Annotated in this window: 85 protein-coding genes, 1 pseudogene, 3 riboswitches and 1 other annotated feature (1 of these 90 only partly in view); of the genes and pseudogenes, 55 read left to right on the top strand and 31 right to left on the bottom strand. The window is 48.3% G+C overall.

Annotated elements, in window-relative coordinates; genetic code table 11:
• Window positions 1-709: the 5' portion of a YhgE/Pip domain-containing protein gene (locus I2H74_RS10025; RefSeq protein WP_195573819.1), read on the bottom strand. 1,442 nt of this gene lie to the left of the window's left edge; only the first 709 of its 2,151 coding nucleotides appear in the window; its start codon is at window positions 707-709; the stop codon falls past the left edge of the window.
• 395 nt (window positions 710-1,104) lie between these two features.
• Window positions 1,105-2,886 (bottom strand): adenine deaminase, encoded by a 1,782-nt coding sequence (gene ade / locus I2H74_RS10020; protein WP_195573818.1) that lies wholly within the window; start codon window positions 2,884-2,886, stop codon window positions 1,105-1,107.
• Window positions 2,887-3,042: 156 nt separating this feature from the next.
• Window positions 3,043-3,144: riboswitch (purine riboswitch) on the bottom strand.
• A gap of 160 nt (window positions 3,145-3,304) precedes the next feature.
• On the opposite strand from ade, the gene I2H74_RS10015 reads away from it, so the two are divergent.
• From I2H74_RS10015 to I2H74_RS10005, 3 genes are all read left to right on the top strand, one after another.
• On the top strand, window positions 3,305-4,126 hold the full coding sequence (locus I2H74_RS10015) for a sulfite exporter TauE/SafE family protein (RefSeq protein ID WP_195573817.1): 822 nt from the start codon (window positions 3,305-3,307) through the stop codon (window positions 4,124-4,126).
• A complete protein-coding gene (locus tag I2H74_RS10010; RefSeq protein WP_195573816.1) occupies window positions 4,123-4,476 on the top strand; it encodes a DUF1634 domain-containing protein in 354 nt (117 codons plus the stop codon). The genes I2H74_RS10015 and I2H74_RS10010 overlap by 4 nt, the downstream gene beginning before the upstream one ends.
• A 338-nt stretch (window positions 4,477-4,814) precedes the next feature.
• Window positions 4,815-6,056 carry a stalk domain-containing protein gene (locus I2H74_RS10005; RefSeq protein ID WP_195573815.1) on the top strand — a complete coding sequence of 414 codons (1,242 nt, stop codon included), beginning with the start codon at window positions 4,815-4,817 and terminating at the stop codon, window positions 6,054-6,056.
• A 146-nt stretch (window positions 6,057-6,202) separates the two neighbouring features.
• Here I2H74_RS10005 and I2H74_RS10000 read toward each other — a convergent pair whose 3' ends face one another.
• The gene (locus tag I2H74_RS10000; RefSeq protein ID WP_195573814.1) at window positions 6,203-7,087 is read right to left on the bottom strand and encodes a TetR/AcrR family transcriptional regulator; all 885 of its coding nucleotides are present in this window, start codon (window positions 7,085-7,087) and stop codon (window positions 6,203-6,205) included.
• 323 nt (window positions 7,088-7,410) lie between these two features.
• Here I2H74_RS10000 and I2H74_RS09995 point away from each other — a divergent pair, with 323 nt between their 5' ends.
• On the top strand, window positions 7,411-10,635 hold the full coding sequence (locus tag I2H74_RS09995) for an efflux RND transporter permease subunit (protein WP_195573813.1): 3,225 nt from the start codon (window positions 7,411-7,413) through the stop codon (window positions 10,633-10,635).
• Between the two features lie 70 nt (window positions 10,636-10,705).
• Here I2H74_RS09995 and I2H74_RS09990 read toward each other — a convergent pair whose 3' ends face one another.
• Window positions 10,706-11,140, bottom strand: coding sequence for an Rrf2 family transcriptional regulator (locus I2H74_RS09990; protein ID WP_195573812.1), 435 nt, complete (start codon window positions 11,138-11,140; stop codon window positions 10,706-10,708).
• A 233-nt stretch (window positions 11,141-11,373) separates the two neighbouring features.
• Here I2H74_RS09990 and I2H74_RS09985 point away from each other — a divergent pair, with 233 nt between their 5' ends.
• The 5 genes from I2H74_RS09985 to I2H74_RS09965 all read left to right on the top strand — a co-directional run bounded on the left by I2H74_RS09985 (window position 11,374) and on the right by I2H74_RS09965 (window position 16,908).
• Window positions 11,374-12,666, top strand: a complete 1,293-nt coding sequence (locus I2H74_RS09985; RefSeq protein WP_195573811.1) for an NCS2 family permease — start codon at window positions 11,374-11,376, stop codon at window positions 12,664-12,666.
• Between the two features lie 192 nt (window positions 12,667-12,858).
• Window positions 12,859-14,292 carry an amino acid permease gene (locus I2H74_RS09980; RefSeq protein WP_195573810.1) on the top strand — a complete coding sequence of 478 codons (1,434 nt, stop codon included), beginning with the start codon at window positions 12,859-12,861 and terminating at the stop codon, window positions 14,290-14,292.
• Between the two features lie 340 nt (window positions 14,293-14,632).
• A complete protein-coding gene (locus tag I2H74_RS09975; protein ID WP_195573809.1) occupies window positions 14,633-15,400 on the top strand; it encodes a DUF2087 domain-containing protein in 768 nt (255 codons plus the stop codon).
• 16 nt (window positions 15,401-15,416) lie between these two features.
• Window positions 15,417-15,800, top strand: coding sequence for a GIY-YIG nuclease family protein (locus I2H74_RS09970; RefSeq protein ID WP_195573808.1), 384 nt, complete (start codon window positions 15,417-15,419; stop codon window positions 15,798-15,800).
• A gap of 193 nt (window positions 15,801-15,993) precedes the next feature.
• Window positions 15,994-16,908 (top strand): prenyltransferase, encoded by a 915-nt coding sequence (locus tag I2H74_RS09965; RefSeq protein WP_195573807.1) that lies wholly within the window; start codon window positions 15,994-15,996, stop codon window positions 16,906-16,908.
• A gap of 319 nt (window positions 16,909-17,227) precedes the next feature.
• On the opposite strand, the gene I2H74_RS09960 is transcribed toward I2H74_RS09965, so the two are convergent.
• Window positions 17,228-18,286: an ArsR/SmtB family transcription factor gene (locus I2H74_RS09960; protein WP_195573806.1), complete on the bottom strand. Its 1,059-nt coding sequence runs from the start codon at window positions 18,284-18,286 to the stop codon at window positions 17,228-17,230.
• A 119-nt stretch (window positions 18,287-18,405) separates the two neighbouring features.
• Between I2H74_RS09960 and I2H74_RS09955 the strand changes: the two genes are divergently transcribed.
• The 4 genes from I2H74_RS09955 to I2H74_RS09940 all read left to right on the top strand — a co-directional run bounded on the left by I2H74_RS09955 (window position 18,406) and on the right by I2H74_RS09940 (window position 26,044).
• Window positions 18,406-20,199, top strand: coding sequence for an alpha/beta fold hydrolase (locus I2H74_RS09955; protein ID WP_195574061.1), 1,794 nt, complete (start codon window positions 18,406-18,408; stop codon window positions 20,197-20,199).
• Between the two features lie 354 nt (window positions 20,200-20,553).
• The gene (locus I2H74_RS09950; RefSeq protein WP_195573805.1) at window positions 20,554-22,398 is read left to right on the top strand and encodes a discoidin domain-containing protein; all 1,845 of its coding nucleotides are present in this window, start codon (window positions 20,554-20,556) and stop codon (window positions 22,396-22,398) included.
• A 261-nt stretch (window positions 22,399-22,659) separates the two neighbouring features.
• The gene (gene hrpB / locus I2H74_RS09945; RefSeq protein WP_420707437.1) at window positions 22,660-25,347 is read left to right on the top strand and encodes an ATP-dependent helicase HrpB; all 2,688 of its coding nucleotides are present in this window, start codon (window positions 22,660-22,662) and stop codon (window positions 25,345-25,347) included.
• A 196-nt stretch (window positions 25,348-25,543) separates the two neighbouring features.
• Window positions 25,544-26,044: a CcdC family protein gene (locus I2H74_RS09940; RefSeq protein WP_195573804.1), complete on the top strand. Its 501-nt coding sequence runs from the start codon at window positions 25,544-25,546 to the stop codon at window positions 26,042-26,044.
• 270 nt (window positions 26,045-26,314) lie between these two features.
• Here the strand turns inward: I2H74_RS09940 and I2H74_RS09935 are convergent, their stop codons facing one another.
• Entirely contained in the window at window positions 26,315-27,295 is a 981-nt protein-coding gene (locus I2H74_RS09935; RefSeq protein WP_195573803.1) for an aromatic ring-hydroxylating oxygenase subunit alpha, read from the bottom strand.
• Window positions 27,296-27,563: 268 nt separating this feature from the next.
• Between I2H74_RS09935 and I2H74_RS09930 the strand changes: the two genes are divergently transcribed.
• From I2H74_RS09930 to I2H74_RS09920, 3 genes are all read left to right on the top strand, one after another.
• Window positions 27,564-28,913: a uracil-xanthine permease family protein gene (locus tag I2H74_RS09930; protein ID WP_195573802.1), complete on the top strand. Its 1,350-nt coding sequence runs from the start codon at window positions 27,564-27,566 to the stop codon at window positions 28,911-28,913.
• 316 nt (window positions 28,914-29,229) lie between these two features.
• Window positions 29,230-29,787 carry a GNAT family protein gene (locus I2H74_RS09925; protein WP_324254042.1) on the top strand — a complete coding sequence of 186 codons (558 nt, stop codon included), beginning with the start codon at window positions 29,230-29,232 and terminating at the stop codon, window positions 29,785-29,787.
• Between the two features lie 131 nt (window positions 29,788-29,918).
• Window positions 29,919-30,380 (top strand): ASCH domain-containing protein, encoded by a 462-nt coding sequence (locus I2H74_RS09920; protein WP_195573801.1) that lies wholly within the window; start codon window positions 29,919-29,921, stop codon window positions 30,378-30,380.
• Window positions 30,381-30,796: 416 nt separating this feature from the next.
• Here the strand turns inward: I2H74_RS09920 and I2H74_RS09915 are convergent, their stop codons facing one another.
• Window positions 30,797-32,053 (bottom strand): MFS transporter, encoded by a 1,257-nt coding sequence (locus I2H74_RS09915; RefSeq protein ID WP_195573800.1) that lies wholly within the window; start codon window positions 32,051-32,053, stop codon window positions 30,797-30,799.
• 172 nt (window positions 32,054-32,225) lie between these two features.
• Window positions 32,226-33,611 carry a YjiH family protein gene (locus I2H74_RS09910; RefSeq protein ID WP_195573799.1) on the bottom strand — a complete coding sequence of 462 codons (1,386 nt, stop codon included), beginning with the start codon at window positions 33,609-33,611 and terminating at the stop codon, window positions 32,226-32,228.
• A gap of 317 nt (window positions 33,612-33,928) precedes the next feature.
• A riboswitch (purine riboswitch) is annotated at window positions 33,929-34,028 on the top strand.
• Between the two features lie 84 nt (window positions 34,029-34,112).
• On the opposite strand from I2H74_RS09910, the gene I2H74_RS09905 reads away from it, so the two are divergent.
• Window positions 34,113-35,552 (top strand): NAD(P)/FAD-dependent oxidoreductase, encoded by a 1,440-nt coding sequence (locus I2H74_RS09905; protein WP_195573798.1) that lies wholly within the window; start codon window positions 34,113-34,115, stop codon window positions 35,550-35,552.
• 122 nt (window positions 35,553-35,674) lie between these two features.
• On the opposite strand, the gene I2H74_RS09900 is transcribed toward I2H74_RS09905, so the two are convergent.
• Both I2H74_RS09900 and I2H74_RS09895 read right to left on the bottom strand, forming a co-directional pair.
• Window positions 35,675-36,262, bottom strand: coding sequence for a hypothetical protein (locus I2H74_RS09900; protein ID WP_195573797.1), 588 nt, complete (start codon window positions 36,260-36,262; stop codon window positions 35,675-35,677).
• Window positions 36,262-36,795: a hypothetical protein gene (locus I2H74_RS09895; protein WP_195573796.1), complete on the bottom strand. Its 534-nt coding sequence runs from the start codon at window positions 36,793-36,795 to the stop codon at window positions 36,262-36,264. Before I2H74_RS09895 ends, I2H74_RS09900 begins: the two co-directional genes overlap by 1 nt.
• Before the next feature lie 308 nt (window positions 36,796-37,103).
• Between I2H74_RS09895 and I2H74_RS09890 the strand changes: the two genes are divergently transcribed.
• Window positions 37,104-37,949, top strand: coding sequence for a formate/nitrite transporter family protein (locus tag I2H74_RS09890; RefSeq protein ID WP_195573795.1), 846 nt, complete (start codon window positions 37,104-37,106; stop codon window positions 37,947-37,949).
• An 87-nt stretch (window positions 37,950-38,036) separates the two neighbouring features.
• Here I2H74_RS09890 and I2H74_RS09885 read toward each other — a convergent pair whose 3' ends face one another.
• Window positions 38,037-38,363, bottom strand: a complete 327-nt coding sequence (locus I2H74_RS09885) for a YnfA family protein (protein ID WP_195573794.1) — start codon at window positions 38,361-38,363, stop codon at window positions 38,037-38,039.
• Between the two features lie 160 nt (window positions 38,364-38,523).
• Window positions 38,524-39,987: a DHA2 family efflux MFS transporter permease subunit gene (locus tag I2H74_RS09880; RefSeq protein WP_229106570.1), complete on the bottom strand. Its 1,464-nt coding sequence runs from the start codon at window positions 39,985-39,987 to the stop codon at window positions 38,524-38,526.
• A 421-nt stretch (window positions 39,988-40,408) separates the two neighbouring features.
• Between I2H74_RS09880 and I2H74_RS09875 the strand changes: the two genes are divergently transcribed.
• Window positions 40,409-42,319 (top strand): beta-N-acetylhexosaminidase, encoded by a 1,911-nt coding sequence (locus I2H74_RS09875; RefSeq protein WP_195573792.1) that lies wholly within the window; start codon window positions 40,409-40,411, stop codon window positions 42,317-42,319.
• Between the two features lie 441 nt (window positions 42,320-42,760).
• Window positions 42,761-44,074: a deoxyguanosinetriphosphate triphosphohydrolase family protein gene (locus tag I2H74_RS09870; RefSeq protein WP_195573791.1), complete on the top strand. Its 1,314-nt coding sequence runs from the start codon at window positions 42,761-42,763 to the stop codon at window positions 44,072-44,074.
• A gap of 124 nt (window positions 44,075-44,198) precedes the next feature.
• On the opposite strand, the gene I2H74_RS09865 is transcribed toward I2H74_RS09870, so the two are convergent.
• Both I2H74_RS09865 and I2H74_RS09860 read right to left on the bottom strand, forming a co-directional pair.
• Complete coding sequence (locus I2H74_RS09865) at window positions 44,199-44,843, bottom strand: TVP38/TMEM64 family protein (protein ID WP_229106539.1); 645 nt, start codon at window positions 44,841-44,843, stop codon at window positions 44,199-44,201.
• 240 nt (window positions 44,844-45,083) lie between these two features.
• Window positions 45,084-46,166, bottom strand: coding sequence for an FAD:protein FMN transferase (locus I2H74_RS09860; RefSeq protein WP_195573789.1), 1,083 nt, complete (start codon window positions 46,164-46,166; stop codon window positions 45,084-45,086).
• A gap of 258 nt (window positions 46,167-46,424) precedes the next feature.
• Here I2H74_RS09860 and I2H74_RS09855 point away from each other — a divergent pair, with 258 nt between their 5' ends.
• The 12 genes from I2H74_RS09855 to I2H74_RS09800 all read left to right on the top strand — a co-directional run bounded on the left by I2H74_RS09855 (window position 46,425) and on the right by I2H74_RS09800 (window position 61,148).
• Complete coding sequence (locus tag I2H74_RS09855; protein ID WP_195573788.1) at window positions 46,425-46,823, top strand: NusG domain II-containing protein; 399 nt, start codon at window positions 46,425-46,427, stop codon at window positions 46,821-46,823.
• Window positions 46,807-47,367 (top strand): Gx transporter family protein, encoded by a 561-nt coding sequence (locus I2H74_RS09850; protein WP_195573787.1) that lies wholly within the window; start codon window positions 46,807-46,809, stop codon window positions 47,365-47,367. The genes I2H74_RS09855 and I2H74_RS09850 overlap by 17 nt, the downstream gene beginning before the upstream one ends.
• Window positions 47,368-47,612: 245 nt before the next feature.
• Complete coding sequence (locus I2H74_RS09845) at window positions 47,613-48,422, top strand: energy-coupling factor transporter ATPase (RefSeq protein WP_195573786.1); 810 nt, start codon at window positions 47,613-47,615, stop codon at window positions 48,420-48,422.
• Entirely contained in the window at window positions 48,410-49,402 is a 993-nt protein-coding gene (locus I2H74_RS09840) for an ATP-binding cassette domain-containing protein (protein WP_195573785.1), read from the top strand. The genes I2H74_RS09845 and I2H74_RS09840 overlap by 13 nt, the downstream gene beginning before the upstream one ends.
• A gap of 3 nt (window positions 49,403-49,405) precedes the next feature.
• On the top strand, window positions 49,406-50,197 hold the full coding sequence (locus tag I2H74_RS09835; protein WP_195573784.1) for an energy-coupling factor transporter transmembrane component T family protein: 792 nt from the start codon (window positions 49,406-49,408) through the stop codon (window positions 50,195-50,197).
• 178 nt (window positions 50,198-50,375) lie between these two features.
• A complete protein-coding gene (locus I2H74_RS09830) occupies window positions 50,376-52,355 on the top strand; it encodes a peptidase U32 family protein (RefSeq protein WP_195573783.1) in 1,980 nt (659 codons plus the stop codon).
• 186 nt (window positions 52,356-52,541) lie between these two features.
• A complete protein-coding gene (locus I2H74_RS09825) occupies window positions 52,542-53,843 on the top strand; it encodes an aspartate aminotransferase family protein (protein WP_195573782.1) in 1,302 nt (433 codons plus the stop codon).
• A gap of 17 nt (window positions 53,844-53,860) precedes the next feature.
• Window positions 53,861-54,736, top strand: coding sequence for a UbiA-like polyprenyltransferase (locus I2H74_RS09820; RefSeq protein WP_195573781.1), 876 nt, complete (start codon window positions 53,861-53,863; stop codon window positions 54,734-54,736).
• A 394-nt stretch (window positions 54,737-55,130) separates the two neighbouring features.
• Complete coding sequence (locus I2H74_RS09815; protein ID WP_195573780.1) at window positions 55,131-57,290, top strand: anthranilate synthase component I; 2,160 nt, start codon at window positions 55,131-55,133, stop codon at window positions 57,288-57,290.
• A gap of 185 nt (window positions 57,291-57,475) precedes the next feature.
• Window positions 57,476-58,597, top strand: coding sequence for a delta-aminolevulinic acid dehydratase (locus I2H74_RS09810; RefSeq protein ID WP_195573779.1), 1,122 nt, complete (start codon window positions 57,476-57,478; stop codon window positions 58,595-58,597).
• A 51-nt stretch (window positions 58,598-58,648) separates the two neighbouring features.
• The gene (locus tag I2H74_RS09805; protein ID WP_195573778.1) at window positions 58,649-59,809 is read left to right on the top strand and encodes a glycosyltransferase family 4 protein; all 1,161 of its coding nucleotides are present in this window, start codon (window positions 58,649-58,651) and stop codon (window positions 59,807-59,809) included.
• Entirely contained in the window at window positions 59,790-61,148 is a 1,359-nt protein-coding gene (locus tag I2H74_RS09800; RefSeq protein WP_195573777.1) for a PTS sugar transporter subunit IIC, read from the top strand. Before I2H74_RS09805 ends, I2H74_RS09800 begins: the two co-directional genes overlap by 20 nt.
• A 71-nt stretch (window positions 61,149-61,219) precedes the next feature.
• On the opposite strand, the gene I2H74_RS09795 is transcribed toward I2H74_RS09800, so the two are convergent.
• The 7 genes from I2H74_RS09795 to I2H74_RS09765 all read right to left on the bottom strand — a co-directional run bounded on the left by I2H74_RS09795 (window position 61,220) and on the right by I2H74_RS09765 (window position 67,913).
• Window positions 61,220-61,753 (bottom strand): ADP-heptose synthase, encoded by a 534-nt coding sequence (locus I2H74_RS09795; protein ID WP_324254041.1) that lies wholly within the window; start codon window positions 61,751-61,753, stop codon window positions 61,220-61,222.
• 87 nt (window positions 61,754-61,840) lie between these two features.
• Entirely contained in the window at window positions 61,841-62,836 is a 996-nt protein-coding gene (locus tag I2H74_RS09790) for a polyprenyl synthetase family protein (RefSeq protein WP_195573776.1), read from the bottom strand.
• Entirely contained in the window at window positions 62,823-63,305 is a 483-nt protein-coding gene (locus tag I2H74_RS09785) for an adenylate kinase and related kinase (RefSeq protein ID WP_195573775.1), read from the bottom strand. The genes I2H74_RS09790 and I2H74_RS09785 overlap by 14 nt, the downstream gene beginning before the upstream one ends.
• A gap of 97 nt (window positions 63,306-63,402) precedes the next feature.
• Window positions 63,403-65,259: an NAD(P)/FAD-dependent oxidoreductase gene (locus tag I2H74_RS09780; protein ID WP_195573774.1), complete on the bottom strand. Its 1,857-nt coding sequence runs from the start codon at window positions 65,257-65,259 to the stop codon at window positions 63,403-63,405.
• 262 nt (window positions 65,260-65,521) lie between these two features.
• Window positions 65,522-66,370 (bottom strand): FMN-binding protein, encoded by an 849-nt coding sequence (locus I2H74_RS09775; RefSeq protein ID WP_195573773.1) that lies wholly within the window; start codon window positions 66,368-66,370, stop codon window positions 65,522-65,524.
• Between the two features lie 424 nt (window positions 66,371-66,794).
• On the bottom strand, window positions 66,795-67,535 hold the full coding sequence (locus I2H74_RS09770) for a ZIP family metal transporter (protein WP_195573772.1): 741 nt from the start codon (window positions 67,533-67,535) through the stop codon (window positions 66,795-66,797).
• Between the two features lie 51 nt (window positions 67,536-67,586).
• Entirely contained in the window at window positions 67,587-67,913 is a 327-nt protein-coding gene (locus tag I2H74_RS09765) for a DUF1722 domain-containing protein (protein ID WP_195573771.1), read from the bottom strand.
• Between the two features lie 360 nt (window positions 67,914-68,273).
• Window positions 68,274-68,386: riboswitch (TPP riboswitch) on the top strand.
• 318 nt (window positions 68,387-68,704) lie between these two features.
• On the opposite strand from I2H74_RS09765, the gene I2H74_RS09760 reads away from it, so the two are divergent.
• The 5 genes from I2H74_RS09760 (at window position 68,705) to I2H74_RS09740 (ending at window position 72,722) form a co-directional block, all read left to right on the top strand.
• Entirely contained in the window at window positions 68,705-69,739 is a 1,035-nt protein-coding gene (locus tag I2H74_RS09760; protein WP_195573770.1) for an ABC transporter substrate-binding protein, read from the top strand.
• A 62-nt stretch (window positions 69,740-69,801) separates the two neighbouring features.
• Window positions 69,802-70,095: a thiamine-binding protein gene (locus I2H74_RS09755; protein WP_195573769.1), complete on the top strand. Its 294-nt coding sequence runs from the start codon at window positions 69,802-69,804 to the stop codon at window positions 70,093-70,095.
• The gene (locus I2H74_RS09750; RefSeq protein WP_195573768.1) at window positions 70,092-70,871 is read left to right on the top strand and encodes an ABC transporter permease; all 780 of its coding nucleotides are present in this window, start codon (window positions 70,092-70,094) and stop codon (window positions 70,869-70,871) included. Before I2H74_RS09755 ends, I2H74_RS09750 begins: the two co-directional genes overlap by 4 nt.
• A 77-nt stretch (window positions 70,872-70,948) precedes the next feature.
• Window positions 70,949-71,719, top strand: coding sequence for an ABC transporter ATP-binding protein (locus I2H74_RS09745; protein WP_229106567.1), 771 nt, complete (start codon window positions 70,949-70,951; stop codon window positions 71,717-71,719).
• Between the two features lie 163 nt (window positions 71,720-71,882).
• Window positions 71,883-72,722, top strand: a complete 840-nt coding sequence (locus I2H74_RS09740; protein WP_195573767.1) for a TatD family hydrolase — start codon at window positions 71,883-71,885, stop codon at window positions 72,720-72,722.
• A 296-nt stretch (window positions 72,723-73,018) separates the two neighbouring features.
• Here I2H74_RS09740 and I2H74_RS09735 read toward each other — a convergent pair whose 3' ends face one another.
• Window positions 73,019-74,374, bottom strand: coding sequence for a Na+/H+ antiporter family protein (locus tag I2H74_RS09735; RefSeq protein ID WP_195573766.1), 1,356 nt, complete (start codon window positions 74,372-74,374; stop codon window positions 73,019-73,021).
• Between the two features lie 252 nt (window positions 74,375-74,626).
• Window positions 74,627-74,864 (top strand) — a binding site (T-box leader).
• A 179-nt stretch (window positions 74,865-75,043) separates the two neighbouring features.
• On the opposite strand from I2H74_RS09735, the gene ilvA reads away from it, so the two are divergent.
• From ilvA to I2H74_RS09715, 4 genes are all read left to right on the top strand, one after another.
• Complete coding sequence (gene ilvA, locus I2H74_RS09730) at window positions 75,044-76,288, top strand: threonine ammonia-lyase IlvA (RefSeq protein ID WP_420707435.1); 1,245 nt, start codon at window positions 75,044-75,046, stop codon at window positions 76,286-76,288.
• 271 nt (window positions 76,289-76,559) lie between these two features.
• The gene (locus I2H74_RS09725; RefSeq protein ID WP_195573764.1) at window positions 76,560-77,519 is read left to right on the top strand and encodes a hypothetical protein; all 960 of its coding nucleotides are present in this window, start codon (window positions 76,560-76,562) and stop codon (window positions 77,517-77,519) included.
• Window positions 77,520-77,595: 76 nt separating this feature from the next.
• Window positions 77,596-79,260, top strand: a complete 1,665-nt coding sequence (locus I2H74_RS09720; protein ID WP_195574056.1) for a glutamine--tRNA ligase/YqeY domain fusion protein — start codon at window positions 77,596-77,598, stop codon at window positions 79,258-79,260.
• A 108-nt stretch (window positions 79,261-79,368) separates the two neighbouring features.
• Window positions 79,369-79,707 (top strand): DsrE family protein, encoded by a 339-nt coding sequence (locus I2H74_RS09715; protein ID WP_195573763.1) that lies wholly within the window; start codon window positions 79,369-79,371, stop codon window positions 79,705-79,707.
• Between the two features lie 112 nt (window positions 79,708-79,819).
• Here the strand turns inward: I2H74_RS09715 and I2H74_RS09710 are convergent, their stop codons facing one another.
• The 4 genes and pseudogenes from I2H74_RS09710 to I2H74_RS09690 all read right to left on the bottom strand — a co-directional run bounded on the left by I2H74_RS09710 (window position 79,820) and on the right by I2H74_RS09690 (window position 84,368).
• Entirely contained in the window at window positions 79,820-80,653 is an 834-nt protein-coding gene (locus I2H74_RS09710) for a tyrosine-protein phosphatase (RefSeq protein ID WP_195573762.1), read from the bottom strand.
• Between the two features lie 251 nt (window positions 80,654-80,904).
• A pseudogene (locus I2H74_RS09705) lies at window positions 80,905-82,170 on the bottom strand (MFS transporter).
• A gap of 219 nt (window positions 82,171-82,389) precedes the next feature.
• On the bottom strand, window positions 82,390-83,508 hold the full coding sequence (locus I2H74_RS09695) for a Gfo/Idh/MocA family protein (RefSeq protein ID WP_195573760.1): 1,119 nt from the start codon (window positions 83,506-83,508) through the stop codon (window positions 82,390-82,392).
• Window positions 83,490-84,368 carry a sugar phosphate isomerase/epimerase family protein gene (locus tag I2H74_RS09690; RefSeq protein ID WP_195573759.1) on the bottom strand — a complete coding sequence of 293 codons (879 nt, stop codon included), beginning with the start codon at window positions 84,366-84,368 and terminating at the stop codon, window positions 83,490-83,492. Before I2H74_RS09690 ends, I2H74_RS09695 begins: the two co-directional genes overlap by 19 nt.
• Window positions 84,369-84,950: 582 nt before the next feature.
• On the opposite strand from I2H74_RS09690, the gene I2H74_RS09685 reads away from it, so the two are divergent.
• The 4 genes from I2H74_RS09685 (at window position 84,951) to I2H74_RS09670 (ending at window position 91,318) form a co-directional block, all read left to right on the top strand.
• The gene (locus I2H74_RS09685; protein WP_195573758.1) at window positions 84,951-86,423 is read left to right on the top strand and encodes an ABC transporter substrate-binding protein; all 1,473 of its coding nucleotides are present in this window, start codon (window positions 84,951-84,953) and stop codon (window positions 86,421-86,423) included.
• A gap of 17 nt (window positions 86,424-86,440) precedes the next feature.
• On the top strand, window positions 86,441-87,928 hold the full coding sequence (locus tag I2H74_RS09680; protein ID WP_195573757.1) for a sulfatase-like hydrolase/transferase: 1,488 nt from the start codon (window positions 86,441-86,443) through the stop codon (window positions 87,926-87,928).
• A gap of 204 nt (window positions 87,929-88,132) precedes the next feature.
• Window positions 88,133-89,533 (top strand): sulfatase, encoded by a 1,401-nt coding sequence (locus I2H74_RS09675; RefSeq protein WP_195573756.1) that lies wholly within the window; start codon window positions 88,133-88,135, stop codon window positions 89,531-89,533.
• Between the two features lie 339 nt (window positions 89,534-89,872).
• The gene (locus tag I2H74_RS09670) at window positions 89,873-91,318 is read left to right on the top strand and encodes a VanW family protein (RefSeq protein WP_229106566.1); all 1,446 of its coding nucleotides are present in this window, start codon (window positions 89,873-89,875) and stop codon (window positions 91,316-91,318) included.
• 167 nt (window positions 91,319-91,485) lie between these two features.
• Here I2H74_RS09670 and I2H74_RS09665 read toward each other — a convergent pair whose 3' ends face one another.
• Window positions 91,486-92,367, bottom strand: coding sequence for a C40 family peptidase (locus I2H74_RS09665; RefSeq protein ID WP_195573754.1), 882 nt, complete (start codon window positions 92,365-92,367; stop codon window positions 91,486-91,488).
• Window positions 92,368-93,058: 691 nt separating this feature from the next.
• Here I2H74_RS09665 and I2H74_RS09660 point away from each other — a divergent pair.
• The 8 genes from I2H74_RS09660 (at window position 93,059) to I2H74_RS09625 (ending at window position 105,256) form a co-directional block, all read left to right on the top strand.
• Window positions 93,059-94,915, top strand: coding sequence for a sensor histidine kinase (locus tag I2H74_RS09660; RefSeq protein WP_195573753.1), 1,857 nt, complete (start codon window positions 93,059-93,061; stop codon window positions 94,913-94,915).
• A 29-nt stretch (window positions 94,916-94,944) separates the two neighbouring features.
• Complete coding sequence (locus I2H74_RS09655; RefSeq protein ID WP_195573752.1) at window positions 94,945-96,516, top strand: response regulator transcription factor; 1,572 nt, start codon at window positions 94,945-94,947, stop codon at window positions 96,514-96,516.
• A gap of 164 nt (window positions 96,517-96,680) precedes the next feature.
• On the top strand, window positions 96,681-97,619 hold the full coding sequence (locus tag I2H74_RS09650) for an ABC transporter permease (protein WP_195573751.1): 939 nt from the start codon (window positions 96,681-96,683) through the stop codon (window positions 97,617-97,619).
• Between the two features lie 17 nt (window positions 97,620-97,636).
• Window positions 97,637-98,557 (top strand): carbohydrate ABC transporter permease, encoded by a 921-nt coding sequence (locus I2H74_RS09645; protein WP_195573750.1) that lies wholly within the window; start codon window positions 97,637-97,639, stop codon window positions 98,555-98,557.
• A gap of 46 nt (window positions 98,558-98,603) precedes the next feature.
• A complete protein-coding gene (locus I2H74_RS09640; RefSeq protein WP_195573749.1) occupies window positions 98,604-100,076 on the top strand; it encodes an ABC transporter substrate-binding protein in 1,473 nt (490 codons plus the stop codon).
• 109 nt (window positions 100,077-100,185) lie between these two features.
• Window positions 100,186-101,478, top strand: coding sequence for a glycoside hydrolase family 125 protein (locus tag I2H74_RS09635; protein ID WP_195573748.1), 1,293 nt, complete (start codon window positions 100,186-100,188; stop codon window positions 101,476-101,478).
• A gap of 1 nt (window position 101,479) precedes the next feature.
• Entirely contained in the window at window positions 101,480-104,197 is a 2,718-nt protein-coding gene (locus I2H74_RS09630; protein WP_195573747.1) for an alpha-mannosidase, read from the top strand.
• A gap of 345 nt (window positions 104,198-104,542) precedes the next feature.
• Window positions 104,543-105,256: a hypothetical protein gene (locus I2H74_RS09625; RefSeq protein ID WP_195573746.1), complete on the top strand. Its 714-nt coding sequence runs from the start codon at window positions 104,543-104,545 to the stop codon at window positions 105,254-105,256.
• A 200-nt stretch (window positions 105,257-105,456) separates the two neighbouring features.
• Here I2H74_RS09625 and I2H74_RS09620 read toward each other — a convergent pair whose 3' ends face one another.
• Window positions 105,457-106,542 carry a M24 family metallopeptidase gene (locus I2H74_RS09620; protein ID WP_195573745.1) on the bottom strand — a complete coding sequence of 362 codons (1,086 nt, stop codon included), beginning with the start codon at window positions 106,540-106,542 and terminating at the stop codon, window positions 105,457-105,459.
• Between the two features lie 516 nt (window positions 106,543-107,058).
• Here I2H74_RS09620 and alsS point away from each other — a divergent pair.
• Together alsS and budA are read left to right on the top strand one after the other, a co-directional pair.
• Window positions 107,059-108,747 (top strand): acetolactate synthase AlsS, encoded by a 1,689-nt coding sequence (alsS, locus tag I2H74_RS09615; protein WP_195573744.1) that lies wholly within the window; start codon window positions 107,059-107,061, stop codon window positions 108,745-108,747.
• A gap of 71 nt (window positions 108,748-108,818) precedes the next feature.
• Complete coding sequence (gene budA / locus I2H74_RS09610; protein WP_267490727.1) at window positions 108,819-109,646, top strand: acetolactate decarboxylase; 828 nt, start codon at window positions 108,819-108,821, stop codon at window positions 109,644-109,646.
• Between the two features lie 280 nt (window positions 109,647-109,926).
• Here the strand turns inward: budA and I2H74_RS09605 are convergent, their stop codons facing one another.
• From I2H74_RS09605 to I2H74_RS09595, 3 genes are all read right to left on the bottom strand, one after another.
• A complete protein-coding gene (locus tag I2H74_RS09605; RefSeq protein ID WP_195573743.1) occupies window positions 109,927-112,431 on the bottom strand; it encodes a glycoside hydrolase family 38 C-terminal domain-containing protein in 2,505 nt (834 codons plus the stop codon).
• 123 nt (window positions 112,432-112,554) lie between these two features.
• Window positions 112,555-113,556, bottom strand: a complete 1,002-nt coding sequence (locus I2H74_RS09600) for an ROK family protein (protein ID WP_195573742.1) — start codon at window positions 113,554-113,556, stop codon at window positions 112,555-112,557.
• A 2-nt stretch (window positions 113,557-113,558) separates the two neighbouring features.
• Window positions 113,559-115,343, bottom strand: a 1,785-nt coding sequence (locus I2H74_RS09595; RefSeq protein WP_229106538.1) for a class I mannose-6-phosphate isomerase, incomplete at its 5' end; no start/stop codon positions are given.

Below are 115,343 nucleotides of genomic sequence, written 5' to 3'. Positions count from 1 at the left end.
CAGCCACGATCGGAAGGCTTTTTTTTGCATCTGCGATCATTTTGCCCGCTTTCTCGACATCGACGAGGGTCACCTGTACCGATTGGCTTAACTCTGGAAAGTGCTGATCAAGCTTAAGAATCAGATCTCTCACTTTTATGATGGAGGGGAGATTCTGCTCGATCTCAAGGCCAATAGCATGAAAGATGTTAAAGATGGTGCCATTCGCAGTCTCCACAAACTGGGAGCTAACCTGCTGAATGATGGTCGTCGCACCTTTGTCTGTAATTTTAGGTGCAATGGCATTGATTTTTTCATTAACAACATAGACAATAATGGCCTTCTGGGGATTGGCCGATAAGATTGTTCCGATTCGAGCAGACATATCCTTTGGAATGAGGATGCTGGCATAGTAATCGCCATGCTTTACGCCTCGCATTGCTTCTTCTTCATCAACGAAGGTCCAGCCAAGGTCATGGTTGTCTTTCAAAGCGTCAATAATCTCTTTCCCTACATTAATGGGCTGGTCCATCAGTGTTGTGCCTGCATCTTGATTCACAACGGCGATCTGTATTCCTTTTGTATTGGAGTATGGATCCCATGAGGCTACGATGTTGAACCAAGCATATAAAGAGGGGAGCACGATAAGACCGCCAATAATGACGGCTGCCGGGAAGTTGGTCATAATTCTCTTCAGATCGGTTCGATAAATGTTCCATATATTCTTCATGCTGCTCCCCCTCGAGTTCTGCGTTGGACAAGGTATGAATGTATGCTCCGTTTAGCATGTGTGAAAGAGACTTAATTCATACGAGAGCAGTGCCAGTTTGTATAGAGCTTGGATGGAATGAACGTTGGAGCGCAAAATAGGTGATAACTTGTGGACAAGATCGGTAGAGCAGGGCAATATCTCATTATCCACATGTGAATAATATATTTTAAATCAAAAAGAAGGCTATTATTCGATTTGAGGTGTTCATAACGAGGATAACTCTGTGAATAGTGGATAGGTCGTGAATAAGGTGAACATAAAAACCGCAAAGACGATGGTTATCCCACGCCGTTTGCGGTTATGTGTATATGCCTGTTCATTTATCATCGATTCGAAACAGGATAGTGGGCGAATTATTTCTTTTCTCCTTCTTCAACTTGAAGCGGAATATGAGAGAACGTGCTGAAGTCGAATAGCCCCATGTCCGTGAGCTTCAGCTCTGGGATAACGGGCAGGCACAAGAAGGATAACGTTACGAATGGATGAAACGCCTCGGAAACGCCAATCTCCTTCAAGGCTTGATGCAGCTTGTCCAACTGCTCAAGCACACGTTCATATCGCTCGGCAGATAGAAGGCCGGATATGGTAAGGTTGACCGTTGCGAGCAGCTTGCCGCCACATGCAATGGCAAGACCTCCTCCTGATTGCTTCAAGGCCTCGATCGCCACCAGCATATCTTCATCATTCGTCCCTGCGACGACAAGATTATGCGAATCATGGGCAACTGTCGAAGCAATGGCGCCACGCTTCATCCCGAATCCATGAACAATGCCGAGACCGATATGATTGGTGTGATGATGACGCTCAAGCACCGCCATTTTTAATAGGTCAGAGGACAGAGATGGTACAAAGCGTTCATGCTCTACCTGTACCCATTCAAGCTGATGCTTGGTGATTAAGCTGTTCGGAATGATTCCAATCACGTGGCAGCATGCTTCAACAATTCCGTTCCCGCGATGTTCCCCTTTTAACGGAATATGAAGATCGGAAGCTTCAAGATGTGGAAGTACTACAGATTGAAGCAGCTCCTTCGGCGGTGCAACAATATGGAGCTCTGGCCCTACATACTTGCCATCCTCTGCAATCAATTCACCCAAGCGATACACTTGGCGAACATGAAGCTGCTCCAAGTCGTCCAGCAGAAGCAGATCAGCATCATAGCCTGGGGCTACCGCGCCCTTATGCTTCATGCCAAAGCATTCTGCTGCATTCAAGGATGCCATCTGAATGGCCATCAGCGGATCGAGTCCTTCTGCAACCGCCAGTCGAACGTTGTGGTCCACGCTGCCCTCATCAAGCAGCTCATCCAAGTGCTTGTCATCGGTACAGAACATGCAGCGACGTGCATTGTGAGGGGTAACGGCTGGCAGCAAGGCTTTGACATCCTTCGCGACAGACCCCTCGCGCAGCATAAGATACATGCCTCTTCGTAGTCGTTCCTTTGCTTCCTCCGCATTCACGCATTCATGGTCCGTTACGATTCCAGCCGTGCGATACACATTAATAGCTTCTCCGTCCAGTCCAGCACCGTGGCCGTCAATCTGCCCACGATGAAGCGAGGCATCAACAAGCTTGTTCATCATATCGTCCTCTCCATTTGCAACGGATGGATAGTCCATGACCTCTGCTAGGCCAAGCACGCGAGGATGGTTGTAAAAAGGCTTAAGCTTATCTGCCCCGAGCACCGCACCTGCATGCTCAAAAGGCGTAGCCGGCACGCAGGAAGGAAGCATGACGCGCACATCAAGAGGCAGTTCCTCTGATGCATCGAGCATATATTGAATGCCCCGTTCGCCGCTTACATTGGCAATCTCATGGGGATCCGTAATTACAGTCGTGACGCCATGCGGCAGTACCGCTCTAGCGAATTCTGCTGGAGTGACCATGGAAGACTCAATGTGGACATGGGCATCTATGAAGGCAGGGGCCAAATATTTGCCGCCCGCATCGATTATCTGTTCTCCCTCATAAGATCCGATCCCTACGATACGTCCATCTGTAATCGCGACATCGCCTGACAGGATCTCTAGATTAAAGACGTCAACGATCTTGGCGTTGCGAATAACCAGCTCAGCAGCTTGACGCTTGCTTGCTGCGCGAATGGCACGTTCCAGTTGTTCTTTGTTTGATCTCATGATGATGTTCCTCTCCCCTTTTGTTCATGTTCAATGATTAGCTTTTGTACCGTGTCGGCTACCTAAACGAAAAGCTCTGGCACGACGGCCAGAGCTTGACTGAGCAGGACTAAAGGGTATAGGAAAAGAGGTGCAATTCACAAGGCACCTTCTTTCTAGCTTCTAATCCACACTCGTAGTCAAACTATTTACGGTAGTTTGGTAGAGACGTTCGGACCTTATTTCCGAGTATATACGAGATGTTATGCAATTGGTGTTTTACACATCTTAACGAGGCCGTACATGCAAGTCAATGGGATTAATACCCACCTGCTTCGGGCTCGGGACAGGCCAGGCATATTTCCTCTCCAACTTGGCATCTTAAGGAACAAAGATTGCTTAAGAGAAGGGGGAAGTGCGTGTGGTCAGCTTTACATTCATGATCCTGCTCATATCTGTTGTGGCCGGTGTAGTAGGGGCGGTGCTGGGCCTTGGCGGAGGCATTATCGTAACCCCCGCATTGACGCTGCTGTTCGGCCTTGATATCAAGTACGCAATCGGCTCTAGCATTATATCGGTTATTGCGACGTCCAGTGGAGCGGCTATAGCCTATTTAAGAGATCATCTGACCAATATTCGGGTAGCGATGTTTCTTGAGCTTGGCACAACCCTGGGTGCGGTGACGGGGGCTTTTGTCGGAGGTTTTCTTTCTGCAAAGGCGCTATACATTATTTTTGGTCTGCTGCTCTTGTATTCTTCCCTTAATATGCTGAAAAAGGTGAACACCGAGCTGCCGACGAATGTGAAGCCTCATCCGATGGCGGAGAAGCTTCGCTTGAACGGCTCCTACTATGACAAGGCACTGGACAAGCAGGTCTCGTATCAGGTATCCAACGTGTATGCAGGCCTTAGCGTCATGTATGGGGCAGGCGTGATGTCTGGTCTCCTTGGTATCGGGAGCGGAAGCTTCAAAGTCATGGCGATGGATATGTTCATGAAGATGCCGCTTAAAGTGTCCAGCGCAACCAGCAATTTCATGATGGGCGTAACGGCAGCGGCAAGCGCAGGGCTGTTTTTCGTAAGAGGGGATATCGATCCGAAGATTGCAGCTCCCGTTGCGGTGGGTGTATTGATCGGCGCGACCTTAGGGGCACGGCTGATGCAGCGACTCAAGAGCAGGACGATCCGCCGCCTGTTTATTCCGATCCTTCTCTATATCGCCATCCAAATGATATGGCAGGGATGGGGGTACAAAGGATGAAAGGCATTGAGGATGTAGAGCTGCTTGTCAGTAAAGTCATCCGAGTGAGCGTGCTGATTAGCAGTGGGGGTATTGTATGTGGGCTTATTCTATTTGTCATAACGGGCCAAAGTGGATATCCGGGAGACATGTATCCGACCACGTTGAGCACGGTTGTTCGCGGCGTGCTTCAATTGAAGCCCTATGGGGTCATGGCAGCGGGTCTATTGCTGCTCATCCTAACTCCAGTCATTCGTGTAGCGGTATCGATCCTTGTGTTCATAAAGGAGAAGGATTGGCTGTATATCGCGATTACCGCAGCGGTCTTTGTTATTCTAATCGTCAGCTTCATTCTAGGAGAAGTAAGCTGATGCTTTTTATGAAAATACATAAACATATCTGCAAAGCCGTATGCCGCTTATGATACAGTCCTGTTCTTAGACAGGGCTTTTTTTGTTTGGCAGATGCCCTTACGATCAGTGCATCATACTTGCTTGAGGAAGGAGGATGTCATTCCCTTATTCTTCAATATAATGGATCGGGTCTAAATGAATCTTTGCTGCAACAATTCATAACGGGATCTCGTTTAGGGAAGAGACAAACATAAAACAATGGCTTCATTGCTGCAAGAACAACAGCTTATGATAGCGATACATAGTGTTACATGGAAAGAACGAAAAAGAGACATCAAGAGAGGATGAACGGTGATATGAAGAAATCGGTAGCAACGACATTAGCGATCGTACTAGGATTGATGGGGTCCCAAGCGACTTTTGCTGCTCAAGCACCTGCGCCAACACAAGTACAAGCTGTAAACGTACTGAATAAGGCAGCAGGTTCAATCGATGTGAATGGCAAGCAAGTCAAAGGTGTATTTACACTTGAAGGTCATCATGTAATGCTTCCTGTTCGCTCTGTTATGGAGGAGCTTGGTTATAAGCTCAAGTGGAACAAGGAGAGCAAGTCCGTTGAGATGATAAAGGAAAACCAAACAATTACCGTAAAGGCAAAGGAAGATCGTTATACACTGAATAAAATGATTAGAGAGCTAGGCAAGGCTCCTGTCTTGAAGGACAATGAAATGTATGTGCCTTCTACCTTTCTGACAGATCTTGTTGGGGTTAACGCGGATGTTGCGAACGGCAAGCTGTCGATTACAAGCCAATCCAACCAAGAGACGGAAAAGCCTCAAGATGGGGAGCAGCATTACGTCATTACCGTTAACCATAAAGGACTTGGTACAGGAGATTGGTTGGGAGTAGCAGCTGAGGAGCATATCTGGGTGCCGATTCAACCCATCGCTGAAGCGCTTGGCTATCAAACAGTAGATGATGAGGCTGCCGACCTTGTTCTACGTCAGGGTGTACGTACGGTATTAGTGAATGAAGGCGAGAAGACAGCAGGCGTGAACCGCATGATCGTGAACATGGAGGCAGCTCCTAAAATGATCGGCAATGCCCTATACGTCAATCTTGAGGATTTGGGCCCATTGTTCAATGTGAAGACAGGTGTGGATGTAACGGGAGTAATTGGTGTTGTGAGTGAAGACAACGCGTCTCTAGAGAAGCCGGAAACAGATACTCCGCAGGACGGAGCATTGCATTACGTGCTTGTCGTGAATAACGACGGCATCGATCCACGCGAGGCCAATGTATATGAAGCCCACGACACGGTAATGGTGCCTGCTCAAATGATCGGCGAGGCGCTTGGATATAACGTTGTCGAAGATGAGCATTATGATCTTGTGCTTCGCCAAGGCGCACGCACCATTACTTTGCAAGCAGGGAAGCAGGAAGCGGGCGTGAACCGCATGCTCGTGAACTTAAAGACCGCTCCTGAGCAAAAGGACCATAAGCTCTATGTGGGCATGGATGCTCTCCAAGAATTGTTCGGCGCTAAGGTAACCATGGATGTGACAGGTGTCATCAACATTCATGTTGAGAATAAGTAATCGGCATTACTGCCTCTAGTAAAGAAATAAATAGCAATCGATTGAGTTGGAGATTTATCGTGAAAGGGCGTGTGCCTGCTCCATCCTCATAAAAAAAGCGTCTGTGGGAGCACAGGCGCTTTTTGAGCTTCATCAAAAGTTAGGGTTCATTGCATCCTGAACTGCTTCCGGATGCGCTTTAGGATATCGGCATACTGCGGCTTATCGGAAAGATTATGAAGCATGCCCTCGATCAGCGGGATACGAGGCTGCTCGGCCTTCAGCTCTTCAGCCAGAATTTCCAGTGTAACACGTTCGTGTTCTTGATCTATGTTGCCGGTTAACGCTGCAAGAAGCTCTTGCAGCGCTTTAATAAGAGTGCTGAGACTATTCTCGTCGGAGCCATCCTTCTCACCCATGGTAGGGATGCACATGAACGCAGCAAGCTGATCGTCTTGCAGCAGCGGCTCCTCTTGAGACTGTTCAAGACCAGCTACAAGATCGTCCAAGCGATTCAGCGTATACTGAGCGACTGTGCGCGCATTCAAAGCCAGTTGTCCTAGAATCATCATCTGAAGAAAGGCTTGGATGATGCCCTGGAGCATAACGAGCAGGTCTGCGTGATAATGCTGCACGCGATCGCCATACAGCTTTTTCAGATGCTTATCAAAAAATTCGCAGTTTTCCCGGCGAATGAGCTCCATCATATCCGCCATGTCCTCGTTGTATGGCAGTGCATTTTCACGGATATGCATGATGATGAATTCCTTGTGCTTGGTAATCTCCTCATATTGTGATTGCAGCTGAAGAATAAACGTTTCTCTTGGATCTCGATCCTTGCTTTCAAGAGACTCGATATGGCTTTGAATCTCAGTGTAGTAGTGCTTGAATATAGCAAGCAGCAGCGCTTCCTTGGATTCAAAATACAAATAAAAAGCACCTTTAGAAATGCCGCTTTCACTTGCAATTTCTTGAATGGACGTTGACGTAACACCTTTAGTCGCGAATAGCTTCATGGCCTGCTCAATGATTGTGCGCTGCTTGTCCTTCATATCGGTATCCCCCTAGATATGAGATCGGTTGAACGAAGAAGGGACCAACAGGCTGCACACACGCGGTATGGTAGATCCAGAAGGCGGAGCCTGGTAAAGCTCCAGTGTGGCCATCACTCGTTCAAGCGATTTTTCTCTTTATTTATTCCTCCATTATACTTCATTTGCACGAAGGACAAGGAAGAGACAATGTCGTCAAATAATTGTGACATTATTCATTGACGGTGTTGTTGACGCCGGTTGGGCGTATCAGGTATATTATGGATTGTTATGACTGGTCAGTCAATGACCAGTTGGATAGGAGATTAAGGAGGAGAGAAGCGTTGAATGGACTCATTCGTTTTACATTGAATAACAAATTTGCGGTATGGCTCATGACCATCATTGTCACAGCTGCTGGTATCTATTCGGGCTTGAACATGAAGATGGAGACATTGCCGGACATTACGACACCGCTCGTAACCGTAACAACGGTATATCCGGGTGCGACACCACAAGAGGTTGCCGATCAGGTGACGAAGCCGATCGAACAGAAGGTGCAGAATCTATCAGGCGTGAATGTGGTGAGTTCTTCTTCCTTCCAGAATGCCTCCCAGATTCAGATCGAATATGATTTTGAGACCGATATGGATAAAGCTGTTGATGAGGTGAAGGAGGTTCTGGCAGACGAAAGCTTCCCAGAAGGCGTTCAAAGCCCTCAAGTATCTCGATTAAGCTTCAATGCCTTCCCAGTCATGACCTATGGCATTTCTGATGAGAAGCAATCGCTCGCTTCCTTAACGAAGCAAGTGAATGATGAGATTTTGCCGAAGTTTGAAGGCTTGGACGGCGTAGCGCAGGTTCAGATTACTGGGCAGCATGTCCAAGAGGTGCAGCTTGCCTTTGATGAGGCGAAGCTGAAGCAGTACGGCTTGACGCAAGATACGGTACAGGGAATCATTAAAGGCTCGGATCTTAAGTTCCCGTTAGGATTATATACTTTTGGCGACACGGAGCAATCCGTTCTTGTGGATGGCAAGCTGACATCGATTGATGCGTTGAAATCGTTGCAGATCCCGTATACGCCTACGCTTCCGCAAGGAGCAGCGGGCGCCTCAATGGGTGCTCCCGATGGGGCAAACAGCCCTGGTGCCATGGCACAGGGAGGCGGCAGCGCCGGAATGACGCCGGGAGCAGGCGCAGAAGGTGCAGCAGGCCAAGGACAAGGCGGGGCAGCGATTCCGCCAGGCGCCTCCATTCAATTGCCAACGGTCAAGCTTGGCGAGCTGGCAAAGATTGAGGTCATTGGCAAGGCTGAGTCGATCTCGCGTACCAACGGCAAAGATGCGATCAGCCTTCAAATCATAAAAGCAGCGGATGCCAATACCGTTGAAGTCGTGCAGGCAGCGAAGGATCTGGCGGGCGAGTTCGAGAGCCGTTATCCGGATATTCGCTTCGTCTCTACTTTTGACCAAGGGGAGCCGATCGAAGAGTCGGTTCAAACGATGCTTAGCAAGGCGATCTTCGGAGCTGTGTTTGCGATGGTTATCATCATGCTGTTCCTACGCAACCTGCGCATGACGCTGATCTCAGTCGTGTCCATTCCGTTATCTTTGATTATTGGCGTACTTGTGCTTAAGCAATTCGATATCACGCTTAATATTATGACTCTGGGTGCTATGACGGTGGCGATCGGCCGAGTTGTCGATGATTCCATCGTCGTCGTTGAGAACATCTATCGCCGCTTATCCATGAAGAAGGAATCCTTGAAAGGGATGGATCTTATACGGGAAGCGACGAAGGAAATGTTCCTTCCGATCATGTCCTCCACGATTGTTACCATTGCGGTATTCCTTCCGCTAGGTCTGGTCAAGGGCATGGTAGGGGAGATGTTCTTGCCGTTTGCGCTCACGATTGTGTTCTCGTTGCTTGCTTCCCTGCTCGTGGCGATTACGATTGTGCCCATGATGGCACATTCGCTGTTCAAGAAGGGAATCGCATCGAAGCATATGCATCATGATGACAACCCAACGCGATTAGGAAAAATATATAAACGTCTCTTGGAGTGGTGCTTAAATCATAAAGCAGTCACTTCCTTGATCGCGGTTATCCTGCTTGTAGGAAGCTTGTTCCTCGTGCCGCTGGTTGGTGTGAGCTTCCTTCCTTCTGACGAAGAGAAGATGGTCATCGCCTCCTTTAAACCGGCACCGGGACAGACGACAGCCGATGTGGAGAAGATTACGGCTTCTGCGGATGAATTTTTCCGTGGCCGCAAGGATGTGGAGCTGGTCCAGTATTCATTCGGGGGAAGCAATCCGCTAAGCATGGGGCAAAGCAATCAGGCCTTGTTCTTTGTTAAATATAAAGACAGTGCGGAAAATTTCAGTACAGAGAAAGACCAAGTCATTAAGGAGCTTCAAGAGCAGACAGAAAAAGGCGAATGGGGCAGCATGGATATGATGTCTGGCGGCTTTGGCGGAAGCTCGGTTCAGGTTCAAGTATTTGGACAGGACCTAGAGGCGATGAAGCCAGTCGTAGAAGACTTGGAATCTCGTCTAAGCAAGATCGAGGGTCTTAAAAATGTAGAGAGCAGCTTGACGGAAGCGTATGATGAGTACACGCTCAAGATTAATCAAGAGAAGCTCAGCCAATATGGGCTCACAACTGCACAAGTAGGCATGGCGCTCAGCCAGCAGCACAGCCGTCCTGTGCTGACGACGGTGAAGCATGACGGTAAAGAGCTGAATGTGTATGTTCAAGTGGAAGAGCCTACTTACAGCAAGATTGATGACCTGCTTGCACGTACCTTGATGTCGCCGCTTGGGCAGCAGGTGGCCGTAAAGGATGTTGTGGATGTGAACAAGGGGCAAACCTCCGATACCATTACACGTCGCGATGGACGCCTCATGCTGCAAGTTAGCGGTGAAATCACAGAAAGCAATGTTGCTGATGTATCCAAGGTTGTGAACCAGGAGATCGAGAGCATTAAAGTTCCTGCGGGAATGGAGATCTCGATGGGCGGTGTTACGGAGGATATTCAAGAGTCGTTCACGCAGCTTGGCATTGCAATGCTAGCGGCTATCGCCATCGTGTATCTGATTCTCGTGATTACCTTTGGCGGAGGACTTGCGCCATTTGCGATCCTATTCTCCCTGCCATTTACCGTCATTGGAGCGATTGTTGCCCTCTTGATTGCAGGTGAGACAATCAGTATCTCCGCAATGATCGGGGCCTTGATGCTGATCGGTATCGTCGTAACGAATGCGATCGTCTTGATCGACCGCGTTATACACAAGGAGAGCGAGGGCTGGTCCACGCGCGAAGCACTGCTTGAAGCAGGCGCCACTCGCCTTCGTCCGATCCTGATGACGGCGATCGCCACGATTGGCGCATTGATCCCGCTTGCGATTGGAATGGAAGGCAGCGGCCTTATCTCCAAAGGCCTTGGCGTTACGGTTATTGGCGGCCTCACAAGCTCGACGCTGTTGACGCTTGTGATCGTGCCGATCGTCTATGAAAGCTTAATGAAACTTCGCCGAAAAGATAAGCAGCAGAAAGCAGCTGCCTGATTTCTTCAATACAAATAGGGCTTTCTTCTCCATCGTAGGAGAGGAAAGCCCTGTTTTACTTTAATGTAAATTAAGAGAGTGGAGTTCGTTCTCTGAAATCCTCAATAAGCATCTCTATCGTAATCCCGGCCAGCACGCGTTCCATTGCGCTTTGAGCACGGCCTAGGACGCCTTCAAGCACGTTCTGAATATTGGCACCAATCAAGCATTCAGGATTCGGATTCTCGTGCATATGGAACAACTCGCCTTCTCCCACGACTTCAACCGCTTGGTAGACGTCAAGCAGCGTAATGTTGGAAGGCTCCTTCATAAGCGTCGCTCCACCTGTTCCTGCTCGTACTTGAACCATGTTGGCCTTCTTCAGCATTCCTATCAATCTTCGAATGACGACGGGATTCGTATTCACGCTTCCTGCAATCCACTCCGAGGTCTGATGCTCTCCCCGGTTCATTCCCAGCAAACAAAGAATATGGACGGCAACACTGAAGCGGCTGCTGATCTTCATCTCGATCACCTCGTTGCAACAATTATAGTTACAACTCGGTATGAAGTCAATTCTCTTCCATACTATCATTTCGTTTGGGTTATATCGTTACGGGATCTTTACGAGCTGCGAATGAGGCTTAGAGAGTTGCACATAATAAAGGGACATGGCCCTAGAATGTACCAATTAGGCATCATCTCTCATCTGCACCTGACTAGGGAATGAAGCTGATCGAAAGGGGAGAATCCTCTTTTATGCTCGAAAAATGGTTCAAATTAAAAGAGAATGGCACCAATGTGCAAACGGAGATTACCGCAGGCATGACCACTTTTTTCACGATGGTCTATATTGTTATTGTGAATCCTGCGATCTTGTCTGCAGCAGGTGTGCCATTCCAGCAAGTCTTCACGGCGACCATACTCGCTTCCATCATTGGCACGCTAAGCATGGCGCTGTTTGCCAACCATCCCATTGCCATTGCGCCTGGCATGGGAATGAATGCCTACTTTACGTCGGTGGTTGCCGCGCATGGCGTCAGCTATCAGGTCGCTTTCGGTACGGTGTTTCTAGCAGGCGTCCTGTTCTTGCTCCTGACCTTTACAAAGCTTCGGGAGCTGCTCATTGATTCGATTCCGCCTGCTTTGAAATATGGGATTACGGCTGGAATTGGCTTGTTCATCGCCTTCATTGGCCTGAAATATGCAGGGCTCGTCGTTGCCAACGAATCGACGATGGTGACGCTTGGCAACCTGCGTGAGCCGATCACGGTGCTCTCGATCGGCGGACTGCTGTTTACGCTCGTGCTCATGTCTAGAGGCCTGAAGGGGGCGTTGTTTATTGGGATGGCCATCACGGCAATTGTAGGCTATTTCATGGGCCTGCTGAAATTCTCAGGCGTTGTGTCGTGGCCGGCTGCTCCCGTATTCTTTGACCTTGATGTGGCAGGCGTCTTTCAGCATGGGCTGTACACGGTTGTTTTTGCCTTTTTGCTGGTAGCGATTTTTGATACAACAGGAACGATGATCGGCGTAGCGGAACAGGCTGGCATTATGCAGGATGGCAAGCTTCCTCGAGCGAAGCAAGCACTGCTTGCCGATGCGCTTGCAACCACGGCGGGCTCCATGTTGGGGACGACCCCATGCTCCGCCTATGTGGAATCATCTGCTGGCGTGGCTGCAGGAGGGCGCACGGGATTAACGACGCTCGTCATTTCCATCCTGTTCTGCTTGGCGCTCTTCTTCTCGCCGTTGATTGAAGGCATCTCTTCTTTATCTGCGATTACAGCGCCTGCGCTGATCATCGTGGGCTGCTTTATGATGGAGGGTTTGGCACGGGTCCGCTGGAAGCAATTCGATGAAGCCTTCCCTGCGTTCGCCATCATGATCATGATGCCGCTCACGTCAAGCATTGCAACAGGAATCGCCATCGGCTTCATCACGTATCCGCTCTTGAAGCTGTTTAATGGCAAAGGAAACGAGGTTCATCCTATCCTCTATGTGTTCGGCATTCTTTTTGCCATACAGATGGTATTTTTTCCAGCACATTAAAGATAGAACAGGTATTTGAATAAACTGGAACAATTTCCGGAATTGCCAGTAGGCATAGGCAGTGAGGGTTTATTATACTAGTGAAATGTCTATGTGCGTGTTATCACAAGCTAACTGCGCGTATGTCGGACCAAGTGTCGTCATGTGTAAACGCCGCCATAGAGGATTTAAATAAAGGAGAGCTAGAGTTATATGAGTGACAAAGAAGCAAAAAAGCTGCGATGGTATAACATTGCGCTTATGGCATTCGTCTCCGTATGGGGATTCGGTAACGTTGTCAACAACTATGCGAACCAAGGGCTTACGGTTATTACCTCTTGGATCCTTATCATAGCCTTGTACTTCGTTCCTTACGCTTTGATGGTTGGCCAGTTAGGCTCCGCCTTCAAATACGGCAAAGGCGGTGTAAGCAGCTGGATTAAGGAAACGATGGGCAAAGACATTGCCTACATGGCTGCTTGGACTTATTGGGTGGTACATATCCCTTATCTGGCACAGAAGCCGCAGGCCATTCTGATTGCGCTTGGCTGGACATTCACGGGGAATGGGAACTTGACGAAGACCATGAGCACCTTCTGGCTGCAGCTTATTACCCTTGTTATTTTCGTCTTCTTCTTGTGGATTGCCTCAAGAGGGATTACATCCTTGAAGCGTATCGGTACCATTGCCGGGATCAGCGTATTCATTATGTCTTTGCTGTACATCCTGCTTGCTATAACCGCTCCGTCCTTCACAGGAGCAGAAGTTGCTACGCAGAATATTACCTTCAAGACGTTTATTCCGGAGTTTAACTTCGCGTACTTTACGACCTTGTCCATGCTTGTATTTGCAGTAGGAGGGGCGGAAAAGATTTCGCCTTATGTTAACAACACGCTAAACCCAGGAAGAGAGTTCCCGCGCGGTATGATCGTGCTTGCCATTCTCGTATCCGTCTGTGCGCTGCTTGGCTCCTATGCAATGGGCATTATGTTCGATTCGCACAACATTCCTGTTGATTTGAAGATGAACGGTCAATACTATGCCTTCCAGATTCTTGGCGAATATTACGGCCTTGGCAATGTGCTGATGATTGTCTATGCATTGTCTAACACCCTTGCGCAGATCTCTGCGCTTGCCTTCTCGATTGATGCGCCGCTTAAAGTATTGCTTGCGGATGCAGATGAAGCGCATATTCCGAAGTCCTTGCTCAAAACCAATGATAAAGGCACACCGGTTAACGGTTACTGGCTGACATTGATTCTCGTCGGTATTCTCATCATGGTTCCGGCCTTCGGTATTGGTGAGATGAACTCCTTGTTCAACTGGCTGCTTGACTTGAACTCCATCGTGATGCCGCTACGCTATCTGTTCGTGTTCCTTGCATTCATGGCCTTGATGCGTGCGATTGAGAAGTACAAGTCGGAGTATTACTTTATTAAAAACAAAGTGCTCGGGTTCAGCATTGGACTTTGGTGCTTCTTGTTCACGGCGTTTGCTTGTATCATGGGGATGTTCCCGAAAGTCGAAGCATTCACAAGCGAGTGGTATTTCCAGTTGATTCTGAATGTGGTGACTCCATTCATCCTGCTTGGTCTTGGCTTGATTCTGCCGATGCTTGCTAAGCGCAACAAAAGAGCAAATAGCTAACGAATACTTTGGCTGCCGGCGAGCTTTCTGCCGATCAAGCCTAGTGTAGTATCATTGGGGATGCCTTGTGAGGAAACTGCTTTATTCTCATCGCAGGGCATATCTAAATCTTAGACGAATAGCCTTACCGTTGATCTTGAGATCATGTGGTAGGGCTATTTTTTTACCCTAATGCTTCATATCGTCTTAGACGCAACTAACATGGATCGGGCAATAACATCGCGTATTTTTCACCTCATCATTAGAAGACGAGCATGCATGTGGAATCAATTGGGCTTGATATATTTAAAACAACAGTGCATAATGTTTGTATAATAACAAACGAAACGAGTGAACGTTTATGAAAAATGATGTTACGGATCTTTTTCAGCGTGCGACGATAGAGGAACTGAAGCAAGGCCATCTTTACGATCCCGGCACGGAGCAGCATGTCTGTCTTATTTGTGGACAATGCTACGAAGAAGGCGTCATCTATACGTACGGGGAGCCAAGCTTGTTCTACGAAGCCAAGAAGAAGGTGAAGCTTCATATTCAGGTAGAGCATGAATCGATGTTTCATTATTTGATCGGCCTTGATAAAAAGAGAACCGGGCTGTCAGATGTACAGAAGGAGCTGTTGACGCGCTTTTATGCAGGGATTCCGGATGCAGAAATCGTTAGGGAGCTTGGCGGCAGTGCCTCCACCATCCGCAACCATCGATTCACAATGCGTGAGAAGCTCAAGCAGGCGAAGCTGTTTATTGCTTTGATGGAGCTTGTGGAAGAACAGAATCAGCAAGCCCCAAAGCTTGTTCCGATTCCTCAAGCCGCTATTTGTGTAGACGAACGCTACGCGGTAACGGAGGAGGAGAGGGAGAAGATTCTCAAGCAGTATTTTCAAGAGGGTATGAACGGTGCTATTGAGTCTTTTCCGAAAAAGGAAAAGCGCAAGCTTGTCATCCTCCAGCAGCTGCTGAATCGATTTGAGCGCGGCAAAAAGTACAGCGAGAAGGAAATCAATGAGATCCTAAAGTCAGCCTATCATGACTATGTTACGTTAAGGCGCTATTTGATCGAGTATGGGTTTATGGAGCGCAAAGATGACGGAAGCCAATATTGGCTAAGGTAGATAAGGAGATGACGAAATGATGGAGCAACCGGCAAAGACAAAGAAATCTCGTGATGAGCTGAAGATGATGGCTCGCGAGTATGCGAAGACGCATCGTCGTATGGGAATTTATCAGATTGTAAACAAGGAAACAGGGGACTATTTGCTCGGAAGCAGCATGGATGTGGACCAGGTGTGGAATAAGGAGAAGTTCACCCTTGACTTTGGAACGCATATGAATAAGGAGCTGCAGAAGCAGTGGGATCAGTATGGGGAAAGTGCTTTTGAGCTTCAAGTGCTTGAAGAGCTGAAGCCTGATGAGGAATATATTACAGATCAATCCGAGCGCATGAAGTACAAGCGTAGATTGAAGGATCTGCTCGAGAAATGGGAAGAAAAGCTCAACGCATCGCAAGGATAGAGCCGTGGCTATAGGTAGAAACAATACCAAGCAGTGAACGAGGCGATGATACGCTCATCGTATAGGTTCACTGTTTTTATTTTGAGAAAAAAGAGGAAATGAGAAACCATTGACCGATTCAACGTCATATGTCATCTTATATCTATATAGTGACATATGTCACATTTTGTTGTAGAGAGGAGATACGAGTGAAATGGACAAGCTGAAATTATTCGTCAAGGCATCTCGGTTCTATGTCATCCCCGTCATGCTTGTTCCGGTTGTGCTGGGCGCACTTGCAGCTTTTGTCTGGGACGGAGAATTCCACCCGATGCTGCTAGTGATCACAGTAGTAGGTGCGGCTTGCGCCCACTTATTTTCCAATATGATCAACGATATATGGGATTATAAAAATGGTGTCGATGTTGAGGCTAGCGAGGAGGGGCTTGTCACGACGAACTCCGGCATGCTGTCAGATGGTGTAATGCCGATGCGAACTTTTGCAGTGTGGACATGGGTGCTGCTCTTCATCGCTGTATTGAGCGGCGTGCTCCTTAGTGTGCTAAGCGGCTGGTGGGTTATGGCCTTTGTTGTGTCCGGAGGTCTGATTGCCTATTTCTATGTGGCGCCGCCGCTTAAGTATGGCTATCGAGGCAAGGGCTACAGCGAGATCGCGATCTTGTTGGCCTTCGGGGTGCTTCCGATTGCCGGCTCCTATTATGTGCAGACGGGTCATTTCGACTACCGTGCGATCCTGCTGTCACTCCCTGTTGGGATTCTGACGACGCTCTTGCTGTTTAACCATCACTTCCTGCACTGGCAGGCGGATAAGGCTACTGGCAAAAATACGCTCGTCGTCGTATGGGGGGAAGAGCGAGCGCTTCGCTTCTCTCGCATGCTGATGTTCCTGGCTTACGGTACGGTTGTGCTTTGCGTGATCCTTGGCATCCTTCCGGTATATGGACTGCTGTCCCTGATCACAATCATCCCGATCTATCAAGTCTATGGACGCTTGAAGTCAACGAATCCTTCACAGGCTTATATGCCGCTGATGGACGCCTCGCTTAAGGCTTCGATGAGCTGCGGTATTGTGATGATCATCGCGCTCGTTATTCAGGGCAATCTGTAGGGCAGGGGCTTTTTGATTGAACATAAAATCCTACAGGTTACGAAGAATAATGCTGGGTGTAAAAGTAGGAGCTCATTCTTGGGCTATAGAGTATGTATATCTTCATAACATGACGAACGAGCAACTGATAAACAGTTGCTCGTTTTTTATTATATAGAATGGATAAGCGCTGCTGCCTAAGCATCATTGAATACTATTATGGCGATAAAACCTGCCTCTATACGCGATCACTTATCATTAAATGGTCCCGAAAGAGAGGGTATGTATGTTCAACTAACACCTTGGAAACAACTTGTTTGTGCCGAGTCTATCAAACGATCTATGTGCCGATCAGTGCAATTCGCATTTGTTCCATCAGCTTCTCGATCTGATCTGCGCGATGCTCGTAGTAAATGCGGTTTTCCTTGCGCACCGCCTCGATAATCCCTAATGAAACAAGAGAGGACAAGTGGTGCGAGACGGTTGAATTCGATAAATGGAGCCGTTGTGCCAGCTCGTAACCATACAGAGGCCCCTGCTGGAGAAGGCGAATGATCTCCAAGCGCTTCTCGTCTGCAAGAATTTTGAACGCACTTAAGATCTGTGCTTTGTCCATTGTGAGTGTGGTGCAGGCTTCAAACTTCTTTGTGCCGTAAACAAGCAGTATGCAATCATCAAGCTCACTGTAGCTATGAATATCATAGAATGAGGCAGTTGGAGCAAGTACCAGCTTTAGCAGCCCTGTCCCCTTAGGTTCCATCTGAAGCATCGTTTCAAACACCTTGATTAAGGCATCCTCGCCGTGCTCTTCAATATAGTTCTTGAGCAGTTGGACATGCCCCTCCTGAAGTTGAATATACTGATAAAGATCATCGGCTACATACGGATGGAAATCCTTGAGCAGCTGAATCAGTCTTTGCTTTGTTTGATCCGCATGAATAAAGAGATAGGTTGCCTTCCACTTCTCAGCCTCAGGCAGATTGCTGTTCTCGATGAGTGCATGAACCTGAGCAGGATCGTTATCATCGATATCTTTGTGTTCAAAGTATCCGGTTTGAAGAAGGAAGGGGAACCATTCTTGGCTTGGCGTATCCTGAAGCTTCTCCATTAGAGAGTCGATCGAATCATGTACCTGGTGCTTCCAAGCAAACCAGATGAGCGTAAGTCCAAAATAGCTTTCGAAGTCAAAAAAGACCGCGAGCTCATTACGGACATCTTCTGGAATCATGGACCGCTTGCGCTCCACCCAATGATTGAGTTCAAGCGGCTGTCTGCTAATATCACGTGTATGATGCTTCAGCAGATGCTCATGCGCATGTACACGAAACATCATCGCGAGCAGCTCGAAGACAGGGGATACGGCGACTTGCAGTCGATCCGAAAGGGGCTTCAATTGCATAATGAAATGATCTCCTTGACATGGATTAAAAGGTAATATTATACTATCATTAATTTCGATGGTTATCAAATGTAATATTCGATGATTATCGATCGTATGAAAATCTAGGAGGGTGAATGATGATTACATTTCCAAAAGCGAGCATGAATCAGTATTTTGAAACTTATATTATCGACAACTTTGATGTAGCGAAAGACGAATCGCGTCTCGTATTCAGCAGCAACCTGAACGGCAAGTTCAATCTATGGGCGCTAAGCCTTCAGGGAGATCAGCGTTACCCTTATCCTTTGACGTATATCAATCAGCGGGCCGCCTATATTAAGCAGGATCCGAATCAGAAGTTTATTCTGGCAGGGTTTGACCATGAGGGGGATGAAAATGTACAAATGTACGCACTCCCATGGGAAGGTGGCGAGCCCCAGAAGCTGATCCCAGCCGAAGAGAAGGACAAATTATTCTTCAGCCACTTGTCAGAGGACGGCGAACGTATTTATTACACAACCTCTCAGGGTAATCCGATGTTCATGAATGCTCATGCTTATGATCTAAAAACACAAGAGAATCGATTGCTGAATGAGGGTAAGGAGGCAACAACGTCCTTGGCCGCCGTCAGCCCTGATGAATCAAGCTATGTCTATGTAGAATCCTATTCCAATACGTATCAATTGGCGATATTGAAGCGTTCAGGTGAAGAGGATCGTTGCCTAACGCCTTCTAGAGAGACAGTGCACCGTGCAGGTGGAGTCAAGTTCATTGATGAAGACACGATTCTTTTTGTAACCGATTATGAGGCAGACACTCACTATCTGGCTGAGTACCGCATCTCCACAGGTGCTTTTAAAGCCATTTGTAAGATCGAGAAGGAAGATATCAGTGACCTGGCATGGCATAAGGATTCCCGCACGGTGTACATGACGACGGAACGGGGAGTAGCGGATAAGCTCTATAAGTTCCAGTTGGATGAAGGCGTGCTTGAGCCGATGGCGCTGCCGGTCGATGTCGTGATGAAGCTGGTTGCAATGCCGTCTGGACAGCTGTATGTGCTTGGACGGAGTGCCATTGAGCCGTATAATATTTATCGTTACAGCAATGGAACGTGGGGCCGATTGACTCAGAACGTCGTTGTTGGCTTGACGAAGGAGGATCTCGTGGATCCTGAAGTTATTACGTACCCTTCCTTTGATGGGCTGGAGATCGAGGCTCTGCTCTTCCGTGCGAAGCCAGAGTGTGCCAATGGTTATACCGTGTTCTGGCCGCATGGCGGTCCGCAAGCGGCAGAACGCAAGTTCTTCCGCGCGATGTTCCAATACACCCTCGCACAAGGCTATAACATCTTTGCACCGAACTTCCGCGGCAGCACAGGATATGGAAGTTCCTTCGTGAAGCTCGTGGAGCGCGATTGGGGCGAGGGTCCGCGCAAGGACTGTGTTGCTGGAATGGAATGGCTGTTTGAGCAAGGCATCTCCAGTCGGGAGAAGCTGTTTGTCGTTGGCGGAAGCTATGGCGGCTACATGACCCTGCTTCTGGCTGGCCGTCATGCAGACTATTTCCGTGCTGCAGTAGATATCTTCGGCGTAAGCAATCTGTTCACCTTTGTGAACTCGGTGCCGGAGCATTGGAAGCCGATGATGGATCGCTGGGTAGGAGATCCTGAGCGCGACCGTGAACGCTTTGTTACCGATTCGCCGATTACGTATCTGGATACGATGACGAACCCAATGCTTGTTATCCAGGGGGCCAACGACCCGCGTGTCGTGAAGGAAGAGTCGGATCAGATCGTTGAGGCGCTTCGTGCCAAAGGCCGCGATGTTGAGTATCTCGTATTTGATGACGAAGGACATGGCTTCTCGAAGAGGGATAACGAGAAGAAGGCGTATAGCACCATGGTTGATTTCTTGAATCGACATCAATAAAGTGTATAACGAGCAGGAGCAAGCAGGGAATAAATCATATCACATCTGCTGGTCGTGCCGATCATTCCTTTTATAGCAGTTCGTGCAATTTTCATCATTAATCAAATAAAGAACTCCTATTAAGCCTTCTTGCTTCTGGACACAGCAGCAGGAAGGCTTTTTTACTAGAATATAATAGGGGTCATCATATACGGGAAATACTGGCGATATTAGGGCCGTTATAGGATTTAACAATAATAAACATATTTCATTCATTAATCATATTGTAATACTATGAAATAAAGATTACACTCATGTAGGAATAGTTTTCCAATAATTCTATTTTTAAAAGAGGGATAGGAGAGTGTAATTGGAATGAAACCAAAGAAATGGATCATGTTTAGTATCGCAGTGATGCTCCTGTTCAGCATGTTGCCGCTGTCAGCAGCGTTAGCAGCTGCAGGTGTACCAGGAACGCCGGTTCTGACCCATGACAACTGGGATGGAGATGGGGACTACACCATTACGATGAGTATGTATTGGGGAGAGAACGGAACGTCGTTGGAGCTGTATGAGAACAATGTTCGAATCGAGACTCAAGCACTGACGGATGGTACACCGAATCCGCAAACAGCCACAAAAGCTTTTACGGGCAAAGTGAATGGTACATATACGTACACGGCAAAGCTGATCAACAGCCATGGGAGTACAATGAGCCAACCCGTTACGGTTAACGTGACAAACGGAAATACGGCACCTGCTCCAGAGGTTGAAGTGACCAATTTTACGAATAATGAAACGATACATTATTCCTTTCCGCTCATTCGAGGAATAGTAAGCGATACAAGCGCGACAACCATCACGTTAACCAATACCTCCTCTAATCGAAGCACAAAGGTCATTCAAGGACAGGTACATCAAGGGCGCTTTAAAGTATTTGCCGATCTCATACCTGGTGAAAATAACTTGGTTATCCAAAACGGCACGAAGCAGACTACACTAACGTTGAACTACGAGCCGAACACCTCTAATGCTGTAACCCGCATTTTTTGGTACGTCCCAAGCGATGGGAACACTCAGTACCAGACCCAACTAGCAAATGACCCTCAAAACTACGAAGCGAAGCTAAGCACCTACATGAAAGTCATCCAATCCTTTACCGCAGACTCAATGAACAATAATGGATACGGCCGCAAGACCTTCAACCTTGAGATGAATCAGCTTACAGGCAAGGTAGAGGTGCATGTGCTAAAAAGCCAGCATCCAGCCTCATATTACTACAACACGAGCTACAATAAGGATGATTTGTATGGAGAAGTTGCGAGCCTGATTCCAGCACAATACCCGCAAGCAGGCACAAAGAATCTTGCTTTTGTCGGATTCTCCAAGTACGATGCAGCTGCTCAATATATGTATGCCCATATTGCGCTCGGTGGAGGCGATTACGGCGTGTTTGGCGGTTCAACAGTGTGGCTGTTCCCAAATGACGAGACAGAAGTGTTGAGTAAGTTTGCGGATCTTGGCCCTGTTGACCCTGCTTTCGTAGGGGAACCGGCCACTACGGTGCAAAAAGCGATATCGATCGGATACGGAGCTGCCTTGCATGAGCTCGGGCATGCTTTTGGCTTGCCGCATGAAGGGGGACCAAATTCTATCATGCTGCGTGGGTTCGACTGGCTGCATCGATTCTTTGTACTGAAAGATGCAGATGGCTATGTCTTTAATGAAAATGAGCTCCCGGCCTGGGATCCAGTCAGTGCGATTACCTTGAACAACAGTCCCTTTTTTAAAGCAGGCCAGCAGCCAGGGGGACTGACTGTAGGCGGCACGATTACGGTCAGCAACGACAATAGTCCTGCCGGGGAAGGAAAAGAGAATGCCTTCGATAACAACGATGCATCAAAATGGCTCACGTTTAACAGCTCCTCACATATTCAATATCAGTTCGAAGGCACTAATGCGTATGCTGTAAAAACCTATTCCATCACCTCCGCCAACGACTTCCCGGAACGTGATCCTAGGAATTGGACGCTATCCGGATCAAATGATGGTACGAACTGGACAGTTCTAGACACGCGATTGAATGAAAGCTTTGCTTCTCGTTACCAAACGAAATCGTACAGCATTAGCAATACTACGGCTTACCGCTACTATAAATTCGACCTAGCCAATAATAGCGGCGGCATCTTGCAGTTAGCCGACATTCGCCTATACGATTAAGTGTTTATATGACTCCGATAAAGCCTTCCTGCTGTGCCAAAGCAGGGAGGCTTTATTCATTGCATTGGAAATGTGAATCTGGACAGATTCTTATATAATAGGGAGCATGGTGCTCGAAAAGATACGGTCTGAGCTCGCTCAGCAGCCTTTTTGGTGAACAGGCTGCCAAAACCCTATGAAAGCAGGGATCCTTGTTTGAATAATAATAAGAAGGCTTCTACACTTCCTTTGAAGTCTGAACCACCCTATGAAACCACTCAAATGGATGAAAAAATAGAACGATGCCTCGCAGCTTTGCCTCCCATGCCCATTGACGAGGTATGCCTCTCATTAAAAGAGAAGCTTAGAAAGCAGAGCGCAGCGGTGCTTGTGGCGGAGCCTGGTGCGGGAAAAACGACCCGCGTACCGCTTGCGCTTCTGACAGAGCCATGGCTTAACGGCACAAGAATCGTGATGCTTGAGCCAAGAAGGCTCGCAGCCCGCACAGCTGCCCACTATATGGCCTCGCTGCTTGGTGAGCGAGTGGGAGAGACTGTGGGCTACCGGGTTCGCATGGACTCCAAGGTTGGCCCCCGCACAAGAATTGAGGTCGTGACTGAAGGTGTCTTAACGCGGATGCTGCAGGAAGATCCTTCGCTAGAAGGCGTAGGACTGCTTATTTTTGATGAGTATCATGAGAGAAGCCTTCATGCAGATCTTGGCCTCGCATTGTCGCTCGAGGCACAGGCTGTTCTAAGAGATGATCTGCGCATGCTTGTGATGTCGGCGACGCTGGATGCAGAGCCGCTTGCACAGCTGCTCGGGGATGCCCCTATTCTGGAAAGCAAAGGCCGAGCGTATCCCGTTGATACCTTCTACGTGCCTGCTAGCAGAGACATGCGCCTCGAATCGGCATGCGCCAAGCTTGTGATGCGCGCCCTGCATGAGCAGGAAGGGGATCTGCTGGTGTTCCTGCCGGGTGCAGGAGAAATTCACCGTACAGAGGCGGCTTTAACGCAGGAGCTTTCTCAACACAGCGCCCTAGGCTCGGCAAAGATTCGAATCCGCAAGCTGTTCAGTCATCTTTCGGAGCGTGATCAGGAGCTTGCGATCGCGCCTAGCGTCCCTAACGAGCGCAAGGTTGTCCTGACGACTTCCATCGCCGAGACGAGTTTGACGGTTGAGGGAGTGAAGGTCGTCGTTGATTGCGGCTTCATGCGAGTGTCGCGATACTCCTCGCGTACAGGCATGTCCCGCTTGGTCACGGAGCGCGTGACGAAGGATGCCGCCGATCAGCGCAGAGGAAGAGCGGGACGGCTCGGCCCTGGCGCATGCTACCGGATGTGGTCCAAGGAAGAGCACGCGCATCTGAAGCCGCATCGCCTGCCTGAGATCATGGATGCTGATCTGCTGCCGCTTCAGTTGGAGATAGCGGCATGGGGCGCCCCTTCTGGCGAAGGTCTCCGGTGGATGACGCCGCCGCCAAGAGCTGCGCTGTTGCAGGCACGTCAGCTGCTTCAGCAGATGGGGGCTATGGACGCCGAGGGAGGCTTGACACCTCATGGCAAGCAGATGGCCGCGTACGGCCTTCACCCGAGGCTGTCTCATATGGTGCTTGAGGGTATAAGCCTAGGTTGGGGCGAGATCTCCGTGGAATGGGCGGCTTTGCTGCAGGAGCGGGATATCCTGCCGCGGCATGCGGTCACACTGGGCTCGCCAATGGCCGCACCGTCTATCGGCGGGCCGGATATTCGCAAGCGTTGGGAGATTGTGCATGCCTATCGCAGGCGTGCTGCCGAGCAGAAGCGAGGACGCTTATCCAAGTCCGATGCAGCCATTCATCTGGAGGCTATCCTCCCGCATGTGGACCAGGCAACCTTGAATCGCGTTGTGGAGGAGGTTAAGCGATTGGCAAGAGCTTTTCCTGTTGCGCAAAATGATGGCATCAAGAAGAATCAGAAGACATCGCAAGAGCTGTCGCTAGAGGATATAGGCGGCGTGCTGCTAAGTTTGGCTTTCCCTGATCGAATTGCGGAACGCCGAGCAGATGGGCGCTATCTGCTGAGCAATGGCAGAGGTGCTGCCTTCCTTGGCAGCAAGGCGCAGGACCCTATCGCCTACGCGCCCTATCTTGTAGCCTTGGATCTGGATGATCAAGGGACAGAGGCGCGCATCTTATTGGCCGCTCCTGTCACAGCCGAGTCTCTGCTTCAATATGCTGCAAAGTGGATGGAGCCTCATCTCCACTTGGCGTGGGATGGGGAAGCTGAGGCTGTAAGGGTCAGGGAGCAGGTTAAGCTCGGTGCCATCGTCTTTCGCGAGCGCCCGGTGCAGAATCCAGATCCCGATGCAGTAGGAGCTGCTTTGCTTGCAGGCCTACGCTCGCATCCAGAAGGACTTGGCCTGCTGCCTTGGAGCAAGAAGGCAAAGGAGTGGCAGCTTCGGCTGCAATTTCTTCACCATTACCGCCCAGACGAATGGCCAGCAGCCTCTGATGAAGCGCTGCTTGATACAATGGAGGAGTGGCTGCTGCCCCATGTGTACGGCATGAAGTCGAAGCAGGAGCTTCAGAAGCTTGATCTGGCATCTATCCTTGAGAGCTTCATCCCCTGGAGCGAGCGGCAGGAGTTGGACAGGCTCGCTCCATCGGCATATGTCGTGCCTAGCTGCTCACGCATTCGAATCGATTACTCCAATCCCGAGCAGCCGGTGCTGGCAGCAAGGCTTCAGGAGCTGTTTGGGCTTATGGAGACGCCGAGAATTGCAGGGGGCCGCGTGCCGCTTACCCTGCATCTTCTCTCGCCGGCGGGTAGACCTGTACAGGTCACGCAGGATTTGGCAAGCTTCTGGAGCGGCACTTATTTTGAGGTGAAAAAGGATTTGAAGGGGCGGTATCCAAAGCATTACTGGCCAGACGATCCTTCTATCGCTATTGCGACCCGTGGAGTTAGGCCAAAAGGGACGTCCTAATCTTATAAAACCATTGGTATGAGCTCGTTAGAAATGGGCTGGCATGTGTTTAATAAATGAGAAGCAGACATGAATTGGCACTTGAGGCCGATTGTTGATAAATAGCATTTCATTTTGGCTTGATGTAAAATGAATGCATATGCTGCTCGTCATGAATGGGGGAGACAAGCAGTAGGATTCATGGAGGTGAAGCGAGATGCCACATGTGATGATGTCATCTCATCTAATATCTGTGCTCGTATCGTTATGTGCGGGTGCAGCCGTCATCTTCCTTCGATTGCGTGCGCAGAACAAGCCTACCAATGCGAAGAAGATCATTATGCCGCCGATCGGCATGGCGACGGGCTTTTTGATGTTTGTCGTACCGGAGCTGCGCATTCCTTGGCAGTATGGGGTTATCGCCTTTTTTGCAGGGGCTGTGCTGTTTGCCTATCCGCTGATTCGGACATCCAAGTTCCACCGCGAAGGGGAGCTCATTTATTTGAAGCGTTCCAACATGTTTATCGTTGTGATCGTAACGTTGTTGATTGTTCGGCTGCTGCTGCATGATGTTGTGGAGCAGTATGTGACGATCCCGCAAAGTGCAGGCATCTTCTTTATTCTGGCCTTTGGCATGCTGCTGCCTTGGCGGGCTGCCATGTACCGGGAATATAAGAAGCTAATGGTCAATCAGCCGACTCAGTCGCTTCAATCCTGATACGATCATTAGGATAACAACTTATCTATATCTGTTAATTACAAGATCTACCGGATATAAGATTCTAGTTCGAACGCAACGACAAGAAGACGAGCATTGTATAGCCAATTGCTGTACAATGCTCGTCTTTTTCTCTTACAGAATCGAATATTGAAGCTTCGCCTCGGTCAGGACCAATATTCTATTACGCGATAAATCTATTCTATATATGATCCATTTTCTCTGAATGACCTAGAAATGGGTTTCTTATAACCACGTTATACAGTTCGCTTACGCAGTGCCCCACTGTACGCCTAGCTTCTTCAAGTACTGACGGTAAGCGATGCTTACACGGTCGCATTTCAGGCTAAGTTCTGTTTGCAAATCGAGCGGAAGATCCTCTGGCTTTTGATTTTCCACGACAGGCTTGTCCTGTGCAAAGATCATGTCTTGGAACTTGACGGTCTCCTCATCAGTCGTGCCTGTATCGTAATTGAACAGCATAATGCCGTAAGCAATGGATGTATGGGCATCCTTCGGCTGCACCGTAAGCAGAATCGTCATCAGATTGCCAGTCTCCTGATCGCGCTTCGTAAATTTAACGGTCAATGGGCGCTCGATGGCATAAGTGTAGTATACGTACTTCGCTTGACCAGAGCCATCCGGATCTGGCTGGAAGATCGCAATCTCCTCAGAGCGAATGCCGTGTTCATCATGAATCATATGATAATCGCCGATCTCCGTATGCTCCGAAGTGCCAAGGTAGCCTTCATGAACGACCGCAAGATGGCCGACATCTAAGAAATTCTCAATAATGCGCGGCGGCTTAGCCTCTACATGCTGTGGTCCCCACATGACCACACGATAGGATGGATCCTCAAACTCTGGAAGAGAGAATCGCGGCGTTTCTGCATCTCCGCTCAGATTAACCCAAATCATTCCGCAGCGCTCTTCGCAGCCGTACACGATGGCACGCGCTTTCTTCGGGATCGCTTGTCCTTCGGGCAGCTGAGGAATCTTTGTGCAATCCCCCTCTGCATTATATTCCCAAGCATGATAAGGACATACGAGGTGTCCGTCTTTCACGCAGCCAAGCGACAGTGCTGCTCCACGGTGGATGCACAGGTCCTTGAATGCACGAACTTCATTTCCTACACGAAATACGACAACGCGCTCGCCCATAATGAATACTTGCTTAGGCTTGTCTGTGAGTTCGGAGGACAAGCAGGCGACGATCCATTCTTGCTGTAATACCGTATCGTTGACAATCATTGGATGAAAAATCTCCTTTTTACAGGTTTGGTGAGTTCCTTTAGAAATGACTAGTATATGTTCGTCATTTATTTCTCTATATCAATATTTTAGGGGATCATGAGGTGGTGGTCAACTCTAAAACCGAACATTTAAGTCATATAAATTAATTTTATTCGTAAAAAGGGTGTACAAACAAGGAAGGAAGTCCTATAATCGACCATGTGAAAAGGTAAAACGTTATAGTGTGTGATGGGTTAGACAACTGAGGGGGAGGCAATTCTTATTTATGGAACAGCAATCACAATCCACAGATTTGGTTGTAGGCGTGGATGATAAGATCGGTCCAGTCAAAGCCTTTGTGCTCGGGCTGCAGCATGTGCTTGCAATGGATTTGTACATTGCGCCGATTATTATCGCAGGAATGCTTGCATTGTCTGCTGCTGACACAGCATTCTTTATCCAAATGTGCTTCTTCGGTGCAGGACTCGCGACGGTGATTCAGACAGGCTTTGGCTTGAAGCTTCCTGTCGTTCAAGGTCCTTCCTACGTGCCGATCGGCGCCATTGGAGCTATTGGGGGCAAGCTTGGCATGGGAGCAATTACGGGGGCGCTCCTGCCAGGTGCATTGATTATCGCTATTCTCGGCTATCCGCTCAAATGGTTTGCGAAGTCCGTTCACCGCTTTATACCGCCGCTTGTTGGCGGCACGGTTATTATGATTGTCGGGATCTCGCTTATGCCAGTTGCGATGGGCAGCATTTATCGTGCGGAGGGCACGCTTGGCAACAATCTAATTGTTGCGCTTGTCTCTGCAGGCATACTGATTATATGCATGCTGCTTGGCAATAAGGGCAAGGGCCTTGGAACGATATCTCGTCTATTGTCGGTACTCGTAGCGATTGTGGCGGGTACGTTTACGGCTTCTCTTTTTGGCGGTGTGGACTTTACTGCCGTGAAGGAAGCGAATTGGTTCTCTATGCCTACGATCTTCCCATTCGGAGCGCCAGTCTTTGATTGGGGTGCTATCTTTACGATGGTGCTGATCTATTTCATCATATTGATTGAAACGACAGGAACTTGGTTTGTCGTGTCTACAGTCACAGGCAAGGAGCTGACGAATGAGCGCTTGAATCGCGCCGCTCTGGGCGAAGGCCTTGGCTGCTTCACGGCGGCGCTGTTCGGCGGTACGCCGATGACAGGCTACTCTTCAAACGCTGGGCTTATTGCGGTAACAGGCGTAGGCAGCCGCATCGCGATTATGGCGAGCGGTGTGATCCTCATGGCGCTGGGTCTGATGCCGAAGCTGTCTGCGCTGATTACTTGCATTCCGGAGCCTGTAATCAATGGAATCTTTGGCGTGGTCTGCGTAGCGATCTTCGTAAACGGCATGAAGGTTATTCAGTTGGTGAAGCTGAATGAGCGCGCGATGATGATTATTGGTGTACCGATCCTGCTTACGATGGCGATTGTGGTGCTTCCAAGCGACGCGCTGCAATCTGCGCCTAGCTTCGTCTCTTATTTCTTCTCTTCCGGCATTACGGTAGGTGCGGTGGCCGCATTGCTGCTGAATGTATTGATACCGAACAAAGAGAAAGCTGCGAAGGCACAGGATCAGGAACAGCCGCTTTCTGCATAAAGACTAGGTTTTTCCCAAGCCCCCATCCGGGGCAAGGTTATATTTTATATCGCTCTCCTCTTGGGTGGTGCTTATGGCGCCACCTTTTTTCATGGTATAGAAAAGAGTGATTTCCGTTGAGAGGTACTTGGCAATAGGTATCCCTCTAGTCACGGTTGTTTGTCGTTAAAAGAGCTTCAACACTGACAGAAGTTTGTTGTGTTAGACTCAACATGAGAATGGAGTCTTTTTATAAATAAATAATTTCCCTTTCGACTGGTCTGATCATCCTTTACGCTAGGAAATGACGTACGTTAGGAGAAGGGAGGAAATACAAGTGTCTTTATCTTCATTCCATCCCGTAAGACTTCGCCCGATGTGCATGGACGATCTGGAGTTTGTAAGCCGACTGGAGTGCGATCCTGAACAATGGCCCTACGAGGAAGCGGTCGCCCCCTGTGCTGAAGCGGTTTATGATAAGTATCGGCAAGAGCTCAATGAACAGGAGCCGAGGGAGCACTATAACCATATCGTAGAGATTGAAGAGCAGGGAGAATGGCATCCCATTGGCATCATGCAGATTTGGAGCTATGTGGCTCATCGTAAGAGCTGGGAGATTGGCTATGCTTTAGCATCAACGTACGAAGGAAGAGGATATGCCACGCATGCCTTGCATCAGATGCTGCAATTTGCCTTTGAGCAGCTTCATGCTCATAAAGTTGTGGCGATGTGCCATGAGGATAATATACGCTCGATTCGACTCTTGGAGCGAGTTGGCATGAGACGGGAAGGCATTTTTAAGGAAGAGCTGAATTGGCGCGGGCAGTGGAAGGATCAATACTTCTACGCGATCTTGGAGCATGAATATAAGCGTTCAATAGATCTGCAATCGTAATGGCGCCTATGATTATGGCCTATCATTATTAACTGAACGATGCTGTCTACAGTCTGATGGATATGGATCGACGTGGATAGCGTGCTGTACATGTAACACATGAGAATTCAAATCGAGAGGAGAGTATGAAGTTGACCGAACAAGAACTGTGGAAAGCTTATCTAAGCACGCTGCCTGAGGAGCTCGCTTCAACGCTCCATTATACTGCCTGGCATTTTTGCGATAACGAAGCGGATGCGAATGAATTGGCGGAACTGGTGCTGGCCGGTGTGAAAAGGGGGACGGCATCAAGCCTGTGGACCTATGAAGTGACTGGCGATTCCGTTCCTGTGGTCGGCGAGCGATCCGTGATCCTGGATTGGAGCGGGAATGCGAAGTGCATCATTCAAACGACGCATATTGATCTCGTGCCTTATGGTGAAGTAACCGAGGCATTTGCAGCGATTGAAGGAGAGGGTGACAAGAGCCTGGCATATTGGAGAGCTGCGCATGATCCCTTCTTTACCCGAGAATGCGAACGACTAGGGCTTGTTTTTAATGAATCCATGCCTGTTATTTGCGAGCAGTTTGAAGTGGTGTATAAGCCCATTTGAAGATATTGCGTTTCATGAGAAAACCTCTTTCGAGCCTATTCATGGATGAGCGTCCTCGTATAGGGACAGGTTTTTTCGCCAAATCCCATTTTGGTTCCGTTTATGACGAAACGTATGAATTCTATTCTGGTTAAAAAGACAAACAGCGATGGTAATGATGAATAGAGGCTAACCACGAAGCTCCTTATTACAGAAGCTTCGAAGGGATTGAGTCCTCTTATTCAAACATCACAATCGCTGTTTTTGATCTATATACACTTAATAAGTGCTTCTTTGATTCTCATCAATGATATTGGCGATAAAGGAAGACCCTTAAACCAGGTGCTCATCGTGTAGAGCTTCAATTCTTCTTTTTTATCATATCTGCAACGTGATACTTTAGGCTTCAATATCTTCTCTGTCTTGTTCCTCCATCATTACGCTTGATTGGTCCAAACACGCACCTTCTTGTCGGTTGGCAGCGCTAAGGTCAGCAAGCCGAAGATCGGCAGGAACCCTGCGGCCACCATCACATCATGAATACCGAAGGTGTCGATGAAGTTGCCAAGCAGGAGGCTGCCAATGCCGCCCATGCCGAAGGCAAGCCCTGTGATCAGGCCGGATACGGTGCCGATGCTTCCGGGATGGAGCAGCTGTGCATAGATGACGGCCGTCGAGAAGCTGGACATCAGGACGAAGCCGGTCAGAATCAGTACGATGGCTGCCCCGATCAACGGCAGGTAAGGAAGCGCCAGCGCGAACGGTATCGCGCCAAGCAGCGATGCAACGATAAGATTGCGTCTGCCGAAGCGATCCGCGAGCGGCCCGCCGAAGAAGGTCCCTGCTGCGCCTGCCCCGAGGAACAGGAAGATATAGATCTGAGCCTGATCGACGGTCAGATTATAGGCTTCAATCAGATAGAAGGCATAGTAGGTGCCAACGGCTGATACATACCAGGAACGTATGGTCACGACGAGGACAAGAATGACGGTTGCCCACATCACCTTCTTTTTATAAATAGGATGAATCTGGCCGGCTTCGCGCTTCGCGAATGTATAGCCCTGCTTCAGGCTACCACCGTACCATTTGGCAATAAAGCTCTGAACCGCAATCCCTGCCGCAGCAACGGCTGTAAAGCCTAGAGCGCCGATCTGCCCGAACGGGATAAAGATCCACTTGGTTAGAAGCGGAGCAAGCGATTGTCCAGCGTTGCCCCCGACCTGAAAGATCGATTGAGCCAGACCCTTGCGGGAACCAGCCGCCATATGGGCGACGCGCGAGCCCTCTGGATGGAATGCCGCAGAGCCTAGTCCTACAAAAACAACAGAGACCAACACCATGATGTAGTTTGGCGCAAAGGCAAGCAGCAGCATGCCGGTAAAGGTAAAGCACATGCCTAGCGGGAGCAGGAGCGGTGTCGGGCGCTTGTCTGAGAAATAGCCTACCACCGGCTGCAGGATGGACGCCGTAAAGTTGATGGCGAACGATATCCAGCCAATCTGAGCGTATGACAGGCTCATCGTATCCTTGAGAATCGGGAAGATGGCGACAATCACCGATTGAATGGAGTCGTTGAATAAGTGTACAAAGCTGATCGCAAACAAGATGCGGTATACGGTATTCGAGCTCGACTGCGAGGCCGTTTGATTCAGACCGTGACCGCTCTTTGCTATTGCAGCAGGCGGTTCTGCCATATGAAGTTGTCCCCTCTCTGATATGAAATCACGTACACATGAAGATGACTGTAAACATATATAATTCTTGTGCAACAAGCAATCGTGAAAAAAGCCCAATTCCAAATGAAAACCTTAATCGGTCTCGCAGGAACTGGGCCGTTCTTCCAAAGTCTTAAAAGTTGGATATATTCTAAAATATGAAATGCGCAATGCCAATAATAATCGGCAACGTAATCACAGTGCGCAGCAGGAAGATGAGAATGAGATCCTTCATCGTAATCGGCAGCTTCGAGCCGAGCAAGAGTCCGCCAACTTCTGACATATAGATCAGCTGCGTAACAGACAACGCAGCGACGATAAAGCGAGTCATTTCGCTCTCGATGCCGGAGGCGAGCACCGTGGGGAGAAACATGTCCGCGAAGCCGACCATGATCGTCTCAGAGGCGGCCTGCGCCTCAGGAACCCCTAGCCCGGCCAGAATCGGATAGAAAGGTTTGCCGATCCATTCAAAGATCGGTGTATGCGTGGCAACAGCGACCGCTGCCGTCCCAATGGACATAACAACGGGAATGACGCCGATCCATAGATCGAGCGTGTTTTTAAGGCCATTGCGCACAAAGAGTGTAATCCCCTCGTGGCTCTTTGCCTTGCTGACTGCTTGATGCATTCCATATCTCCATGTTGACCAGCCTTCTGGCACCACTTCCTCAGAACGAATCATAATGCCCTCTTCATACATATCCGGCTTCCATGAGAGCGGTGGGATTCGCGGCATAATAATAGCTGCAACCAGTCCCGCAAAGGTCACCGTAGCATAGAACGGAAGGAACAAATGCCCTAGCTGCACGTTAGACAATACAATAAAGCAGAACGTGATCGACACTGCGGTAAATGTCGTACCGATAACGGCCGCCTCTCGCTTCGTATAGTAGCCCTGCTCATACTGCTTGCTGGTCATCATCACTCCGATTGTGCCATCGCCAAGCCATGAGGCGATGCAGTTAATGGCGGATTGGCCAGGCAAAGTGAACAGCGGGCGCATAATCTTCGTCATAAGCATGCCGGCGAATTCCAAGAGCCCAAAGTCGACAAGCAGCGGAAGCAGCAGCCCCGCAAGCAAGAAGACGACGAAGAGTCCTGGCAGAAGACTGGTCAGCAGCATGCCGCCAGTATCTTGAGACCATACCCACTCCGGTCCAAGCTTGAAGTACGTACATAGGACAAAGATCAGTCCAATGGTCCGAACGGCATACCAGAACGGAGTGACTTGAAAGAGTGCTCGCCACAGGTGAGAGTCACGGAAGCTAGCCGGCTTCACAAATAGAGCAATCGTCGACCCGATCCAAGCGATGCCAATAATGAGCAAGGCAGCGATCGGCAGCACATTCTCTAGTGCTCCTTGAATAATCTTGGCGAGCAGGGCGATAGGAACGGTCATCTCGCCTTGCCATGTTATAGGGACCACAAATAGGAACAAGCCTATGATGGAAGGTATAAGGAATGACAACACGCCTCTAACGGATAGGCTTTCCGGTCGAGTAGGCGTGGAATCAGGAGTTGTGTTCTTAGAAGTCATGGATCGAATAGCTCCTCATTCGTTAGGTAGTATATTTATGCAACATGGACAACTTTATACGAAAATGAATCAAATTCCAAGGAATTCGGGACAATCTATGGTTGGAAAATAATCACTTTCACTGTGTTCGAAAAGAACGAAATTAACCCTCTTCTTTAAATGTTCGGATTTTGATGATAATTATCTTTGATAAAATCCATATTTGATGGAGTTAAAATAAAATTTACGAACAATTGGTTGATTGGCTATTGACTCGTTCGTTAATATAACATAGAATGAAATTGCTGCTTTGAGGCAGCCATTCATCAGACATCCATCATCCATATCGATATCTTGTTCGTATATCCCTGATAATAGGGTTCAGGGGTCTCTACGAGGAACCGTAAATTCCTGGCTACGAACGAGTGTGTATCCGTCTACCTAGGTGGAGTGCACTCGTTCATAGCCAGGATTTTTTTGTCTGTTCAGCGATATCATTATCGTCCATCAAGGAGGAAGCTCATGAGTAAATATGATGTTATTGTCGTAGGTGCAGGTCCAGCAGGTATTTTTACATGTTATGAATTGACGTTGAAGGCGCCGGAGCTAAAGGTTGCCTTAATTGATAAAGGTCATGATATTTATAGACGCAGCTGCCCGATTCTCGAGGAGAAGATTCAGAAGTGCCCACCAGCCATCGGCCGCAAGGAATTTGCCGGCTGCGTTCCCGCATGCTCGATTACGAATGGCTTCGGCGGGGCAGGCGCGTACAGCGATGGCAAATTCAACATTACGACGGAGTTTGGAGGCTGGCTCACGGATTACTTGTCCGGTTCAGAGGTCCTTAGCCTCATCAAGTATGTTGATGATATCAACCTAGAGCATGGCGCAACTCCGAATATTACGGATCCGACTACCGAAACGGTCCGTCGGATTGAGCAGCAGGGATATGCTGCCGGCCTGAAGCTGCTTCGCGCTCAAGTCCGTCACCTCGGAACGGAGCAGAACCTTGAGATCTTGAAGTCCATCTATGAATACTTGGTGCCTCGTGTTGATATGATGTATAAGGCTGAAGTAGCCGATATGATTACGGAAAAACAGGACGGCCAACATGTAGTGAAAGGCGTCGAGCTGAAAAATGGCGATATCCTTGAAGCCGATCATGTCGTGATTGTGCCTGGGCGTGACGGCTCCGCATGGCTGACCGACATTCTGAAGAAACGCCGTATTAAGATGGTAAACAACCAGGTCGATATTGGCGTTCGCGTAGAGACGAGCGATATCGTCATGCGTGAGATTAACACGCATCTCTACGAAGGCAAATTTATTTTTAACACGTCCGTTGGCACGCAGGTTCGTACGTTCTGCAGCAACCCTTCGGGTCACGTTGTCGTTGAGAATCATAGTGGTATTATGTGTGCGAACGGCCATTCCTATAAGGACCCTAAGCTTGGTTCGCCAAATACGAACTTTGCCTTGCTAGTCTCCCATAAGTTCACTGAGCCTTTCGACAAGCCGAATGAATATGCGCGCGAGATCTGCAAGCGTGCCAACGATTTGTCCGGTGGAGGGGTTATCGTTCAGAAGTATGGAGATATTCTGCGCGGACGACGTTCTACGGATAACCGCATTAAAGAGGGCTTCCTTGAGCCGACGCTTCGTGAGGCGGTACCAGGGGATCTAGGGCTAGTTCTTCCTTATAATACGATGAAGAGCTTGATTGAGATGATGGAGGCTCTTGAGAAGGTGACTCCAGGGATCGCATCTGAGCATACGCTCTTCTACGGCGTGGAAGCGAAGTTCTATTCCGCTCGTCCGAAGCTTGATCGCAATCTAGAATCCGAGATCAAGGAACTATATTGCGGAGGAGACGGCGCTGGCATTACGCGTGGTCTTGCACAGGCAGGCGCAGCAGGAGTTCATATTGCTCGTGCGATTGTCGCTAAGCGTGCTGCAAAATAAACGAGTTTCTTAATTACACATAAAAGACCTTCTACAGTCAGACAAAGCAAGGGCTCCCCCTTATTGTCTGGATGCGAAGGTCTTCTTTTTTATCCAAATGATCAAAATCCTACCCAAATCGGTTAGGCCTCCCACCAAAATGCACTGGTCTGAACGGACAACACGCCGGCAACAGACAAGGAAGCGCTCATAGAGAGCGACAAGGATGAGGAGGGAGGGATAATAATCGCCCCATCAAAATCAATAATAAAAGGACCGCCTACAACAGGCGTTGTGATCATGACTGTCCCACCGCTGACGGCGGATGTAGAGCTGGTCATGCTCATCATGCTCGTGTTGCTGCTGCCGAGGTTGTTGTTTATGGCTGTGACTCCGCTCGGAGAGGTCAGCGAACCTCCATTGATAATCGAGTAGCTTGCACTAAGGCTTGACAGCAGGTTCAATGCTACGCCCACACCACCGGCAAGCCGGATGATATAGGCGGATTTGGTGGCGCTTGTGTTGTTCATTCGAAGCGAGGTGACGACACTTCCTCCGAGAAGTCCTAGCGAAGCTGAGTTGGACGTAAAGGCGCTGAATACATTGCCAGCTAGACTTGCACTGTATGAGGGAGGGGCGACCGCAGATGGCGAGGCAATCGTATTCGTCACTTGAGAGTAAATGAGGTTATTCGTTCCGCTGTCATTAAAAATATGATCGTTCGTTCCCATTAGACCTCCCACCAATTAAGATTAATGGATCCTGTCAAGGCGCCAACACCAAGGGAGACTGTCAAGGTTTGGTTAGTGGGCACGACAAGAGCTCCGTCAAATTCAAGCAAATATATGCCTGCCGTAACGAAGGTCGAATACAAGGTGGTCGGCGATCCCGTCAATGTACCTGTAGCCTGTCTAGTTGTGACCACGCTTGCTGTAGCTGTTCCGAGCCTGCTGTTAACCGGAACTGGAGTGGTTGCTCCTGTAATCGTTCCTCCGGAATATACAATAAGACTCGCGCTGGCATTTGACCCTCCTGATATACCATTCATACTGACAGTCTTGCCGCTGCCCGATGGATTTGTAATTTGAAGAAGCAGGTTCTGGCTTCCCCCAACGCTTACGTTCCCCGTCGGCAGCCAGAATGAAATGCCCGCCGCCGCAGCTGCAGCGGAAGCACCTTCTTCTACAGCAGGACTTGTATACGTATTGGTTTGCAGCGAGTAAATCGGCATCGAGATGGAATTGAATACCTTATTGTTTGGCATCGGACATCCCTTCTTTCCATTTAAGCTGTCTAAACGCGCATCATCTCTAAGTCCATTTTATGAGCCAAGCTGTAAAAGGGTGTGGAGGAAAGCACAGGTCGGACGCATTCAAGATTTGTTCTTATATAGAGCTGGATTCGTTAGTACGAGGCAAGGAGAATGAAACAATTATTTGGACATTAGATTGTGATTTATTACACATAATCTGTGCGCAGTGTCCGTTACAATAGGATTGCAAACCAAAATACTTAAGATTTTAGTTATTTAAGCTGAAAATATATCGTTCTATTCTAGGGGGAGGATGTCGGATGGAAGGTTACTTGAAGCCAAAACAAATTGCAGAAGCAACGGTCGAAACCGGCGTGGCTAAAGCGCGGAATCCATTGTTGACCACAGCGGTGCTCGGCTTCTTGGCGGGGGCCTTTATTGCACTTGGTTATTTATTGTATATTCGGGTTATTGCTTCAGCACCAGCAGAGTGGGGAAGCTTTACGAGCTTTGTGGGCGCTTCGCTGTTCCCTGTTGGACTTATTCTTGTCTTGTTGGCAGGCGGGGAGCTCCTTACAGGCAATATGATGGCTGTTCCGCTCGCTCGCATGAAGGGGCGCATTACGACAGCCGAGGTAGCCAAGAATCTTGTTATCGTCACGCTTACGAACTTTCTTGGTGCGCTGTTTGTTGCGTACTTCTTCGGACATGTTGTAGGCTTGACGGCAAGCGGCGCTTTTTTGGAGAAAACGGTTGATGTCGCAGGCCATAAGATTCATGACTCCTTTCTTCAAGCCTTTGTCTCTGGGATAGGCTGCAACTGGCTGGTTGCCCTGGCAGTATGGCTCAGTTACGGTTCCAAGAGCTTCAGCGGCAAGATTCTAGGCATCTGGTTCCCAACGATGGCGTTTGTTGCGATCGGCTTCCAGCACGTTGTGGCCAACATGTTTGTCATTCCAGCCGCAATCTTTGAAGGCTATTACTCTTGGGGAGAATACCTGACGAACTTTGTTCCCGTATGGCTAGGGAACTTAACGGGTGGGGTTGTATTCGTGGCAGGGGCTTATTTCTTGGCTTATTTAAAAAAATACGAGCCAAAAACAGCTGCAGAGGAACAAAAAGCTGCGCCGGGCAAATCGGGCAAAGTGAAAGCGAATATCGGTTGAAAATAAAGGACGGGTCCAAGGGGACTCGTCCTCTTTTGCATGTCACTAGATCGTGCATTCGATCTAAGCTTGTTCCTATCGTTTCTATTATTGGCGTGGTGCTAATAGCATCACAGATACACCCACTATGCAGATTCCTGCTCCAATCCAGTCATACATATCAGGTGTCTTTTTATCAATTCCCCAGCCCCACAAGACAGATAGAACAATAAACACGCCTCCATAAGCTGCGTATACTCTCCCAAAGGAAGGAAAGGACTGCAGCGTAGCAATTACGCCATATAAAGCAAGTATAAATCCGCCGGTAATTCCCCAATAAAAAGGTTTCCCTTCCCTTAGCCACAGCCAGATCAGGTATCCCCCGCCGATTTCAGCTACTCCTGCAAATAGAAATAAGATGATGGCTTGAAACATATAGGCCGATTTTCCCTTCTTGGTTAGATGTTGATATACGTATTATAATGCACAAGTTTCCAATCATCGATGATAGTTGCGTAATTTAGATAAACACGCGTTGAAATACAAGAAAAAGGCCCTGCATGCTGCCATGCAGGGCTATCAAAAATGACTTCTATTAGAGCTGCTGTGCAGCCTGTTTATCGACACGTACTCGGCGGATAAAGAAGGCTGTAGCAAGCCCGATAATTGCGATTGTCATGCCGAATAAGAAGGAATGCTGGGCGCCAAGGGTAAAGGCTTTGATGCCTTCTAGCGGGTCCAGCGGATTAACAGAAGTACGCATATAATCCGTCATGCCGTTCGAAAGAATGCTGACCGCTACAGCGGTGCCCACTGCTCCTGCAACTTGCTGCAGCGTATTCATCACAGCGGTGCCGTCTGGATACAACTCGCGCGGCAGCTGGTTCAAGCCGTTGGTTTGAGCAGGCATCATAATCATGGAGATGCCAATGAACAGGCTTGAATGAAGCACGATGAGCAGCGCAAGCGACGAGGCCGTGGTGACGCCCGAGAAAAACCAAAGTACGACAGCAGCGATGATGAGCCCAGGAATGACGAGCCACTTCGGTCCATATTTATCAAACAAGGAGCCCATAATGGGAGACATGAGCCCGTTCAGAATGCCGCCCGGAAGCAGAACAAGGCCTGCTTCTAGCGGAGTAAGCCCTCGGCCATTCTGCAAATACAGCGGCAGGATAAGCATGGTGGACAGGATGATCATCATGCATAGAAGAATCATCACAAGGCCAACCACAAACATTGGGTACTTGAACACGCTTAAGTTCATCATGGGCTTCTCCATGCTTAACTGCCGAAGCACGAACAAGAGGAGTGCAACACCTCCAATGACGAGTGAAGCAATTACGATAGAGCTTCCCCATCCAGTCTCAGGTTCCCCTGCTTTACTGAATCCAAACACTATACTGCCAAAGCCGATCGTCGATAGGACAATGGAATACATATCGATTGGGGGCTTTGTAATCGTCGATACATTTTTCATAAACAATATGCCAAAAATCAACCCAAATATAAGACAAGGCAGGGAGATCCAGAATATCCAGTGCCATGTTAAGTGCTCAATCAACAGGCCTGCCAGTGTAGGCCCAATCGCAGGTGCGAACATCATGACTAGGCCGATAACACCCATCGCTGCCCCGCGCTTTTCCGGTGGAAAGATGATTAAGATCGTGTTGAACATCAGCGGGATCATTATGCCTGTGCCGATAGCTTGCAGCACACGCGCTGTCATCAGCACTTCAAAGCTGCCAGCAAGAGCAGCGATTAATGTTCCCATGATGGAGAAAGAAAGTGAGGCGATAAACAGCTGGCGGGTCGTAAACCACTGCAGAATAAGTCCAGATACAGGTACTAGAATACCCAAGGTCAGAAGAAAGCCAGTCGTCAGCCATTGTGCCGTCGATGGCGTAATATGAAGCACTACAAGCAAATCGCTGATGGCTATGTTCAGTGCGGTCTCACTGAACATGCCGACAAAGCCGCTGATCAAGAGAGAAATTAAAATAGGCAGAGCTTTGTACTTTGGTCCCTCATCGAGGGGTTGGGTGCGGTTTGCATTCAAAGTCCCTTCCACTTCTCCATCCTCCATTTATGAAATTTTTGTGCCTTTACGTAGTATAGCGTGCTGACTTTTTTATAGAACCATATTGTGCCATAAAATGTCAAACTCTTGTTTTAGATTTTTGTAAAAAATACTAGGGTGTCAATATACGCTGCGACATGTTTGACGGAGGCAGAAATCATTGAGGACAGTCCATTATTTTAGATCGTAAAGAGCAATGAGCACACCACATATCGATATGAATAGGTATGCTCTTTGCATGGAAATGTCCAATAATATACCTACATATGTAACATGTTTTCGGCCTATGTGAACGATAATCCTACAATTGTGAACTATTATGCACAAAGATAAGGCGTAAATATGATAAACTAAAAATATCAGCGCAGCGTAAGCGCTTTACTTCCTAGGAGGGACTAACATGAACATTCATTTTCAAGGTGACATAGATGGCTTGTTGTCCGGGCTTCAAGAGCTTCGGGAACAGCTTGGCATAGAGATTGATCCTAACGGGATCTCGGTTGCTGTAGAGCAAGCACCGGGAGATATTCAGGTGACGTGGAAAGAGGGACAGGGCTCCATCCGCTATGAGGAAAAGATTCATTTCTTCCGCGCCTTAGGCCTGCTGCTGGAACAGATTCGTGAAGGAAAAGAAGGTACCGTTACAGAAACGCCTCAGTTCAGCTATAACGGAACAATGATAGATGCTTCGCGCAACGCGGTGCCGAACATGAGTCTTGTCAAGCAGATGCTTCGCGCGATGGCGCTTATGGGCTTGAATGGCTTCATGCTCTATACCGAGGATACGTATGAGATTAAGGAGCGCCCATATTTCGGATATATGAGGGGGCGTTATACCGCAGAGGAACTGCACGAGATCGATGATTATGCGCATCAGTTCGGCATCGAGGTCGTTGCGTGCATCCAGACACTTGGACATCTGGCACATGCGTTGAAGTGGGATCCGATGATGGAGCTTCGCGATGCAGAAGACATTCTGTTGGTAGGGTATGAAGATACGTATGTATTGATTGAGCAGATGGTTAAGGTTGCAGCTGAATCACTTCGCACGAAGCGCATTCATATTGGAATGGACGAAGCCTTTGCTTTGGGTCTGGGCCGATATCTGATCAAAAATGGATTCCGTCATCGCTTTGACATCATGAACGAGCATTTGAACCGGGTGTTGGAGATCACGAATCGCTTTGGCATGAAGCCGATGATGTGGAGTGATATGTACTTCCATCTATTGAAGGAAGGCTCAGACGGACAAGCAATCGAAGGAGACGGCATCTCGTCCGATGCTGTTGCACAGATTCCGAAGGGGGTAGACTTTGTCTACTGGGACTACTATGCGACGGAGCAGCGTTCTTATGAGATTAATATTGAACGCCATCGCAAGCTGGGTTCCGATCCAATCTTTGCAGGCGGCGTATGGATCTGGGGGATTATGAGCCCGAACTATGGCAAGACGTGGCACAATACGAACCCGGCCCTTATGGCCTGCAAGAAGCACGGCATTCGTGAAGTATTCGCAACCGCATGGGGCGACAACGGGCAAGAAACGAACCATTTAACCATGCTTCCAGGCTTGCAGCTGTTTGCCGAGCATGGCTATACGCCAGGCGAAGTCGATCAAGAGCGGATGAAGGCACGCTTTGCGATCTGTACAGGACAATCCTTCGATGATTATTGGGAACTGACCTATATGGATGAGACACCTGGCGTGACGAAGGACAACATGCACAGCTCCAACTCCTCGAAGTTCCTGCTCTGGCAGGATACGATGATCGGATTGTACGATAAGCATGTAGAAGGTGAGCTCGGAAAGCAGCTGGCTGATCATTATGCCAAGATGGCGGCTCGCTTGATGGATGCTTATGAGCAGGCAACAGGCGATCACAAGCTTGTATTCGATCTGTATGTAAAGCTGTCAGCAGTCCTTGCGAAGAAGACGACGCTTGGCCTTCAGGTGACACAGGCTTATCTTGCGAAGGACAAAGAAGCGATGAAGGGGCTTGCAGGCGAACTCGTCCCTCATGTGCGTGAGCTCGTGGATGAGACGCGCAAGGCGCATCGCAAGCTCTGGATGACAACGAATAAGCCATTTGGCTGGGAAGTGATGGACATTCGATATGGCGGTGTGCTTGCCCGCTTGCAGTCGGCAGAGGATCGTCTGATGGACTGGGTGGAAGGAAGGATTGAGCGTTTGGAGGAGCTTGAGGCCGAGCGCCTGCCGTTCAAATTCCAATCTCCACCGGAGGCCGATGTGGTTGGACAAGGCCACTTCTATCACCGCATCGTAACGGCATCCGGTCTATCTTTGATCTAATCAAGAAATGATTCGTTTGATCGGCTCCGGTAAAGATCTACCTTTATAAGGGGCTTGTGTGGATGTTAAATGATTGTGATATGTAAATGACGTATAGCAGACCATCATCCTGTGCTCGTACAGGGTGATGGTCTTTTTACCATAATAGCAGGTAATAGGTTATATCTTTAGACAAAACCAGCATTCAATTTGGCGATAAAACGTACCTCTTTACGCACGCATTCACTCATCTTTGAATGTCCTCGAAAAGATCTTCTCATCATCTGCAATGACGTTTCACAATAATAAAGGCTTCTATTTAAAGTAATCGTATAGACATAGTACAAGTCCATACAGGGGATCGCCTCTTTCCATGTCAGGTATGAGTACCTATAATTAAGGGTACATAAATAGTGGACCCGAGTATTTATAACGATAGAACGGCATAGAGGGGGAATCACGGTGGATCTACGCAAACTTAGGCTCAATGAATCCTCCAACACCTATAGTGAGGAGCGCGATGAGGTCGAGCGCGATTATGCAAGACTGATTCAATCACCAGCCTTCCGCAGGCTTCAAGGAAAGTCTCAGGTATTCGGAGCAGGATCGGGAGATTATTACCGAACACGACTGACGCACTCCATAGAGGTATCGCAGATTGCAAGAGAGGTAGCAAGAAAGCTGCCTAAGCAGTATCCCTTCCTTATGAAGGCAGAGCATCCTGGACTTATGATGGATGCTGCGGTGGTAGAGTGTGCGGCCTTGGCCCACGATCTAGGCCACCCGCCATTCGGCCATCGCGGAGAGGAAGTGCTGAATCGTCTTCTTGGAGAACATTACGGACTTCAATACGAAGGAAATGCACAGAACTTCCGCATTCTAATGTTTCTAGAGAAGCGTGCGGAAAGCGGCAATGGTTTAGATCTTACCGCTGCGGTTCTGCTCGCCATTAATAAATATCCATTCAATCTAGAAGAGCCTGGACGCTTAAAGGGAGTATATGCCTCAGAGTGGGAGGCGATTGAGGAGCTGCGCGAGAAGTGGAGAATGCCGAAAGAGGCTCCGACGCTTGAAGCCCAGCTGATGGATCTATGCGATGATATCGCCTATTCGACCCATGATATCGAAGATGGCATTCGAGCAGCCAAGATTCAGATGAATCCGACCTTCTTTGAAGATCCTCGCTTAATCGATCACGTTGTGCAGGAGATCGTCTGTGACGGCGGCAATTCGGCCCTTCATTGGGACCAGATCGATATTCGCGCCAAGGTGGTCAAGGTGTTTGAGCAATATTTGGAGCAGTGGGAAGAGGTGTTTCAAGCAAGCGGGCGTGAGGCCTCTCGTGCAAGAAGAGAGATGAAGGCGCGCTCCGTGAGCAACTTTGCCATGCAGATCGGCATCATCGATGATCCTCAATTAGGGTGGAAAAAGGTCACCTTCGTGCGTGAGGGCAAGCAGGACATCGAGCTGCTGCGTACAATGGAGATTCTGAAGAAGCTCGCATGGGTGACCTTGATCAAGGATTTCCGCGTGCAGCGCCTGCAGATGCGAAGCGAGATTATGATTAAACGGATGTGGGATAGCTTCATTCAGCCAGAGTATGGAAAACTTATCATTCCGCCGGATTGGATAGAGAATTATGAGCAGCACAAGCGTCATTGGAGCTGGGCAAGATTTGTGGCGGATTACATCTCCGGGATGACGGACGCCTATGCCGAAAAGGTATACGGGGAGCTGTATGGCAGCCAATCCGGTTCCATTTATGGAATGGATTAAGATAGTGGCAAAAGATACAAAAGCGGAACGTAGAAGGGATTCCTTCCATCGTTCCGCTTTTTCTAATTATCTATGCATTTTTATGTTGTGACTCTCCATGATCATTGGTGATGAAAAACATCGATTATATGTCGACATTAACCTGCTTACTAGTGCCAACTTCCTCATATTCAGGTTCATCCTGCGTAAATCGCTTCTCCAGCCACTTGCTCAGCCAGAGTGATCCTGCAATAAGCAGCACGACATACACGAGCTCGATAGGACGCTCGGCGAAGCGGGTCAGGTCATAGCCAATATACGATACGATCAGTACCATTAAGGCCTTTCCCATTCCAGCAGCGATAAAGAAGGAGCGAACCGACATCTGAACTGCGCCTGCCGCCATATTGACCATCACGAAGGGGCCGACAGGAAGGATGCTTAATAGAAATACAAAGCTGAATGCATTGCGGCGCGCCCAAGTGAGGCTTCGCTTCACCTTAGGACGAGAGGACCATCGCTTCACATAAGCGGAGCTGGCAAGCTTACGCACGACAAGGAACGTCACCATACAACCTGCAATAAGCCCAACCCACGAGTATAGAAAGCCGAGCCAGAATCCGTATACTGCAGCATTGCCGCCAACAAGCACAAGGGTAGGCAGGGGTGGAACAAAAGACTTCATAAATGTTAATAGAATACCGGGCAAAGGACCGAGTGAACGGTACTGCTCCAGCAAATCTAGCCATCTGCCATCAGAAATCAGAGAAATAAGTTCCGTTAGGTTCAAGGCATGTTCCATCCTTTGATCAATGTTAATAATGCCTCTTAAGTATACAATAGCTTTCGTTTTAGCGTAAATGAAAATGGCTCTCATTGGTCAGGAGGTTATTGGCACTTCACAGCCTTGACATATTTCCTCTACTTAACCGGATGAAAGGGGATCTGGACAGACTTTTAATCTGAACGAAAATGAAAAAAGCCCTAGGTATTGACTCATAAAAAGAGTGCTACCAAGGGCTTCTAAACCTTATTCTACGAATTTATACTGGTCGTTCGTCAGCTCAAAGTATTTTCTTACGCCAGAGCTGGTATACACTTTATGGTCTGTCGTAATAAAGATTGCTTCCGCTTCCGGCTTGGTCTCAATGAACTTGAGGCCATCTTCCAAGCCTAATGAGAATAAGGAAGTGGATAGCGCATCGGCATCCGTGGACTTATCTGTCACAATCGACACACTGTTCAGATTGTTCTCAACCGGATAGCCTGTCTTAGGGTCTAGAATATGATGATAGTGCTTGCCATTTTTCACAAAGTAACGCTCGTACACACCAGAAGTTACGATGGTCTTATTCTTAACCTTGGCCTGCCCGATCTGATTGCCGCGGGTCTCATCAGGGTCTTGAATCCCAACGGTCCAATCCAGCCCACCCGGCTTGTCGCCCACAGCGAAGATATTGCCGCCAAGGTCGATAATGGCGCTCTTATATCCTTGCTCCGTCACATAATTAGCGATGACATCAGCTGCATAGCCCTTAGCGATACTGCCAAGGTCAACGACCATGCCAGGCTTCTCAAGCTCTACAGTAAGGTTATCCTTGTCGAGCTTCACCATGTCATATCCGACAAGCTTAAGCTTCTCATCAATCTCTGCCTGTGATGGAACTCTGGCTTTCTCATTGCCGATGTTCCACAGATCCACAAGCGGACCGATTGTAGGCTCAAAGCGTCCGTGGGTCTTCTCTGCGTAATCCAATGCCGTCTCAATAATGCCGAACACTTCGTCAGACACCTTAAATGGTCCTTGACCAGCATGCTGATTCAAGTTGTATAGCTCACTGCCTTCACGAGTACGGCTCATTTGCTTATCAATGGTCTCCATGAGGCCTTTTATATTTTTAAAATCCTGGTCGGTCGCGCGTGAATCGTATATTTTAACGGTCACAATCGTATCAAAAATAAAGAATGATTCCTGTTTTATAGTAGGGGCGCTGGGGGTTGCTTCTTGAGAGTTCGATTTACTTGCACATCCACTGAATAGAAGGACTACGGATATTGCCACAATAAGAGCAGCACTTAGTCGTCGTATGGAGCTCGTTCGATGTTGCTTCATGCATGGTTCCTCCGTGTAAAAAAGATCACTTACCTTAGTATTGCTAACAAGCATATAATTATAGCAGTTATGTGATAAGATTGAAAAGGATTCGAATCATGCTGTTGATTCCATTGTCAAGAAATGGATCAAGTGTTCACGGGAATGACACGTTAACCGCATGTGCGAAGATTGAACCAATGTTCACAAAGTTGTATAATGGCAAAGGCAATACTTCAAAAGTTTCCTATTTATTTTTAATGCAAGGAGTCAAACCCTATGAAGCGTGGAGATATCATCCTGATTGGCGTCGTTATTGTCGCTGCATTAGCGTTTATGGTTCCAAAATGGCTGTTCCAAAATACAAGTGAAAATTTGCACAAAGGGGATAACCTCGTTGCAGTCATAACGGTAAATGGCGAGCACTACAAGTCCGTTGAGCTTTCGGATAAAGAGCAGGAGATTAAGGTTGAAACGGCTGATGGCCACTATAACCTGCTTAAGGTTCATGATGGCGGGATCGAAATGATCGATGCCGACTGTCCGGATAAAGTATGCTTAACCTTTGGCTTTGTGTCACGCAATGGAGATACGATCGTATGCCTGCCGCACCGCGTGCTCGTTGAGATTGTAAGTCCTAGCGGGGAGGAGGGGGATCTCGATGCCGTCGTCGGATAACCTGAATGATTCTTCCTTGCGTCTAAAAAAGACCGTTATTATTGCCATATTCAGCGCAGTAGCGGTCGTTTTAGGCATTATTGAATCTTTTATTCCGCTTCCTTTTGCCGTACCTGGAGCAAAGCTTGGCCTTGCAAATGTTATGGTGTTGACCTGCCTGTACTTTTTAAGAGGCCGCGACGCTTTCGCTCTAATCATCCTTAAGACCGTCATCACATCGCTGATCCTAGGCACATTTTCCGCATTCCTGTTCAGCTTCTTGGGTGCCATCTTCAGCTTTGTCGTTATGTATGGGTTAATGAAGATCGGTCGGGGCAGAATAAGCCTAATCGGCATCAGTGTCGTTGGAGGGGTTGCCCATAATGCCGGTCAGCTTACGGCTGCGGTCATGGTCTTCAAGACAGGCAAGATCTTCTATTATCTGCCGCCACTCATGCTGCTAGGAGTGGTTACGGGGATCTTTATTGGAATTGCAGTCAAATATGTGGTTCAAGCGCTGTCCAAACAGTCGCTGTTCGAACCATTTGTCCCTGATACGTATTAAGATAAACATCTAAGCTATAGACAGACACGATGAAGAAACGCCGATCGTCGCAAGACGTGCTGGGCGTTTCTGCTTATTTAGCGCATAATAGAATGCAAACGCTTCGTACTTGGTTGAAGCCAGCGTTCATATGAACGACAACATTGCCTCTATATGCGGGCCGTTCCTTGATGAATGGCCTGAATAGAGGTTTTCTCCGCATGTATGAGCGTGAAATTCCACTCGCCTGAGGGAGGGGGTTCCTTATGATTCGGATGGAACATATCGCCTTTCATTATCCGAAGCAAGAAGCATTATTCCATGATCTATGTTTACATATTGAACAAGGGCAATGGGTGTCCATTGTCGGTCCTAATGGAGCAGGGAAATCCACATTGGTCAAGCTGATTAATGGTCTGCTAAGACCTGCCTCGGGGAAAATATCGGTTCACGATCTGCCTGTTGCGAATGAGCATATCCACGATGTCAGAAAGCGTGTCGGCTATCTCTTTCAGAATCCTGATAATCAGTTTATCGCGACCACGGTGAGGGATGATATTGCGTTTGGCCTTGAGAACCGGGCCATTCCTAGAGACGAAATGATCGCGCGGATTGAGGAGGTTGCACACGAGCTTGGCATTGTAGAATGGCTTGACCGCCATCCGGCTTCGTTATCCGGAGGTCAAAAGCAGCGTGTTGCCATTGCAGGACTATTGGTGCTTAAGCCGGATATTATGATCTGGGATGAAGCGACCTCCATGCTTGATGAGCGCTCAAAGCAGTCGATGATGGTTCAATTGAAGAGGCTGCATCAGGAGCGTAATATGACGATTATCTCCGTAACGCATGATGCAGAGGAAATTTTGGCATCTGAACGGGCCATCGTCATCAAGAATGGGCAAGTTGCGGCAGATATGACGCCTATGGAGCTGTTCGAGCAGGAGGAGCTTGCTTATGAGTGCAAGCTCGTGCCGCCCTTTGCACTTGCGCTAACGATGGCTTTACACAAGAAGGGCTTTGCTATCGAGCCGATGGAAGATGAGAGAGAGTTGGTGAACGTCTTATGGCCATCATAACCACGAGAAATTTGCATTATCAATATCGTGATGATGATAAGGGGAGGCCCTATGCATTAAAAGACGTCAACCTCGAACTAGAGCCTGGACAGTTCTATGCAATCTTAGGGTCTACCGGATCGGGGAAGTCTACTTTGCTTCAACATTTTAATGGCATCTATCAGCCGACAGAGGGCCAAATTCAAGTGCTCGATATTATCTTTGAAGCAGGACAGAAGAAAAAGGGGCTCAAGGGACTCCGGAGCCGTGTCGGGCTCGTGTTCCAATTTCCAGAGCAGCAGCTGTTCGAGGAGACCGTGGAAAAAGACTTGATGTTCGGCCCGATCCAATTTGGGAGCTCGCAAGAGGAGGCGCGCGAGGCAGCAAGAACAGCATTAGCTGAGGTTGGGCTGCCTGCTGAGCTCTTAGAGCGAAGTCCATTCGAGCTGTCTGGTGGCCAGATCCGCAAGGTAGCCATTGCCACGGTGCTTGCCTCGAAGCCAGAGCTGCTGGTGCTGGATGAACCCACAGCTACGCTTGATCCTGTAAGCCGAAAGGAGCTGATCGAGCTGCTTCAGAGGCTAAGACGAGAGGAAGGCCGAACGGTTGTGATGGTTACGCATCGCTTGGATGAAGTATTTTGCTATGCGGATCAGTTTGTGCTGATGAAGGAAGGAACCGTGACGTTCGTCGGGTCCAAGGAGCAGTTAATGGATGCACCGGAACGCTTAGCCGAAGCAGGCATCATTGAGCCCGCTGTGATGACTTTAGCACTTGAAGCGAGCAGGAAGACAGGGATTCCAGCAAGGGAGATGCCTTGCCATCTCGAGGAATGGGTCGACTGGCTGTGTGAGCTGGATGTTTTGAAGGGGGCTGTCAACGAGAAAGCGGAGCAATCGTTGCACACGGACCGTGAGGAAGCTCCTGCAGCTGCTGGCTTCAAACATCAAGAATCCGCAGCTAAAGCGGTGCAGACAGTCCATACAGGAGAGGAGGGGTAGAACATGCAGGCCAGAATGGTGATGGGACGCTACGTGGCGGCGGATTCATGGATTCATCGCTTGGACCCAAGAGCGAAGCTAGGCGCAATGGTTCTGTTTTTGATAGCGGTAATCTTGGCGTCTCGCGGATTGGAGCTAAGTATCCTTACGGCATTCGCGGTAATTGTCCTCCTCAGCTCCCGAGTACCGCTAACTCGATATATACGCGCTGCTAAGCCGCTGTGGCCGCTTATGGCCTTCATGTTTTTGTTCTATACCTTGTTTGAGCATGGAGGAGACATATGGCTGCAATGGGGGAGCTTTCGGATTACAAGCGAAGGTGTGCTTCTCGGCCTATATGCAGCATGGCGGATGTTTCTCCTGATCTCGTTCACCTCGATCCTGACGTTTACGACGACGCCAATTGAGCTGAATTTAGGATTGGAATCGGCGCTTAAGCCTCTGTCCATTATTGGGGTATCTGCACAGTCCTGGACGATGATGATTACGATTTCGCTTCGTTTTATACCGACTATCTTCCAAGAGGCTGAGAAGCTTTTGAAGGCACAGGCTTCTCGCGGAGCAGATTACCAGGACTTGAAGCTAATCGAAAAGGCTAAAATGCTGCTTACACTTATGGTGCCGGTAACGGTCGGCGCGTTCCGACGGGCGGAGGAACTTGTAATGGCAATGGAAGCGAGAGGTTACGTCTTAGACGCAAAGCGGACCTCTCTTCGAACCTTGCAGTGGTCAGTCCTAGACACGGTGTTTGTGCTGTTGTTCGTTATCCTGTTGTCTATGATGATTGTCCTATAAAGACACCTTGGGCCATTTGATAAAATAAATGCTAATGGACTCGCCTACATGCTTTGATATCGAGCATAGATATCTGCATACTAGGAGAGTTCAAACATTTTGTGAATGTCATCACAAATATTGTGAAATATGTTACAATTAAATATATCAATTTTTAACGGACTAGGGGGAACGGACTGTGGCGCGATATTTTAACGGAAAAGAAGTGGAGCTGTTGGCTCCAGCCGGTACGTTCGAAATATTTAAATCAGTAATTGACGCAAACTGTGATGCCGTATATTTCGGGGGGCCATCCCTGAACATGCGCATGATGCGAAAAGGCTACAACTTAAGCTACGATGAGGTAAGAGAAGCAGTTCAGCTTGCTCACGATCGCGGGAAGCGTGCCTATATTACAGTGAACAACATGCTGAATGAAGAGGACTTGGAGGAAGCAAAACGCTACTTTGCCTTCTTGAATGAGGTGGGTCCTGATGCAATCATTGCACAGGATATGGCTGTATTCCCTTTGATTCAAGAGATGAATTATACCAATATTCCGGTTCATTCCTCGGTTATGATGAACGTGCACAATCTAGAGATGATTGAAGCCGTTAAAGAGATGGGAGTAACCCGCATTGTCGCATCCCGTGAAATGGACCTGAAGACAGCTGAGGTGCTGCAGGCAAAGAGCGGCATGGAGTTCGAGTACTTTGTTCACGGTGATATGTGTACGGTTCACGGCGCCAACTGCTTTTACAGCTCGATGCTGTTCGGCAACAGCGCAAACCGCGGGCGCTGCATGAAGCCTTGCCGCTGGGATTATCGCGTAAAGAAAGACGGCAATGTCTATCCTACAGAATACCCGCTCGCTGCAAAAGATATGTATATGTATGAGCACATTCCAGAGCTCATCAAATCGGGTATCACCTCTTTTAAAATTGAAGGCCGCATGAGAGATATCGAGTTCTTGCTTATGGTTGTTAATTCTTATGGAGATGCGATCGACCGCTACATTGCAGATCCGCTTGCCTATAACCGAGAGGAAGGCTCCGATACACTGTATGAGAACCGCAAGCGCGACTTCTCGACGGCTTATGCTTTTGGCAAGCCGGGTCTAGACTTTATTAATCGCCGTTATGAGGGTACAGGCAAATTTTATAGTACGGGCAAGGTGTTCAGCACACCTACGGCTGAGCGTGAAATGAAGGAAGATCGCATACTTCAAGTGAAGGACTCTCTTCAGCAAGCCAAACGTGACGTACCGAATAAAGAAATTCCTCAAATCACGGTTCATGTCAACAATGTCGAACAGGCGCGTGCTGCATTAGAAGTAGGCGCGGGCACGATCTATCTAGCAGGAGACGTGTTCCAGCCTGATCATCCATTCGGCCGCGATGATATTGAAGCTTTAACGGCAGTAAAAGGGGATGCGCAGATCATTCTTGGCACCCCTCGAATGATGAACGAGCTTCATATGGAGCAGTACCATCATTTCTTGTCGGAAGGCAAAGCGAATAACAACTATGGCCTGGATGGCCTGCTTGTATCAAATATTGGAGCGCTTCACAAGTTCCGTCATCTTGAGCTGCCGATGGTCGCAGATTTCAACTTGAATATCTACAACTATGCATCGGCTTCGTTCTATCAGAAGCACTTTGGCATCGAGCGTATTAATCCGTCGATTGAGCTTCCGCTTCATGACTTGACGAAGCTGCTGCGTCATCCGGAGATTCCAACAGAAGTTATCGTTCATGGCTCACCAATCGTGATGTATCTTGAGCATGACTTATATGCGAATGCAGAAGAGATGGAGCCGATCTCGCAGGAGGACAACAAGCATGTCGATAATCGCTATCTTGTGCTCCTCACCGATAAAGGCGAGAATCCGGTATATCGCGATGCAACGGGTCGCAATCACTTGGCTCTATCGAAGGAGCTGTGCTTCATGCCGTTCTTGAGAGAGCTGCATGAGGCTGGCGTAAACCATTTCCGCATTGAAGGGAAGACGTATACGACCGAGCAGCTCCGCAGCCTTGTGCGGCTATATCGCCAAGCTGCGCGTAACCTGGATCAATGCGAGAAGCTCTTTGAGACGATGGAGCCGATCTATGCCGGCTATACGCTTGGCGCGCTCCAATTCGGCAATGCCTTGCAGCTTGAGCTGACGGAAGTGTAGGTATTGCTCTACAGCAGGTGCGAGAGGCATGCAGTTCTGTGATTCATTAAGATCCTGCCAGGCTCGTGACAGCGAAGAGGAAGACAGCTTAGGTAAGGCATCCATGCAAGGGCGGCAGGCTCATCAGTCTGCCGCTTCTTCACGGACTTCCGGTAGGACGACAATACATTGAAGAGGTGAACATTCATGACACATGAGGATCAAGCGTATATCGGGCCAGAGGCCATCGTGGCGAAGCGCAAGCAATATGGCTACCCATGTACGGCTAATTTTTATAAGAACCCGCCTCAGATTGTAGGCGGCAAGATGCATAAATTGTACGATCAGGAAGGCAAGTCTTATGTTGATTTCTTCACAGGTGTATCCGTCGTAGCTTGCGGACACTGCAACGAGGCGATTACGGGACGGACGATTGAGCAGCTTCAGAAGCTTCAGCATACGTCAACGATCTATCTTACGCAGCCGATGGTAGACTTGGCAGAACGACTCGCTAACGGCATTCTGCCAGGCAATCTGAAGCGTACGTTCTTCGTAAACAGCGGCTCTGAGGCAAATGAGGGCGCGCTGCTCGTCGCTCGCATGCACACGAAGCGCCGCAGCTTCTTGGCGCTGGAATACGGCCTTCATGGACGTACATTCTTGACCATGAATGTAACGGGCATCCCGATGTGGCGTACGGATGACTTCTTGGATAAAGAAGTCACAACGTTTATCCCGCGCCCCTATGATGCTTCAATGGACGTGGAATCGGCTGCGCGCCGCTCCTTGGACGCGCTTGCAGATGTGCTTGCGGAGAAGGGGGACACGTTCGCTGCCATGATTGTGGAGCCGATACAAGGCAACGGTGGAATGATCGTCCCGCCGGATTGGTACTTCAGCGAGATGAAGGCGATGCTCGAGAAGCATGGCATTCTGCTGATCGCAGATGAGATTCAAACCGGCTATGGCCGCACAGGCCGCATGTTCGGCATCGAGCATTTTGGCATTGTACCCGACATTCTGACCATGGCGAAAGCATTAGGCAACGGCATCCCGATCGGTGCTTTCTCGACGACAGATGAGATCGCTGCGAGCTTGAACCGCCCGTCCGCGTCTACCTTTGGCGGCAATCCGGTATCCTCTGCTACAGCGCTTGCTGTCTTGGATTACATCGAACAGGAGGGCTTAGTCGAGCGCTCTCAACACATTGGGGGAAAGCTTATTGAAGGGCTCAAGGAGCTTCAAGCGAAGCACAGCGCCATCGTGGATGTCCGCGGCAAAGGCTTCATGGCAGGGGCTGAGGTTCGGGGCGCTGATGACCAGCAAAGCGCCGAATGGACGGATATCATCCTGGAGAACATGAAGGATAGAGGATTTATTATTGGTAAAAATGGCGTCGGCCGCAACGTGCTTGCCTTCCAGCCGGCGATGGTAACCCCTTGGGAAGATATTGAAGCGATGCTGAAGGCCTTGGATGAGGTCCTTGGATCGTTAACACATCGTAAATAGATGAGGTCGGATTCCTAATGCAAATGATCAACAAAGTCGTTCATAAGACCAAGATGTTCGGAGAATTGGTCATGTTCTCTCATACGCTGTTCTCGCTGCCCTTTGCGGTCATCTCGATGATCTGGGCAGCGGGCGGCATCCCATCGACACGCGTCATGCTGTGGTCCCTAATCGCGCTCGTGGCAGCGCGCAATGGGGCGAATGCGTTCAACCGCATCGTGGACCTGAAGTTTGATGCCGCGAACCCAAGAACCGCTAACCGCCATATGCCGCGGAAGATTCTGCTGCCGCGAGAGGTATACGTATTTGTGACCGTCAACTTCGCGTTCTTTATTCTCGCTGCAGGAATGCTTAACCCGCTCTGCTTATGGCTCTCGCCTGTCGCGATCGTACTCATTTGTTCGTATTCGTACACGAAGCGATTTACCTGGCTGTGCCACTTGTACCTTGGCTTTACAATTGCCTCGGCGCCAATCGGCGCATGGTTCGCCGTAACGGGGCAATTCGCGTTTACGCCGTTCATTATCGGCACGATCGTCATGCTGTGGATTGCAGGCTTCGATATCATATACGCTACGCAGGATATCGAGTTCGATCGCGCCACAGGCTTATGGAGCGTTCCTCGTGTGTTTGGCTTCGAGGACGCGCTCTTGATCTCGAGAACGCTGCATGGCATCATGGTCATGCTGCTGCTGGCGCTGTACTTTATTCAAGGCTTAGGCTGGCTCTACCTGACGGGAATCGTTATTTCCATTATGCTGCTTGCGGTAGAGCATAATATTATCAAGCCGACGAGCCGCAAGCGGATGAATCTTGCGTCCTATAACCTCAATCAGGTCATCAGCATGACCATTCTGTTCTTTACGCTGGCGGATCAGTTCCTGCTCGGTTAGGACAGGCTGTTTCTAGCATTACTCAAAGATCAATATGCTTGGTTATAGCAATATATTTAAAGCGACCGCAGCCACTTACAGGCGGGTCGCTTCTTTGCTTTTTTGAGACAATCTATTGGGCCTGTAAGCATGTCCTTAGCGCTATCAGCTGAAGCAGCAACTTAAAAGAAAACCACAAAAGGGATTTAAGAAAACCCTTTTGTGCAGATTCTGCCATTGGTATTTTCTGCTCCTTACAACTATGCTATAATCGTTTGCAAGCATGAATGTAAAGCAGTTGAGTTGAGTTTAGATTAGCTGAGATGAGACAGGAGAGCGTAGTTAGATTTATATTTGTGTTCCCCACAAACCCTTTACCCCCCTGTTCTCCTCTGTCAAAACGGAGGTTAGAAAAATGAAGAGCATTTTGTCCCAACTGACGTATCATCCTGAAGAGCAGGAGTACACCACCCAAGGGAAAGTCGAGATCATTCGCGTCATTGCACCGCTACGAGAGGAATCCGCCGTTGACTCTATATTGGAACAGATCGATACGGCGAGAGGAGCTCTATATTCAAGCTCCTATGAATATCCAGGCCGATATTCGCGCTGGGACATGGGATTTGTTCACCCGCCGATACAGCTTAGGACCGTGGACAACCGCTTCTATATGGAAGCGCTGAATGCGCGCGGGGAAGTGATGATTCCCATCTTGCTTGAGGCTCTAGTTGAGCTTGATTCCATTGAGGTCTCTCTTCAGGGAAGCACGATTGAAGGAATCATTCATCGCACAGAAGGAACGTTTACGGAAGAAGAGAGAACATCTCAGCCTTCCATTTTCCAAGTGCTGCGCGCGCTTAAGAATTTGTTCTACGCACCTGAAGATTCCTTCTTAGGATTGTACGGTGCCTTTGGATACGACCTTGTATTCCAGCTCGAAGCGATTGCGTTTCGTCAGAAGCGTGATGCCGATTCCTCAGACTTGATTCTATATATTCCGGATGAAATTATAGTCGTGGACCACCAAATGTCATGTGCGTACCAGCTTTCGTATGAATTTACGAAGGACCAATATACAACAAGAGGCATGCCTAGAACGAAGACCTTTGTGGAGCCTACTAAGGCTTCTGAAGCAGAGCCTTTACAGTATGAATACAAGCCAGGCTACTATGCAGGTCTTGTCACGCAAGCAATCGAGGAGTTCAAGGCGGGCAATCTATTCGAGGTCGTGCCGTCCCAGACCTTATATGAAGCCTGTGTGGATGCTCCTTCGCGAATATTCCAGCGCTTGAAGAAGCTGAATCCTAGTCCCTATGGCTTTATCGTGAATTTAGGCGAAGAGATCCTAGTCGGCTCTTCTCCGGAAATGTATGTCCGTGTAGAGGAAAGTCGGGTAGAGACCTGTCCCATCTCCGGAACGATCCATCGAGGCAAGAATGCCATTGAGGACGCAGACAATATACGTACGCTGTTGAATTCCACCAAGGATGAAGCGGAGCTCACAATGTGCACGGATGTCGACCGCAATGATAAGTCACGCATTTGCGTGCCTGGTTCAGTCAAAGTCATTGGGCGCAGACAGCTTGAAATGTACTCTCACTTGATTCACACTGTTGACCATGTGGAGGGCTATTTGGAGCCTTCATTCGATGCGTTGGACGCATTCATGACCCATATGTGGGCTGTAACCATTACGGGGGCGCCGAAGCGTGCAGCGATTCAGTGGATCGAGAATCACGAGAGCTCGGATCGTAAGTGGTATGGCGGCGCTGTCGGGGTGTATGGTTTTGATGGACATTTGAATACCGGCTTAACGCTTAGAACGATTCGGATTAAGAATGGCATCGCAGAGATTAAGGTTGGAGCGACGCTGCATATTGATTCCGATCCTGCCTTAGAGGAGAAGGAAACGTTGACGAAGGCAGCCGCATTAGTCAAAGCGATTCGGGGCTTTGATGAAGCCGCTGAGTCCGTTACGGCGAATGAGCTTAGCGGACAGGGCAAGCGCATCCTAGTGGTGGACCATGAGGATTCGTTTGTGCATACACTAGGCAACTATTTTAGACAAACAGGAGCAGAGGTCGTGACTTATCGTTACGCTGCTGCTAGAGAGCAAATTCAGTCTGGCCGTTATGATCTGGTTGTCTTGTCTCCGGGTCCAGGTCGGCCTGAAGAGTTCGGGCTTCATGATACCATTGATCTCTGCCTCAAGCAGAAGGTGCCGGTATTCGGCGTATGTCTTGGACTTCAAGGCATCGTAGAATATTTTGGCGGGTCATTAGGCACGTTGTCTTACCCTATGCATGGCAAGAGCTCGAAGATTCAGCTTACGGAGGAATGTGAGCTATGGAAGGGGCTCGAGAAGGAAATTACGATCTCGCGCTACCATTCCCTGTATGCGAGCTCGGTACCGGATTGCTTGAAGGTTACGGCTGTTACGGAGGATGAAGTCGTGATGGCTATACGTCACAGGGAGCTTCCAATTACGGCTGTTCAGTTCCATCCAGAGTCCATTCTATCTGCTAGTCATGATGTCGGCATACGCATTATACGCAATGTCGTGGAGTCCATATAAAGCATAAGCGATCGCTTCTTCAGGTATGACGTCATATGGCGAATGCTGAAGAAGCGATCTTTATTATTACTTCATTAATTCCTTGTAAATCAACAGGAATAATAAAAAAAGACTTGTAATAATACTGGAATTAATTTATAAATATAACTGAAATATAAATTAAAGGAAAATGGAGGGAAACAAATATGGTAGGGTTATTAGATGCTTCAATCAAGCTTGAAGGAACGACAAGCAGAAGAATCATGAAGGAGTATGAGACCAAGGTGCTGCCTGAGCATTTTTCACAGCCGATCGACATCGATGTCACGCTGACTGGCAATCAGACCTCGGTCATGACCAACATGCCGCAGTATCCATTTCGATCCACAGAGAATGCCATTGCCTTTATCGAAGAACTATTGGCGCATGGAATCACCTCCGTTGTGCTGCGCATTCGCGGAAGCATATATGGACCGGATTATAAAGCAGCGATTCGGAGCCATAGCGAGGCCATTCGATTGATACGAGAACATTATCCGAAGGACAAGCTTGAGATTGTCGTTGATCCTTTCAGTATCGCTTTGAATAAGGACGGCACATGGGGAGTGAAAGACTCAGCAGGACAGCTGGATTATACCGACACTGCCGATGTGATTGAGCAGATTACGACGAGCTTTGCCAACAGCGGAATCGACAGCATCTTAACGTTAGGACGGATTGAGCATGAGGTGCTCCTTACAAGACAAGCTTTAGAGAAGATTCAGCGCACCGATATTAAGATCAGCTCCTTCTCTCAGAATTCGGAAACGAAGAACGCATACATTTATCTCGAACATACCCCCGACAAATTAGATACTGGTCAAAAGATCCTCGTAGGCAACTTCACCGAAATGAACATTCAGATGCTCACCGACGTTCTGGATGGCTCCAATTATGTCATTGTCAAACCACTTGAGAACTTCCAGCTGATCCTCATGGCTCAACTTCTACTAACCAATGAAAGCTTCCTATCCGACTATCTCCACTCGCCGCCCGTTCAAACCCTTCTTCGATTAAATGAAGCCACCTCACAAAAAGTCCATCGCATTCAAAAGCATATGCCGCAGTTTATGGAATTGACGAAGCAGGTGAAGGTTGGGGCGTATTCCGTCTCGGGGACCTACTATATGCAAAAGAAGATTGAGCAAGAAAAGAGCGAGCGCTTTGCCTACAATGTCGTTGAGGAATCACTCGTAAATGCATTGTCTTCTGCAGGAGATTCGATCTATCGCATCATTGACCGGAATGCTTTGTGGTTTGTGAAGCAGCAGCGTTCGTTTAAAGTGTAATGAAGGATCATTTTATAGAATAACGGAAATTCCTGATAGAGGAGGAGCAGGATGAGAATTATGGGGTTGTCCTCATCGGAAACCGAGTATACCACGCAAACGACGGGTGTGGGAGGCGCGATGCATTACTTTTTTAAGGAGTTGGGCAAACGAGCTGAGTTGGTCGAGCTCTATCAGCCGAGGCCGCACCTCTTATCTCGAGCGTATTCCTTGCTAAGCACCTATCAAATAGGGAATAAAGAATGGAAGCGAGCCTACAAGCGTCATGGCGCCTTGTTCCGGGCGAAGAGCCGGATTTGCCGCAAACATTTGGAGCAAAGGGCAGTGAGTTTTGATCTTATTTTCCAGTGGCAGTTCTTCTTCTCACCCACGGATCAATACCCGAGCATTGCCCCGTATTGCCTATACAACGACTGGACAACGAAGCTGAATGAACGAGAATATCCGCATTGGGTCATTCCGAAGATTCGCAAGGAGATTAATGAGCTCCAGACGAAAATGCTGCAGCAAGCCGCTTATGTATTTGCCTTTACCGATAAGGTGCGCATGTCGTACATCCATGACTATGGGGTGCATCCTGACCGAGCGGTAACGGTATGGGGTGGGATCAATATGGACACGGTTCCTGAGCGTATCCATAAGGCTTATGGCAGCCATCACATCCTGTTCGTTGGCAACAATTATTCAGCCAAGGGACTCGATACATTGCTGCAGGCCATGCCTATCATTAAGGAGCGGTTTCCGGGAGCGAAGGCCACGATAGTCGGTAATCCCGTTGGCCATCCGATGCCGCCTGTGCCAAGCGTAGTGTACAAAGGCATTGTGCAGTCCAAAGATCAGATGGATGCCTTATACCGTCAAGCAGACCTCTTTGTGCTGCCTACACGTTCCGAGACCTTCGGCCATGTCTTTGCTGAAGCGATGGCTTATCAACTTCCATGTATCGGTACTCTAACAGGTGGAGTGCCTGAGGTTATTGATGACGGAAGGACAGGCTTACTGCTTCAACGAGACGATGTCAGTCAGCTTGTGCAGCACATCACCCATTTGTTTGAGCATCCTGACCGTATGCAGCGTATGGGCGACAAAGGGTATGACAAAGCGATATCCAAGTTCACATGGGAGAAGGTTGTGGATCGGATGGAGCCTTACTTGTACGAGGCTGCCTCTTATAAGGCGAGGAATACTCCAGATGCCAAAATATCTTCCTAAGGGGGAATCACCCATTCAACCCCTGTCTCTATCAACCAGAATAAAAAATAGCGTTGCTGCATGGGCAGACAACCCTTATATCCTATCGATCCGGGATAGTGTCATGCTGACGATTCCTCTTTTTATGATTGGCTCTCTTTTTCTGATCTTTTCAAGCCTGCCTATACCTGGCTATGAGCAGTGGATGTCGAGCCTATTCGGCAGCGAATGGAAGACAGCATTGATGATTCCGATCCATGCCACCTACGGCATCTCCGCGCTTGTGATCAGCTTTGGTGTCGCCTATCGGCTTGGAGAGAGGGCAGAGCTTGATGCAGTGCTGTGCGGTGTTCTGAGTCTCGTGTCCTTTTTCATGCTAACGCCAGATTATACGCAATTGGTCATTCAGCAAGCAGAGGTTCGAATCGACGGGGTTATCTCGACCACGTATTTAGGAAGCAAAGGGATATTCGTCGGAATCCTCGTGGCGCTGGTTTCCTTCAAATTCGTCCAACTCCTTGCAAAAAGAAAAGCGCTTATCTCGCTTCCTTCACAGGTACCTGCTGTTGTTGCCCGTTCCTTGTCTGCTTTAATACCAGTGCTCGTCGTCATTCTGTTTTTCTTCCTCGTCCGAGTCGGAATCGAGTGGGGAGGCTACAAGGATTTGTTTGATATTGTATCCCGGCTCCTAGCTGAGCCCTTGAAACAAGCTGCGGGGTCCATCGGCGGGGTTGTAGTTATTGTTCTCGTGATGCAGCTGTTCTGGCTACTTGGCATTCACGGCGGAGCACTTATAGGCGCATTTGTCGTCCCCGTATGGATTACACTCATGGATGAGAATCGGATGTTTTACACAAATCATCCCGATTTGACGCCGCCTCATATTGTGACACAGCAATTTTTCGATGTGTGGATTGCAATCGGTGGTGCGGGCTCCTTGCTGGCACTAGTGGTGCTGATGAATGTATTTGCGGTCAGCAAGCAGGCTCGAGTGATGGGGAAGGTATCCCTGCTTCCCGCCATATTTAACATTAGCGAGCCTATCATTTACAGCATTCCCATCGTCTTGAACCCAAGACTAGGAATCCCTTTCATTCTCACACCGATAGTCACAGCAGTCGTCACATACTATGCCATGTCATGGGGATGGGTTGCTCGTCCTGTCGGGATTGCAATTCCTTGGACAATGCCAATCGGCATCAGCGGATTTTTAGCAACTGGCGGTAAGATATCCGGGGCGGTTATGCAATTGGTGAATGTATTGATAGCTTTCCTTTTGTACTACCCATTCTTTAAGCAGTGGGATAAAAGCAGCCAACGTGAGGAAATACCTGAGGAAGGTCTCGCAGCTGCGCACTAGAATGGCCTGATAAAAAAAGAGACAGCCCCTTAAACTCATCGATAGGATGAAAAAGGGACTGTCTCTTTTTATTAAGGTTTGCCTAGCCGATAATGATCGGTCTCCAGATCATGCTCGACAGCATATTCAAAGTCATCCACATCATAGACCGGAACAGGGACTTCGTGTTCAATGAGCCGACTAATAAACTCGAATTGATCGGTTAACAGCGGAGCTTGCTCCCGAATGCTCGTTAAGATCAATTCCGTTTCAATAGGGTCAAAGAGCTCCCCGTACTGCATATTGTCCATCGCATTGATCACGATACAGCTCGCATTTGACTCTAACAGGAGAGGCTGACTGCTCTTCCATGGCTGAGAAAGCGCCCGTTTGATCTTTTTATCATTCAGATCGCTTTCGAAATAATCAAGCAGCTCATGGATATAACGCTGTGCGAGCTGATCTTCCTCTGGTTCCGGCATAACCCGCTCTCCGCTCTCGCGTATTTCATATAGCTCCATGATCGAAGTATACGGAATGATATACTGTACCGGCTGCTTGGGATCAAGCAGGTGGCCGTATATCGCGAGCATAATGGCTTCAATAACAAATCGACGAGGCTGCACCGTCCATCCTCCTTTTGAACAACAAATGCATCGTGACAGGTATTCCCATCATACCATTCTGCTGAACGTCATGAAAGTGGATGGGATCTAATACGTTCGTTCTTCAAAATAACGCCACAGCGTTTGCAGGTCTCGATGTGCAGGATAATCCGCCAGCTCTTCGGACAGATTCCAAGCTTTTTGCATAAAGGCATGACTCATATCCAGTGCCTCCGCCAGCGCCCCACTATCCCGGATAAGCCCAACCGCCTCATCAAAGGCTTCGATCGGTGATTCCTCTGTCAAGGTGATAAGGTGCTTGCGGATATACGGATCCTCCTTTGCGATCATAGCTGGAAGGGTTACCTGTCCATTTCGAAGATCGGCACCAGCCGGCTTACCAAGCGTATCTGCCGTCTGCATGTAATCGAGCACATCATCTCGTACCTGGAAGGCCATCCCTAAGTAATCGCCGAACTCATATAAGGCATCCGCCACTTCAAGGTCTGCCATGCCTGCTCTTGCGCCTACCTGCAGGGAAGCGGCCATCAAGAGGGCCGTCTTATTGCGCGTCTTCTCCCAATATTGTTCCAACGTAATATTGAAATTATAACGCTGTTCCATCTGCTGATATTCCCCAAGACAGAGCTGGGTTGTTGTAACCGATGTAAGATCTTGAATGTAATTCTCAAGCTCAGTGCCTTGGCCGGTGAGCAGCTCAATGACACGGCAGGTGATGTAATTGCCGATGTATACCGCGGTTTTGGTTCCAACCTTGCGATGAAGCGCAGGCTGCCCGCGCCGTGTGTCAGCTTGATCTAGGATGTCGTCATGGATCAGGGAAGCGGCATGAATGAATTCGCACACAGCTGCTAATTTGTATACATCCCGATTTTCTGGGTCATCCCCGAATCTGCTGCCGACGATCACCATTAGGGGCCGTAAGCGTTTGCCGCCAGCTCGAATGAGATCAAGCACGCTCGTTGCGACGATCGATCGTGAAGCAAGGTCTTGATCATAGGTTATGATGCGTTCTAGGTCTCGATTCACACGTTCAAGCGAAATGTGCAATTGATCGGGCAATGAAACATTAGATAACGTCATAGGTCACCTGCTTATAACGCTGCGTAGAGGCGTAACGTCTAGAGTATCGCTTGGCAACAAATCGAGTCAGCCTCTGATGAAGCTGGGACATTGCGGATCTTGAACCTTCCGCAAGACGAATCTGGATGAGCTTATTTGTACGTGCTAAGTCGCTAACAAGGTCTACGAAACCATGTCGCACCGCGAACTGCAAATAGAAGCTCATAAGGAAGTCTCCATCCAATACGGCTCGTCCTGCGACCTCTGCATGCGCAGGCAAACCATCATGGGAACGATAAGCCTTAAGCAGCAGCCAATAGCATCCGAGAATGATGCGCCGCTCTTCCGGTTCCATATCGTAATCCAACAGCAGCTCGGCCATATCGCGAAGACTAGGCTCGTCTTCTCCTGCCGTTAGATGGAGTCCAGCTTGCTGTGGGAGCTCATGATTCAATAATTGATTTGTCTCTTGCATGAGGTTCTGGTTCATAGAAACACCCCGCTTCCCTGTACAAATAAGTAAAGTAATGTGCAGCATGTACACATTACTTTACGTTTATAGAAACACATCTATTCTTATTTACGCATTAGTCCGTATAAAGGTACCATTTTTTCACGAACGGAATCTTCTTCCAGACACGTTTCATATGAGGGTACAAGTAGTAGTCGAGACCAAGCGTGCTTCCGGAACCACCGATCAATGCGCATGCACCGAAGAAGTACCAGAGCATTTCATATCCCGCCATACCGGACATATAGATCATAACGCCCATCGCCATTGTCGCAAGGGAAGAAAGAGCCGTGAACAAACCAAGAATCAACATTGCACCGAATACCAATTCAGCAACAACCATAGCGGTTTGGAAGAAGTGCGCAAGAGCTGTGAAGCCGCCGTCGCTGGTATAGAAGAACGTATCCATGGACCAGTTAACCATGCTCTTAAGGAAATCAGGAACTGGAAGAGCAGGACCGAATGCTTCAGCAGCGCCTTCAGCAGCTTGGGAAGCACTTGTTGCAGCATCAGCAACAGAAGCACCTGATGTTCCGTCTGCTACAGGAGCAGGGATCAAGAAGATCTTGGACGGATCAGCAAGAATTTTCTGCATCTTGTCTATACCTTCAAGGAACCATTTACCACCGACAAAGATACGAAGTGGTACAAGCCAGATGTTCGGAGAACGCATAGCCAAGTGTCCGCCAACGAAGCTGCGGTTGTTCTTCACACGGAAGAACTCATGAATCTTGTAAGTCCACACTTTATGGAAGCCAAGCACTTGAATGAAATACACCATGTTAATCAGGTGCTTGAACAGCATTGCTAAGAAACCAGAGCAGTTGAACATCTTGCCAGGAAGACCGACAGATGCTACACCATAACGACCGCCGATACATACCATCGTTCCGTGGAAGGTTGGTTTGTATGACTTATGTTTGCCATTCTTGATGTCTGCTACGATGTTGTGAGCGATAACGCCTGCAGACAGCTCAGCATTTTCAACCATCTGAGGAATCGGACGCTCTTCACCTTCAGGAATATAGAAGATGTTGTCGCCGACAACATATACATTTTCATGATCAACGGATTGAAGCTTATCATTCGTTACAATACGCTTGCGTCCATTTTGTTGAACGTCAAGGTTGCCTACGAGGTCAGAACCTTCAACACCTGCTGTCCATACGATCGTAGCGGCTTTAACGTCGCCTTTATCGCCAAGAACAACAGAATTTTCTGTAACGCCAGTGATCTTCGCGCTAGTAATCATTTCAACGTTCATCTTGCGAAGGTACTTAGCTGCTTTTTGAATCAATTTATCAGGAAGGATTGGAAGAATCTTAGGTGCCATATCGGCAACAACCAAGCGAACTTCATTTTCATCGATATGGAACTCATGGCAGAGTTCTGCACGATATTCTGCGATCTCACCGATCAACTCCACACCTGTAAAGCCCGCGCCCACGACAACGAAAGTAAGAAGCTCTTTACGGCGCTCTGCATCAGGTGTTTTGGATGCTTGCAAGAACATGTCGCGAATTTGACGCTTCAATTTCACGGCATCTTCATAGGACCAAAACGAGAATGAATTCTCTTCAGCACCAGGGATGCCAAAGAAGGAAGGCTTACAACCTGTACCAACTACGAGATAATCGTAATCATAGGATTTGTGGTTACCTTTAAGGGACTGACCGTCAAAGTCGATACTTGTGATCTCATCCAGCACAACATCTACTTTACGTCCAGCAAAGATTTGCTTCAAATCCATTTTAATAGCTTCTTCGTCGACGCGGCATGCTGCCACTTCGTGCAATTCCGTCAACATCGTATGATAAGGTTTGCGGTCTATGAGGGAAATGCTTACGTCCTTTTCATTGCTAAGACGCTTTGCAAGCTTCTTCGCCGTCAGCACACCGCCATAACCGCCGCCCAATACAACGATCTTTTTCATGGCTTGGATTCACCCCTGATAAAATAATAATAAAATTATCATCAAACCTATTGCAGGTTTTAATGTCACCATATAAACAATGGGGCTCCGGGGCAAAAAAGTCTGTGATGATTTTCACAGGTGGTAAGTCATTACCGGTATATTCTTGCTTCGGAGCCGCCAATGTTCTTTATATCGCTCGATAGCGTTCATTTTCTTATCTTTAACGCGATTACGAACAACTTTTGAAACTAAATCGTACGAGAGTACTCAAGGGCAAAGATTACTTCGCGCCTTGAAGAGCTTCTTCAGCCAATTTCACAAAGCCGTTAACGTGGATGGATACGCCAGATACAGCATCTGTTGTGCCATCTTCTTTAACGCCAAGTTGAGCTGGATCTTGTTTCTCGATCAAAGCAGCTTCCATATTGTTAGCTTGCTCATGCCAGTTCATGCCGTATGTTCCAGCTGCAGCTTGCTCTTTCTTAGAAGCGCCCTCTTTGTTTACGTTATCCCAGTTTACCGCAACGATTTGTCCGTCGAATACGGTAACGTTGATTGTTTCTTTCCAGCCTTGATCATCGAAGTCTTTGCCTTCAGCTTTGTAAGCACCGTCTTTGTAAGCACCTTTTTCTACAGGGCCAGCAGCAAGCGCTTGTTCAGCTAGCTTCACGAAGTCACCAACATGAATGGATACGCCGGAGACTGCATCCGTTTTACCTTCGTCAGTTACTTCGATTTTCTTAGGATCTTGCTTTTCAATCAATGTATCTTCCATCAGCTTCGCTTGCTCATGCCATTCAGAAGAAGCTCCGCCTTTTTTCATGCCATATTCACCGGAGATGGATTGTTGTTTCTTTGTATCTCCAGCTGTTTTTGTATTAGCTGCATCCCAGTTCACAGCTGTAATTTTGCCATCTTTAACGTCAAGCTGAACCATGTACATCCAGCCGTTGTCGTCAGGCGTACCTTTTGCAAAGTAGTTACCATCTGCGTATTGTCCTTGCTCAGTGCCAGTGGAAGGCTGCTCCGTAGAGGTAGAAGGGCTTTCTGCGTTGTCTTTTGCACCGCAACCTACCAATAGGCCAAATGCCATCATTGCCGCTACAAGCAATGCTAAATTCTTTTTCATCTCAACCACACCTTCTCTAATTTTTGAGTATTAAGCTTGAAACTGAGTTAAATCTTATTTGTGAAAATTTTATCTAACTCGTTGCAAATACATTGTAACACTTTAATACAATCTTTCAAGAGTCTTTGTCTGGTAAATCGAAGGGAAAGCGCTTATCTGTAAAAGTGTTCTCAAATTTATCATATTTTATTGAGAATCATGCCTCGCAGAAGCGTTGATCTATGGTATATAGGTCTTCCATTTAAGAAAAATATCGGGTTAAACCATAGGATGACCTGCAATTCCCCCATTCATGCAATAGTTGGGCGCCAGCAGTCTCAGTTTGCATAACCAAAAAGGAAAGGAGCTCTTCCTATATAAATAGGAGAGCATCCTTATTGTCTTTTACTGATTATTCAATACAAACTTGCTCCCTTAAAATACTTTAGATCAAGTTCGATAAAGCCAACATCGTGATGAGCCCAAGCACAAACGATACCGTAGCAGCTCGTTGAAAGCCATGACCGTGGCTCTCAGGAATAAGCTCTTTATAGACAATAAACATCATTGCGCCCGCGGCGAAGGCAAGGCCGTATGGAACAAGATTATCGATCATGCTGCTTAAGTAAAATCCAAGGAGGCTCGTTACGATCTCTACAACCCCGGTCAGGGTTGCGATGCCAAGCGCCTTCCACCTGTTCACCTGCTGATTAACGAGGAACAAGGCAACGAGGAAACCCTCAGGCGCATTCTGCAGGCCTATGGAAAAGGCGATCAATGGCCCTAAGGCGTCATTGGAGCTTGCATAGCTTACCCCGACGGATAAACCTTCCGGAAGGTTATGCAGTATAATGGCCGCAATAATGAGAAAGGCCTGTTTATCAATGTTCAGGTTAAAAAGATGCCGAGCATTCGGATCCTCAAGATCCATATGCGGAACTTTGTGCTCAAGAAACAAGAGCGTAAGCGTGCCTAGCAATAGCCCCAATGCTACGACCAGCACATTGGACTGCGCAAGCGCTTCTGGAATCAGGCTAAGCATCGAAGCGGAAGTCATAATGCCTGCTGTGTAAGCAAGCAGGATATCGCGCCATCGATGTGACAGATGCTTCATAAACAAAATAGGAATGGCGCCAAGCCCTGTCGATAGGGCGGAAATGGTGCTTCCGATTAACACGTCGGTCATAGGTGTCGGTTCATCCTTTGCGTTAGCATATAATGTTGGCTTAGTAACACATCAAAGGTTACGTAATGCGTCAAATCCTGCCTCAAAGGTCCGCGATAAGTAGGCAACCTGATAAATATCGGATAAGCCCTTGATAAATGTTAGAATGTGAACGGCATTATAGGGAAGAGGATTCTTATTTGCATAAGAAGCACCAGCAGGTGAATCGCCAGACGATACGCTTTCTATCCACTGATCCCACCGTTCCCTGAAGCGCGTGCACTCTTCAGCGCTTGCTTGTTTGCTAATATACCCCCACATATGCTCCATTGATGTACGAAGGCCAGCGAGTGTATAGGGAAGATGCATCGTATCTTTAAGCAGGTTCTGTATGTTCACGTAGTCCTCTATTGATGTTGCTTGGCTGAACGCCCTAGAGGTTTTTTTGTACAGTCATAACCTCTGGCCATAACATCATATTTTAGAGCTGCCCATAGCTGTTCAGTCTGTTGACGAATGAGCTTAAGCTGCCGAATCATAGAAGCAGATTGAGGTTCCAAGACAGGCATCCTCCATCTCCATGGTATGTACAAAGAACGTTGATAAAGCAAGAATGATATCGGTCAACTGAAACATTTCCGAATCATCATACCATGAGTAGCCTTTACTGACCAGTCATGAAATCAAGTTGAAGATACTGGACATTCTGGGACTCTGGGGCTATAATTACGGGTGTTACAGCAATAACCGATAACTTGAATAGCACGCTAGGGGAGCTGGAATATGGCTGGCTGAGATTGTATCCCATGAAGATACCGACCCTTCACCTGATCTGGGTAATGCCAGCGTAGGAAAGACGTCATATCGAGGCATAAGGCTGAAGGCACTTCTCGTTATGGACTATTATTTGCTTCATCTTATAGACGCAAGTCTGTGAGGAGCAGCATTTGGAGAAGTCTATACATAAGCGCCCTTGTCAGCATGACCTTATGTACTTCATACGCAAGCGCACAGCGTCCCATTCGGGGCGCTTTTTTTGTGTGCAGTTATGCGCAGTACAGGGTTCATCTTCGGTGTCCGGGGGGAATACCAAGATTAAATGATGCTTATGATCAAGATCATGAGTCGAACACGCGCAAGTCGTGGATTCAAAGTCATTATCGGGAAGACACTAGAGGAGGATATAGAAGATGCAGCACACAAGCAACACAAGATGGAAACAAGCCATCCTGCTTACGATCATCATGTTGATGACCGTAGCATTAGCAGCCTGCGGCCAAGACAGCAAGGGAAAACAAGCGGGAGATACCCCTAATGCGAAAGAGCCTCGTTCCGTAAAAGTCGTGCTGGACTGGACGCCGAATACGAATCATACAGGTCTGTATGCTGCTGAGGCAGAGGGTTACTTTAAAGAAGCAGGACTTGATGTTGAGATTATTCAGCCGGCTACGGGCGGATCCGATGCGATGATCGCATCTGGTGAAGCGTCGTTTGGCATTACGGTACAAGAGAATATTACGCAGGCTCGTTCGCAAGGAGTGCCCATTGTGTCCTTAGCGGCAATCATTCAGCATAATACGTCTGGATTTGCAGCTCCAAAGAGCAAAAATATCAAATCGCCAAAAGATTTTGAAGGCAAGACATACGGCGGCTGGGGTTCGCCCGTTGAAGAGGCCGTGATTCGCACGATTATGAAAAATCAAAATGCGGACTTCGACAAAGTGAAAAACGTCAACATGGGGAATGCGGACTTCTTCACAGCGGTGAAAAAGGATATCGATTTTGCGTGGATCTTCTATGCATGGACAGGAATCGAGGCTGAGCTTCGTGGTGAGCCGATTGACATGATCTATGTGAATGAGTCTTCCGATGCGCTCGATTATTACACGCCAGTGCTTGCTACCAGCGAGAAGATGATTGCGGAGGATCCTGAGCTTGTGAAGGCATTTGTCGGTGCCGTATCTAAAGGCTATCAGTTTGCCATCGAACATCCGGAAGAGGCTGCTGACCACTTGCTCAAGGCTGTTCCAGACTTGGATAAAGACCTTGTGCAGGCTTCACAGAAATGGTTAAGCCCTAAGTATCAAGACGATGCGCCGCGCTGGGGTGAGCAAAAGCGCGAAGTATGGGGTAACTATGCGAAGTGGCTGGTGGACAACAAGCTGATGGATAAGGAAATCGATGTAGATAAAGCCTTTACGAATGAGTTTTTGCCTCAGGGATAACCCTTTTCTTAGATTAGTCGGAACGTTAAAGGAACATATAGTAGATGAGGAGAGAGACAACCATGGCGAACAGTTTAGTTAGCATTCAAATCATTCCGAAGACAAAGAACGGCGAGGATACCATTCCTTTTGTTGACCGTGCCATCGAGGTTATTCAGCAGTCGGGCGTGAAGTACCAGGTGAATCCGCTGGAGACGACAATGGAAGGCGAGCTTAGCGAGCTCATGAGCATTATCGAGCGCATGAATGAGGCCGTTATGAAAATGGGCTGCATCAGCATCATTTCGCAAGTGAAAATCTGCTATAAGCCGGAAGGCATCACGATGGATGGCTTAACGGAGAAATATCGCCCATGAGCCGTCGACGTTGGTCACAAGCAGGACCGCCCCTTGTGGCAGTCCTGCTTCTTCTTATCTTATGGCAGACGGCTGTGATGGTGTTTCATGTGGATAAATGGATGCTGCCTGGTCCGATCGATATTATACGGGAAGCGGCCTCTTCGATTCCTGTGCTGCTTTCGCATACTTGGGCGACGCTGAAGCTGACCTTGCTTGGATTTGGCTTTGGAGCGGCCTTCGGTCTTCTCGTTGCGATGCTGCTTCATCCCATTCCGATCGTGAAGCGGGCAATCTATCCCTTAATCATCGTCAGTCAGAATATTCCGACGATCGCACTGCTTCCGCTTCTTATGATCTGGTTCGGCTTTGGCTTAATGCCGAAGATCGTCGTGATAACACTCGTCTGCTTCTTCCCAATCTCCATTGCAGCAATGGATGGGCTTATGCAGACGGATCGAACCATGCTGCACTATATGCGCATGGCAGGTGCGACAAGATCGCAGCTCTTCTGGAAGCTGGAGCTGCCGCATGCGCTCCCTTCCGTATTCTCCGGGCTTAAGATCGCCGCGACTTATAGCGTCATGAGTGCGATCGTCGCGGAGTGGCTTGGAACCGACAAGGGCATCGGCTATTATATGGTGCTCCAGAAGGCCGCGTTCCGAACCGATCGCATGTTTGTCGCTATCGCTATTGTTGTGCTGCTGAGCATCGCGATGTTTACCTTGGTGCAGCTTATTGAGCGCCGGGTCGTACACTGGCAGCAATCCTCGAAATCGGAGAACGACGCATCGTAAGGAGGAGGACCATGAACGGTATACCGCTTGAACAATCAACACAGACACAGTCGATGGCTGTGAGCCATCATTCCGAGATGGCGCTGCAGCTATCGGAAGTAAGCAAGTCCTTCTCCAATGGACAAGGCGGAACGAGCGTTCACGTGCTCGACCAGATCTCATTGGACGTGAAGAAGGGTGAGTTTGTATCAATTATAGGCCCCTCAGGCTCTGGAAAAAGCACGCTGTTTCACCTGATTGGCGGCTTAATCAAGCCTGATCAGGGAACCATCTCGATCCATGACCAGATCGTGACGGGAGAGACGGGGCATGTCAGCTATATGCCGCAGCAGCCGGCACTGTTTCCTTGGCGCACGATTCAGGACAATGTCATTCTTGCGCAGGAGCTGACCGGCAGAAGCAAAAAGGAGCTCCGCAGCGAAGCGGCCAGCTGGCTTGAGAAGGCAGGGCTCAAGGGCTATGAGAATGCCTATCCGCATATGCTGTCGGGCGGCATGCAGCAGCGCGCTGCTTTCGTGCGCGCCATGATGAGCCCGCATGAGCTGATGCTTCTCGATGAGCCGTTCAGCGCCTTGGATGCGCTGACGAGAAGCGAGATGCAGCGCTGGCTGCTTGCGCAGTGGGAGGAGTATCGCCGCTCGGTGCTGTTTGTTACCCACAGCATTGAGGAAGCACTCTTGCTCTCAGACAGCATCTACGTGCTGAGCCACCGCCCAGCCCGTGTGATCGAGCGGGTACAGGTACCATTCCCGCGTCCAAGGCGCGAGGAGCTGACACGAAGCACTGAATTTGTAGAGCTGAAGCATCATCTCTCAAGCCTGCTGAAGCAGGAGCAGGGGCAGGGCTGAGAAAAGCGCTGTCCAAGAAACTGGGATTGAGGATGTTCGAAGCCATTAAGCTAAAGAATAGAAGTTTATAGAGAGAGTTCTTGAGGCTCTTTTGTAAGTGATGCGGGCCAACAGAAGAATGGAAGATATGACAAGGATACCGTTCTGAAAGGTTCTGAATACCATGAGCAATCAAGCAAGACCTAAGAAAGCTTGGAAGAGAGATATCATTGAGGGCGTGCGGTACGTGGATTCGCATATTCACTTGGATCAATATTCCAATGAACAGAGAGCAGCGATCATGCAATCGATGCGTGACTATCAGATTACACATCTCGTAGCAGTATCTATGAATCAGGACTCCTGCATCGCGAACGAAGCTTTGGCAGAGGCTCATCCTGATAGGATCATACCTGCCTATGGCTTGCATCCTGAGCAGCCTCCTGCGTCTGAAGAGGAGCTTCAAAGTCTGCTGTCCTGGATGGATGAGCGCAAGACTTCGATTCGGGCAATAGGTGAGGTAGGCTTGCCCTATTATCTGCGAGAAGAAACGGAGCAGGAAGGAAAGAGGTTTGATCTCGCTCCCTATGAGGAACAGCTGATTCCTTTTATGGAGCGTGCTGTGAAATGGGACGTTCCGATCATCCTGCATGCGGTGTATGACGATGCCACGCGCGTATGCGACATGCTGGAGCGCTGGAATGTTCGCAAAGCACACTTCCATTGGTTCAAGGGAGATGCAAAGACCATTGAGCGAATGGCCGAGAACGGCTATTATGTCTCCTTTACGCCAGATATAGCGTATGAGAAAGAGATTCGGACGCTGGCGCGTCTATATCCGGTCAAGCAGGTCATGAGCGAGACGGATGGCCCATGGCCGTTTGAAGGCTCCTTTGCAGGGAGCATGACGGAGCCTGCTATGGTGGCGTCAGTTGTTCACAAGTGGAGCGAGCTGCATCAGATGGACCCAGTGGAAGCCGCAGAGCTCTTGTGGGCGAATGCGAGCCGCTTGTATGGCTGGTAGCGCGCAAAGTACGCTGAATGACTAATTTTCGATCATATAAGATATGAGATGCCTGATCTAGTACAAATGGATGAAGAGCGCAATGCTTGGCTGCTGATGAAATGAAGGCTCGTGCTGTTTGCGCTCTTAATAGGCTTGCAGCATGATTTACCGTCGCAGCTTTTACTTAAATTTTTATTTATAGCAAGAGGCATCACCTTTAAGCATAAAGGTGATGCCTCTTTTTAATAGATAAGAGAAGTAATAATGGATAACCCTCGTAAACCCATCATCTAACCATGCGTCGATGAAAAGAATTAGAGGACCATAGCTGCGATAAATCCGAAGATCAGCAGCGGAATGTTGTAGTGCAGAAATGTTGGCACACAAGTGCCCCAAATGTGATCATGCTGTCCGTCTGCATTGAGCCCTGAAGTTGGTCCCAGCGTACTGTCGGAAGCTGGTGAACCCGCGTCGCCAAGAGCGGCTGCTGTTCCGATAAGCGCAGTCGTCGCAAGCGGGCTGAAGCCAAGCTCGATGCATAGCGGAACAAATACCGTTACGATCAGCGGTATGGTCGAAAACGATGAACCAATTCCCATGGTGACAAGCAGGCCGATAATCAGGATAAGGATCGCAGCCATCGGACGGCTGCTGCCAACCAGTTCCACACAGCTTTGCACCAAAGTCTCGATGTCGCCAGTCGCGCGCAGAACAGCGCCAAGGCCTGCTGCCGACATCATCACGAAGCCGATATAAGCCATTGTGCGCATGCCGTCTGTAAAGACTTGGTTGGACCGATTGCGGGACATGATTCGGAATAAGAGCAAGACGATAAGACCAGAACCTGCGCCGTAGATCATAGAGTCCGTAGAAAGCTGAACAACAAGCATAGCGGCGATGGATGCAAGGCCAGCGATGGTCTTGATCGCAGGCGATGCGCCTGTACCTGCCGTTTGAGTGTCGACGTCCTCTTCAAAGTTAGTTGTGGACGTCGTGATTTGAACCGGTTTATACGTTTTTGGCTTCCGATAAGAGAAGAATACCGCCGTTAGCAGACCAAGCACCATCCCTACGGCTGGCAAGAGCATGGCTTTCGGCAGCATAGATACATCAATCGCCATGCCATTCTTTGACATATTGGCTGCTACCGTTTCATGAAAGATGGCTCCGAAGCCAACTGGCAGCACCATGTAGGGAGTGATGAGTCCGAAGGTGAGCGCATTTGCGATCGCTCTGCGATCAATGTGCAGTTGGTTGAATAGAGACAATAAAGGCGGTATCAGCACGGGTATGAAGGCAATGTGCACGGGCACCGCATTCTGTGATAAGCAGGCGATAAAGGCGACTGCCAGCACCACGACTACTGGTGTTACCTTGGAGGCACGGCCAGACAACTGCTTGTTCGTTACAAGCTTTACGACTCGCTGTACAAGGCGCTCTGGGAGTCCTGTCTCCGTGAGACCTGCGGCAAATGCGCCAAGCAGCGCATAGCTCAGGGCAATCGCGGCATTATCTTTTAAGCCTTCAGTAAATACATTTATCGTTTCTGTCAAGCCAAGGCTGCCAGTCAGTCCGCCAACGGCAGATGCTATAATCATGGCAAGTGCAATATGAATGCGGCAGAGGCTGAGAATGAATAAGATCGCTAATGATAGTAATACGGCATTCATGTTGTTGTCCTCATTTCTATAAGCTTCGAATCATGCCTCGAAAAAGGACTGAAAGAAGCGCTGTGAAGTTTGCGAAATAGAAAAAAGATAATCATTCACTATATTGTGTTATCACATTACCACTTTACCATAGTGGCGTGCAATATGAATTTATTTACAGGCAGTGTCCCCTGAAGAAAGACAAGGAGGAACCAAGCATTGACTTTTATTCGGGATTTGGCACATAATAAGAATCAATATGGAAGGCAGAACCAACAATCGTTGACGAGAACACGTACGTTTCAAGGTAGTCCTCAGAGAGTCGACAGTCGGTGAAAGTCGATGGCGAACGGAAACGTATATCCTCTCAGAGATTTCATGCTGAACGAAGGAAAGTAAGCATGGACGGCTTCCCCCGTTACAGGGAAGGCGCCAATAGGCGTGAACCGAGTGCTGCGTCGATGCACGATGCAGAATAAGGGTGGTACCGCGAGTGTAGCTCGTCCCTTTTTTGGGGGCGGGCTTTTTTGTGCTTATCTTTGCCTGTCAAGTTACGAGAGCACAGCAGCTCTTGGTGTTGCAATGGTAAGGTTCAGTAGAAGCGTTCCGATTGATCGTCTTGATGCATCGCATACCGCTTTTGCTTGTTCATTTAGAAGAGACTTAGAGTGAGGAATGGAGATGGAAACGATGAATGTAAGGATGGAGGATATCGTACGCGCGCATCATACCCTCAAGGAAGTTATCGTGAGAACCCCACTGCAGCGCGATCCGAACTTATCTGCGAAGTACGACTGCAACGTATATTTGAAGCGGGAGGATCTGCAGATTGTAAGGTCCTTCAAGATTCGTGGCGCCTACAATAAGATTCGTCATTTGCATCCAGACGAGCTTGCACGCGGCATTGTATGCGCGAGTGCAGGCAACCATGCTCAGGGGGTCGCATATTCATGCCAAGCCCTGCGCATCCAAGGCACGATTGTGATGCCAAGCACGACTCCATCTCAGAAGGTTACTCAGGTGAAGCGCTTTGGCGGAACATATGTCGATGTGGTCCTGACAGGAGATACCTTTGACGATGCTTATGATGCAGCGATGAAGATCTGTGAAGAGAATGGGACGACCTTTATCCATCCGTTCGATGATCCATATATCGTGGCAGGCAATGGTACGGTAGGGATGGAAATTATGGAATCTCTGGATGTCCCAGCTGATATGGTCTTTGTTACCATCGGCGGCGGCGGACTCGTCGCTGGCGTGAGCACTTACATGAAGACCGTAAGTCCGGAAACTCGCATGATTGGGGTCGAGCCGGAGGGTGCAGCTTCAATGACCGAGGCCATCGCTCGCAAGGAAGTCGTTACACTAGAGCATATCGATAAGTTTGTAGACGGTGCAGCGGTTAAGCGTGTGGGCAAGCTTCCTTATGAAGTGTGCACGGAACTGCTTGATGATATCGTGAAGGTTCCAGAAGGCAAAGCCTGCACAACCATTCTTCAGCTATATAATGAAAATGCGATTGTCGTAGAACCTGCGGGATCTCTTCCTGTGGCGGCGCTTGATCTGTACCGGGATCAGATTCGCGGCAAGAATGTCGTGTGTGTTATTAGCGGAGGCAATAACGATATCGATCGCATGCAGGAAATCAAAGAGCGTTCGCTCATTTATGAAGGGCTAAAGCATTATTTTATGGTCAACTTCCCTCAACGCGCAGGTGCTCTGCGTGAGTTCTTGTCGGAAGTGCTCGGACCGAATGATGACATTACGCGCTTTGAATATATTAAAAAGCACAATAAGGACAACGGTGCAGCTTTAGTAGGCATCGAGCTTCAAGACCGCAACGATTATAGTGCACTGATTGAACGCATGCAGAAGAAGAATCTGAGCTACGTTGAGGTCAATAAAGATTCTGTATTGTTCGATCTGCTGGTATAGTTCATGATATAGAATATAAAGAGACGGAGGACGGTATGTGAGGGCTGCATGCCTGCCGCTTCGTCTCTTCGGTGATGATTGCAATAAAAGATAATTGATTACCATCACATCATGCGGTTTCTCTCACTCCCTTCTCTCAATACCGATGCCGGTGTAAGTGGAATATTCAAGTGCCACGCAATTCGTTCTCTTGCATCAAAAATGATTTTCATACGTAGTAGATAGATAGACGTTTGTATGTAATGGGAGACTGGATAGAGGAGGAAGTGAAATGAGAGAGCGATTGAAGGCATTGGACAGCCTAATCGAAGCCGCTATGCTGGAACGGGACCTGTATCGAAAATGGGAGCATCAACTGAATGGGGTAACGGTAGACCAGTGTGACGCGCAGGCAGAGGTTGAAAGGCTGCTTGCTCAGTGGCAAGAGGAGAAGAAGGATGTTGAGCGCCTGGCCAATCGCTCGCTCGCGAATCTCTTCTACACGCTTATTGGAACGAAGGAGCAGAAGCTGAGCAGGGAGCAAATCGAGGAGCTTAAGGCAAAGGAACGCTATGAGCTCGCGTTAAGCGAGGCGAATGCGCTAAAGGAAGATCGAGAGCTGCTAACTAGGAAGCTAATCGACGTCAGCCACTGGGATACGAAGCTTAAGCATGCCATGCAGGAGAAGGAGGAGCTGCTTCGCGAACTCGATTCTGCATTTGCTGGAGAGCTTGATCAGCTGCAGCAGCAGAAGGTACAGCTTCTTCATGAGAAGAAGGAGCTTGCGGAGGCTCGCGCCGCCGGAGAGAATGCGCTTCGTGCTTTACGGCGAGCAGAGGAGGCCTTTGACTCCGCAAAGGGCTGGAGTACGTATGACATGCTTGGCGGAGGCATGCTTTCGACGCATATGAAGCATTCCCGGATCGATGAGGCTCAAGAGCTGGTGACGAAGGCGAACCACGCCATGCGCACTTTTAAGCGAGAGTTGAAGGATGTGGAGCAGGCAGCTGCCCATACGGAATTGGTTCACATTGAAGACGGCCTTAAGTTCGCCGATTATTTCTTTGATGGTCTGATTGCGGACTGGATGGTGAATAATAGAATCGAGAGCTCCCTAGATGCCGTTCATAAGGGGATTACCCGCGTTGAACCTATCGTAAAGAGGCTGAACGAGTGGCGCATTCAGGTTGAAGGAAGTCTTAATGAAGCAGAACGACGTTATGATCAATTGATCTTAACCTATAAATTGTAAATGACTTGCAAGAAAGTTGAAACAAACGAAACTTACCGTTATATTAATAAAAAGGTTTATGCGAAGGGTTGATATGATGGAGAATACGAACAGCGCCTCCAATAACTTTATTCGTCAAATTATTGTGGAGGATTTAAAAGAAGGACGTGTTGACGAAATCGTAACGCGGTTCCCGCCAGAACCGAACGGTTATTTGCACATTGGACATGCGAAGTCCATATGCCTGAACTTCGGAATGGCCGAGGAATTCAAGGGCAGGGTAAACTTGCGCTTCGACGATACGAATCCACTGAAGGAAGATCAGGAATATGTCGATGCGATTAAAGCGGATGTAGAATGGCTCGGTTTCAAGTGGAACGAGCTTCGTTTTGCTTCTGATTATTTTGAAGAAATGTACAATCGTGCTGTACTGCTCATTAATAAAGGCAAGGCTTTCGTTGATGATCAATCCGCGGATCAAATTCGCGAGACACGAGGTACACTCACAGAGCCGGGGCAGAATAGTCCTTATCGTGAACGTTCAATTGAAGAGAATCTGGATCTCTTTGCACGTATGCGTGCTGGAGAGTTCAGCAATGGCGAGAAGGTTCTTCGTGCAAAGATCGATATGAGCTCGCCGAATATTAACCTGCGTGATCCGGTTATTTACCGTATCGCGCATGCGACTCATCATAATACAGGTGACAAGTGGTGCATCTACCCGATGTATGCTTTTGCTCATCCGATTGAAGATGCCATTGAAGGCGTAACGCACTCCCTCTGTACGACAGAGTTCGAAGATCAACGCCCATTTTATGATTGGGTGATTCAAGAGACTGAGATGGAGAAGGTACCGCATCAATACGAATTCGGCCGCTTGAACATGACGAATACGGTCATGAGTAAGCGGAAGCTGAAGCTTCTCGTTGACGAGGGCGTCGTGGATGGCTGGGATGATCCGCGCATGCCAACGGTATCCGGTCTTCGCCGCCGCGGCTTTACACCGGAAGCGATCCGTGCCTTTATCCACGAGCTGGGTGTATCGAAGAGCAGTGGTACAGTCGATTCGAAGTATTTGGACCACTTCCTGCGTGAGGACCTGAAGCTGAAAGCGCCTCGCACGATGGGCATTCTTAAGCCGCTTAAAGTGGTCATTACGAACTACCCAGAAGGCCAAGTGGAATGGCTCGATGCAGAGATCAATCCGGAGAATCCGGAGATGGGCATGCGCCAAATTCCATTCTCCCGCGAGATTTACATTGAGCAAGACGACTTTATGGAAGAGCCGCCGAAGAAGTATTTCCGCCTGTTCCCAGGCAATGAAGTTCGCTTGAAGCATGCTTATTTTATTAAGTGCAACGACTTCGTAAAGGACGAGAACGGCAATGTGGTTGAAATTCATTGTACGTATGATGTCGAGACGAAGAGCGGATCTGGATTTACAGGCCGCAAGGTGAAAGGAACGCTCCATTGGGTAGAAGCTACGCATGCTGTGCCTGCAGAATTCCGTTTGTATGAGCCGCTTGTGCTTGACGAAGCGGAAGAGAGCGAGGGTGAATTCCTGGATCACCTGAATCCTAATTCTCTTGTCGTTGAACATGGCTACATCGAGCCTAACATGAAGGATGTAAAGCCGCAGGATAAATTCCAATTCTTCCGTCACGGATACTTCAACGTAGATCCGAAGCATACGACAGAAGATCATATTGTGTTTAACCTGATATCGTCTCTAAAGAGCTCTTTTGAGCTTCCAAAAGCTTAATAAATGAATAAGAGCGGCCACGCCTATCGAGGTGTGGTCCTCTTCCATATTCCGCCCGTGAACGCTCTTGAACTGGTGCGGGAGGACTATTAAGGAGGAATGGAATCGATGGAGAACAAAGTGATCTTATTGCAATCTGATTCGATTGGCGACGTGGCGGATGGATTAGGAACGACTGTACTGGAGACGTTTTTGACCGTGTTGAAGACCGATCATAAGCTTCCTGCTGCGATCTTCTGCATGAACCGAGGGGTGCTGGCCCTAACTTCAATGTCTCTTGCTTCCTTGAAGCTTGCGGAGCTGGAAGCCGCCGGGGTGCCGGTATATGCCTGCAAGACCTGTGTGGACCATTATGGCGTAGAAGCGGATTTGGCAGCGGGACAAATATCGGGCATGAACAAATTTGTTGAGCTGGCAGCGAATCATGCGGTGATTACGCTTGGATAAGGGCTTAATAAACAATAGACGCTCCTTTTGGCCATTCACGGCGAAGAGGAACGTCTATTTTTACGTAATGATACGGTTGATATGCAAAGAATAATAGTTGATTACGAAAGATCTAATTCGTTAGCAGCTTATCCTGAAGCTTTGCGATAGAGTCTTCCGTTAAGCCCACTGCTTGAATCAAGTAATGCTCCACATCTCCGTATTGATTCAGAATATCATCAAGCGCAGCGCTTAAATACTCAGGGCGCGCCTCCATCACAGCTTTCATGACTTCTTCAGGTATTTCGCCTTGGCCCTCCATCTTTGCTTTAGACTTGGCCGCAATCTTGACGGCATCCAAATATTGATTCGTCAGCAAGTAGTCGTCCATAATGGTATCTCTAGGCACGCCCAGCGTCATTAAGATCAAGGCTGCAATTAGTCCAGTGCGATCCTTGCCTGCCGTGCAGTGAAACAAGAATGGTGTTCCGTCTTCTTGTAGAAGAAGTTCAAAGATCGTCTTGATTGCTGCAGTGGACTGAACCATAGCTCGGTTCAAATGCACGAGCAGCTGATCTGGCTGGCCGAATAGCGCGTTCTGTGCGCTCTTATCGACGTCTTCGAGGTCATAGGCTTGACGCACAACAGGCCCGCTGTTAGTAGGAATTAAGGGAACGCGAACATTGGAGATGGCCGGGAAGGCTGGAGTAGGCATCGTTAAGATCTCATCTTCGTCTCTCAAATCACAAATCGTACGGATGCCCAGCGCCTCCATATCCCGCATATCCTTTTCTGTCAGTTCAGACAGCTCGGCAGAACGATACAGCATTCCCCATAGAACCTTGCGTCCATCTTTGCCGATATATCCCCCAAGATCGCGGAAGTTGCTTACTCCTTGCAGAGGCTGTACACGAACGTGCTGCTCATTAGAAGCAACAGAGGTTGTTTTTTCATTTGCATTCATCATGGTTGTCTTCCCTCCGATGTCGAGATGGCCCTATGCTTCAACTTCTCGATCATGCCAATATTTTAATTGCCTGCAACTTGCTTTACGATGAAATATTCGATTTTGGAATTCTTATATTCTATATACACTATTGTATCGTGCTTTCAATCCTTCCGCATTAACAGGAATGTCACTAACGCATCTTATATAAGCAAAAAGTACATAGAGTCATTAACCATGCTTAGTGGTCAATGTAAGGTCAGAAACGAACATCAGGAGCGCTCCTGTACGGCGGAAGCCGATGCAAATGTCCGGCTGCGCGTCACATACAGCGTAAGCAGAATAAATCCAATGGCGCCTGCCAGCGCACAAATACTGCCCCAGGCATATACCGAGGAAGGACCGTACTGATCGTAGAGCGTTCCGCCTAGAAATCCTGCAACAGTACCGGAGATACTGCTCCACGTAAGGGTATAGATGGACTGGCCAGTTGTGCGGAAAGCACTTGGAACGAGCATCGCTGTAAGCTGCGTGCCAATATAGAAATATCCGCCAAAGGTCACGCAGTGAAGGGCTTGGATCGCAATGACGTGCCAAGGCTCAGTTGCAATGGACATTAGAAACCAGCGCAGCGTATAAAGGCCGCTTACGATTGCAAGGCCGAGCAGCATCGTCGATTCCTTGCGGCGAAGAAACCGATCGAACAGCAAGAAGATGACCACCTCGAAGATGGAAGACATAAAGATCGAGAAGCCAACGGCTGACTTGTCTCCGCCTAGATCGGTGATATACAAAGAGACAAAGGCATTGTTAATCCCGTTTGGCACGCTGATTAGTACTCCCAGCAGGACGAAGGTCATGAAGACAGGAGACATCAGCACCGCGCGGAGCGATCGTGAAGGGGCATCCTTCTTCTCGTCGTTATCTTTCATTACGGTTTCAGGTGCCTTTGTTATGATAGGCTTTGGCTTTGGCAGTGTAAACGCACTAACCAGTGCCAAAGCCAGCAGCAGTGCATAGATATAAGGCAGTGCAGGGACGCCGAGGACATTGAATAAGGTACCGGCAAGCAGCGCTGTAAGCGCCCATCCAAGAGAGCCGAACATGCGGAAGGCTCCGAACTTATGCGCTGTTCCCTCGATTGTCGTTAGGATCAGGCTGTTGCTCTGGCTGAACAAGGGCGTTTGAAATAAATAAAAGAAAGCCGTGCAAGCAAATAAAACGCCTTATAAGGAAGTATGAAACAGCGCTTGCACAATCAGAATATTGCCAATCAACAGAATCAAGAGGACACGGCGTATATTGCCGAGCCGATCGCTCATATATCCCCAGAATGGATTAGCGAAGATAGACAGAAAGGGACCGATCGCGAGCAGCCAGCCGATCTCCGTCTTGCTGAAGCCTTCCTCGTGCAGGAAGATCGGGAAATAGCTGCCGAAGATGGCGAGTCCTCCATACAATAAGAATGTAAATAAGCGCAAATGAATGAGACCGCCTATTGGAGCTGATGTAGGTTCGTTTGCAGGAGAACGTGCCATGGCGAAGATCCCTTCCTTCTCTTTAAATAATGATTGGCGAGTATTGATCTAGTAATGATAAGAATAATAAGCGAAAACGATAGAAGAAAAAGAGTAAAGAAGCAATAGTATCCGTCTGTGTTCGCAGCTTTGCAGCGATATGAAAAAAGAGAAGCAGGCGGGTGAGCGCCTGCCCTTCGTTGAATCCTGCTGCTTTTATAGCAGAGGATCCTACTGTTATTATAATTTAACCGCGCTGGATACGGATAGCTCCAAGATCTCATCAGCTGTCATTTCTCGGCCAAGCTTGCTGGACTGGTAGATGCCTTCGCTAATCAGCATCGTATCCAAAGCAAGCTTGGCTGTTGGCATCAGTGGAACCAGATCCTGCAGAACGGCGGCCCAATGCTTCTCTGGTGAATCATAAGCCCATGCCCAGTCATTCAATAAATGATAGCGGTTATGGGCCGAATGCAGGTCAATGGTGGCATCCATATCCATGTCGCTGCACGTAAAATGATAGGTGAGCGCATGGCCGTTCTTCATTCTCGGCAACCGAATGCCGCCCTCCGAGCCCATGAGGCTTGAGCCTTCAAAGGCATCCATATGCACAGACCATGCCTCGATGATATCGAGGGTGATCCCGCCTGCGAGCTTCACGAAGCCTACACCTAGTTCCTCTACGTCGAACTGGCTGATCTCGCGTCGGTTCTCGAGCATGGCCATCTCCTGATAGGTCTCTCCGCTTACCCGCAGGGGAGCGGGCATTCCCATCAAGTACAGCAACTGCGAGATATGGTAGACGCCCATATCATACAAGGCGCCGCCAGATGCATCTGCCTTGCGAGTAAAGCTAGGCGTACCATAGCCGTCTACATACGGGCGGCCTCTTCGGCGATATCCAGTCGAGCGCGCATGATAGAGCTTGCCAAGCTTGCCCTCATCAATCAGGGTCTTTGCGGCGCGCGTCTCCACCGTAAAGAGGGTGCCAAGCTGGATGTGAAGCATCCGACCCGTCTCTTTAGCAACTTCGAGCATGGCATGCGCATCGCGATAAGAGCCCGCCATCGGCTTTTCGCAGTAGACATGCTTCCCAGCCTTTAACGCCTCAATCGTCACGGGCGCATGAAAGTTATTGTGGAGACAAACATCGACAGCAACGATGTCGTCTCGTTTTAGCACTTCGCGAAAGTCTGTATACGTATCGGGCACACCGAACTGAGCTGCGACACGAGCTGCCTCGTCTCCTCGGATGTCGCATATGGCTGCAACTTCGATTCCAGAGACTTGCTGATATTGGGTCAAGTGGTGCTTCCCAATCTGGCCAGCTCCGATAATGGCTATTCGAATGGCAGACATGAAGATTCCTCCTGCAGCTGCTTGTGCTGTAAGCAGGCTTGAAGCTGTTCAAGCGCCTGGCCTACGGCTTGTATTTGATTCTCTGGGGCGTTGTATTCCACCGCCCAGCATTGGTTGTACCCTTTATCGATAATGGAGCATATATGCTTCACGGCGTCCTCTTGCTGCAGCATTTTCCAATCGATATGAATATGCTTTGTCCAAGGAAGGAGCATATGGTCGCTTTTGCGAAGCGCTGCTTGAACATGTTCAGGTTGTGGCTTGGAACGAGAATAGGAAGGCTGAATCGCGTGATGCCATCTGCCTAGATGAAGCAGGACACCATAATTAGGATGGTTGACGCTTTCGGATATCGAGCGGAGTGATTCAGGAACAAGGGCGAAGCCGGTATGGTTTTCCGGTCCGACCCAGTACCCGCCATCAGCAGCCTGAGCGGCATACTCGCTATAGCGTCGTACGATATAATCAAACGCCTCATCCGACATGTCTTCATCCCCATGCATGACCGCATCAATGCGGACGGATTGCGCACCAAGAAGCTCGGCTGCACGCAAATACGAGAGTGCATTTTGATGAAGAGCATCCCTTACTTCAGGATCAGGGTTCCACAGATGGGCGGTATCAACAGCAAGATTGGCGACAGTCATCTCGCGCTCTGTCAATGCTTGCTTGATTCGTAGAAGAACGTCATCATCTGCAATCATCCAGATTGGACGAGAAGTGTCCGCAAAGAAGGCATTCCACAGATCTATGGTTTTGAGGCCATATTTGCTGTGCACAGTATCAATATAAGAGAAAATATCCATATGACCAGCGACACGAGAATTGTTAAAGGAAAACCCACCAACGGAAACCTTCATATAGGAACTCCCCCCATGTTGTAAATAGATGCATTCTATTGAAGAGTACCAGAACTATGCCTAAAAGTTAAAATGTTTAAAACGTTTATATGATATCGTTTACATGGGTAATTTTGGATTACTCTTCGTCTATCACCTCCTAACGGACAATTTCGTCAAATCTGTGACCAATCCATTCTGCCTATGCTTGATCGAGCATAATTACCTTAAGGGAAAGTTCACCTCGGCAGATGAACTTGTTCCTAATGTCATCAAGTAATCTGACAAAATCTCGAATAAACGAACAAATTTCTTCTATAATGAAGAAATAAATGTAAAGATGAATATGGCTTATGTAAATTAAATAAATGGGTATAAGAGCAATAAATGCATTGATTTTGGAGAGTATTCCTCATATAATAAAGATACTAACAAATGTAAGCGTATACATTGGTAAGTGAAGGTCATCTCATAACTGTGTATATGCATATAGATATTTATAAAAAGTTTACATTTGTTTGGTGATGTATTTCCTTTCGCATGAAAGGAAGGGGTATTCGTTGTAAAGCTGTACATTTCAATTTCATAGGGGGTATTAGAGGGATGAAAAAAGGAAAACGCACGTTACTGCTTACCTTGGTCATGGTATTAGTCTCTTCTATGATGTTAGCTGCTTGTGGAGGCGGGGACTCAGGTTCCGCTTCAAGTAAGAGTGATAAGCCAGTTGAGCTTATCTGGTACACCATAGGTACACCTCAGCGGGATGTAAATGAAGTGATGCAAAAGGTCAACGAATACACGAAGGAAAAAATCAATGCTACAATTAACTTGAAGATGCTCGACTGGGGGGACTATGACCAGAAGATGCAGGTTATCTCTGCTTCCGGCGAGCCTTATGATATTGCGTTTACTGCGTCTTGGGCATTTAACTACATTACAAATGCACAGAAAGGTGCCTTCTATAAGTTGAACGATCTTGTTGACGAGTATGGACAGGACTTGAAGAAGGTTCTTCACCCATCCTTCTTGGAAGGCGCTAAGATTAATGGCGACTTGTATGCGATTCCAGCAAATAAGGAGCTTCCTGCACAGCGTGTATTCCGCTTCAATGAGACGATGGTGAAGAAGTACAACTTCGATATTACCAAAGTGCATACGATCGAAGATCTTGAACCTATGCTGAAGACGGTTGCGGAGAATGAAAATTTCAAGCCGATCTCCGCAGCTATGGGTCTCCCGCAAATGTTTGACTATGTCATTGAGGGAGGCATTCCAATCGGAGTACCGCTCGATTCCAAGGATCTGAAGCTTGAGTTCACGCTTGAGAATCCGAAGATTATGCAGCAGTATGAAACCATGCACAAATATTATAAAGCAGGCTATCTGCCTTCTGATGTTGCAACCTACACAGACGCGAACCAAAGTGAGGCATTGAAGACAGGCCGCTGGTTCGTAGATACGGCTCACTATCAGCCGTTTGCTGAAACAAGCTGGTCGCAAGGCATTCCTGACAAAGTAGTCGTTCAGCCTGCTGAAGACCCTTACGTATACAACTGGTCGGTTACCGGTTCGATGATGGCGATCTCGGCTCAGTCCAAATATCCAGAGAAAGCAATGGAATTCATTAACCTGCTCAATACCGACAAGTACCTTCGCAATCTGATCAACTTTGGTATCGAAGGCAAGCACTATAAGCGTATCGATGACAATACGATCGAGCCGCTGCCAGCACGCAAGGAAGCCTATGATATGCCACAATTTACGCTTGGCAACTTCTTTGTCCTTGATCTTCTTCCTGATGATCCTAAGGATAAGTGGGAGCAATTCGAAGCGTTTAATAACTCTGCTAAAAATGCACCGCTCCTTGGCTTCACCATGGATACGAGCAAGGTCCGGACCGAGATTGCAACTGTCTTGAACGTAAAAGATGAGTTCGAGAAGGCACTTACTACCGGTACGGTTGATCCGAAGGAATACCTGCCTAAAGCGATTGAGAAATACAAAGCTGCAGGTATTGATAAGATCATGGAAGAAGCCCAGCGTCAAATTGATGAGTGGAAAAAGTCAAAAGAATAACGAAAGGTCGGTTATGAATGAAAAAGCCTAACATTGTCTTTATCGTGACAGATCAGCAGCAAAGAGGGACTTTATCCTGCTACGATGCAGATACGTTATGCCAAACGCCGAACCTGGATCAACTTGCTAGCGAGGGCATTGTCTTTGACAATGCCTACGCTAGCTTTCCCGTTTGTACTCCAGCTCGTGCGTCCATGCAGACGGGGATGTATCCATTCAAGCATGGCATGCAGAACAACTCCTATTCCCCTGGCTGTCTCATGAATGAGCTGCCCCAAACCGATTATTTGCTTAGCCGTCAGTTGAAAAATGCCGGGTATTCGGTTGGACATACCGGGAAGTGGCATTTGGGCCAAGGGAAAGTGGATCGTACGCAGTTCCCACGCAACCTTAAGTATATTGAATTTCCTGAGCTCGGAAGCGATGTGCGCTCCATGCCAACGGATGTGGGGTATGAAGGAGATGACTTCCCGGGTCATGGTGCCGGAGGCTGGAATTATCCTCAGTTCCATGAATATTTGAAGGAGAATAACCTCGAGCTGAAGATTGAGAACAAGATTAGTGGACATTACTACGGCCACTTTGCCGCTGAGGTTACGTCTCCTATTGAGACGACGATCGAGCATTATCTAACCAATCGCGCGATTCACTATATGGATGAATTCTTGGAACGCGATGAGCCGTTTATGATGGCACTACACTTCTGGGGGCCGCATGAGCCTTACATTGCGCCGACTGATACGCTAGACCTGTACCGTGATGTCACGATACCACCTTGGCCTAGTTTTAATGAGGATCAACAGGATAAGCCTAATATCCATAATGTGAAACGAAGCAAAGTCAAGGATTGGGAGGGCTTCGAACCCTATGTGAAGCACTATTACGCTGTGATGACCCATATCGACCGTCAGGTTGGGCGGGTTGTGGATTATTTGAAAGAGAAAGGCATTTATGAGAATACCGTCATTATCTTCTGTGCGGACCATGGGGAGTCCTTAGGGGTTCATGGCGGTCTTTGTGACAAAGGTTACTTCATGTACGATGAGACGTGCCGAATTCCGCTTATTGTAAAGCCGCAGCATGGCGGAGGAGAAGGCGGACGCAAAGTGGAAGACATGGTGGGCACATGCGACCTGTATGCCACGATGCTTGACTATGCGGGAATCAAAGAGCTTCACCCGGGAGCGGATGGACGTTCGTTTGTGCCAATCGTAGAAGGATGTACGCCTCAGGATTGGCCGGATGCGGTTGTGACGGAATTTACAGGACTGGGAAGCCTGCTCTATACCCAGCGCATGATTCGAATGGGTGATTACAAGTATGTCTTTAATAGTGGAGATACGGATGAACTCTATCATCTGAAGGAAGATCCTCACGAAATGAACAACCTAGTCGCTGATGATCGCTACAGCGAGGTTCTGCTTCGGATGCGGGAGCGTTTAGAAGCATGGATGGAAGAGCATGAGGATCATCTCATTGTGGAATATCGTCATATGAGATTGTAACGGTGATTAGAGGCCATTCTTGGTCATGCAAGGAACCGTCCATAGGGCAATTGATAATAGACCGGAGAGAAGATTGTGTTAAATGTTAACGATAACTCTCGAGGTATTGTTTCATAAGAAGAGGGATGGAGCCGCATGAAAGAGTCCATTATGCTTTTATACAGCTGCGTCTTCTTTCTTTGAGATAGGATGGAGGTATGAACCATGACAGGACATACAAGAGACGAATCCAATAAGACTCGACCCAATATCGTTTTTATTTATTGTGACGACCTAGGCTATGGGGATCTTGGCTGCTACGGTTCGGATGTCATCCGGACACCACATCTCGATACCCTTGCCGAGCGGGGCGTGCGCTTCTCGCAGTGGTATTCCAACTCACCCGTCTGCTCGCCTTCAAGAGCTTCTTTATTGACAGGCCAGTTCCCTAAACAAACGGGTATTGATCAGATTGTAGGCGGAGAGCGCAATACGCCTGGAGTATGCAAGGAGACGCCGATGATCTCGGAGCTGCTCAAGCAGGAATCGTATCGAACCGCGATATTTGGTAAATGGCACTTGGGTGCAGCGCCTGAGTCCAGACCGAATAAGCGCGGCTTTGATCAGTTCTGCGGCTTCCTAAGCGGTTGTGTGGATTACTATTCCCATATTTTCTATCACGGAATGCCGGGCGTCCAGAATACGCATGACTTGTGGGAGAATGAAGAAGAGATATGGGATAACGGTGAATATTTGACTCATATCATTACGAATCGCTCGGTTGATTTCATTCAAGATCAGCTGGGAGCTGAGCAGCCGTTCTTCCTGTATGCGGCTTATAATGCTCCTCACTATCCAATGCATGCTCCAAAGGACGTGATGGACCGTTATGCTCATCTGCCGTGGGATCGCCAAGTCATGGCTGCAATGATCTCGGCCGTTGACGACGGCGTTGGCGAGATCATAGCGGCGCTGAAGCGAACCGATCAATGGGAGAATACGATTATCTTCTTCTCGAGCGATAATGGCCCTTCCTCCGAATCAAGGAACTGGCTTGATGGCCGTCAGGATGAATACTACGGCGGCAGTGCCGGCGTATTCCGCGGTCACAAAGCAAGTCTGTTCGATGGCGGGATTCGCGAGCCGGCGATTCTGTATATTCCTGAATCGCTGCGTGAAGGCAAGGCATGGTCCTCAGATGCCTTATATGAATCGCGTGAGGCACCTGCAAGCTGGATCAAGACCCATCATCATGGCCGTGTCAACCATGAGCCGGTTATGATGGCGGACATCGTGCCGACGATGCTGGATTATGCGGGGGTAGTTTACCAGGAGGCAGCCTTCGCCGGCCGAAGCCTGAAGTCCATGCTTGAAGACGGAGCTTCTACTCCGCATGAGCGGCTGTATTGGGAGTACAACAAGCAGCTTGCCGTTCGATCCGGGGATTGGAAGCTGGTCCTGAACGGAAAGCTGGATTTCTTTAAAGGGCAGCCGGATGAAGTGCACCTGTCCAACCTGAAAAATGATCCTAGCGAAAGCCACAATCTAGCGGCTGAGCATCCTGCGCTTGTAGAAGAGCTGACAGCGGATGTTAAGCGCTGGTATGAGGAGCTTGAGGCAAACTAAGACCTCGATGCCGTTGTGATCGAGGCAACGTTCATTTCTCTTGAACGCAGGGCACGGTGGCGTTTTCTATGCAGGGGACATTTAAATATTCATGATAAGATGTTTGAACAAAATGGCAGCGTCCTCTCGGCGAATCATAGGAGAGGGCGCTATTTCTCGATCTCTCGCAACCAAATTGTCAATATCTACTTCTCACATAACGTTACGATCTGCCGATAATGAGGATGTAGTATCCCTCATATCTTACATGTAGATTTGAACTTATGAACAACATGTAACTTTCAAATGGGATATCGTCTGTTATAATCTTTTTGAAACGAAGAGGAGGAATGAGTCGTGATGAGCGATAAGGACAGTAATAAGCAAGTATCCTCCCCAGATGACGAAGTACCGCATTCCTCTAGCATATATAGAAGAATGATATCTGCAATCAAAGAGAGATGCGTGAGGCATCGCAGAGCGATGATTACGGCAGTTGCCCTAGTGGGCTTGATTGGAGCAGGGTTCCAAGGCTACGCAGCCTGGTCCTTGCGGGATGACCGCTTACCTGAAGGGTATCAGGTGATGGGGATTCAAGCTGGAGGGTTGACGCCGGCAGAGGTGAAGCAGCGCTTTAATGAGCAGCTTGGAAAATGGAAAGAGATCGCAGTGATGTTTGAGCCGGATCGTACGGAAGCTGCGCTAAATAAATTGTTGAACAGACAATTTTCACTTGAGGAGCTTGGCGTTGAATTCAATGAGGAAGCAGCGTTTAAGCAGCTTGAGGAATGGGAAGAAGGCGGATTCTGGACGAGGCTTGCGTTGAAGCGTGAGCTAGCAGATGTTCAACTAGAGGCAGAAGCCGTGCTGAATGACCAGAAGCTGCTCAATACGATGCAGCATGCTTATGGGTCTCTTATTGATCGGAAGCCGCAGGATGCGATTGCAAATTACAGCAACCCGCTTAAGCCTACCTTTCAAGTGGAGGAGCCAGGCATCGAACTTGATGAACACAGCTTGAAGCAGCTTCTGCTAAAGAAGGTGACAGCTGAGCTGAAAAAGGGCGATCAGCCAGATCACTTGATTATGCTGCGCATGCCGCTGATCACGCTGCCTGCAAGTACAACGGTACAGATGCTGGAGGAGCGCAAGCCTGACGCGCTGCTTAGCAGAACAATCTATGATGTCAGCCACTTGGAAGAGAGAGAGCTCAAGGCAGTATCAGCAAGTGCTAAGCTTCTTGATGGAAAGGTATTGGTTCCGGGAGAAGCTATGCAGGAACGCTCGTTTGCAGTGGCAGTTGAAGATCAGCTTGATTTGAGAGATTCCGAAGGTGTGTACCAAGCTGCTGCTGTCATGTATCAGGCTGCGCTTCAAGCCGGGCTTGCTGTAGCGGAGCAATCTCCTAGCTCGATGTCGGTATCTCAAGTTGCGTCCAGTGCAGATATGGAATCTGCGGTCATTCGACCAGAGCTTATCGTTCGCAATAATACGAAGGGCGATGTAATTTGGCAGAGTGAGGTGCATGAAGGCAAGCTTATTGTCGATCTTTACGGCAAGAAGGAGCCAGGCGTCTCCTATGAGATTGAAACCATTCATTCTCCAGAGAATGTTCAGGATAAAGAAGGCATGAACTTGAAGCGGCTATCGATGGTGAAGTCGCAAGAGCTAGAAGAGGCGGAAGTATCGGCTTCGTCGCCGCCCAAGGAGATCTATCGCATTAAGCGCATAGATGGCAAGGTTGTGCAGCGTGAGCGCATCGCGGTATCGATGACGCGCCATATGCGATCAACCTATAGCTATTAAGCGTGACGATGGGTACCAACCATAATCGAGTCAACATAAAGAAGGACTGTCTCTGCTGCAGATTGCTCTGCAATGGAGACAGTCCTTTGCTGTTTCATTTTCATGTACTGTGGTTAATATTGGTTGTAGGACGGCAAGGTTCTCGATTGATGCTTGCCTATGTAAGCTTATCCATTAATGCGCTTCGCACCTACATATGTTTTCTTGGACCATGCGGATCCAAGGCTTGATTCAATCACGCTGTTTGCACTACCAGAAGATGCGTGAATATACTTGTTGTTTCCAGTATAGATTCCTACATGCGTAATGCGATTACCGCTGGCTGAGAAGAAGACAAGGTCTCCTTTTTCCGGTGCTTTTACGGATGTGTTCAACGATTTATACATATCGTGTGCGGTACGAGGCAGGCCAACGCCGTGCTTTTGGAACACATAGCTTACGAAGCCGGAGCAGTCAAAGCCATTTGGAGACATTCCGCCCCATACATACGGTACACCAAGGTAGCTGTATGCTGTATTTAGGATTTTGGAAGAGAAAGAGTTCTGGCTGCTGACGGATACTTGTCCTTTGCTTTCTGCGCGATTCACTGATGGAAGCGTCTGAAGCAGGGCAGAATCCCACGTGTAGTTCAAGTTGAACTGATCGATTAAGAATCGGAACGGAATATATGTGCTGTTGTTATAATTCCATAGCTGATCGCTCATCGTAACAGCTTGTCCATTCACGGTAGCTGTCTTAGATCCTGCTGTAACCGTGATAGAGGTAACCTCGTTAGATAACGTAATTTGTACCTGACCCTCCGTTGTTTTTCCCCATTGAAGCTCATAATTCATCACTTCAGAGAATTCACGGACTGGCATATACATCGTATTCCCACCCTCAAGGATTGGGATCGTATTGGTAAAGGTAACTTGCTGTTCGTTAATGGTCATGGTAACCGATTTATCAAGGGACTGGGCATGCACGGTAGATCCAAATGTACTGTCCATCCATAACATGCTTCCGAATAAAGCTCCTGCTAAAAGTGTAACACGTAGTGCCGCTTTCAAATCAGTTCCTCCTCTGCTGTCTCGCGGATATTAATGGGTATCAATTTCGACATTTTTTTCAACAATCACAATGCTATCATAGAACTATAGGGCAGCCCATGAGCTGCTTGAATCAATTATTACAACTTTGTCATAACTGATTTTCTTACAATTCTGTAACTTTGTCAAAGGGTAAATCGATTGCAATTGGGCGTGACAAGAGCGATGATTATGCCTTGGAAGATTGAATTTGAGATATTCAGGTGAGCGCAAAGCTAGGACAGGCATGCGTTTGCTCATTTTCGCGTGCTCGAAGGATCTGTGTAATTTTATTTTATTATTCTAAAATTTGGAATATAAAAAATGTGGCTTAGGTCTTAACAGCATAGAGGAATAAACGATAACCTTAGACCTAGGCGTCTTAGGACTATTTGCCTTGGACGTAATATTCACAGTGAACAGATAACAGCGCCAGTTGTCAACATACTAAGGAAGGCTCTATGAATATCCTGACAGGGTTCTAAACGCAGGATATTTATGATAGCGCTGTCCTAGTTCGAGGCAGATCGTGGCGTTGATATAGAATGAGGATGGTTTGGAGAAGGTATAGGAGAAGTGTCAGCGTCTTGAACAGGCTGTACGAAGTCAAACGGTTACGGGTACAATGGGGTTACACACTGGTGTCAGCTTTTAGTCAATGGGGGACAATTTCATGCTCGGTCGGATCTATCAGAAGCACGTCAAACGAAAAGTATTCAATAAGTTGATTTTGATCTACTCGGTCATTACGATATGTTCGCTTGTTACGCTGGCTGTATTTGCGTACCAGTCGGTTGCGCGAGATGAGATTAACAATGCCGTATTGGAGCAGCAGCGGCATGTAGATCAAATCAACCGATTTATGAATCAGAAGGTGGAGAACGCTCAGATTCTGCTGCAGCAGCTCTATCAGGATAATACACTTATCGGCGATGCCGTCTACTTTTTAGAAAACGGCTATGAGTCGTATATTCGCTATCGTTTAGATCAATTCAGCAGCAGTGTAAGCACTTATCAACGGGATTTTGATTCTTTCTATACCAATGCCTTCTATCGGGACCTGGATATACAGAACATCATTTTATTTAGCAATCCGCTTACGTTTGCTTATATGTATACAGATGATGGCCGCAATAATAAGCTGTATGACTGGCAGGATGGGAAGATGTCAGAAGCGTTCCTAAAGGAGCGCTATCGCAATGGGGTGAGGACCTCGATCCCCGAGCAGGACCCTTCTAACCAGCATGCAGTCGCTTTACGTGATGACGATCATCGCTACAGCTATGGGAACCAACTTGTTACAGTTACAAACCGCATCTATAATTCGAACAGCTTGACGACGGTTGGGACGATCAGCATCGACTTCAGCACCGAAGGCATCGACAACTACTTGGAGGATCTAGCAAGTGGAGAGCGTTATGCCGTGCTCAACGATGAGGGGCAATTCGTTTATCATTCCTCTGAATGGAATCTGGAAAAGTTCAATCAACAGGCTAAGGATATTCTGCGTCTTCACCAGAATCAGCCTGAGCGAGTGAAGCTTGAAGGCGATGGCTTGACCTATGTTACGGTGTCGAAAATGAATAAGCTTGGGCTCACTGTCATCGCCATGCTGCCGCAGAAGGGAGCAACCGCACACCTAATGACGCTGCGCAACACGATCGGCATCGTGTCTGTTGTATGTATCGCTGGTGTGCTCCTGCTTACGATGCTGACCATGTCGCGCTTGTCCCGTCGGACGCAGAGCATCGTCTATGCCATGAAGCAGGTGCAAGAAGGAAATCTGAACAGTCCTATTCCCGTTAAAGATGGCAGCGAGGATGAGCTTGGCCTTATTGCCAAGCAGTTCAACCGAATGTGCGAGGATCTCGTGCTGTATATCAATCGGGTGTATAAGTCAGAGCTTAAGCAAAAGCAGGCTGAGCTTGTTGCGCTCCAAGCTCAGATTAAGCCGCATTTCCTATATAACACGCTGGAGGTCATTCGCATGAGAGCCGTCGCGAAGGGGGCCCATGATGTCGGCGAGATGATCTATAACCTTGCTTCACTCTTCCGCCATATGGTGAAGGATAAAGCGATGATCAGCTTGAAGGAAGAGATTGAGAGCTGCAAGCGCTATTTAGAGCTCACGAGATTAAGATATCGGGACAAGCTTCAATATACGATTCAGATGGATGAGGAACTAGGCGGCTATCCGATCATGAAGCTGTCGATTCAGCCGATTATCGAAAACTATTTGCTGCATGGACTTGGGTTAGATCGAACGGATAACCATATCACGATCGATGCTGCAAAGAGAGAAGACGCCATTATTATTACGGTAACGGATAATGGCAAAGGGATAGAGCCGGAACGGTTAAAGCAGCTTCAAGAAGAGCTTCAGCAATCCGATTTAAAGGATGAGGGCTCTCTTGGCCTGAAGAATGTGCTGAATCGTCTTAAGATTTTGTATGGGGATGAGGCAGAGCTAACAATTAAGAGCTCGGTGGGCGAAGGGACGACTGTTACACTAATTTTCCCTTTGTCATGAGGAAACCAGAGTCTTTGGAGGAATAGAGCATGTATAACGTATTCTTAGTGGATGACGAGCCATTTATTATAGAAGGGTTGGAAGCTATATTAGAATGGAATGACTACGGACTAGAGATCGTGGGAAGTGCCAACAATGGGGAAGAGGCATGGCAATACTTGAAGGACCATCCATGCGACATTGTAGTCACCGATATTACGATGCCCAAGATGACAGGGCTTCAATTGATAGAGAAGCTAAAGGATACACATTCTCATATGCGCTATATCATTTTGAGCGGATACAATGAATTCAGCTATGTTCGAGAAGGAATTAAGCTTGGAGTGGAAAACTATCTGCTTAAGCCGATTAATCTGGATGAATTCAAGACGACTTTGGAGACAACTGTTCAAAAGCTGGATCAGACGAGAGCTCGCCAGCAGGCGGAGCTGCATAATCGAGATATTCTCCGAGACAATATTCTATATCGCTGGATTCGCGATCAGATCCATACCGAGGAACTGCTTCAGCGGACGGAGCTGCTTGATATTGATCTCAATCATCCTTACTACATGGTATGCCTGATCAGACTTGAAACGCTTGATAAGCGGAATCAAGTCCAACAGCGTCATGACCAGCTAGACAAGCTAGATTGGACATGGCTGAATAAGGAATTCGAAGAAGCCTATTGTGTGCGGGAATGGGATGGCGAGATTGCGCTTGTGTTTGGGTTAACGAAGGAAGCGGACAAGCAAGCAGTGCTTGAGCGGCTCGACACCTGGAAGCGGAAGATGGAGGAGCGTATCTCCGCCTACTTGCAAATTACGATTGGCAGCATCCAATCCGGATATCTGAATGCATCAGCAAGCTATTCCCACGCCAAGCAGGTTCAGCCGTATCATCTAGTGTCTATGGAGGAACCGTGGATCGATTATGAGGAGATCAATAAATATCACTCCTCTCGCCCTTCAGCGGTAAGGCTGGAGATTGAGCCTTATTTGAAGCTGCTTGTCGATCGTGATAAAGCAGGTGTTGCAGAGCGGCTGAGCGAGGATCTTGAACGGCTTCGGGAGACGGATGGAGCTGAGCCTCAGGATATCCGAAACTTCATCGTCGAGCTTCTAATTCGCTGGAGCGAGCTTGTAAAGGATGAGGAAATCCATCTGGAGGAAGAGACGAATTGGTTTGATGCGATCTATAAAGTTCATTCCATTGAAACGCTGAAGGAACATGTGATTTCCATTGCCTCAGGAATTATTGATCACTATGATGAGCCGGAACAGCGGTCTCCGGTTATTAAGCAGGTGCTTACGCATATCGAGCAGAATTACCGAGAGGAGATGTCATTAAAGACACTCGCTCAGGTGTTTCATATGAGCCCTGTCTATTTGGGTCAGTTGTTCCAAAAGGAAGTCCAGAGCACGTTCTCGGATTATTTGAACAAAACGAGAATACGAGCTGCAAAGCAGCTGCTGATCGAGACTCCTTACCGCATGACCGAAATCTCGGAGCAAGTCGGGTACTGGGACAAGAGTTATTTTTACAAGCAGTTCAAGAAATATGTGGGGATTTCCCCGAAGGAATATCGCGAATTACATCAGAAACAGTTATCAGAAGGTTAATATTGTAAAAGGATAAAGTGGTTTACATGGGGGACAGTAAGAAAGAGGTTCTCCATGTAAACCCTTTCTTTATTTTGTACACCAAATCTAAAGTTTGTTGACTATTGAAAGCGTATCATTTCAGGTAACCTTAAATTAAACCTAATGCACGGGAGGATAAACGGATGAAACCCATCAAAAAGTTCATTCACAATCTCAATCTAAATAAAGTCTTTTTGCTGATGGTGCTTCCAGGAGCTTTATGGTTCTTATTCTTCTCCTACATTCCGATGTTCGGCACCGTAATCGCTTTCAAGGATTATCGAATTGGGCGTGACGGCTTCTTGTCGAGTCTCATGCAAAGTGAATGGGTAGGATTTAAGAACTTTGAATACTTGTTTAGCACAAATGATGCGTACATCATTACGCGGAACACCATTCTCTACAACGTGGTGTTCATTATTCTCGGACTTGTATGTTCGGTAGCTATGGCGATTATCTTAAGTGAGATCGTTAACAAACGACTTGCGAAGGTATACCAAACGGGGATGTTCCTGCCGCACTTCTTGTCCTGGGTTATTGTCGGCTACTTTACATTCAGCTTCTTGAGCGTAGACAAAGGGGTATTGAATCAATTCCTCGTATGGATCGGTCAAGATCCAATCAGCTGGTATTCGGAAGCGAAGTATTGGCCTTACATCTTGGTCTTCCTTAATATTTGGAAAGGGATCGGATATTCAAGCGTCGTGTACTTGGCGGCTATCGTCGGTATCGACAAGACATATTATGAGGCAGCCATGATTGACGGAGCAAACAAATGGCAGCAAATTCGCCACATTACGATTCCATCTATCTCAACGTTGATGACCATTCTTACATTGCTTGCGGTAGGTCGTATCTTCTACGCAGACTTCGGTTTGTTCTATCAAATTCCGCGTGACTCCGGTCCGCTTTACAGTGTGACGAACGTAATCGATACGTATGTATATCGGGGACTTAAGGTCACAGGTGACATTTCGATGAGTACAGCAGCAGGTTTGTACCAGTCTTTCGTAGGCTTCATTCTCGTTATGACATCGAACTGGATCGTCCGGAAGTTCAACAAAGAGAATGCATTGTTCTAAGTTAGGGGGAATCTACCTTGCGTAAATCAAACAAATATCGCGATGCTCATCATGTCTCACCTGCATTGAACGTAGTGTTCAATCTGATCGCTGGAATATTCGCTTTCATATGTGTCTATCCATTCTTGTTTGTTATCGTTATTTCATTAACAAGTGAGGAATCCTTGAATAAAAATGGTTACTCCTTGTTCCCAGAAGAATGGAGCTTCGCCGCTTATGAATACATCTTCAAGGCAGGCGACCAACTTCTTCATTCCTACGGGATTACCATCTTGATTACGGTAATCGGTACGCTCATCAGCTTGTTGGTTATCTCGCTGTATGCTTACGCAATCTCTCGTAAGAACTTCAGCTATCGGGGCTTCTTCTCCTTCATCGCGTTCTTCACGATGTTGTTCAACGGAGGATTGGTTCCAACTTATCTCGTCGTTACACAAGTGCTTCACTTGAAAGACACACTGTGGGCACTGATCTTGCCGCTTGTGATGAACGCCTTCTACATCTTGATCTTGAGAACGTTCTACTCCACAACGGTACCAGATGCTATTATTGAATCCGCGAAGATCGACGGTGCTGGCGAGCTTAGAGCTTTCTTCACCATCGTTGTACCGATCTCGCTTCCGGGTATTGCTACGATTGGTTTGTTTGCAACACTTGGTTACTGGAACGACTGGTTCAACGCCCTGTTGTACATTGACAATCCAAACTTGGTACCACTGCAATCCATGTTGATGCGTATCGAGAACAGTATGCAATTCTTGCTCAGCAACGCGCAGCTCAGCTCTTCTGGTCAATCACTGGAACTGCTTCGCACCTTGCCGCAGGAAGCAACGCGCATGGCGCTCGTTGTCCTTGCAACCGTTCCAATTGCTTGTGCTTATCCTTTCTTCCAGCGCTACTTCGTTCAGGGTCTTACGATTGGCGCGGTGAAAGAATAATAAATAACAAAACATCAATGAAAAGATCATTAAGGAGATGTAACAAATGGCTAAAACAAAGAAAATGCTACTTATGTCCATCAGCCTTGTCTTGATGGCATCTCTCTTCTTGGCTGGCTGCGGAAGCAAAAAGGATGCAGCAGAAGAAGGCACTCCTGAAAAGCCGGTTGAACTGATTTGGCAAACGATCGGTACACCTCAAAAAGATGTTGATAAAGTTATGGCGAAAGTCAGCGAGTACACCAAGGAAAAAATCGGTGTAACCGTAAAAATGAAAATGTATGACTGGGGCGATTACAACCAAAAGATGCAAGTTGTTTCCGCATCTGGTGAGCCTTACGATATCGCGTTCACATCTTCTTGGGCATTTGACTATGTGAACAATGCAAGAAAAGGCGCTTTCTATGACTTGACAGAGCTTCTTGACCAATACGGTCAAGGCATTAAAGATGCTCTTCACCCATCCTTCTTAGAGGGTGCGAAAATTGATGGCAAGCTTTATGCAGTACCTGTCAATAAAGAGTTGCCTGCTCAAAAAGTATTCCGTTATAATAAGAACTTGGTTGATAAATATAATCTCGACATCGACAGTGTGAAAACGCTTGAGGACCTTGAGCCATTGCTCGCAGCAGTGAAGAAAGGTGAACCGAACATGTTCCCGTTCTCTGCGGGTAAAGACTTCCGCTTCACGCTTCCTCTTGACCTTGTAAACGAGAACATTCCACTTGGCGTTCGTCTTGACGACAACGGCGATCTGAAAGTGGTTAACTTGCTTGAACAACCAGAAGTTATGAAGAACTTTGAAACGATGCATAAATTCTACAAAGCAGGTTACCTGAAGAAAGATGCTGCAACAGCTACATCCGGCGACGAGATGAAGACAGGTGCATGGCTTACTGACCTTGCACATACTCAGCCGTTTGCAGACACACTTTGGTCTGACAGCAACGGATACCCTGTTGTATCCCGTCCAGCTGAAGAGCCATACGTGTACAACTGGTCCGTTACAGGTTCTATGATGGCAATCTCTGCGAACACCAAGTATCCTGAGAAAGCAATGGAATTCTTGAACCTTCTTAACACAGACAAGTATCTTCGTAACTTGGTGAACAATGGTATTGAAGGCGAACATTACAAACGCATTAGCGAAGATCGTATCGAGTACTTGCCAGCGAAGCAAGAAAACTACGATATGCCAAGCTTTACGCTCGGTAACTTCTTCGTCTTGGATAAACTTCCAAGCGACCCAGACAACAAATGGGATGAGTTCAAGAAGTTCAACGATTCCGCTAAAAATGCACCGCTCCTTGGCTTCAACTTTAATGGAGACAATGTGAAGACGGAAATGGCGTCTATTCAAAACGTACGTGAAGAGTTCTTCCCGTCCCTGTTCACAGGTACAGTAGACCCTGCTGTATACGTGCCAAAAGCTCTTGAGAAATTCAAGCAAGCTGGCCTTGACAAGGTTCAAGCTGAGATGCAAAAACAAATCGATGAGTGGAAAGCATCCCGCAAATAAAAGCGTAATATAAGCAGTCGGTGATAATCAGGTGAAGCAGGCTTGCTTCACCTGATCGTATTTACAGCCATTTTAGATAGGAGAAAGAGACTAAGGAGGAGAAGCCATAATGGAACAATTACCTCAGAGTGTACTTCGTGTTATGGAAGAAGCGAAGACAAAACTTGCAGATCATCCCAAGCTGATGAATCTATTTACAAACTGCTTCCCAAACACACTCAAGACGACTACCAAGCTTCACGATGACGGCACATCCTACGTATTTACAGGGGATATTCCAGCGATGTGGCTGCGAGATTCCAGTGCTCAGGTTCGCCAGTATATGCCGCTCGCTGAAGACGACCATGACGTGCGCCGCATCATTGCAGGTCTCGTTCGCAAGCAATTAAAATATATTCAAATCGATCCTTATGCGAACGCATTCAATGAAGCTCCTGTTCGTCTCGAAGAGATTCACCATCGTGATATTACGGAATTGAACGGATGGGTATGGGAACGCAAGTATGAGATTGACTCCTTATGCTATCCGCTCCAGCTCAGCTATCTGTATTGGAAGACAACAGGGGATACGTCCTTGTTTGACGGCGAATTCAAGACAGTTGCTACGATCATTATGAATCTGTGGACAACCGAACAGCGTCACATGGAGCAATCGCCGTATCGCTTCCAGCGTCAAGATTGCCGCAAGACAGACACGCTCAAGAATAACGGCATGGGTATGCCTGTAAACTATACAGGGATGACATGGTCGGCATTCCGTCCGAGCGATGACGCTTGTACGTTTGGCTATTTGGTACCGTCCAATATGTTTGCCGTTGTGGTTCTTCGCTACTTGGAAGAAATCGCAATGGAAGTGTACGAGGATGCAACATTCGCCGAGAAGATTCGTCGCCTGAAAGATGAGATCGATGAAGGCATTCAAACGTACGGCATTGTAGATCATCCGAAATACGGCAAGATGTATGCTTATGAGACAGACGGCTTTGGCAATTACAATCTGATGGATGATGCAAACGTGCCTAGTTTGTTAGCGATCCCATATTTAGGCTATACAACAGCAGATGATCCTATCTATCAGAACACTCGCCGCTTTATTTTGAGTGAGGAAAATCCGTATTTCTTTGTAGGTGAAGCTGCTCAGGGCATTGGGAGCCCGCATACGCCGCATCGTTATATTTGGCATATCGCACTATCTATGCAAGGGCTTACAGCTTCAACGAAGGAAGAGCGCGAGCAAGTGCTGAACCTGCTCGTATCGACTGATGCGGACACCGGTTATATGCATGAAGGCTTCGATGCTGACGATCCAGCGAAGTTCACTCGTGAATGGTTTGCTTGGTCGAACAGTTTATTCTCAGAGCTTGTATATCGTGAATATTGGCTAGCGGAAGGAGAGAAGTAACATGACGAAGAAAAAAACAGCACATATTATCTCTCATACTCACTGGGACCGCGAATGGTACATGCCTTATGAGTATCATCACGCGCTCTTGATCGAGTTGATGGATACACTTCTCGATACATTGGATAAAGACCCTAACTATAAGAGCTTCCACCTTGATGGGCAAACGATCATGCTGGAGGATTACCTTCAAGTTCGCCCTGAGATGAAGGATAAGCTTACGAAATATATTCAAGAAGAACGCATTCATATCGGTCCTTGGTACATCCTTCAGGATGAGTTCCTGACAAGCAGCGAAGCGAATGTGCGCAACCTTCAAGTCGGTCATCGCGACGCAAAATCATATGGCGGCAAGATCTCGAAGCTTGGTTACTTCCCAGATTCCTTTGGTAACATGGGTCAAGCACCACAAATGCTTCGTCAAGCTGACATTGATGTGGCAGCATTCGGACGCGGTGTAAAGCCAACAGGCTTCAACAACCAAGTATCTGAAGATGCAGCTTATGAATCACCATATTCGGAGATGATCTGGCAGTCCCCAGATGGTTCCAAAGTTATCGGTATCTTGTTTGCAAACTGGTACTGTAACGGTATGGAAGTACCTGTGGATGAGAAGCAAGCGGTCGCATACTGGGAAAAAGCGATTCCTAATGCAGAGAAGTTCGCTTCCACGCGTCACCTGCTCTTCATGGGCGGCTGTGACCACCAGCCAATCCAAACGGATTTGTCCGATGCGATTGAAGTAGCGAAGAAGCTATTCCCTGATGTGGACTTCGTTCATTCGAACTTCGAGCTGTATGTGGATGAGCTGAAGAAGGATCTCCCAGAAAACCTGCAAACGGTCCATGGCGAGCTTCGCAGCCAACGCACAGAGGGCTGGTATACGCTTGTTAATACAGCGTCCTCCCGTGTGTACTTGAAGCAAATGAACGCAGAGAACCAAACCCTGCTTGAGAAAGTGGCAGAGCCGCTTGCGGCATTCGCTCATCAAGTAGGCAAGCCTTATCCGCATCACTTGTTCGTCTATGCATGGAAGACATTGATGCAGAACCATCCACACGACAGCATCTGCGGCTGCTCCGTAGATGAAGTTCACCGCGAGATGGTCACACGCTTTGAGAAATCGAAGCACATGACAGAAATGATTATTCGTGAATCCATCGACGGCTTGATCCCTGCGATCGATACAACAGCCTTCGAAGGTAAAGAAGCATTCCCATTCACGGTATTTAATACAGCAGGCTACAATCGCGATGGCTTCGTGGAAGTTTCCATCGAATTGAAGCGTCGCTACTTCAGTGAAGCTTACCCGACTCGCCTTGCACGCGAAATGAAGGTAGAGCCGATCGCATCAGGCGCGGTTCTGGATGCTGAAGGCAACGTTATCGATTGCGAATGGACAGATGGCGGCGTGATGTTCGGCTATGATTTGCCGAAGGACAAGTTCCGTCAGCCGTATATGGCACGCATTCTGAAGCTTCGCCTTCAAGCGAAGGACATTCCTGCTCTTGGCTATAAGACGTTGGCTTGGGTAACAGGCGCTACTAATCCTGAGGCAGCCAGCCAATTGACTGGCGACTTCACAATGGAGAACAGCAACCTGAAAGTTGAAGTGCTGGCGAATGGCTCGCTCAAGATGACGGACAAGGCGACAGGCCATGTCTATGACGGCTTGAATGTGTATGAAGATGCTGGTGATGTCGGTAACGAATATATGTACAGAATGCCAGAAGGCACAACGCCGCTGACAACAGAAGGCGTAGCTGCAGAACGCACAGTGGTGGAAGACTCCGCATTCCGCACGGTGATCGAAGTGAAGCATAACTGGAGCATTCCTGCATCCGCAGATGAACTGCTTCATGAGGAGCAGCTTGAGATCGTAGGCTTCCCGAACCGTAAGGCGAAGCGTTCTAAAGAGATGGTGGCGTTCGCGATTGTGACACGCTACACGCTCGATCGCGATGCGAAACGCGTTGATGTGCATGTTACAATGGAAAACCAATCGAAGGATCATCGTGTACGCGCCTTGTTCCCTACTGGCTTTGTTGCGGAAACGCACTTGGCGGATTCCATCTTCGAAGTAGCACGCCGCAACAACGTGCCTGCTCCTGAATGGCAGAACCCAAGCAATGACCAGCATCAGCAATCGTTCGTCAGCGTAAGCGACGGCACGCTTGGTTTGACTGTAGCGAACAAAGGCTTGTGCGAATACGAAGTGTCTCAAGACAACAAGAACACAATCGCTGTAACGCTGATGAGAAGCTCTGGAGAGCTTGGTGACTGGGGTTACTTCCCAACGCCTGAAGCGCAATGCATCGGTACAAACGTTGCGGAATATGCGATTATTCCACACGCTGGCGATGTTGTCACTTCCAGTGCGTATGAAGAAGCTTACAGCTTCCAAGTGCCATTCCTCGTTCGTCAAACAGACGTCCATGCAGGTTCCTTGCCTGCAAACCATGCCTTCCTCGAGTGGGCTGGAGAGCAAGTAGCATTCTCCTCCCTCAAGATGGCAGAGGAGACCGACAACATGGTCGCTCGCTGGTACAATGTTGCGCTTGAGCCGCGCACATTGAAAGTGAAGCTTCCTGAAGCGGTGAAGGGCTTCTATCGTAGTGATCTGCTGGAGCGTAAAGGCGAAGCAGTGGCTAACGACAACAACGGGGCGACGATTGAGCTTGGCACTGCTGAGATCTTCACGCTTGGCATTGAGAAATAAGCATAAATTGGTTAATAAAAGGACTGTCTGGGTTAACTCAGGCAGTCCTTTTTTGTTTATGCATTTTGAGTCGGTCAGATAAGAAGGCAAATGAGCAGCACGTTTCAAAAGCAAATTAAACATATTACATACTGATTCAATGAAAATGCAGGCTTATTTGCGTTAGTAACGAAATCATACTACTGATCGTCAATTGTATATTAAAAGATATATTTACAAAATAAGTAATTTTGTTTATCATTTATTCTAGATGCAAATGGGTTGATTGAAAAGACTTGTACATAGGCAGTAATCATAGTTAGGGCATACCGAATCAGGTGATTGGGAAATACAAGGAGGAAGCCAATGGAAGAAGCAAACAGGCGCTTTGTAACTCGCAAGAAGAGTGCTGTAATGGCTATTATCGGTGTAGTGTTACTGGTTTCGCTTTATTTCTCCGGTGCTTTTGCTGTTCAGTATTTCAATGAAAATGATACCCTATCGGATAAAAGAATCCAAGAGCTTCGTAGGACATATCCTGTTAACAACGGTTTTGGTCCTTTGATATTAGTGTCAACTAAACCTTTTCATGAAATTATGGAGCTTGCTCCAGCCTTTGTATTAGGGGAGGTTGTAGGTCAATTAGACGACGCAACGACCTCATTCACTGCACAGCTTGGAACACCGGAATATGCGGTACAACAGAAGAGCTCCAATGATGGAGTGGTTCGTCCTACAACGCAAACCTTCTCACAGTATAAGATAAAGGTGTTGGAGCATATTGCGGGTGAATCTATAGAAGATACGTTTGTACTACGAATCACCCCCTACAATTACGATTACTTTCCTTCAATGAAACCAGGAATGAAGTATATTTTCCCGCTGGCAAGGGGAGAAGGGAATCATAAAGGGACTTATTTTACGACCAAATCAGGAATGTTCTACATGGTGGATGAGAAATACGTGCTCCCTGTGATGGATAAAGACCCTTCCTATCTAACCTATCAAGGAAAATCAATTGATACCATCATCGATGCGATTCGAGAGATCAAGGCGAAGCAGGGCAAATCAGGTGATTAGAATCAAATGTAGCATTACAGGCAATTCAGTGGCCTCTGACTGTAAGATCTTCTCAGAAGTAATAACTAATTTGCCCAAGTATTGAGCGTTTAGGCATTGGCATACTTAAATAAATTAAAAAAGGTGCTGTTCCCTCCATGGAGAGAGCAGCACCTTTATGTTTAACAAGGTAATGCGTTGATAGATATTGATTAATGTTGTTACAATCCGATCGAAATCAGCTGCTTCGGATAAGAGGTCAGCACCTCAACACCTTGCTCCGTAACCACGACATCATCCTCGATGCGCACGCCGGCCTTGCCTGGCACGTAGATGCCCGGCTCAATTGTAAATACCATGCCTGGCTTCAAAATGTCTGTATTCTGACCGTGGACAGATGGATATTCGTGCACATCAATACCTAGGCCGTGGCCAAGGCGGTGCGTGAAGTACTCACCATAGCCAGCATCAGCGATAACCAGGCGTGCTGATTGATCCAAGGAGCCGAAGGTAACGCCAGGCTTCGTCGCTGCGATCGCAGCCTCATTGGCTGCCAGCACCGTATTGTAGATGCGCTCGGTCTCCTTGTCTACCTCGCCAATTGCAAATGTACGCGTGATATCGGAAGCGTACCCATTCAAGTACACCCCAAGATCAAACAAGAGAAGCTCTCCCTCTTGTACTTTGCGTCGTCCCGGAACACCATGTGGAAGCGCTGCATTAGGACCTGACAATACCATCGTAGAGAAGGATGGTCCTTCGGCGCCTTGCTTTTTCATCTCATATTCGAGCTCTGCCACGACCTCGATCTCAACCATGCCGACCTTAATGCGCTTCACGACATTGTCGAGGACAGTCTCGATGCAGACAATGGCATCCTTCAAGCGATGAATCTCATCCGCGGACTTGATCACTCGCATGGATTGAAGAAGAGGACCCACATCTACGAATTGCTGAGCAGTCACGACTTGCTTGAGCGCTTCGAAGTTCTGAACGGACATGTGGGCTTTTTCCAGTGCCATCATGTTCAATTGGTTAGGCAAATGCTGCTTCAGAATCAGATAAGGATTATCGGTATCAGAATGCGTGATGATGTTGGAGATGGATGAGGCTTCTCTTGCTTTGTCTGCATCGAGCGCAGGGACGATAAGTATAGGCTCTGCTTCGCGGGTGAACACTACACCAAGAAAACGCTCATGCGGATCACATGCGAAACCTGTTAAGTAATAGACATGCTTCGGGTCTGTAATAAGGACTGCGTCCCAAGACTCTGCATTCATTGTTTGTTGAATTAGCGTCGAACTCATTGGGTCTAACTTCCTTTCCTTAGGGCTTCAATCACTTTACACTCGATCACTAGGGCTGAGGCGCAAGCGTGGACTTACATCATAGCGCTCTCCAAGGATCAAGGGTATGGTTGTATAAGTTGAAGATATCACGTTCTTCATGAAAATGCGAATAAGCCTCTCATATTAACAAGCGATTCCCTTTAAAATTGGCATAAGGTAAGTGTTTCCAGAAACATTCTTGTCTATTTCCCACAACGAAAAAAGGCAATGGCAACGCAAGTTCACCATTCATAATATTGATGGCCCTACAAGTTGAAGATTCGCCAACATGCAAATGAAGCTTACAAAGCCTGGAGCCTCGAACGTTTCAATGATAGTGAAGCAGGTCCAATATCGAAGGGGATTTGTCTCCATTTTAGTAAATTCTGCTAATTGGTTCATTATCGTTTGAAGGAGGTGCTATAAGGGTAGTGTTGTATGGGAGTTCAATACGTTAGTTTCAATGTTCATATACATAACTTATACAAAGGATGAATGATCATGACATCTAAAGAACAGCATAGTCAAAAGCCACGCTTAGGCGCAGAACTTGTCGTTGATGTGCTTGAAAAGCAGGGCGTTACACATATATTCGGCATCCCGGGCGCAAAGATCGACCGGGTCTTTGACGTGCTTCAGGAACGAGGCCCTGAGCTTGTGCTATGCAGGCACGAGCAGAACGCAGCTTTCATGGCGGCGGCGGTAGGACGCCTTACTGGACGCGCGGGCGTATGTCTCGTGACATCAGGCCCAGGGGCATCGAATCTCGCGACAGGTCTTGTTACGGCGACCGCTGAGGGAGACCCCGTTGTAGCCATCAGCGGCGCGGTTACCCGCAAGGAGCGTTTGAAGCGCACGCATCAGTCGATGGATAATGCGGCGTTGTTCCAGCCGATTACCAAGTACAGCGCAGAAGTACAGGATCCGGACAATGTGCCGGAAGCGCTCGTGAATGCTTTCCGTGCGGCGGAGTCGCCTCGTCAAGGGGCAGCCTTTGTCAGCTTCCCTCAGGATATTATTCAAGCGGAGACGGAGGTTCGAGCTCCAAAGGCGCTACATGCGCCCAAGCTTGGTGTTGCTCAGCAAGCGGATGTTACCAGAGTAGTGGAACTGCTTCGCAAAGCGAAAATGCCTGTGATTCTGCTTGGGATGGGCGCAAGCAAGCCGGAAGTAACGGAATCTTTGCGCCGTCTGTTGAAGCATTCGCCGATCCCTGTCGTGGAGACTTTCCAAGCGGCAGGAGCGATTTCTCGTGAGCTGGAGGATTGCTTCTATGGTCGTGTCGGGCTGTTCCGCAACCAGCCAGGAGATGATGTTCTGCATCTTGCGGATGTAGTACTTGCAGTTGGATATGATCCTGTGGAATATGATCCCAAATATTGGAATGCAGCTGGCGAACGTACGATCATTCATCTGGACGATACGCGTGCGGAGATCGACCACGATTATCAGCCTGAGCTGGAGATGCTTGCGGACATGTCGGCTACGCTGGACGCGATTACAGGTCAGTTGGATCATGTGAATATCGAGGAGCCGTACGTTCAGCAATTGGCCGTTATTTTAGATAAATACAAACGCGCGGGTCTTCCGCCAGAGGAGGCAGCATCAGGACGCATTCATCCGCTTCAGGTCATTCAAGATATGAGATCCATTATACCGGATGACGTGACGGTTACTTGCGATGTGGGCTCTCACTACATTTGGATGGCGCGATACTTCCGTTCCTACGAGCCTCGCCGCCTGTTGTTCAGCAACGGGATGCAGACGCTTGGCGTTGCGCTGCCTTGGGGGATTGCAGCGGCTTTAGTAGAGCCGGGCAAAAAGGTCGTATCGGTATCGGGAGACGGCGGTTTCCTGTTCTCCGCCATGGAACTGGAGACAGCGGTTCGCTTAAGAACGCCAATCGTGCACCTTGTTTGGAATGACGGCTCATATGATATGGTGGCCTTTCAGCAGCAGATGAAGTATGAACGCACATCAGGAGTGCAATTTGGCCCCGTGGATCTTGTCAAATATGCAGAGAGCTTCGGTGCAGTTGGGATGCGCTTGGAACGTCCTGAAGATTTCCCTAGCTTGCTGCAAAAGGCCATGCAAGAAGAAGGTCCGGTATTGATTGATATCCCGATCGATTATGCGGATAATATCGCGCTTGGTGAGTCCTTGCTGCCGAACCAATTCCACTAATCCCACACGGAATAAATTCGACCAAATTCAGCTAGCAAGTGAAGTGTGATATGGAAAGGAGTCATGGCATCATGACGAATCTAACGCGGGAACGAAATGAAACAGCAATGAATGCTGATCACCATAATAACAGCAAGACCGTGGAGAACCCAGAGAACAAGGCAGGGAATCAGTCTGATCCATGCCGTTCTACTGCGAATGTGTTCTACCAGACCTCTATGATGACCGCCCTCTTGGACGGCGTCTTCGAGGGCAGCATGACTTTAGGCGAGCTGATGGAGCATGGCGACTTTGGCATAGGGACGTTCGAGCATCTGGATGGAGAGCTGATCGCCTTTGACAATCACTATTATCGGTTGCTCTCCGATGGTTCTGTTCATAAAGTATCGGAAGAGGTGAAGACGCCGTTTGCCTCGGTTACCTTCTTCAAGCCCGATGAGACGCTGCTTATCGATAAGCCTATCGGCCGTGAGGAGCTTGAGCACAAGCTCAACGCCATCATGCCGAGCGAGAACCTCTTCTACGCGATTCGCATTGACGGCGTGTTCGAAAAGGTATCGACACGTACGGTTAAGGGGCAGAAGCCACCTTATCCTACACTTGTAGAAGCTACTCAGCACCTGCCGATTCATACGATGGATCAGGTCAGCGGCACCTTGGTTGGCTTCAAAGCTCCTGACTATGCGCAGGGCTTGGCTGTAGCGGGTTATCATGTACATTTTGTAGATGATGAGCTGACAGGCGGCGGCCATGTGCTGGATTATCGCTTAGTAAAGGGCACGATCCAGATTGGCATTCATCACGAGATGCACATTCACTTCCCGAATAATCGCGCCTTTTTGAAGGCTGATTTGCTTCGTGAGAACTTGGATGGCGAGATGGGCATTGCTGAAGGTTGATGAATAAACGATAGCTTCACAGTAAAAGTCACGACTATAATGTGAGTTAATCATCGTGCCGAATGTATACGAAGTCCGAGCCTCGAGCTTATGTCTTGAGTGGGGACTTCCAATTTTTACACGTTCCCCGTGGAACAAATTTCGACATTGTTCCACTTTTTCATACACAAGCAAAAGGAAATCTATACGATCAAAATAGAAAAAGGCTGATCCTTCATCTCCCCGCTCTCCGGGAAAGGTGTATGGATCAGCTTTTTTCCTTTAAGAATTCGTTTCCTTCTTAACCGCGCATACGAGTGACGACAAATGGTTCATGCAGCGCATGCAGGGCATCAGCCAATTGATCCTTAGGCAAGGTCTTGTCGGCACGGACATGATACATGAATTCGTAGAAACCGCCTAACGTAGCCTTGAAGTTGGTCTCCCAGTAGTTCGTCATGAGCCATGCAAACGATTCTGGCTTAGCGTTTTCTGGCTGCTGCGTGTGTACGAGTCTTCTGCCAAACTCGAGATCTCCCCATTGAATGAGCGGTGTATCTGGGGTGCTTAGCAGCAGCGTGTTATGCTCATCCTGCCAAGCAACGCCTTCCTGTACGCAGGAATAGTCGAGGCAAGTGCCTGGAAGCTGATCCTTCCAAGGACGTACAAGTCCCCCTGGCTTGTCGGCATATACCGCATTTTGCTGCGCGCCGCTCGTAAATGGAAGAGCAAGATATACGTTCTCTGGATTCCATACGCTTTCCTTGTGGAAGCGAACGGAGACGTCGATCTGGTTCTTGTTCACGTATACTTTAAGGAAGAGTGCAAAGTATGAGATGCCATTTAGTTCATACATAAGCTCTACGGTTGTGTACAGTGAGCCTTGATCAATCGTGCGTACCGAGACGAGCTGCCCGATGGAGCGCTCCACATGCATGCCTTTGCGATTGCGGCCCATGCGCGCACGAACACTCCATACCTGTGCAGGAATCTTTGAATCCGCAGGAGGCGTGACCTCGTAGATCGGCGTAAATGCGCCGTATTGACGATCCTCTCTCAGCATATCCCTGTTCAATTCTTTATTGAACCATGACGTGATGCCTTGTTCCTTTGACCAAGTCAGGCGCACAAACGGAGATTCAAGTCCGTTCTGTGTTACACGAATTGGGGTATGGCTGTTTGTTCCGGTAATCGCTGGATAAAGATCATCCATGTCGTATACTTGATCCGCGCCGATTAGTCGCGTATTGGAAGTCATGACGCCAGGATTCTTCTCCATCGAGACCGGACGAATGGCCAGCATGCATGATTCTCCTGCACCTAGCTGCAGCTCAGTAATGATGGATTGTACATTGGCCAATTGATGGACCAGCGCTTCTCCTGTATCCTCGCGAACCACCTCTATGCCGTTACGCAGTTCCCCTGGCTCCCAGCCGTCCAGATTCAACGCTACATGCTCCTTAACGGCCGCGTTCGACGTATTGCTGATCCGGAAGCGGTAAGGACGCTCTGGATAGAGCGTAGACGCTCCTTGTTCTAGCAGCACTTTATCCAGTGCGCGGTATATCCGCTCGCTGGCGATCGCGGCATTCGCCTGTTTGCGAACCTCAAGCATCTGCACGTTTTTGTGCCATGGCTCGCCGATGGAAGAGTGGTAGCCCCAAGTATGCTCTGCATACATCACAAGCGCTTGTTCGCAAGCATCCAGCTCGCTTTGGCTCACAGCCTCTTGCTGAGGGTCAAGCTTCTTCACCTTGCGAAGCGTACGCTGCGCGTCGCGGTAAATCTGGGTGTGCATTGGCGTAGAGCTGACGCCATCGGTCCACCAGTCGGGCCAGTCGCCTTGATGGACAGGCAGCTTGCTCAGGTCTTCCTGCTTCAAGCGAGTGAAGAACTCGCTCAGGCTGACCATTTTGACCGTAATCTGATCCCCATGCTGCTTGTTCCACGCTGTAATCCATTCGATAATGCGAGCGTTAGGGGAGGCGTTGTCTGTACCAAGGCCAGACAGCATAACCGGTACAAAGTCATACGGATACTGCTCGCGTTCAAGCTGTGCCACATAGCGATTTAGACGAATGTATGCAATTTGATTATGAATCGCTTCAGGCTCGACCAGCATATGGTTGAACTCATCGCGAATCATGTATTTCCCAAGTGCGTTCGGGCAGAAGCCAAGCTCATTGCCGAACATGTAATGCTCGCCGTTCCAGACGAGGAGACGCTTGCCATCGCTCGTTTCCCACCAGAACGGGATCTGCTTGCGTCCAAGGGCATACATGCCGTGGTGGGTATGGATGCAGCTGAACAAATGCTCAATGCCATTCTCAAGTAAGCTGTTTGCATAGCCCCAGCCATAGCCATTGATATCTGCGGTCATGGCGCTGTCTACTTTGTGCCCGATGGAGGAAGCATAGCTTTGAGCTTTGCTGTGGATGCTCTTCAAAAGATCGTAATCAGGAAGCTCCGTCATATTCAGATAAGTGCCGGACAGCTCCAAATCACCGCGAAGAACCGCTTCGGCGAAGGAGGACTTTTCCGCGTCGGACGCTTCATCCAGGAAGCGTTCAACCGCCCAGAAGGTCTCGCAGGTCCAGCGAAAGCCGCTCCATTCAGGCTTGGTGCCTTTATGTGCCTCATTCACGATGTGAAGCGCTTGACGGATAAAATCAACATGATACTGCTCAATCTTCTCTTGGCGCTCCGTATAGCCAATATCCGTATGGGAGTGGTGTATAGCATAGACCGTCCATTTTCGGCTTGGCGTTGGCACTGAAGCTTGTTTGATTTGCTGTTCTAGGGACATGAGAACTCCTCCTCAAAAGGTCGTCAGTTATAGGATGATGAGTGAAAATTGTGGCTTTTTTCCTCTAATTGCGAGCAGGAAGCGAATCTCCCGCATAATCGGTACATGGGTACACCTTGTTTTTTAATAAGCGCGTTCTTCATTAAAAAGCTGATCGATACCGTAAAAGACATGCTGCAATACCTGGTCCTCTACTTGAAGGATCACATGCTCGGGCCGCAGCGCTTCTGTCAGCGATGCCTCGAAGAGCACCAGACTCTTTGAGATCTGACCGCCAAGTATGAGGCGATCCGGCTTGAAGGTGCTGACGTAAGGCTTCAACATGCGCCCAAGCCGCTCTCCATAGATCTGCCACATCCTGAGCGTTAGGGCATCCCCTTCGGACGCGGACAGAGCCAGATCATGCACATCTTCATGGCCGCTTCGAGCATGAAGCTGGTCAGCAAGCCGCAGTATCCCTCTGCGGCCAAACTGATCATCCACCTGCCGATCTTCAAACCATTCCGCATACAGCATGCCAGAAGCAGGTACGCCGTCCTTCCCTTGAATCATCCTTCTATTCTTTATAAAAGCAGAGCCAAGGCCGGTTCCAAGGGTTAAGCAGAGCATCCGCGAAGTTGGATAGTGCCTGCTCACACCAAGCGCAAATAGGGTGGCGTCATTATCGAACAAGATTAAGGCTTGTGTGAGCCTGCTTAGCCACATTGGCTCTTGCGAGGCAGTAGCACGCTTAAGGAATTCCTGCTTCAGCAGGGTACGAATATTTAGTCCGTACAGCCGCTCATATTTGCCAAGACCCTGAATCTGACATATGCCCGCTTCGTAGTCAAAGGGCCCAGGGAAAGCGATGCCGATGCGGATTTCAAGCTGCATGCTACTTGAGTATCGAAGCTTCATGTAATGTTCCATCAGCAGCTGGCACACATCGGCGAAACCGCTTATGATTACCCCTGCTTCAGCATCGGATTGAGATGGCGTTTGCATACTCATATCAGGCAGCAGCACTCCATTTTCAAGAAGACAGCCTTTTATATAGGTGCCGCCAGCATCAATGGCAAGCGTTAGAACCGTAGGGTGATTATGAGATGCGAGTTGTTCTTGGGTTCGATCCCCGTCTCGCTCCATAGTCAGTCCACCTTCCAATGATGCGGGAGAAGCGGGGTATGCCAGCTAGGCGATACCTGAGCGCGGATCAGTGTGCATGGTTGATCTCCGATCGACTCCAAGCGGTATTGGCCAACATCAGCTGGGACGATATGCGCCTCTGCATAACCCCATTCCACGGCTGCATCCTTGTTGTTTTCAGGAATAAGTCGAACGCGTTCTCCCTCGACGAGATTGTACATGACGAAGCTGCCATTCGTTTCGTCGACCCATTGGCCGTTCAATCGAAGTCTCTTGACTTGGAACAGCAGGTCCTCTCTTTCTCCGAGAAGCTCTTCCACACTGTCGCCCTGTATTCGCTTGACTTCTGGCTTTGCAATCAAGTGCTCTTCGACATAAGCCGTATCGAACCGTTCGATCATATTGTGGGCGGCATGATCACGGTTAATTGGACGAGGCTTGCCATCCTTGTCGAGTCGCAGGTGGTCATAAATCTTAAAGGTAAACCACCAGGTCGTTGACGAGATCTCAAGCACGAGATTGTCAGGCCCTGATAGATGGACAGCGCCAGGCGGAATCATGAATAGATCGCCTTTTTGCGCGTCAAGCACATTGACATACTGCTTAAGGTCTAGTGGCACATGAGTCTCATGAGCCTTATCGACTGCTTCAAGCAGCTTCTCTCCGGTCATGCCCTCTGCAAAGCCAAGTGCAACGTAAGGTTTCGAGCCGGGCTTCTGCTCCATGATGTAGTACGATTCCTGCTGTGTGATTCTATCGTTGAATGTCTTTTCCAAATACGCTTGCTGTGGATGAACCTGTAGGGACAAGTTATCCCCATCAATCGTATCCAAATAGTTGAATCGAATCGGAAAATAATCGCCAAACCGTTCGACGTTGCGGCTTCCCAGCACTTTGGCAGGGTGTGCCTGTAAGAGCAGCGGAAAAGGTAGCTCGATTACATGATCATCGATTCCTGCAAGAAGGGTATTCTCAGGTGCTATCGGCTCGAAGCTCCATGCACAGTTGTCCCATTCCTCTTCTGGCAGATGACAAAGCTTTTTCAAATATTGTCCGCCCCATATCCCCGGTGCGAAGAAAGGCTTTACGCGAAATGGCTGTCCGGCAAGCGTTTCTAATACTTGCTTGAGCATGGGCAGCGTTAAGATTACAGGCCGACTGGGCTCGTTCATGTCGACATAGTAATCGAAGGAATATAATTGTTCCTTGCGATATTGCTCCCACACTGGCCACTCTAAAAATAGCGCGTGCTTGTAGGTTTCTACGGGGTCCTTGCACTCCCCTAAGCCCAAGCTTCCCAGGCCTGCCCGGTGCAGCTTCTGCTGCAGCTCACGGGATACATCGCAGAATAGGCTTACGTCAGCGGAGCCGCTCAGGAAGCGTGCGCCCGGTCCTGCCGTGACAATCATAGTCTTGCCAGCAGGACGGCTGGCGCTTCCTGCTGTTTGCTCAGCATGCTCCAGAAGCTGGCTGACATCATACTGCCAATCCGCTTCAGCAGTTGGCTGGAAATAATCGTTCACTTTAACGTCGGATGCCATATAGCCAAAGGCACGATTATCCGTCAAATAAGGGTGGAATTGGGTGAACAGCTCTTCTGTTTCCTTCATGTAATGTGAGCTGTGAATGTCGATGAACGGAATTTCTTGATCTATGCACGCACCTCGCAGCACATCCAGCCACTGCACGAAATCAGTTCCGTTTGTGCCGTCCAGCGCTACGATAAAAGTGTCGCCTTTATGTTGCTGATAATGTTCCAATAGGGTATCAGTGAAAGATTCATAGCC

The sequence above is a fragment of the Paenibacillus sp. 1001270B_150601_E10 genome, assembly GCF_015558675.1.
In the GTDB taxonomy this organism is placed as follows: Bacteria; Bacillota; Bacilli; order Paenibacillales; family Paenibacillaceae; genus Paenibacillus_B.
Note: the sequence above shows the minus strand (reverse complement) of the source record. Positions and strands in the feature narration are given on the sequence as shown.

What these genes read in the sequence shown, in the direction of transcription:
- ade (WP_195573818.1), bottom strand. Translation starts at nt 2,886, where the DNA reads ATGAGATCAAACAAAGAACAACTGGAACGTGCCATTCGCGCAGCAAGC.
- I2H74_RS10015 (WP_195573817.1), top strand. Translation starts at nt 3,305, where the DNA reads ATGATCCTGCTCATATCTGTTGTGGCCGGTGTAGTAGGGGCGGTGCTG.
- I2H74_RS10010 (WP_195573816.1), top strand. Translation starts at nt 4,123, where the DNA reads ATGAAAGGCATTGAGGATGTAGAGCTGCTTGTCAGTAAAGTCATCCGA.
- I2H74_RS10005 (WP_195573815.1), top strand. Translation starts at nt 4,815, where the DNA reads ATGAAGAAATCGGTAGCAACGACATTAGCGATCGTACTAGGATTGATG.
- I2H74_RS10000 (WP_195573814.1), bottom strand. Translation starts at nt 7,087, where the DNA reads ATGAAGGACAAGCAGCGCACAATCATTGAGCAGGCCATGAAGCTATTC.
- I2H74_RS09990 (WP_195573812.1), bottom strand. Translation starts at nt 11,140, where the DNA reads ATGAAGATCAGCAGCCGCTTCAGTGTTGCCGTCCATATTCTTTGTTTG.
- I2H74_RS09985 (WP_195573811.1), top strand. Translation starts at nt 11,374, where the DNA reads ATGCTCGAAAAATGGTTCAAATTAAAAGAGAATGGCACCAATGTGCAA.
- I2H74_RS09980 (WP_195573810.1), top strand. Translation starts at nt 12,859, where the DNA reads ATGAGTGACAAAGAAGCAAAAAAGCTGCGATGGTATAACATTGCGCTT.
- I2H74_RS09975 (WP_195573809.1), top strand. Translation starts at nt 14,633, where the DNA reads ATGAAAAATGATGTTACGGATCTTTTTCAGCGTGCGACGATAGAGGAA.
- I2H74_RS09970 (WP_195573808.1), top strand. Translation starts at nt 15,417, where the DNA reads ATGATGGAGCAACCGGCAAAGACAAAGAAATCTCGTGATGAGCTGAAG.
- I2H74_RS09965 (WP_195573807.1), top strand. Translation starts at nt 15,994, where the DNA reads ATGGACAAGCTGAAATTATTCGTCAAGGCATCTCGGTTCTATGTCATC.
- I2H74_RS09960 (WP_195573806.1), bottom strand. Translation starts at nt 18,286, where the DNA reads ATGCAATTGAAGCCCCTTTCGGATCGACTGCAAGTCGCCGTATCCCCT.
- I2H74_RS09955 (WP_195574061.1), top strand. Translation starts at nt 18,406, where the DNA reads ATGATTACATTTCCAAAAGCGAGCATGAATCAGTATTTTGAAACTTAT.
- I2H74_RS09950 (WP_195573805.1), top strand. Translation starts at nt 20,554, where the DNA reads ATGAAACCAAAGAAATGGATCATGTTTAGTATCGCAGTGATGCTCCTG.
- hrpB (WP_420707437.1), top strand. Translation starts at nt 22,660, where the DNA reads ATGGATGAAAAAATAGAACGATGCCTCGCAGCTTTGCCTCCCATGCCC.
- I2H74_RS09940 (WP_195573804.1), top strand. Translation starts at nt 25,544, where the DNA reads ATGCCACATGTGATGATGTCATCTCATCTAATATCTGTGCTCGTATCG.
- I2H74_RS09935 (WP_195573803.1), bottom strand. Translation starts at nt 27,295, where the DNA reads ATGATTGTCAACGATACGGTATTACAGCAAGAATGGATCGTCGCCTGC.
- I2H74_RS09930 (WP_195573802.1), top strand. Translation starts at nt 27,564, where the DNA reads ATGGAACAGCAATCACAATCCACAGATTTGGTTGTAGGCGTGGATGAT.
- I2H74_RS09915 (WP_195573800.1), bottom strand. Translation starts at nt 32,053, where the DNA reads ATGGCAGAACCGCCTGCTGCAATAGCAAAGAGCGGTCACGGTCTGAAT.
- I2H74_RS09910 (WP_195573799.1), bottom strand. Translation starts at nt 33,611, where the DNA reads ATGACTTCTAAGAACACAACTCCTGATTCCACGCCTACTCGACCGGAA.
- I2H74_RS09905 (WP_195573798.1), top strand. Translation starts at nt 34,113, where the DNA reads ATGAGTAAATATGATGTTATTGTCGTAGGTGCAGGTCCAGCAGGTATT.
- I2H74_RS09900 (WP_195573797.1), bottom strand. Translation starts at nt 36,262, where the DNA reads ATGGGAACGAACGATCATATTTTTAATGACAGCGGAACGAATAACCTC.
- I2H74_RS09895 (WP_195573796.1), bottom strand. Translation starts at nt 36,795, where the DNA reads ATGCCAAACAATAAGGTATTCAATTCCATCTCGATGCCGATTTACTCG.
- I2H74_RS09890 (WP_195573795.1), top strand. Translation starts at nt 37,104, where the DNA reads ATGGAAGGTTACTTGAAGCCAAAACAAATTGCAGAAGCAACGGTCGAA.
- I2H74_RS09885 (WP_195573794.1), bottom strand. Translation starts at nt 38,363, where the DNA reads ATGTTTCAAGCCATCATCTTATTTCTATTTGCAGGAGTAGCTGAAATC.
- I2H74_RS09875 (WP_195573792.1), top strand. Translation starts at nt 40,409, where the DNA reads ATGAACATTCATTTTCAAGGTGACATAGATGGCTTGTTGTCCGGGCTT.
- I2H74_RS09860 (WP_195573789.1), bottom strand. Translation starts at nt 46,166, where the DNA reads ATGAAGCAACATCGAACGAGCTCCATACGACGACTAAGTGCTGCTCTT.
- I2H74_RS09855 (WP_195573788.1), top strand. Translation starts at nt 46,425, where the DNA reads ATGAAGCGTGGAGATATCATCCTGATTGGCGTCGTTATTGTCGCTGCA.
- I2H74_RS09850 (WP_195573787.1), top strand. Translation starts at nt 46,807, where the DNA reads ATGCCGTCGTCGGATAACCTGAATGATTCTTCCTTGCGTCTAAAAAAG.
- I2H74_RS09845 (WP_195573786.1), top strand. Translation starts at nt 47,613, where the DNA reads ATGATTCGGATGGAACATATCGCCTTTCATTATCCGAAGCAAGAAGCA.
- I2H74_RS09840 (WP_195573785.1), top strand. Translation starts at nt 48,410, where the DNA reads ATGGCCATCATAACCACGAGAAATTTGCATTATCAATATCGTGATGAT.
- I2H74_RS09835 (WP_195573784.1), top strand. Translation starts at nt 49,406, where the DNA reads ATGCAGGCCAGAATGGTGATGGGACGCTACGTGGCGGCGGATTCATGG.
- I2H74_RS09825 (WP_195573782.1), top strand. Translation starts at nt 52,542, where the DNA reads ATGACACATGAGGATCAAGCGTATATCGGGCCAGAGGCCATCGTGGCG.
- I2H74_RS09820 (WP_195573781.1), top strand. Translation starts at nt 53,861, where the DNA reads ATGCAAATGATCAACAAAGTCGTTCATAAGACCAAGATGTTCGGAGAA.
- I2H74_RS09815 (WP_195573780.1), top strand. Translation starts at nt 55,131, where the DNA reads ATGAAGAGCATTTTGTCCCAACTGACGTATCATCCTGAAGAGCAGGAG.
- I2H74_RS09810 (WP_195573779.1), top strand. Translation starts at nt 57,476, where the DNA reads ATGGTAGGGTTATTAGATGCTTCAATCAAGCTTGAAGGAACGACAAGC.
- I2H74_RS09805 (WP_195573778.1), top strand. Translation starts at nt 58,649, where the DNA reads ATGAGAATTATGGGGTTGTCCTCATCGGAAACCGAGTATACCACGCAA.
- I2H74_RS09800 (WP_195573777.1), top strand. Translation starts at nt 59,790, where the DNA reads ATGCCAAAATATCTTCCTAAGGGGGAATCACCCATTCAACCCCTGTCT.
- I2H74_RS09790 (WP_195573776.1), bottom strand. Translation starts at nt 62,836, where the DNA reads ATGACGTTATCTAATGTTTCATTGCCCGATCAATTGCACATTTCGCTT.
- I2H74_RS09785 (WP_195573775.1), bottom strand. Translation starts at nt 63,305, where the DNA reads ATGAACCAGAACCTCATGCAAGAGACAAATCAATTATTGAATCATGAG.
- I2H74_RS09780 (WP_195573774.1), bottom strand. Translation starts at nt 65,259, where the DNA reads ATGAAAAAGATCGTTGTATTGGGCGGCGGTTATGGCGGTGTGCTGACG.
- I2H74_RS09775 (WP_195573773.1), bottom strand. Translation starts at nt 66,370, where the DNA reads ATGAAAAAGAATTTAGCATTGCTTGTAGCGGCAATGATGGCATTTGGC.
- I2H74_RS09770 (WP_195573772.1), bottom strand. Translation starts at nt 67,535, where the DNA reads ATGACCGACGTGTTAATCGGAAGCACCATTTCCGCCCTATCGACAGGG.
- I2H74_RS09760 (WP_195573770.1), top strand. Translation starts at nt 68,705, where the DNA reads ATGCAGCACACAAGCAACACAAGATGGAAACAAGCCATCCTGCTTACG.
- I2H74_RS09755 (WP_195573769.1), top strand. Translation starts at nt 69,802, where the DNA reads ATGGCGAACAGTTTAGTTAGCATTCAAATCATTCCGAAGACAAAGAAC.
- I2H74_RS09750 (WP_195573768.1), top strand. Translation starts at nt 70,092, where the DNA reads ATGAGCCGTCGACGTTGGTCACAAGCAGGACCGCCCCTTGTGGCAGTC.
- I2H74_RS09745 (WP_229106567.1), top strand. Translation starts at nt 70,949, where the DNA reads ATGGCGCTGCAGCTATCGGAAGTAAGCAAGTCCTTCTCCAATGGACAA.
- I2H74_RS09740 (WP_195573767.1), top strand. Translation starts at nt 71,883, where the DNA reads ATGAGCAATCAAGCAAGACCTAAGAAAGCTTGGAAGAGAGATATCATT.
- I2H74_RS09735 (WP_195573766.1), bottom strand. Translation starts at nt 74,374, where the DNA reads ATGAATGCCGTATTACTATCATTAGCGATCTTATTCATTCTCAGCCTC.
- ilvA (WP_420707435.1), top strand. Translation starts at nt 75,044, where the DNA reads ATGAATGTAAGGATGGAGGATATCGTACGCGCGCATCATACCCTCAAG.
- I2H74_RS09725 (WP_195573764.1), top strand. Translation starts at nt 76,560, where the DNA reads ATGAGAGAGCGATTGAAGGCATTGGACAGCCTAATCGAAGCCGCTATG.
- I2H74_RS09720 (WP_195574056.1), top strand. Translation starts at nt 77,596, where the DNA reads ATGGAGAATACGAACAGCGCCTCCAATAACTTTATTCGTCAAATTATT.
- I2H74_RS09715 (WP_195573763.1), top strand. Translation starts at nt 79,369, where the DNA reads ATGGAGAACAAAGTGATCTTATTGCAATCTGATTCGATTGGCGACGTG.
- I2H74_RS09710 (WP_195573762.1), bottom strand. Translation starts at nt 80,653, where the DNA reads ATGATGAATGCAAATGAAAAAACAACCTCTGTTGCTTCTAATGAGCAG.
- I2H74_RS09695 (WP_195573760.1), bottom strand. Translation starts at nt 83,508, where the DNA reads ATGTCTGCCATTCGAATAGCCATTATCGGAGCTGGCCAGATTGGGAAG.
- I2H74_RS09690 (WP_195573759.1), bottom strand. Translation starts at nt 84,368, where the DNA reads ATGAAGGTTTCCGTTGGTGGGTTTTCCTTTAACAATTCTCGTGTCGCT.
- I2H74_RS09685 (WP_195573758.1), top strand. Translation starts at nt 84,951, where the DNA reads ATGAAAAAAGGAAAACGCACGTTACTGCTTACCTTGGTCATGGTATTA.
- I2H74_RS09680 (WP_195573757.1), top strand. Translation starts at nt 86,441, where the DNA reads ATGAAAAAGCCTAACATTGTCTTTATCGTGACAGATCAGCAGCAAAGA.
- I2H74_RS09675 (WP_195573756.1), top strand. Translation starts at nt 88,133, where the DNA reads ATGACAGGACATACAAGAGACGAATCCAATAAGACTCGACCCAATATC.
- I2H74_RS09670 (WP_229106566.1), top strand. Translation starts at nt 89,873, where the DNA reads ATGAGCGATAAGGACAGTAATAAGCAAGTATCCTCCCCAGATGACGAA.
- I2H74_RS09660 (WP_195573753.1), top strand. Translation starts at nt 93,059, where the DNA reads ATGCTCGGTCGGATCTATCAGAAGCACGTCAAACGAAAAGTATTCAAT.
- I2H74_RS09655 (WP_195573752.1), top strand. Translation starts at nt 94,945, where the DNA reads ATGTATAACGTATTCTTAGTGGATGACGAGCCATTTATTATAGAAGGG.
- I2H74_RS09650 (WP_195573751.1), top strand. Translation starts at nt 96,681, where the DNA reads ATGAAACCCATCAAAAAGTTCATTCACAATCTCAATCTAAATAAAGTC.
- I2H74_RS09640 (WP_195573749.1), top strand. Translation starts at nt 98,604, where the DNA reads ATGGCTAAAACAAAGAAAATGCTACTTATGTCCATCAGCCTTGTCTTG.
- I2H74_RS09635 (WP_195573748.1), top strand. Translation starts at nt 100,186, where the DNA reads ATGGAACAATTACCTCAGAGTGTACTTCGTGTTATGGAAGAAGCGAAG.
- I2H74_RS09630 (WP_195573747.1), top strand. Translation starts at nt 101,480, where the DNA reads ATGACGAAGAAAAAAACAGCACATATTATCTCTCATACTCACTGGGAC.
- I2H74_RS09625 (WP_195573746.1), top strand. Translation starts at nt 104,543, where the DNA reads ATGGAAGAAGCAAACAGGCGCTTTGTAACTCGCAAGAAGAGTGCTGTA.
- I2H74_RS09620 (WP_195573745.1), bottom strand. Translation starts at nt 106,542, where the DNA reads ATGAGTTCGACGCTAATTCAACAAACAATGAATGCAGAGTCTTGGGAC.
- alsS (WP_195573744.1), top strand. Translation starts at nt 107,059, where the DNA reads ATGATCATGACATCTAAAGAACAGCATAGTCAAAAGCCACGCTTAGGC.
- budA (WP_267490727.1), top strand. Translation starts at nt 108,819, where the DNA reads ATGACGAATCTAACGCGGGAACGAAATGAAACAGCAATGAATGCTGAT.
- I2H74_RS09605 (WP_195573743.1), bottom strand. Translation starts at nt 112,431, where the DNA reads ATGTCCCTAGAACAGCAAATCAAACAAGCTTCAGTGCCAACGCCAAGC.
- I2H74_RS09600 (WP_195573742.1), bottom strand. Translation starts at nt 113,556, where the DNA reads ATGGAGCGAGACGGGGATCGAACCCAAGAACAACTCGCATCTCATAAT.